Source organism: Roseibium sp. Sym1, from assembly GCF_027359675.1.
Taxonomy (GTDB): Bacteria; Pseudomonadota; Alphaproteobacteria; order Rhizobiales; family Stappiaceae; genus Roseibium.
Genome location: NZ_CP114786.1, coordinates 4165512 through 4278247, shown reverse-complemented (window position 1 = coordinate 4278247; position 112736 = coordinate 4165512). Strand labels below are relative to the sequence as shown.

The following is a 112736-nucleotide window of genomic DNA, read 5'->3' as shown; positions in this document are numbered from 1 at the left end:
CGCTCAGGATGTTGCCGAGCGTGTTGTAGAACCTGTTGCCGGCATAATCGGGAAAGCGCAGTGTCCTGTCGTCCAGGACCTCGACAAAACCGGCCTCACCGCCGCGGTGGGACACATCCATGCCATAGGCGGCATTGTCACCTTCGCCGCGATAGCCGGTGGCAATGAAAAACGTGTCCGCTGCACCGATCCGCTCTGTCTGGGAACCGGTCAATTGACTGCCCCGCTCGGCCCGCGCAACGGGCTTTTCCGGGGTCCACCAGTATTTGCGGGCGCGGATATATTGCGGACAGTTGCCGAAGGACTGGCTGACGGCGAACCGCAGCCCGTTAGCCGTGACCGCGCTCACCGTGCCGTTGACACGATTGCGGCGGCGGGTCGCCAGTTCGATCCCCAGGAGGCCGATATCATCCCCCGCGGTCAACGCGCCCGCCAGTGCATCTCCGGCAACCGGCAGCGCACCGATCTCGAGCGAGGCAGGGTCGGGAGAGCGGACGAAGCCGGGACCACCCTCGAGAATTGTCGCCCAGGGGCGCCCGTCGCCATCGCGCCCACCGGCAACCAGAAACGGCTGTTCTTCAAAGAAGATCCTGTGCTGGTCCGGCATGAAGCTTCGAATGGCCGCGCCTGCCCAGCGCCGGACATCGCCGTCACCAAGACGGTCCTGGACCAGACGCTCGCCCTTGTGAAAGGGCCACGACCCGTCACGAGGCGTTTCTTTCAGGTTCAAATCGGGCATGGTCGGGTCTCACATATCTGGGGCGGCGGGACAGCCGGACGCCTGAGACAGCGTCCGGCCGGGTCGGGAAGGCTCAGGCCGCGAGCCCGACAGGGGTGACCGGCATCGCGCGGAATCCCGGCAGGGCCTCGACGCGCTTCAGGAAGGCACGGATATTCGGATAGGGCTCAAGCGAGACGTTTCCTTCCGGCGCGTGGGCCGTGTAGCTGTAAATGGCGACATCAGCGATGCTCGGCTTGTTGCCGACAAGCCAGTCGCGCCCGTCCAGCAGGCCCTCCAGAAGATCGAACACATACGTGGCGATCGTCTTGGCCTTCTCCGCGTCAAGCTCCGCACCGAAGACGGTGACAAGACGCGCAGCCGCCGGACCGTTGGCGATCTCGTTGGCGGCCAGCGAGAGAAACCGTTGTACCTGGGCTTCCCGGGCAGGATCCGCCGGCAGCCAGTCCGGCGCGTATTTGCGGGCGAGATAGACCAGAATCGCGTTGGAATCCGCCAGCACGAAATCGCCGTCCTCGATCACCGGCACCTTGCCCGCAGGGTTGAGACTCAGGAACGGCTCACGCTTGTGTTCACCGGCGGCGAGATCAACCTGGACCAGTTCATGGTTGAGGCCGGCAAGCGCGGCGAAGAGCTCGATCCGATGGCAATGGCCGGACAGGGGAAAGGTGTGAATGCGAATGGCGTTGGACATGACGGTCTCCAGTGGTCTGAACGTTTCGCGGCGGCCGGATGGTCCTGCCTTTTCCGCTGACCGCAATATGCCCCTTACCTGATTTGGAAATAATACTCGTATTCATTCAATGATTATGTACATATTGAGGATAAACTTCAGACCGGAATTCAGCCCACCGGAGATCCTGCCGTGGACAAGATCGAAACCATGCGCGCCTTCGTCGCCGTCGCCCAGGACCAGTCGTTCACGGCCGCCGGACGCAGGCTCGGCCTGTCGACCAAGCTGGTCAGCAAATATGTCCAGCACCTGGAAAGCCAGCTCAAGACCCAGCTCTTCAACCGTACCACGCGCAGCGTCTCCCTGACCGATGTCGGCGCCGCCTATCTGGAGCGCTGCCGTCCGATCCTCGAACAGATGGATGAACTGGACGATCTTGTGCGCGAACGCCAGGGCGCCTTGTCCGGACCGATCCGGTTGACTGCCCCCACCGGCTTCGGCAGCACACGCTTGACCGAGGCACTGATCCCGTTTCTTCAGGCCCATCCCGAGGTCGAGCTCGACATGAAACTCACCGACCACAGGGTTGCCCTGGTCGAGGAAGGCCTCGACCTGGCCATCCGCATCAGTGTCTTGCGGGACTCCGCCCTGATTGCCCGGAAACTCGCCGACATGCCGCTTGTCCTGTGCGCGTCGCCCGACTACCTGAACCGGGCCGGCCGGCCGCGATCACCGGAGGCCCTGCCCACCCACACCTGCCTCGTCAACAGCAACCAGCAGGAGCCAAATATCTGGCGGTTTCACAAGGCCGGCAGGGAACATGTCGTGCGTCTGCATGGTGCGGTGACGTCCAATTCCCCCGGCGCCCTGGCCCAGATGGCCATCGGCGGTCTCGGCATTGCAATGTCACCGTTCTACCCGGTCGAGGCTGCCCTTGCGGATGGCCGGCTGGAACGGGTCCTGCCGGATCACGCGACCGACCTGTTCGGGGTCTACGCACTTTATCCACCCAACAGGCACCTGACCCGCCGCCTGCGCGCGCTGATCGACTATCTCGCGGGAGAACTCGGACCGTTCAAGCTCCCTGAATGACGGCTCAAGAACGCGCTCTAACGTTGCGGTTTTTCGAACCTGATCTCGAAGCATGCACCAGGAGCGGTTTCAGGCACCAGACGAATTGTCGCCCCATGGGCCTTCAACACGGCCCGGACAATGCCGAGCCCCATGCCCGTGCCTTCGGTGTCCCGGCGCGTCGTGAAGAACAGATCGAAGATCTGGTCCGCGTTGCCTTCGGAAACGCCCTCACCATTGTCGCTGACAACCACATTGAGATCGCCCTCGCCGGTCTCGACGGCAACGTCGACCCGGTCGGCGCCGTGCCGGCGGGAATTGTCGATCAGGTTTTCAAGAACGATCCCGGCGTTTTCGGCCGACATCGGCAGCTCGGCATCTTGCGGACACCGGATCTCGATCTCCCGTTGCCGCCCCCGAATACGGTCGATCACATCCGATAACCGGCAACACCCGCCGATATCGACACTGTCCGCCCGCGCCAGGTCGCGCAAACGGTTGAGAAGCAGCGTCGCCCGGTTGGTGTCGCGCAGAATGTTGGTGAGGAACTTTTCCCGCTCGGCGGCGCTCAACTCTTCGCCGCCGTCCTGAAGCAGCTCGGCCGCCCCGTGGATCGCGGTCAGCGGCGACTTCAGTTCGTGGGTCACGTGATTGGCGAAGGTGGAGATGTAGTCGTTGCGATCGAACAGCTTGCGCGACATGTCCAGCATGCTTTCCGACAGCGCGTGGATTTCCCGGTTGCCGTGGATGGCGAGCGGCTGGAGGGCATTGCGGTCACCGGCGCCGATCCGGAGCGAGCGCCGGGTCAGCGCCCGGATCGGCCCGGAAATGGCGCGCACGAAGATCAGCCCGACGATGAAGGTCGCCCCCAGGATGAAGACAACCACCCAGAACACCGCCTCGCGCTTCAGGAACAGCTCCTTCAGGATGTTGCTCGGTGTGCGCGAGGCATAGACGACGCCGGCGACTTGATTGTCGATGATCACCGGCAGGGCGACGAAGACGCGCACGGATGTGCCCCGGCTGATGGAATAGATCGGCTGAGGGTTGTCGACGACCCGCTCGCGCAGGGCGCTGGCATATTGTCCGGAAAGCGCGCGCCGAACCTCCTCGACATGGGCCAGCGAGAGACCGTTTTCAGAGCGCCCGGCGATGACGGTACCGTTAAAGTCGAGCAGGCGGAACCCGGCAAGGGTCAGTCTCTGGGTGTCCTTCAGGACCTGGTCGAGATAAGCGCCGGCCTCGAGATAGACGGGATGTGCCCCGGACGCCGCCGGTTCCGGGTCGGGACGTCCGGGCAGGATGGGTGTCCTGGTGAGATCGAGCCTGGTCGGCACGGGCGTCCAGCCGCCGGTCAGGTACTGCACCACCAGACCGCCATTGTCGGATCGTGCCGGTGCGCTGGCGACCGCCTCGCCCAGCGGCAGTTCGGGACCGCCGAGTTCCCGCAGTCTCTGTGCCATGGCCGCCGCAATAGCTGCCGACTGGGCGACCAGTTCCGATTCGGTCGTCTCGATCAGCTGGTTCTCATAGACTCGGAAGAAGGCGACGCCGGCCAGAGGCACCAGCAGCATGATGCCGAGCACCGCCGCCACCACCACGAAGAGCGGTGGGCGCCATCTGTCACGGAAGGAGCGGGACAGGATCATGCGCCGGTCAACCGCCACCCGCCTGGCACGGTCCCAGCCGGAAACCGACCCCGTGCACGGTTTCAATCGCGTCAGCGCAGCCCGCACCGCCGAGCTTGGCGCGGATGTTGCGGATATGGCTGTCGATGGTCCGGTCCGAGACGTGGATATTGTCCCTGTAGGCCTGTTGCAGGATCTGGTCCCTAGTGAAGACGATCTTCGGCCGCGCCAGCAGCGCCGCCAGAATGTCGAATTCGATCGCCGTCAGGGACACCGGAGCCGCGCCCGCCATGACCCGGCGCTGCGCCTTGTCGAGGGACAGTTCCCCGTGCTGCAGCACCGGGTCCGCCTCCGGCTCCCCGGATGCGGACCCGCCATAGCGCTTGAGAATGGCCCCGACCCGCGCGATCAGCTCCCGCGGGCTGAACGGCTTGGTGACGTAATCATCGGCGCCGAGTTCCAGGCCGACGATCCGGTCGATCTCGTCGTCCCGCGCGGACAGGAACAGGATCGGTACCTCGGAAATCCGGCGCAGGTGGCGGCAGACGTCGAGCCCGTCCATTTCGGGCAGGCCGATATCGAGCACGATCAATGCGGGATTGAACAATACAGCCTTGTCGAGCGCTTCCTTGCCGTTGACGGCGACCTCGTAACGGTAGGAGGCTTTCTGAAGCGCGAAACAGATCACGTCCCGGATATGCGGGTCGTCGTCGACAACGAGAATGGTTTTGTCTTGCAAGGCGCTCTTCCTGAAAAATGTCCCGCGGCGTACCGCGGGAACGTTACCAATAGCGGAGCGGCCGTCAGCTTTCCAGCCACCAGCCATCCCTGCGCAAGGTCCGCGGGAGGGTCTTGTCGGGACCAGCGCCATCTCCGCGGCGGGTCTTGCCCCACACCCGCCGGGTACTCGCAATCAACCGGCGGCGGAAGCGCGCGGCAAGGGCCAGCAGGATCATCATCACGCCGAGGATGCCTTCCGGTTCCGGGGCGGAACTGCCACTGAGATTGAGCGAAGGATAGGCCTGCGTCGACACTCCGGAAACCTGCGGCAACGGCACGCTCCTGCTGCTCGCGGTTTCAGGAGCCTCGTTCACCACCTTCTCCGACTCCGCGACAAAGGAGGTGAACCGGGACTGCAGCGAATAGGTCAGGCCGAGATCGGTGATCTCCTGTTCCAGCTGCTTGTCCTGACTGCCGCCGATCGTATAGGCGCGGTTCTTGTGGAAGATCCGTTCGCGCGCCCACAGCAGTGGCAACGCCCTGGCCGGATCCTCTTCAGGCGTTCCGCTCGCCTTCAGATCGATTTCCAGAGGCAGACGGGCAGCACGGCCATTGACCAGGCCGTCGACGAAGATCGTGTGTCTGCCGCCGGTCTCATAGCGACCCAGAACCCGGACCGAACCGCCCTCGAACAGGTCCGGGATCCCGGCCGGCGCCTGGTCCTTCACGGCAAGGCCGTTCCAGTCAATGGAAATGTCCGTCAGCAGGGGCGTTTTCAGCCTGGCCGCAAGGGCCTCGGCGGCTGTCCTTGCCTCTTCGCCCAGCCCGACATAACGGGCATAGCCCCTGCCCTCCTCGGCCATGGCGTCCAGCAGAAAGCGGTTGACGGCAGCGCCGACACCGAAGGCATAGATACGGGCCTCGCCGATGCGGCTGGCAATCGTCGAGATCACCGCCCGCTCGCCGCCGATATATCCGTCGGTCAGGAACACCACGATCCGCGTTGTTTCCGGCGGCTGCTCCAGGTCGAACGCGGCGTTGACCGCCCGGTTGATTTCCGTGCCGCCGTCCGCTGCAAGGCCGGAGACGAAGCCGAGCGCCTTTTGACGGTTCGCGGCCGTCGCCTTGACGGCACCAGCGGCAAACTGGGAGGTCTCGTTGGAAAAGCGCAGAATTCGAAAATAGTCATCCGGCCGCAGGCCCTTGATCGCCGCTTCCATGAAGGCCTTGCTGGCCTCGATCGGCTCACCGGACATGGAGCCGGACGTGTCGAGCACGAACACCAGCTCCCGCCGGCCGATGCTGTCGTCTGCCGGCAGTTGCGGCGGCTCGATCAGCATCGAGAAGAACCCGCCCCGTTCGGCGTCGAACACAGACGACACGCCCGCGGCGACGGTGTGCTCCCCCGCAAGCTTGTAGCGCAGCACGAGGTCCCGGTTGTCGATGGCCTTGCCAGCGGCAAGACGGACCCGTTTCGTTCGGCCAATGTCGGTCACGTCCAGGGCGTGGGTGTCGCTCCACAGAGCGTTGACCGGCATCGGCGCAGCCAGACGAAGATCAAACGTGACCCGTTTCGGATCTATGTCGTCCGGCGCATCCTGGCCGATCACACCCGGATAGGCGGGAAGCTTGTCGATCCGCCAGCCCGAAACGGTCTCGGTCTGGGCGACCGGAACCACCACATCGTCGCTATAAGCGATGCGGTCGTCGTTCTTGGAGCCACCCACTTGGGCGCTGGTATCAAGATCCGGCCCGTTATAGCGCGGGCCGACGACCATGGGCACGACCAACTCGTAGGCGCCGTCGATCTTGGGCACATGCTGAACATATTCCAGCGTGATCCTGACCGGCCGTCCCGGCATCAGGTGGGCAATGTCCTGGGTGAACATGTTCGGCCGGTGCTGGGTCAGGAGGGCGGCGGCCTTGCCTTCGGCCTTGGCCTTTTCGAACGTCTTGCGGGCCTCGTCCTTCTTCTTGATCTTCGCCACGACCGACTCGCCGTCCAGGTCCATGCGCATCGCGTGAACGGCGGCCTTCTGGTTCAGCGGAAACAGGTAGGTCGCGTGAAGCGGCTTGCGGGTCGGGTTGAGGAAGGTCTGGGTCAGTTCCACATGGGCGGCGTCGCCGTCGATCCGCACGCTGTAGTCCGACTTCAGGAGCGGCAGGTGAATCTCCTTGCCGCCGACCCGGGCAACCACGCTGCCGGCCAATTCGTCGAGATCCGGTTCGGCCGACACGGGCGACGCCAGACCGCAGATCACAAGGACGACGGCGATCGGCGGTGCGAAGGACTGCAATGACATCATGGGAGGAACTCCTTTTGCTCAGCTTTTCGGGGAGGTCAGGTCAAGTGCGGCACGCGTGGCAGCCTCGAGGGCGGCCTGACGGGTGTCATCCAGGGACCAGGGTGTGATGCGCTGGATGCTGGTCCAGGTGGTGCCCGGCCGTCCGAGCCACAGCCAGATGGCTTCGGCAATGTTGTGGGTCGTGGCTCCGGCGCCGGAGGTGAAGGTGACCGCGACACGCCAGTCGCCGCCGTCTTTCGAGCGCGCCCGGTAAAGGGCCGTCGGCACCGGATCGAAGCGGGTACCCAGAAACGTCACGTCGTATCCGAGCCCCCTCAGGCAATCGTCCGGCGCGTGCAGATGGCGCAGCGGCGACGTCGTCTGCACCACGGTGAGAGCGAGGGGCCCATAACGGCGTTTGCTGGCATGGCCGCCATACCTGCGGAAATAGAGTTGCTCGATCGGCAACAAGGCCACGTCGACGCCGGTCTCGCCCTCGAGAGTGAGCGGCAGCGGCCGGGGCGGCGTTGCCGCCGAGACGTCCAGCGCCTGGCGCGGCAAGGCGACGATGACGCAGGCAAGGCTCAGGAACACCAGTGCCGAAAGCGTGCGCACGCCGCGGCTCATTGGCGGCAGGATCGGCATTCTCGGAGCCCCTGCCCGGCCACCGGCGCCGGGCCGGTAGAGGAAGAACACCGGGGCCAGGGAAAGTGCCAGCGTCAGGTAGCCGATCACGTCATGCAGCGGCTGCGCCATGACATCCGCGCCAAGGACACCGCCGGGAAAGGCAATGCCGACGGCCAGCAGGGAAATCCTCAGTGCGTTGCCGAGAAGGCCGAGGACAAGCGCGATGCCGATCCAGAGCATCGCGGTCCGAAGACGCGGCCGGTGCAGTGCCGTCAAGATGACGACAAAGGCCATGGTCAGCATCAGGCCGGACGTGCCCGAACAGGGCAGGTCCACCAGGACGTCCCGGCCGGCAAGTTCGATCCGGATGCCGGAACACTCGAGATCGGTAAAGAACAGCCCGAGGGCACCACAGGAGAGTTTCGCGGACAGCTCCTGAAGGGGATAGCCGGCCACGCGCTGCAGGATGCGCTCCACCGGCAGCGTGAACAGGAACAGCACCGACAGCCAGAAAGGCGACACCGCCCGTTTTCGTTCACCCGTCCGCAGCAGCGTCGCCAGCGCGAATACATCGAGCGCGAGCGCGACGCCGCCGATCACGTTGATGGCCAGCACCTGGCTTGCCAGGCGGATCAGGGCGGAGGCCATCAACAGCAGCATCGCGGACTGCCGGTGACCCGACTCCCCGGTTCCGACCGGACTGCCGAGCGACCAGGCAAGAAGGCCCGCCAGCGCCAAAAGGTAGACCACGCCGGTCGAGGCATAGGACGGATCGGTCCAGGACCCGATCAGCCAGCGCAGCGGCTCAAAAGCGAGGATGAGGGAGGCCAGCACGAAGGCCGAGACTGTCGGGGAGATGTTTGCGGCACGGGTCATGGCAACCGTTGTGCCGGACCCGGTTGCAGGGGCTTGTCAGGCTATGTGCAGATTTTGCGCATTCGTTCCAGGTGGCCAAAGCCTCCCGGCTCCGGCCACCGGCTGGCCCCCAGGGTCTATTCGGAAGCGGACGGAGCGGCTTCCTTGTCCGGCAGAACCGCGATCCCGTCAATCTCGATCAGGGCGTCGGGGTGAAACAGCGCCGATACGCCCACCAGGGCGGACGCGGGCGGTGTATCGGTTTCAATCCATTTGTCGCGGATTGTCCGCAACAGCTCCAGGTCCTTCGGATCGTAGTCGCGGACATAGATGGTGACACGCGCGACATCGGACCAGTCGGCTCCGGACGCTTCAAGCGTCGCGGAAAAATTTGCCAGAACCTGGTTCGCCTGTGCGGCAAGGTCACCGGCCGCGATGCCATCGGGACCGACGGGCACCTGCCCAGAGACGAAAAGCAGATCGCCCTTCGAGACTCGCATGGCCTGGGACACGCCGGGAATGTTCACGTGGGGCGGATTGACGGGGGTAAGCCTGGACATGCTGGACTCCGCGAGACCGGGGACAGGGAAAAGAAGGACGGCAAGACAAATCAAACGGGACATCCGGGTCATTGCGCGGCCTCCAGCCGGTTTTCCAGCATGGGTACCAGGTTGGTATTCGTCACGGCCTGGCCGAAATGGGGCACCACGTGCGTGAGCACATGCCGCCTCTGCGGGGATGTGAAGGCCGCGGTCGCGTCTTCGGCGACATATGCCTCGTAACCGAGATCATGGGCCGCGCGCAGGGTGCTCTCGACACAGACATGCAGCGCAAACCCGGCAAGGATCACCGTGTCGATGCGGTTGTTGCGCAGCCAGATGTCGAGATTGGATCCGGCGAATGCTGAACTTCCCGCCCTGCCCTGCACAAGGAACTCGTTCTCCCGCGGTTCGAAACCGTCGGCGAAATCGCTTGCTGGGGACGACGCCGGAAAGGTTCTAAAGGTTCGTATGGCCTTGCGGAGCCCGAACCCGCCGCTGCCCAGTTCGGGATACCCCTCCTGGAAGCGCAGCCCCGCATGGGCAATGGCCAATCCATTTTCGCGCGCCGTTGCCAGAAGCGTGCGGGCGGCCGCGACCGCCGCATCGAACTGGCTGCGATCCTCAACGACCGCCTGCAACTTGCCGTCCGGCGCAAGCCATTCGCGCTGGAATTCGATCATGACAAGCGCGGTGCTTGTCGGGGTAAAGGGTCTGTCCGGGGGATACATGAAACACTTCTCCTTGCTGGTGCATATTGAACCTGCTTCATTTTGTAATACAAAAATAAGATATTCAACATTTTTGTATTACATTTTCTTCCGGACGCAAACCGGTCCTGCGGGGCCAATCGATGCGACCCGCATTCGCGTTTCAGATCAAGAGCTTGAGCGAAAGCCTGTCAGGCGTCGCGGATGAGGAACCCGCTGACCAGTTTGCCGGCACTCTTCAGATGCCGCGCGCAGGCCTCTGCCGCGCGGACCGGATCATGGGCGGCAACCGCCTCGACGATGTCCGCGATTTCGGCGCGGCCGGCCTCCGCTTCAACGGCGTTGCCGGCAATCAGCGCCGGCCAGAGCAGGCTCATTCGGCCCAGCAGCCTGTGGACCGTGGCCGTCATCTCGGCATTGTCCGCAAGGCGCAGGAACCAGTCGTAATACGCCCGTTTGGAGTCGATGATGGCAAGCCGGTCCCCCGCCGCCATCGCGTCGTCGATCGCCCTGGCAATCCGGCGCAATTCGGCAATATCACGGCCCGTGGCCCTTTCGGCTGCGACCGCGCCCATATGGCTTTCGAGCACGCCCCGCATTTCGTAGATATCTGCGACCTGTTTCGCATTCAGCCGTGGAATGGCCGGTCCACGGTTGGGAACGATTTCGACAAGCCCTTCGGCTTCCAGCTGGCGCAGCCCCTCGCGCAGCGCCGTCCTGGACGCGCCCGTCATCTCGCACAGACGCCGTTCAACCAGTTTTTCCCCCGGTTCGAAGGTCATGGCGAAGATGGCGCGCCGCAGCACGTCAACCACCTGATCGCGAACCGGACCGGAGGCCGGATCGATTTGAAAAGACGAAGGTGAAGGGCTCATGACGGATCCTTTTGCCGAAGCTTTGTATTACAAAAGCTCCGGAAAAAGCAAAAACTGAAACCAGGTGAACCGCGCCCTAGGACCTGTGGGGAGGAACGAATGTTCGGGCTTTCTCCCCGGATGAACCTCCGGACTGGGAACCGGAAATTCCGGGATTGAACCCGGTCGGGCAGCGATCCGCTCCGTATCGTCAGTCACCGTCCGCCCGGCGGCTCCAGGAAACGATCACCGGTCTGTCCATTCCGTCCACCGGCACCATCCTGCAGGAAACCCCGAAAACCCTGGAAACAATACCTTCCGTCAACACGTCGACGGTTTGCCCGCGCGCGGCAATCCGGCCCGCATCGAAAAGGACCACATGATCGGCATAGCGCATGGCCATGTTGAGATCATGAAGCACGATCACAAAACTTCGGCCCTCCTCCCGGCTCAGGCGCCGAACAAGATCAAGCAGCTCGAAGGCATGGGCAATATCAAGATGGTTGGTCGGCTCATCCAGGAAGATCCGGGGCGCGTCCTGCGCCAGGGTCATGGCAACCCAGGCCCGTTGCACCTGGCCGCCCGACAGCTGGGACAAGGCCCTGTCCCGGAAGGCAGCCATCTCCGTGACCGCCAGCGCCCTGGCGCATGCGTCCCGGTCCGCAGGTCCCGGCCCGGCAAATCGCCCGCGATGAGCAAACCGCCCCATCATCACCAGGTCGTCCACGGTCAGATCGGACGGCGCCTCGGGCGACTGGGACAGCATCGCGACCTGCTGCGCAAGGCCTTTTGCGGACCAGTCATCAAGATGCTTTCCGGCAATCCGGATTTCACCCGCGTCCGGCCTGTGCAGGCCGCGCATCACCTTGAGCGCCGTTGACTTGCCGCTTCCGTTCGGACCGCAGAAGGCCACGATGCTGCCATCCGGCAGATCGAGCGAAACATCGTCCAGCGCCGGCGCCCCATCATAGGCCGCGTGCACATTGGCAAGGCTTGCCATCGGTTCAGGCATGGGAACGGCGTCCTTTCAGGAGCAGGTACAAAAACAGAGGCGCGCCGACCAGCGCGGTCAGTGCTCCCGCGGGCAATTCCAGCGGTGGAGCAATGATCCGCGCCAAGGTGTCGGCGCCGAGCACGAGCAGGCTGCCGGTCAGGGCTGTTGCCAGGAGATACCCGGAGCGGAACTGGCCATGGAACACCCGTGCAATATGCGGCGCCATCAGGCCGACAAATCCGATGGCACCCACATGGGCCGCCGCAAGCGCGGTCAGGAACACGGCCCCGGACAGAAGAGCGAATTGGGCCCGCGACAGGGAAAGCCCGGTCAGGGTGGCACTTTGCGGATCGAGGGCAAGCTGGCGGAATGTCACCCGGTTCCAGACAAGAAACGGCACGACCAACACCAGCCCTGTCCCGAGCACAAGCACATCCTGCCAGTGAGCTGCGCCCACCGAACCCGTGAGCCAGGTCAAGGCCTGGCTGGCACGGTAAACCGGACCGACAATGATCAGGAGTGTCACTGCCGCCTTGGCAAGCGCGGCAAGTGCTATGCCATACAGAATGATCTTCAAGGGCCGGTTGCCGCCGCGATCGGCCAGTGCGAGAAAAGTGACAAGACCGCCGAACGCGGCCGCACCCAGGATCGCGGCAAGCGGCTGCCAGTGGACCGACACCTGGAGGATGTTGGCCTGGTCCGAAAAAAGCCACAGGAACAGCACCACCCCCACCGCAGCCCCGTCGGTAATGCCAAGAACGGAGGGCGACGCCATGGGGTTGCGCACGACCCGCTGCAAAAGCGCGCCGGCAATTGCAAGTGCTGCCCCGGCGACTATGGCCAGGGCAACCCGCGGCAGACGCAGTTTCCAGACGATCACCTCGTCCATGCGTGCACCCTGGCCGAGAAAGGCCGCAACGACCCGTTCCGGCGGCATGAAACTCGATCCGGTGCCGGTGGCTGCAATCGTCAGCACAAGCAGCAGAAGGCACGGCACCAGCAGTCTTTGAGCCGGAATCACGAATGGCATCAGGTGACCAGTCCCTTCCGGCGCCTCAGGATATGGATCAGCATCGGCACGCCGATCAGGGCCAGAACGGCACTCATCGGCGCTTCGCCCGGGGCCACGATGAGGCGGGCAAGAATATCCGCGGAGGTGGCCAGAACCGCCCCCGTCAACATGCTCAGAAAGACAAGATGCCGGATCGACGGCAGAACGGGGCCCGTCATCAGCCGTGCCAGATGGGGCGCGGCAAGTCCCAGAAACATCACCGGCCCCGCCATGGCGACAGCACCTGCAGCCAGGAGCGCGGCGAGCGCCAGGGCACCCAACCTGACCGCGGCCACGTTCAATCCGATGGATTGCGCACTCGTATCGTCAAGGCGCAGCACGTCCAGCGCACTGGCCAGAACAAGGCTGCCGCCAGCGCCAAGCACCAGCAGCGGGCCACCCAGTTGCAGCAATGTCAGCGGCCGGTCGGCAAAACTGCCCGAGAGCCAGAACAGCAACGTTTCCAGCGCGGTCTCATCGACCAGAAGCAGCGTTTGCGTGAAGGAAGCCAACAATGCGGCGACAGTGAAGCCTGCGAGCAATGTCGTCGCCGGATTCCCCGAACCGCCCGCCGACAGGGAGATGGCAAAGACCAGGCCCGTGGTCAGCAGCGCGCCGGCTACGGCCGCCGCCCCGATGCCCGCAAGGCTGCCCGTTCCAAAGACGGTCACTGCGAGCGTCACGGCAAGCGCCGCGCCGGCATTGACACCAAGCAGACCCGGCTCGGCAACCGGATTTCGGGTCACCGTTTGCATGAGCAGTCCCGAAAGCCCCAGGGCGGCTCCAACGGCAAGTCCGATCAAGGTTCGCGGTACGCGCAGGGTCCTGACAATCAGGGCATCCGCGCCCTCGCCGCCGGCAAGGGCAGACCAGACCGTCGCAGGGCTGTAGAAGCTCAGACCCGCATGCAGGCTGAACAGCGCGACCGCGATCAACAACAGGCACAGGCCGGCAATCAGCCGCGTCATCGTTCCTCTCTCTCGAATTGACAATCCGACGGCTTCGTCACATACACGGGTTTAATACTGGAGGCAAATACTCACCTTTTTGGAGTCATTCTAATGAAGACGTTCATTCGCACGCTGTTTGCAGCACCTGTTTGTGCCGCGCTGCTGGTATCCGCTTGCCTGGCGCGTGATGTGACGGACAGCATGGGCACCGTCACGGTTCCCGACGCGCCCAAACGCGTGGTCGTCCTGACCAACGAAGGCACGGAGGCGCTGCTTGCACTTGGTGTTGTTCCCGTCGGTGCGGCCAATTCCTGGAATGGCGATCCCTGGTGGGCCCATATCACCGACGCGATGGCAGGCGCGGAACCGGTCGGCAAGGAAAGCGCAGTCAATCTGGAAATGGTTGCCGCGCTTGAGCCCGATCTGATCCTGGCCAACAAGCAACGCCATGAGGAGATCCATCCGCAACTGACGGCGATCGCGCCAACCGTCATGTCGCAGGAATTGCGGGGCAACTGGAAGATCAATTTCCGTCTATACGCCGAAGCCCTTGGTCTTGAAGAAAAGGCCCGTGAAGCAATCGCCGACTATGACGCCGCCGTCGACAGCTTGCGCGGCGAACTGGGCGAAAACCTGCAGGAACAGGTCTCGGTCATCCGTTTCGTGCCGGGCCAGATCCGGATCTATCAGCTGGACAGCTTCTCCGGAGTTCTGCTCAAGGACATCGGCTTCAACCGTCCGGCCAACCAGAATGTCGAGGATTTCGCGATCCGCACGGGCAAGGAGAGCATTCCGGATATGGATGGAGACCGTATCTTTTTCTTCACCTATGACACCGGCGACGGCAAGGGAACCGCGCTGGAGGAAGACGTGCTCTCCGATCCTCTTTGGAACTCTCTTTCCGCCGTTCAGGCTGGCAACGTGCACCAGGTCAGCGACGCGATCTGGAACACGGCCGGCGGCATTCTCGCAGCCAGGCTGATGCTCAAGGATATCGCCGACATCTACGGCGTGGAGTGACCCCCGGCCGCCCCGGTCCTTCCTTCGCCAATCGGCGGCGAGACCGTCGGAGACCCGGCCCAGGGTCCGGAAGAGTGCATCGGCACTGTTCCGGGCCTGACTGCTGCTCGACGCGGAGCCTGGAACCTAGTCCAGCTTGTCCATCAGCGGGTGCAGGGAGGTATGAATGTTCGGGCTTTCTTCCCGGATGAACCGCAGAAGCGCCTTTTCGTTTTCGTGCAGCAACCCGTCGCGGCCGATGCGCTCGACCAGCCAGATTGCTTCCTCCTCGGTGAGGACTTCATTCACCGCGATGTCCGCGGACATGGACGTACCGCGCTCCGCGAAGGGATCGGCCCCGTCGCCATAGGCATCGCGAACACCGCCGACGCCGCCGCCGAACATCTTCTTGAAGAACCCGCCGAGGCCGCCGTCGAAGCCGCCGGGCTGGTCGAGCCAGTCCTCCCGCGCCAGCGCCACGTCGCGTGACGGCGGCGTGTAGCCGGACATGGCCATGAGATAGTTGGCCACCCCCTTGGCGAAGAGCTCCGACCAGGCCGGGGCATTGGTCGCCTGCACCGTGGCGTCGTTGAGGTCGAACAGGATTTCCGCCTCGACCCTGGACACGGCGAAACCGTTGCTGCCTGCGCCCGCATAGAGCACACGGCGCAGCATTTCCACTTCGCCATCTGAAATCACCCCGGGTTGGAGCTGGGCGCCGGACCGCGTCGCGCCGGTGCCCGATATGACGCTGTCGGCGACGGCCCGCAACGCGAACTGCCTCAGGCAATCCGGCGCTTTACGGGCCTTTTCCAACACGTGCAGAACGGCATCGAGTTCCGTCCGCGTGCAGATCTTGCCATCGGCGTTGATCTGATCGATCAGCCAGGTGGCATGGTCCTCCGAAATATAGCCCTCCGGCTGCGACTGGTGGACCAGAATGTCGGCAATCGCCTCGGGAAAGAGTTCGTACCAGTTGTCCGCAAAGGTCGGGCCGGCGTTGATCAGCCTGAACAGCGCCGATCCCTCTTCCAGCGAAACCACCATGTCGCCATAGATATAGCGGCGCAACACGATGACATCGTCCTCGCCGACATGCCCGTCGGCTATCTTCTTTTCGACAAAATCGTGCAGTGTCGGCTTGGCCATGGCATCCCCTTCCGTTCATCGTCGCTATACTTGCCGAAATTTCTTGAAATTCCCGTAACGGATGAGTGCCCACAGTCAAAACGCTGCCTTGCGCTGAACCCCGTTGGTGTTTGTAGCCCGCAATCCCCCTCCAACTTCATTTTGGGAAGGGCCTTCTGGTCCGTCTCGAAGGATGGCCAAGAATTCAGAGCAGGTGACCAAACCTCGATACAGCGCTGATGCGCTTCTTTAGAAAGAGGAATGTGTCTGTGGCAGCTCATGGTCGAATTACAGATTGGCTTGCAGCAATTTACCAGGACGAATAGGTTCTGCACCACACTGTGAACTGAAGGGGTAAAGTGTGTTTCTATTGTTTTTGCTGTTTTTGATCGTCATTGCATTGACGATAATCGGAAACCAAAAAAAGTCGCAAGATCAAGGAATGATAAATAATCTTTACTCCCTCCAGTTCCTCAAAATATTTATGATCTGCCTCCTGATAATATCAGTTTTATTCTTTTCTGCGTTGCTTTACGCTTATCTGAATACCGACGACGAAGGCAAAGAAGCGATTGTTGAGCTTCTTACCCAGATGACCAACCCACAAGAAACCATGAACGAAATCTGGTCCCAGCAGGAAAACTAAGCAAAAAAGAAAGGGAGCCGCGGGGACGGCTCCCTTCCGGTTTCCCCGCAACAGAGGATCGAGGGACGCGGGGAAAAGGCTCGGGACGGCAGGGATGTCCGGATACCTTGTTGTGACCTTAGCCGCGGTCGTGGTGGCGCCAGCCCTTGCCGTGGCCCTTGCCCTTGCCTTTCTTGCCGCCCTGGAAGTCGGCCTTGGTGATGACACCGTCCCTGTTGCGGTCGGTGCGCTCCATCAGCTCGTCCAGGCGCTTGTCATGCTCATCGGCAGTGATGCCAAGGCTGCCGTCTGCATCGGCGCGCTGGAACCTGTCGACAATGCGGCTCTCGTTGACCGCCAGCCACAGCGGGCCGAAGTCTTCCAGCGTGAACGAGCCGCTGCCGTCGGTATCGGCCAGCGCGAACAGTTCGGCGCGCCTTGCGTCGAAGTCCTCGCGGCTCACCTTGCCGTCACCATCCGTGTCGAACATGGCGAGGAACATGTGGCCCGGGCCGCCGCGTCCCGTGTGGGGACCACGGGGACCGTGATGTCCGCCGCGCTCCCCGCGTTCGCCGCGCTCGCCGCGCCCGGCCTGCTGTCCGCGCGGGCCACGGACGTCATCGTCGTCGCCGGCCTGCGGGCCGCGCGGACCGCGGACCCGTTCGACCGTGCCGTTGCCGTCGCGATCGAGCATGTTGAACATGCGGTTTGCCGCCGTGTCGGCTTCTTCCCGGGTCACCGTGCCGTCGCCGTCACTGTCCAGGAACTGGAAGGCCCGGACCATGCGGTCGTTCGAGCGCTCCATGAAAGCGGCCTTGAATTCCTCCAGGCTGACCTCGCCATTGCCATCGGCATCCGCCGACGCGAAGTTCTGCGCCCGGACCTCTGCGATTTCGGCCTCGGTGATGACGCCGTCTTCATTGACGTCGAAACGCTCGAACAGCCGTTCCGCGCGGTGTTCGCCGCCACGGCGACCACCATGTCCGCGGCCCCAGCCGCGTTCGCCGCGCTCACCCATATGCGCAAAACGCTGACCGAAGGTCTGCTCAACCTGTTTGCCCCCGTCCCCGTTTGCAGCCGGGTCCTGGGCGGACGCGGACAGGCCGGCAGTCAGCGCGGTACCCGCGACGCTCGCGGCCAGGGCGGCAATTGCAATCTTCTTGAACGGTTTCATTCCAACAACTCCTTGGTTCGTTGATGAACTCAAGGTAGGTGGCAATTGTCGCAGGAATACCCGTGACGAGAGCCGGAAGTGTCGCCAAGTGTCGCCTTGGGGCCACTCGACACACTTTGTTACAAGTTCGGCTCGCGCCTTTGCGTCCGGACGACTATTTTGACAGTAGAAACAGAATGATCAGCCGCGTGCCTGACTCAAGATGTCAGCATATGCGCACGAGTGGAGACACAATTGAGCGATCCGAGCCCACATATTCTCGTCGTGGACGACCACCGCGACATCCGCGAGACCCTGGCTCGTTACCTGGTCAAGAACGGCCTGCGCGCGACCTCGGCGGAAAACGCGGCCCATGCGCGCAAGATCCTGAAGGCGGCCTCGGTCGACCTCGTCGTGCTCGATATCATGATGCCGGGCGAGGACGGGTTGTCCCTGTGCCGCCACCTGGTGGAGACCGGATCCATGCCGGTGATCCTGCTGACCGCCATGGCCGACGACACCGACCGGGTGATCGGCCTGGAAATCGGAGCGGACGACTATGTCACCAAGCCGTTCAATCCGCGCGAGTTGCTCGCCAGGATACGGGCCGTGCTCAGGCGGACATCGCTGGTGCCCAAGGAGCGTGATCCGATCGAAGGCGACCGGCTCCACTTCGACGGCTGGTCCCTGAATGTCGCGCGCCGGGAACTGCTTGATCCTGAGGGCACGTCCGTCGCGCTGTCCAGCGGCGAGTTCCAGTTGCTGTGCGCGTTTCTGAAACGGCCGAAAATGGTTCTCAACCGCGACCAGCTTCTCGATCTGACAACCGGACGCACGCCCGCCGTCTTCGACCGGTCGATCGATAACCAGGTGTCGCGCCTGCGCCGCAAGATCGAGGTGGATCCCAAGGATCCCAGGATGATCAAGACGGTCTGGGGCGGCGGCTACATGTTCACGGCCGACGTGAAAGACACCGCCGAATGACCCTGTCTACTCGTCTCCGCAAGATTGCCGCGGCGCTCTGGCCGGGCACGCTGGCCTCGCAGCTGATCGTTCTTCTGCTGGTGGCCATCGTGGTCGCCCAGGCGCTCAGCCTGTGGATCTTTCACGACGAGCGCCGCATCGCGCTGGTGGCCGCGGCCCGCGACAATCTGCTGTCGCGCGCCGTCGCCCTGGCTGGCCTCATGGAGGACACGCCCCCCGATCTGCAGGAACGCATTCTTGTTGCCAGCAGCAGCCGGTTCGCCGTGTTCTGGCTGGGCGACACGCCGCTGGCGCCGACCCCGGGCTCCTCGCGCATCGAACACCGCCTTCAGGGCTACATGGCAAAGGACCTGAAACCCGGCCAGGCGGTGCATCTCAATATTCTGGCGGACGAGAAACGCGGCCCGCCCCGCCGGAAGGACGATGACGACGACAAGCGCAGCTGGCGCGACGTGCCCAGGCCCGAACGCCCGAAGAACCTGCACAGGATCATGAACAAGCCGGAAGACCTGTCGATCTCCATCAGCATGAATGACGGGCGCTGGCTGAATGTCGCCACCAGCTACCGGCCACCGGCCGGCGCCTTCCTGCCGCTGCTCGTGCAGCTGGCGCTGACCGCGCTTCTGGTCGTGCTGATCGTCGGCCTGGCTCTGCGGCGGGTCACGCGACCGCTCAAGGACCTTTCGGTCCGTGCCGAAAAATTCGGCCGCGGCGAGGAACAGGAACCGTTGACGCCCAGCGGCCCGCGCGAAGTCAGGGCCCTGACCACCGCTTTCAACGACATGCAGGACCGGTTGACCCGTTTCGTAAAGGACCGGACCCGGATGCTGGCGGCGATCAGCCACGACCTCAGGACGCCGATCACTTCGCTGCGTCTCAGGGCGGAATTCATCGATGACGACGAGAACCGTGAAAAGGTGATCGAGACCCTCGACGAGATGGCCGCGATGACCGAGGCGGCGTTGCGCTTTGCCAAGGACGAGGCCCAGGCGGAAAAGGCCGAAAATGCTGATCTCGGCGCCATCCTTGAAGCGCTTGCGGGCGACCAGCAGGATCTCGGCCATGAATGCACGGTGGTCGAAAGCAGCGAGCGGATCGTGCTGCCTTGCCGCCCGATGGCGCTCAGGCGGGCGCTGCGCAACCTGATCGAGAACGGTATCCGCTACGGTGAAGCCGTCACGGTTTCCGCTGAGATCGAGGACCACGAGGCCGTTATCCGCGTCCGCGACAAGGGGCCGGGCATTCCTGCAGACCGGCTGAAGGATGTTTTCGAACCGTTTGTCAGGCTTGAGGAATCGCGCAGCGAGGAAACCGGCGGGATCGGCCTCGGCCTCGCCATCACGCGCTCCATCATCCACGCCCATGGTGGCCGCATCAGCCTGACAAACCGTCCCGAGGGCGGTCTGGAGGCGGTCGTGCGCCTGCCGCTTGGTGCCGGCAGATAGGCTGTCTCTTTCGCACCAACCCGTTCCCCTGCCCGTTACCGCCTGGCCTCGATGTTTCCGGCATAGGTCGTATCGTCGACGGCCTCCATCCACTCGGCGACGGAGCCATCCAGTTCCTCCTGGATGGCAAGATGGACGAGGGATGTGTTCGGACCGGCACCGTGCCAATGCTTGACCCCGGGCGGGATCCAGATGACGTCGCCCGGCAGGATCGACAGTTTCTCCTGGCCCCACAGGTGCACGAAGCCGGCACCGTCCAGAACCTGCAGCGTCTGGCCGAGCGGATGGCTGTGCCAGTGGGTCCGGGCTTTCGGCTCGAAGGTCACCCGCAGAACCCGGACCCGCGCCGGGGCCGGCGCCTCGATCACCGGGTCCTGCCAGACCGTGCCGGTGAAATAGTCCGGGTTGGCACGCCGCGTCGGCCGCGAGCCCGCTTCATAGACGGTCAAGACACTCATGACACCTCCTTGCCCATGGATGGGGTGACCTGCAAGTTTCGCTTCACAGGCCAGTTGATCAGAACCACCCCGAAAATTGCAAGGCAGATTCCGGCAAAGGTCTCCAGATCGAGACTTTCCGACAGGAACACGACGCCGAGAAACACGCCGATTCCGGAACGCAGATAGGCCTGGCTGGCGGTTCCCATGGCTCCGAGTGTCGACAGCAGCCGAAAGTAAATCAGGAAGGCCAGCGCGGTACAGGCCACGCTCAGCATGAGCACCGACAGAATGCCCGTCAGGTCCGGTGCGAGGTCCCATGGCCGGTCCGTGACAAGGCTCAGCGGCACAAGCACCAGCGATGCACACATGAGCGTGCCGGTCGCCGTTACCAGCGGCGGATAGGCCGTAAAGAGCGGACCGCGCAGGGCTGCGATACCATAAAGCGCGGCGCCGAGCAGCACCACGAGCTGGGGAACCAGGTTCCGGCCGATGTCCTCCAGCGCACCGACGCCGACAATCAGGACGATGCCGCCAAAGCCCAGCAGCGCCCCGGCCAGTTGCCGCGTACCCGGGCGCTGGCCGCTTTGCAAAAGCAGGAAGGAAAAGGCGAACACCCACAGCGGCGAGGTTGAATTGAGCACGCTGGAAACCGCCGTTCCGGCATATTGCTGCCCCCAGGCAAGCATCAACCAAGGTCCGGTGCTGTTGACGAGCGACTGGACGAAGAACAGCCGCCAGCTGCGGCTGTCGCCCGGCAGGCGCAGTCCGCGCGCCGCCAGGATGGCAAGAAGGACAAGGGACGCAAGTCCGACACGCAGGGCAATCAGCGTTGCCGGCGGAAAGGACGGCAGCGCGAGGCTGATCCACATGTAGGAAGAGCCCCACAGCAGAGCAAGGACGCCCAGCAGCGCTAGCTCAAGGGACCTGTTGGGCATGGACTAGCCGTGGAGTTCGCGGCTGTCGGCGGGCGCCTCGTCACGCTCGTCCATGCCGTAGTCCCTCAGGACATGGGCGACGCGGAGACGATAATCCTTGAAGTAGCTGCTTCGGCCCGCTTTCTGGGCCTTGCGGTGCTGAGTCAGCTCGCGCCATTCTTTCAGGGCCGCCTCGTCCCGGAAGAACGAAACGGACAGGAGCTTTTCCGGATTGGTCAGGCTCTGGAACCGCTCCACGGACAGGAAGCCGTCGATCTGCTCCACCAGCGGGCGCATCTCGGCGGCCATGTCGAGATAGGCCTGTTTCTTGTCCGCATGAGGAATCACTTCGAAAATCACGGCGATCATTTATGGGTCTCTCCCTCTCCATGCGGCGCGGAGGCCAGTTTCAGGAAGGTGCGGTCTTCCCGCAAGATGAATTTTTCTCTCATGGCGAAGTCGTAATTCTCCCGGCCCAGCGGATCAGCCGCCAACCGCGCGCGGTAGGCTTCGTAGGCAGCAAGGCTTTCGATCGAATAGACACCGTAGGCCAGGGTGGTCGAGCCTTCATGGGGCGCATAGTAACCGACCAGGTCGGCACCGCAGCGCGGGATCGCCTGCCCCCAGTTGCGGGCATATTGCTCGAAGGCGGCCCGTTTGGCCGGGTCGATGTGATAGCGGATGAAACAGGTGATCATGGCCGTGTCCTTTGGTCTGGCGTTGCGGGCAGCTCTATGCCATGCTCCGCGACGACAATGCTTCGATGGAGATCGAACCATGAAAGAAGGACCGGACATTGCCCGTATCGGCGCGCTGATGGGCGACCCTGCCCGCGCCAACATCCTGAGCGCGCTATTGAGCGGCAAGGCACTGACGGCGACAGAGCTGGCCGCGGAAGCCGGCATCACGGGCCAGACGGCCAGCTCGCACCTCAAAAAACTGATGGAGGGCGGCCTGCTGACCCAGGCCAAACAAGGCCGCCACCGCTATTTCACCCTCGCCGGGCCGGAAGTCGGCGCCGTGCTGGAGGCGGTCATGGGGCTGGCTGCCCGCAGGGGCCATCTGCGCACCCGCACCGGTCCGAAGGACCCGGCCATGCGCGCCGCCCGCGTCTGCTACGACCATCTGGCCGGCGACATGGCGGTCCGGATCTTCGACAGCCTGCAGTCGAGAGGATTTCTGGCCATCTCCGGTAACAAGGGCGGCTTCGGCCTGACGGAGGCAGGCGCCGGCTTCGTCCGGGAGATCGGTATCGATCTCGACGCCCTCACCACAAGCCGCCGGCCGCTCTGCCGGATATGTCTCGACTGGAGCGAGCGCCGCAACCATCTGGCCGGCAGTCTCGGCGCCGCGCTCCTGACCCGTTTCCTGGACCAGGGTTGGCTGCGCCGGGAAAACGCCAGCCGGATCGTGCATATCTCTCCAAAGGGCCAGACGGAACTGAAGGTGCTGTTTCCGGTGGTATAATCATCGCCTTTCCCACCCGCCGACCTCATCCTGAGGAGCCGCGACAGCGGCGTCTCGAAGGACGGGCCACACGCTCCGGAGCAAGCTGCCGCACCTTCGAGACGGACCTTGCGGACCTCCTCAGGGCCTGGCCCGAAAGTGATGGCCGGGGCGAATGCTTCACTCACATTTGTCATTCCCGCGAAAGCGGGAAACCGGGACTCCGTGAGGTTAGATCCAAATTTATAGAGCGGATTCATGAGGTTACCGGGTGCCCGCTTTCGCGGGGATGACACCCGAGAGGGGGCGGGTTTGTGCCAGGAACGATGAAAACTACGTCCTAGGGTCAGACACTCAGGATGAGGTCTGTGGTGGTGGCTGGTCAGGCGAATGACGAACAGAAAGGCCTGCCCACCACCACACTTCGACCCGGACCGAAGCATCCAGTCCCACCATCGGCCTATCCTGCGCGAACACCTCACGAAGGGAGCTCCCGTTGGACCAGATAACCCCATACATTCCGGGCATATTGCTCGCCTATTCCGCGTTTCTGCTGGGAATTGCCAGCCCCGGACCGAACATTCTCGCAGTTCTCGGCACGTCCATGAGCGCGGGACGCGGGCCCGGTGTGGCGCTTGCCCTTGGCGTGGCCACGGGGTCGTTTACCTGGGCTGTTCTCACGGTACTGGGTCTTTCCACCCTCCTGGCGGTCTACGCCTCGGCGCTGACGGTCATCAAGAGCGCGGGTGGTCTCTACCTGCTCTGGCTCGCCGTGAAATCCTTGAAATCCGCTGCTTCGCGCCATGACATCGAGGCCAGGGAACTTTCGGGAGGCAAACGCTCTCCCGCAGGATATCTTGTCCGCGGATACGTTATCCAGATGACCAATCCCAAGGCCGCGCTCGCCTGGATCGCGATCATTTCGCTGGGCCTGAAGGAAGGCGCGCCGTTCTGGGTCGGTGCGGTGATCGTCCTGGGCACGTTCCTTCTTTCCATCCTGATCCACATCCTCTACGCGGTTGCCTTCTCCACGCCGGTCATGGTCCGGGTCTACGGCAGGGCCCGCCGCTTCATCCAGATGCTGCTTGGCGGGTTCTTCGCCTTTGCAGGATTGAAGCTCCTCTTCAGCCGGACGTGAGGGCCGAAGAACAAAAAACCCGGCTGAAGCCGGGCTTTGTCAGGATGGGTGGACGTCCGGGGCAATGAAACGTCCTTTGTCATGTTTTTGTTGTTGGGGCCCGATGGGGTTCCGGCCCGGATCAGGAAGCCCTGAAGGTTTCCTGGATCCTTGGAAGCGCTTCGCGCCAGGAGCGATAGAGCCGTGACGGCAGCCAGGGAAGGCGGTCACGGTTGTAGTCCTGGCGATGCTGGACCAGCAGAATTCTGGCGATTTGCACATTCATATTATTGTTCTCCTTTCGGTGAGCGCAGAACCTTTCACGTTCACCTGATGATTGTATTGTAGTGCACTCCGTGCGCATTACAAGAGCGCACAATGTGCATATTCTCAAAAAAATGTGTTATTTTCCTTACGTCATACAATTCGAGCACAAAAACAAACGGCCTCCCGCGGCAGATCCGCGGGAGGCCGGTTTCTTGCAAGCAGTCCGAACTGCGGTTCTGATTATTCCGCCGCTTCCATGCGGGCCGGATCGTAGTTCAGGATCGGCGCAAGCCAGCGTTCCGCGTAGGCCAGGTCCCAGCCCTTGCGCGCGGCATAGTCTTCCACCTGGTCCCGTTCGATCTTGCCGACACCGAAATAGTGACTGTCGGCATGACCGAAATAGAGCCCCGAAACGGAGGAACCCGGCAGCATCGCCCGGCTTTCCGTCAGCTGGATGCCGGTCAGCCGTTCGGCGTCGAGCAGCTTGAACAGCGTATCCTTCTCCGTGTGATCCGGCTGCGCGGGATATCCGGCGGCCGGCCGGATGCCCTGGTACTTCTCGGCGATGATGTCCTCGATCGAGAGGTTCTCGTCGGCCGCATAGCCCCACAGGTCCGTCCGCACGATCTGGTGCAGCTTCTCGGCAAAGGCTTCCGCCAGCCGGTCGGCGAGCGCCTGGGAGAGGATCTTGTTGTAGTCGTCCCCTTCCCTTGCATAGCGAGCGGCAAGCTCGTCCTCGCCATGCCCCGCGGTCACGGCGAAGCCGCCGATCCAGTCGCTGATGCCGCTGTCCTTCTGTGCGACGAAATCGCTGAGGGCCACATTGGCGCGTCCGCCGGCCGTCCGCGCCATCTGCTGGCGCAGCGTATGGAAGGTTGCCAGTGTCTCGGAACGGCCTTCGTCGGCAAAGACACGGACGTCGTCACCGACGGCGTTGGCCGGCCACAGCGCTGCGATGCCGCGCGCGGTCAGGAGCTTCTTCTCGACAATCTCGTCGAGCATGCGCCGGGCGTCGTCAAACAGCGCCTTGGCCGCCGGGCCGTAGCGGTTGTCGGTCAGGACTGCCGGGTAGCGTCCCTTGATCTCCCAGGTCGCAAAGAACGGCGTCCAGTCGATCATGGGCACCAGCTCATCCAGCGGGAAGCCGTCGAACACCGTTGCGCCCGGCTTTTTCGGCGCGACCGGGGGCTTGCCGGCGAAGTCGGCCGCAAAGGCATTTTCCCGGGCCGCCGCCAGCGAGGTCCGCTGTTGGCCGCCCCGGCTGGCCGCATGCTTTTCGGCAATGTCGGCATATTCGGCGCGCACGTCCGCGTAGTAGGGCTCGCGTCCACCTTCGCTCATCAGCTTCGAAGCAACGCCAACCGCGCGGCCCGCGTCGGTCACGTAGATCGCCTGGCCCTTTGCGTAGTTCGGGTGGATCTTGACCGCCGTGTGGATCTTGGAGGTGGTCGCCCCGCCGATCAGCAACGGCACGTCGAGACCTTCGCGCTCCAGTTCGGCGGCGACATGGCACATCTCGTCAAGCGACGGCGTGATCAGGCCGGAAAGACCGACCATGTCGACCTTCTCCCGCTTCGCGGTTTCCAGGATCTTCGCAGCCGGAACCATGACCCCGAGATCGATGACCTCGAAGTTGTTGCACTGAAGCACGACGCCGACGATGTTCTTGCCGATGTCATGGACATCGCCCTTCACCGTTGCCATCAGGATCTTGCCGGCGGAAGACTGGCCTGTCTGGCCCAGTTCTTCCTTTTCCTTTTCCATGAACGGCATCAGGTAGGCGACCGCCTTTTTCATGACACGGGCGGATTTCACCACCTGCGGCAGGAACATCTGGCCGGAGCCGAACAGGTCGCCGACGACATTCATGCCGTCCATCAGCGGTCCCTCGATCACGTGAAGCGGCCGGTCGAAGGCCTGGCGCGCCTCTTCGGTGTCCTCGACCACATAGTCATCAATGCCATGAACAAGCGCATGTTCCAGGCGTTTGGCGACACCCCAGGTGCGCCAGGTGAGATCGGCTTCCCTCTTCTTGCCGCCCTCGCCTTTCCAGCGCTCCGCGGCATCCAGCATGCGGTCGGTGGCATCGTCGCGCCGGTTCAGGACGACGTCCTCGCACAGCTCGCGCAATTCCGCGTCGAGATCGTTATAGACCGCCAGCTGGCCGGCATTGACGATGCCCATGTCCATGCCGCGCTGGATGGCATGATAGAGGAACACCGAATGCATCGCCTCGCGTACGGCTTCGTTGCCCCGGAAGGAGAAGCTGAGGTTCGAGACGCCGCCCGACACATGGGCATGGGGCAGGTTCTCGCGGATCCAGCCGGTCGCCTCGATGAAGTCGTTGCCGTAGTTGTTGTGCTCCTCGATGCCGGTCGCGACCGCGAAGATGTTCGGATCGAAGATGATGTCCTCCGGCGGGAAGCCGACCTTTTCGGTGAGCACCTTGTAGGAGCGCGCGCAGATCTCGGTCTTGCGCTCGAACGTGTCGGCCTGGCCCTGCTCGTCAAAGGCCATCACGACGACGGCGGCGCCGTAGCGGCGGACCAGCTTGGCCTGCGCAATGAACGCCTCCTCGCCTTCCTTCATGGAGATGGAATTGACGACGCCCTTGCCCTGGACGCATTTGAGGCCGGCCTCGATGACGGTCCATTTGGAACTGTCGATCATGATCGGCACCTTGGCGATGTCCGGTTCCGCGGCCACCAGGTTCAGGAAGGTAACCATCGCCTCTTCGGAATCAAGCAGGCCCTCATCCATGTTGATGTCGATGATCTGGGCACCGTTTTCCACCTGCTGGCGGGCGACGTCGAGCGCGGTGGCGTAGTCGCCTTCCTTGATCAGCTTGCGGAACCGGGCAGAGCCGGTGACGTTGGTGCGCTCGCCGACATTGACGAAGTTGGTTTCCCTGGTGACCACGAAAGGCTCAAGGCCCGACAGGCGCATGTGCCGGTCGATTTCCGGAATGACGCGCGGTGTCTTGTCGGCCACGGCTCCGGCGATCGCCCGGATATGGGCGGGCGTCGAGCCGCAGCAGCCGCCGACGAAATTGACCAGGCCGGCTTCGGCGAATTCCCCGACAAGGGCCGCCATCTGCTCCGGGCTCTCGTCATATTCGCCGAACTCGTTGGGCAGGCCCGCGTTCGGGTAGGCGCAGACAAACGTGTCGGCAACCCGGCCGAGTTCGTCGATATGGGCGCGCATTTCCTTGGCGCCGAGCGCACAGTTGAGGCCGATGGTCAGCGGGTTGGTGTGGCGGACCGAATTCCAGAAGGCTTCCGGCGTCTGGCCGGACAGCGTGCGTCCCGACAGATCCGTGATCGTCCCGGAAATCATCACAGGCAGGATCTTGCCGGTTTCCTCGAACACTTCGTCGATGGCGAACAGCGCCGCCTTGGCATTCAGCGTGTCGAAGATGGTTTCGACCAGCAGGATATCGGCACCACCGGCGATGAGGCCGCGTGCCGCTTCGGCATAGGCAATGCGCAGATCGTCAAAGGAAACAGCGCGATAGCCCGGGTTGTTCACGTCCGGTGAGATCGACGCCGTCCGGTTGGTCGGGCCGAGCGCACCGGCAACAAAACGCGGCCGCGACGGATCCTGCGCGGTCACGTGGTCGGCAGCCTCACGGGCAAGCCGCGCGCTTTCGACATTGAGCTCGTAGGCCAGTTCCTCCATGCCGTAATCGGCCTGGGCGATGGTCGTCGAGGAGAAGGTGTTGGTCTCGATGATATCGGCGCCGGCCTCCAGATAGTCGATGTGGATCTGGCGGAGCGCATCGGGCTGCGTCAGGCAGAGAAGGTCGTTGTTGCCCTTGACGTCGCTCGGCCAGTCCTTGAAGCGCTCGCCCCGATAGGCGGCCTCATCCAGCTTGAGCAATTGGATTTCCGTCCCCATCGCTCCGTCAAGTACGAGAATTCGGGTCTTGGCGAGGTCACGAAGGCGCTCGAAGGCGTCGGACTTGATCACGGGTGTTTCCTTCCGGAATGTCTTGTCGGGTTGGACCGGCTTGTGCCGGTGCGAATTGAATAAGCTTGAAGGACGGTGGCGTCAGGTGTCCTGATCGGTCTCGTCGTCAAGCCCGTCCCAGAACTTGGTGCGATGGTGCTCGTCCTCTTCCGAGGGCTGCCAATCGTCGCCGCGCGCCTCGAAAACCGCCAGGAGCCCCAGGATCTCGAGCGCCGAATGCGCCCGGAACTCATGGTCCTTGTCCCTGGCGACAAGCAACGGCGGCTTGCCGGCGGCCACATCGATGACATGAAGTTCAAAGCCTTTTTCCCGCAAGACGGTGCTTGCGGTCGCTTCAACGTTGTCGGCGGTACTCAGCTTTGCCATTGCGACCAGGTTCTCGGTTTCCGGAACCACTCGCGGCCTTGAGGACCGCGGCCGGTTCCAATCGTTCAAGATCGATCAGTGTCTTCTCGTTCGGACAAACGCGGCCCCCTTCAGGCGGCCAGGTTCTCCGGTTCGTTCCGGCCCATGCCCAGCATGTGGCAGATGGCATAGGTCAGGTCGGCGCGGTTCATCGTGTAGAAGTGGAAGTCGTTGATGCCGCGATCGACCAGGTCCATGACCTGTTCGCAGGCGATCGAAACGCCGACCAGCTTGCGGGTTTCCGGATCATTGGAGAGACCGGCAAAACGGCGGGCCAGCCATTGCGGGATCGACGTGCCGCACTTGGCCGAGAATACCATGGTCTGCTCGAAATTGTGGATCGGCAGGATGCCCGGGATCACCGGAATGTTGATGCCCGCGGCCGCAATGCGCTCCAGGTATTCGTCGAACAGGTCGTTGTCGAAGAAATACTGGGTGATGATCCGGTCCGCACCGGCATCGACCTTGCGCTTCAGATTGTCGATTTCCTTCTGCCACGTCCCGCTTTCCGGGTGTTTTTCCGGGTAGCCGGAAACGGAAATGTCGAAATTGGCAATTTTCTTGATGCCGGCCACAAGGTCCGTGGCATAGGCATAGCCCTCATCATGCGGCACATAGCGCGAGCCGATGCCTTCCAGCGGGTCGCCGCGCAGGGCCACGAGGTGACGCACGCCCAGATCCCAGTAGTCCTTGACGATGGCATCGACTTCAGACCGCGGCGAGCCGACACAGGTCAGGTGCGCCGCCGGGGCCAGATTCGTTTCCTTCAGGATGCGCTCGACCGTCTTGTGCGTACGCTCCCGTGTGGAACCGCCCGCGCCATAGGTGACCGACACGAAGGACGGCGACAGCGGCTCCAGGCGCTGGACCGTGCTCCACAGGGTCTCGGCCATCTTGTCGGACTTCGGCGGAAAGAACTCGAAGGACGCGGTGATCGGCGTCGAGGCGGCCTGGTGCGAACGGCGGTTGGAACTGTCAGTCATGTTATGCGACCTCTCGGGAGGGATTTTGAGCAGGCAGGTCGGTGACGATGCGTCGGTCACGCGCCAGCCAGAGCGTTACGGTGAGATTGGTTTCGTTGTCATCGCCCGGAACCAGGTCTGTCACCTGTTCCAGGTCAAGCTCGAGTGCTTCCAGCCAGCGTTCCATCTGCTCATGGCCGAAGCCGAGCCTGCGATGGGCATGTTTTTCACGCAGGAACTCAAGTTCATGCGGGGCGAAATCGATGATCAGCAGGCGGCCGCCGGGGCGCAGGGCCCGCGCGGCCTCGTTGAGCGCCCGGGCCGGTTCGTCGAGGAAATGCAGCACCTGGTGGATTGCGACCACGTCGAAGGACCGCGGCGGAACGTTCAATGCGTAGACGTCGCCGTGGCGCACTTGCGCGTTCGACAATCCGGCCTTGGCCAGATTCGCCCGGGCAACCGCCAGCATGTCATGCGACGCATCGACTCCGAGCGCGGACGTATACTGGTCGGACAGGACCTCCAGCAGGCGCCCGGTGCCGGTGCCCAGATCCAGGAAGGACTGAAAGGGCTTGTCGCCGAGGGCGGCGCGCATGGCTGCCTCCACGTCCTCTTCGGACACGTGCAGCGAACGCTCCCGGTCCCAGGTCAGCGCGCGGGCGGCGAAATAGGCGGCCGCCTCCTCCGCCTTGGCCTTGCGGATTGCCTGGAACCGTTCCTGGTCCGCGGCAAGCACGGCATCGTCGGTGGAAATCCGGGCAACGAGGTCCCGGGCGAGCTGGCCTTCCGGCCCGTCCGCCAGACGATAATAGACCCAGGCGCCTTCCGGGTAGCGCTTGATCAGATCCGCTTCGGCCAGGAGTTTCAGATGCCGGGAAATGCGCGGCTGGCTCTGCCCCAATATGGCCGTTGCATCCTTGACCGTCAGTTCGCTTTCCGCCAGGAGCGCGATCAGCCTGAGACGCGTGGTCTCGCCGACCGCCCTGAGGGCGGCAAGGGTATCTTCCACGGATAGGGTCTGCTCTTCGGTCATCGCGGTCACTTGCGCTCATCTGGCATCAATGTCGATATAAAGATATCTTTATATCAACGAGACAGCCAATGCAAGCGATCAAAACAATTGCGACGTGGAATGGTTTATAAGCGGCAACCTTGCTGGAACCAATGCGCCGGACCAGTGATATCCGGTTCCGAAACGTGACAATCCGGCTGGAATGGATGCTTGTTATGAGGCCCGCAGCTGCCTGAACCAGGCCTCGGCATAGGCCTCCAGCGCCGGATCGGGGGCGCTCGCCTCCCCTGTCGCGTCCGGCTCTGCCGCCGGCAGCCGGTCCGATCCTGAAACAAGCATCGCGGCGCCAATGCTCGTGCCCGTCGACGACCCTCCGGAGACGGTAACCGGCCGCCCGGTCGCCGCTCCCAGCATGTCGAGGTAAAGCGCGTTTTTCGCAAAAGGCCCTTCGACGATGACCGGCCCGTCCGCCCCGCTCATGGCAAGGCATTCGGCGGTCATCAAGGCCAGGTACCACGAGACGGCGACGAACCGTTCGCCATCACTGAGGCCCGTCTCCTCGACGCTCCAGCTGGAATGCCTTCCCTGGAAGGGGCCGGACCTCGGCTCCACGGCCGGAAACAGCATGGCCCGGGTTTCAAGGACCTTCACCCTGTCGGCTTCGGACCAGGTGCGGTCCCGGCCCTTTGTCACGATGTCGAATTCCCGGCCGCCCATGAAACGGGCGGAGGGGACCGGGTCGCCGAAGGCGTTGACGTTGATCAGCGTATCGCGCGCCGGATCGAGCTGGACAGGACGGCCGCCAATCGCCAATGCGATCACCCAGGTACCGGTCGAGACCACCGAGAACGGCGGTTTTCTGGCAGCCAGATGCGGATAGAGCGACGCATTGGAATCGTGAATGCCGCAGGCAACCGGTGTTGCAGCGGCCAGGCCGGTGCGCTCGGCGACCGCAGGCAGGAGCGTTCCAAGACGATCCCCCGCCTTCTTCACCGGCGCCATTTTCCCTGCAAGACCAAGCCGGTCCACCAGGGTGGAAAACCGGTTCTCTCCCGGACACCACAGATCGGTGTGACAGCCGAGCGATGTCACCTCGTTGGCCGCCACACCTGTCAGCCGGAAGCTCCAGTATTGCGGATAGGTCAGAACCATGGCGACCCGGTCAAGCAGCTCCGGATCGCTTCTCAGCTGCCAGTGCAGCTGCGCGCCGAGATTGAGCCCCATGGAAAGACGCGGCGAACCGGTTTCGGCGAAGTCCGGACGGATCGCGTCGTAGTCGGCGGCAAGGCTGTCCGGGCCGTCGAACTCATAGTCGAGCATCGGCGCCGCAAGCTTGCCGGCCCTGTCGAGCAGCACGGCACTGGCGCCATGGGTCGTTACCGAGAGCGCATCGATCCGGTGTTGACGGTTGAGGTCCGCCAGCGCCTCGCAGATGAAGGTCCAGTGGCCTTCAAGGTCATAATGCGGATAAGGCGGTCCGGGCAGCACCTGGTTCGGCCGGCTCAGCACGCCGATCTCGCGCTCCCCGGCCAGATCGACCACGGCGACCTTCACGTTGGTCTTGCCGATATCGATTACACCGACATGCCGGATATCGCTCATTCCCGGTCAGTCCAGGTGAAAAACGGTTTCAAGCGCCGTGACGACGGGCTCGTTGTTCGGGTGCGAGGCCATGATGTCGGCCATATGCGCCCACCATTTCTGCATCACCGGATGATTGGGCAGGTCGTCCATCCTGTGGCCGTCCTCGCGCCACAGGACACCGAAGAGGATATTGGTCTCCCGGTCCAGATGGATCGAATAGTCCTTGATACCGGCCTCTTTCAGAAGCGAGACCAGCTCCGGCCAGATCTCGTCGTGGCGTTTCCTGTATTCCGCTTCCATGCCCGGGTTCAGCTGCATCTTGAAGGCGATTTTTTCCATGGGATCAGACCTTGCGTTTTGCCAGGAGCTGGCGGGCGATACGCGGCAGGGCGATCACGCCGATCAGCAGCAGGCCGATGAAAATCGACATGACAATGCCGGGCACGTTCAACAGCCCGAAGCCGAAAGTGACCATACCCATAACGAAGGCGGCGATCACCACACCCGGAATGGAGCCCGAACCGCCCAGAATGCTGACCCCGCCAAGCACGACCATGGTGACGACCTCAAGCTCCCAGCCGAAGGCGATGGAAGGCCGGGTCGCGCCGAGCCGCGAGGTCAGGCAGATCGCGGCGACGCCTGACATCAGCCCGGTCAGCAGGAACAGGGCGAATTTCACCCGTGTCACCCGGATACCGGAAAAGAGCGCTCCCACCGGGTTGTTGCCGATGACATAGACGGTCCTGCCGAAATTGGTCCTGTGCAGGATCACGGCGAAGACAACGGCCAGCAGCGCGAACAGCAGCAGCTCAAAGGAGATCACCCACCAGACATAGCCTTGTCCGAAAAAGGCGAAGCTGGAGGGATAACCGGTATAGGCCTTGTCGCCGAGCACGATGTAGGAGATGCCCCGGAACAGGCTCATGGTGCCGATGGTGACCACAATGGACGGCAGACCGAAGCCGGTGACCAGCACGCCGTTGAACGCGCCGCAGGCCAGCCCGACGCCGAGACCGATCAGCACCAGCACCGGCGTGTCCGCGCCCATCTGCACGGCAAAGCCCATGGCGGTCGACGCCAGCGCAATGATCGAGGCGACGGACAGATCGATCTCGCCGGAAATGATCAGCAGGGCCATGGCAAAGGCGATCATCGCCTTTTCGGTGAAGTTGAAGGTCGCGTCGGAAAGGTTCCACGGGTCGAGAAAATAGGGCGAGGCGAAGCTGTTCAGGATGAAAACGGCGACGGCCACACCGAGCAGCAGCAGCTCCCAGCTCCCCAGGAAACGCTGCAGCGGCGATTTCAGCCGGTCCGGGATCTGCCGTCCGGCGGGACTGGTGTCAGGTGCGGTGACGCTCATGCCGCATGCTCCGCTTTTTTCAGGATCACCCGGCCCTTGGTCCGGTTAGACGTGGCGTTGAAGGCGACCGCGATGATGATGGCACTGCCGGAAATGGCCAGCTGCCAGAAGGGCGAGATGTTGATCACCGGCAGGGCGTTCTTGACGATGCCGAGGAACAGGGCCCCGAGCAGTGCACCGCCGACCGACCCGATACCGCCGGCAATCGAGATGCCGCCGATGACGCAGGCCGCGACCACTTCAAGTTCGAACCCGCCCGCGATGTCGACATAGGCGACCGCATAACGCGCCACCCAGAGGTAGCCCGTCAACCCGGCCAGCGCGCCGGAAATCACATAGGCGGCACACTGGGTCAGACCGACATTGATGCCGGTATAGACAGCGGCATGCGGATTGCCGCCGACGGCAAAGAATGCCCGGCCGAGCGGTGTGCGCCCGATCAGGACGACAAAGCCCAGCACCACCAGGATCGCGATCCAGGACAGCACAGGCAGGCCGAGCACGACCTCGCGCGGGAACGCCTTGAAGGCATCGCTCATCTCGTGGGCGTTGATCCACTCGCCGCCGGAAATCACGAAAATGATGCCCCGGTAGATGGTCATGGTGCCGAGCGTCACCACGATCGGCGGAATGTCCAGCCGCCAGACCAGCAGCCCGTTGAAAAGCCCCATGAGCGCACCGAGGCTGACGGCGATCAGAAGGATCAGCGGCACCGGCAGGCCGGGCATCGCCGTGTTCAGCATGGCAACCACCATGCCCGTCAACGCAAGGTTGGCCGCGACGGAGAGATCGATGCAGCGGGTCAGGATCACGACCATCTGCCCCAGGGCCAGGATGATCAGTGGCGCCGTGTCATTGAAGACATTGGCGAGGTTCGACGGCGCGACGAAGGCGGGGAAGCGCGAGGCGATGGCACCGACCAGGATGAGGATCGCACCCGCCAGGATCGCCTCGCGGGATTTCAGAACCGGCGGGATCATGAGCGCACCTCCGTGATGCCGGCCGCCGCGCGCACCAGATGTTCGGGTGTCAGGTCATCGCCTTCATATTCGGCGGCAATGCGCCCTTCGCGCATGACGATGACCCGGTCGGACATGCCGAGGATTTCCGGAATTTCCGAAGACACCATGATGACGGCCAGGCCTTGGGCGGCGAGTTCGGCCATGAACTCGTGAACCGCGGCCTTGGACCCGATGTCGATGCCCTTTGTCGGTTCGTCCAGGATGATCACCCGCGGCTTCGTGGCCAGCCACTTGGCGATGACCACCTTCTGCTGGTTGCCGCCGGAAAGCTCGCCGATATCCTGGTCGAGCGCGGCGGCCCGCAGGTCCAGCCGCTGCGTGTAGTCGCGCGCCAGCCTGAATTCCTCGGCCAGCCTCAGGAACCCGTTTCGGGACGTTTCCTTCAGCGACGGCAGGGAGACATTCTGAAAGATCGGCAATCCCTTGATCGCGCCCTGCTTGCCGCGATCCTCCGGCACATAGACGATGCCGTGGCCGATGGCCTGGTTCGGGTCGCGGATGACGGCAACCTGGTCATCGATGCGGATCGCGCCCTTGGACGGTTTGGTGATGCCAAAGAGAGCCTGCATGAATTCGCTGCGGCCCGCGCCGACCAGTCCGTAGAACCCCAGGATCTCGCCGGCCCGTAGTGAAAAGCCGATATCCTCGAATTCGGTCGGGTGCGAATAGCCGACCACCTTCAGGACCTCGTCGCCCAGCTGCGGACTGCGCTTCGGGAACACCTGGTCGACGGAACGGCCGACCATCAGCTTGACCAGCTCCTGCTCTCCGACCTCCGCGATCTTGCCGGCCCCGACCATCTGGCCGTCGCGGAAAACCGTGTAGCGGTCCGCAATGCGAAAGATCTCGTCGAACTTGTGGCTGATGAAGAGGATCGCCTTGCCTTCGGCCTTCAGCCGCTCGACCAGCTCGTAGGTTTCCTCGATTTCCTTGTGCGACAGCGATGCTGTCGGCTCGTCCATGATGACGATGCTGGCATCGATGGACAGCGCCCGGGCGATGGCCACCAGGTGCTTGTTGGCGATGCCGAGATCCTTGAGGGTTACGGCAGGATCGATCTTCGCGCCGATCCGGTCCAACAGCGCCCGCGCCCTGTCCACCATGGCCTTGCGATCGATCAGTCCGAATTTCGTCTTCGGTGCGTGGCCGATAAAGATGTTTTCGGCCACCGAAAGATCGTCGAACAGGACCGTTTCCTGGTGAATGGCCGTGACCCCTGCCCGGCCCGCATCCTGCGCGGTCGGGAAGGTGACGGGCGCACCGCCGATCCGGATCTCGCCCTCGTCCGGCTGGTAGATACCGGTCAGAACCTTGACGATGGTCGATTTACCGGCACCGTTTTCCCCCACCAGCGCGGTGACCTCGCCGGGATGGAGTTCCAGCGAGACTTCCGAGAGCGCCTTGACGCCCGGGAAGGACTTGGAGACTCCCTTCAGGGACAGAACGGGGCTGACGGCGTCGCCCGATTGCGGATGCACGTCCGCACTGCCCTGCGTGTTCGCAAGCATGACCATATCCCGGAGCCTGGTGTTAGAAGTCTTGAGGTGAGGACCCGGAGCCTAGGCACCGGGTCCCGGACAGTTTTCCGTCAGGTCGTGACGACCAGCTTAGAAGATGTCCTTGAAGTCGTCGATGTTCGAGCTGTCATAGACGAACGGATCCGCCATCGCGCCTTCGTTGCTGTCGTTGAGCGTCAGCGTGCCCATGCGGCCCATTTCGATTTCCGCGCCCGGCGCTGCCTCGGCCTTTCCGGTGGCCAGGTTGTAGGCCAGCATGGTGGCGGAGTAGCCGAGATCGATCGGGTTCCAGATCGCGAAGGACTTGGACGCGCCGGATTCGATATGACCGGCCATTTCGGACGGCAGGCCAAGACCGGTCACGTTGATCTGGCCGGCTTTCTCCGCATCGGAAACAGCCTGGGCAGCGGCAACGATGCCGACGGAGGTCGGCGCGATGATGGCCTTCAGGTCCGGATAGGTCTGCATCAGGCCCTGGGCTTCGCGGTAGGACTTGTCGGCAAGGTCGTCACCATAGACGGTCGCGACCACGTTGATGCCCGGGTAGTTGTCCTTGACCTTGTTCATTTCCTCGATCCAGATGTTCTGGTTCGTGGCGGTCGCGGAGGCGGAAAGAACGGCGACGTCACCGCCGTCGGGCAGGTGATCGGCGGCCAGCTTGATGATCATGTTGCCGATCAGCGGATTGGACGACGGGTTCAGATGCAGCTGACGGCCCTCCGGCGCGACACCCGAATCCCAGGAGATGACGGTGATGCCGCGGTCCATGGCCTTCTTCAGGGCCGGCACCAGGGCATCCTGGTCGTTGGCGGAGATCGCGATGGCGTCGACCTTCTGGGCGATCAGCGCATTGATGACCTCGATCTGGCCTTCGGCCGTGGTGTCGGTCGGGCCGGTATAGATGATCTCGACATCGCCGAGTTCCTTGGCGGCCTCTTCCGCGCCTTTCGCGGCAGCTTCAAAGAAGCCGATGCCAAGCGCCTTGACCACGAGGGCGATGCGCTTGTCCTCGGCCTGGGCCGGCCCGGCGATTGTGACGGCGGCAACGGCAGTTGCGGCCAGAAGTGATTTCCAGAGTTTCATTGCTTCCTCCCAAAGATCAACCTGCATTCCTTGGAATGCAGGAAGTTGATCGCTCTTAAGTGCTGGAGCATCTTGTCCGCGTTCGTCGAACGCGGGATGCACCAGTCTGCCGCCCCTCCTCAGGACCCGGCAGAATGTCGGCTACCCGTTCGAGGTCGCCTTGCTCTGTGCGGCGCTCACCGGCGCCACGATCAGATTGATGTCGGCCTGCTCCAGCATCTTGGCCGCGCTGTCCGTGATGCCGTCATCGGTGATGACGGTCGATATCCGGTCGAGCGCGCACAGGATCAGGCTGGACCGTGCACTGAATTTCGAACTGTCCACCAGGACCACCAGCTCGTCCGCCTGGCCGATCAGCTTCTGCTCCGCCTGGATCAGCAGCGGATCCGCTTCCATCAGGCCCAGCGGCCCCAGGCCCTGGGCGCCCATGAACATGCGCTTGGCGTAGAAGTTCCGGGTCACGTCATTGTCGAAGGGACTGAGGATGATGTTCTGTTCGCGGTAGATCACCCCGCCCGACAGCATGATGGTGTTCTTGGAATTCTTCAGGAGATGCTCGGCAATCGGAAACGAGTTGGTGAACACTTGGCAGCGCTTGGTCGCCAGCGGATGCACCATCTGGAACGTGGTCGTTCCGCCATTGACGATGATTGCGTCGCCGTCCTCGCACAGATCCACCGCCTTTTGAGCGATTGCGCGTTTCTGCGCGATGTTGATCGTTTCGTTGACGCTGAACGGCCGGCCGGCCAGGCCGACGAATTGCGGCGGATGTATCGACTCCGCCCCGCCCCTGACACGGCGCAGCTTCTTCTGAACATGCAGCTGGGCAATATCCCTGCGGATGGTTGCCTCGGAGGAATCCGTCAACGCCACCAGTTCCTGCACCGTCACGACCGGACGATCCTGGACTGCGGACAATATGATCCTGTGGCGTTCTTTCTCGTGCATCTGGTCCTCCCATTGATCGAACATTTCCACTGATACCGGTCACTGTCAATCATAAAATGTCAAAATTGATCATTTTGCAGTGCAATATGATTGTTTCTGATCGTTTTTGATTGACATACCGATCCAATCAGGCGAGTTTCTAGTCAACGAGACACAAGCTGTCAGGCTTTCATGGGAGGAAAAGATGTTGAATTCCGCTGCCGGGTCCCGGCTGGCCGATCTGTGGGATGACCAGAAGGCCTCCGGCATGAACGAGGCGGAGCTTCTGCTCTACCGTTCCAATCTCCTCGGATCCGACAAGCGCATCACCAACTATGGCGGCGGCAACACCTCGGCCAAGGCGATGGAAAAGGACCCGCTGACTGGCGAGATGGCGGAAGTGCTCTGGGTCAAGGGCTCGGGCGGCGATGTCGGCACCATCAAGATGGACGGCTTCGCGACGCTCTACATGGACAAGCTCCGTGCCCTGAAAGGCATCTATCGCGGCGTCGAGTTCGAAGACGAGATGGTCGGCTACCTGCCCCATTGCACCTTCAACCTCAATCCGCGCGCCGCCTCCATCGACACGCCCCTTCATGCCTATGTGCCGAAGAAACATGTCGACCACATGCATCCGGACGCGATCATCGCGATTGCGGCTGCCAGCGACAGCAAGGCGATCACCCAGGAGATCTTCGGCAGCGACATCGGCTGGCTGCCCTGGAAGCGCCCCGGCTACGAACTCGGCCTGTGGCTGGAAAAATTCTGCCTCGAGAACCCGGATTCGCGCGGCGTCGTTCTGGAAAGCCACGGCCTCTTCACCTGGGCCGACGATGCGAAGACCTGCTACGAAACCACGCTGGAAATCATCAACAAGGCCATTGCCTGGTTCGAGCAGAAGACCGCCGGCAAGGAGGCCTTCGGCGGCTCGAAACACCGGGCACTTGCCCCGGCGGAGCGCCGAGCCGTTGCCGCGAAACTCATGCCGGCCATCCGCGGCATGGTGTCCGGCAAGCAGCACATGGTCGGTCATTTCGACGACAGCGACGCGGTGCTGGAATTCGTCTGCTCGAAGGACATGGAGGCGCTCGCCGCCCTCGGCACAAGCTGTCCGGACCACTTCCTCAGGACCAAGATCCGCCCGCTGGTGGTCGACTTCGACCCGAACACACCGGATGTCGACGAGACCCTGTCCGGCCTCGGCGCCGCCGTCGAGGCTTACCGGGACGATTACGCCGCCTATTACGGCCGCTGCAAGCATGACGACAGCCCGGCTCTGCGCGATCCCAACGCGGTTGTCTATCTGGTCCCCGGCGTCGGCATGATCACCTTCGCCAAGGACAAGGCGACCGCGCGCATCTCGGGCGAATTCTATACCAACGCCATCAACGTCATGCGCGGCGCCTCCAGCGTCTCCACCTATTGCGGCCTGCCTGAGCAGGAAGCCTTCGACATCGAATACTGGCTGCTGGAAGAAGCGAAACTCCAGCGCATGCCCAAGCCGAAGAGCCTTGCCGGCAAGATCGCCCTCGTGACCGGCGGCGCCGGCGGCATCGGCTCGGCCACGGCGGAACGGTTCCTGCGCGAAGGCGCCTGCGTGGTCCTTGCGGACATCGATGCCGATGCCCTTGGCGCGGCCGCCGACAATCTTTCCGGACGCTATTCGAAGGACGTTGTCCGCGCCGTCACCATGGATGTCACCAGCGAGGAAGCTGTCGCCGACAGCTTCGCCCGCGCGGCGCTGGAATTCGGCGGCGTCGACATCCTGGTGTCGAACGCCGGCATTGCCTCGTCCGCGCCCATCGAGGAGACGACGCTAGACCTGTGGAACCGCAACATGTCGATCCTGTCGACAGGTTACTTCCTGGTCTCGCGTTCCGCCTTCCAGGTCATGAAGACCCAGGGTGTCGGCGGTTCGATCATCTTCATCGGTTCCAAGAACGGCCTTGCCGCCTCGCCCGGTGCCAGCGCCTATTGCACCGCCAAGGCCTCCGAGCTGCATCTCGCCCGTTGCCTCGCGCTGGAAGGCGCTCCGGACGGCATCCGCGTCAACGTGGTCAATCCGGACGCGGTCCTGCGCGGGTCCAAGATCTGGTCGGGCGACTGGCTCAAGGAACGCGCAGAGGCCTATGGCAAGGACACGTCGGAGCTGGAGGAGCATTACCGCCAGCGCTCGCTGCTGAAACGCTCCGTGCTGCCGGAGGACATTGCCGAGGCAAGCTACTTCTTTGCCTCCGAGGCCTCCGCGAAATCGACCGGCAACATCATCAATGTCGATGCCGGCAACGTCCAGGCGTTCACGCGGTAACGACAAGCCAATATCCTCGTTCTGAGAGGCTAAACAACTCCCGTCATCCTGAGGAGGACCGTCAGGTCCGTCTCGAAGGATGGGTGGCAAATTCAAAGAGCAGGAGGCCAATCCTTCGAGACGCGCGCCTGGCGCGCTCCTCAGGATGACGCACATGGGGTGGCGATGCCCTCCCCCTACTCTCAATGGCCAGGAATTCCTGAAAAGGATCTTCAAGATGATGATCGACACGGCACTGATCGCCAGCGAAAACGAGGCACGGACCGAAACGCTCAGGCGCGACTACGACATTCTGGGCGAGCGGTTGGACCGGCAAGACATTTCCATTGACGCCATCAAGGACAAGGTCGCCGCCTATGGCGTTGCCATTCCGTCCTGGGGCGTCGGCACCGGCGGCACGCGCTTCGCCCGGTTTCCCGGCAAGGGCGAACCGCGGCACATCTTCGACAAGCTGGAAGATTGCGCCGTCATTCACGAGCTGACACGGGCAACGCCGAACGTCTCCCTGCACATTCCCTGGGACAAGGCCGACCCGGCCGAGCTGAAGGCAAAGGCCCAAACCCTCGGGCTTGGCTTCGACGCCATGAACTCCAACACCTTCCAGGACCAGGACGGCCAGGAGCGCTCCTACAAGTTCGGCTCCCTCACCCACACGGATGCGGCCACGCGCCGGCAGGCCATCGAACACAATCTGGAATGCATCGAGATCGGCAAGACGCTCGGGTCCAGGGCCCTGACCATCTGGATCGGCGACGGCTCCAATTTCCCCGGCCAGGTCAATTTCACCCGCCAGTTCGAACGCTATCTGGAGGCCGCGAAAGAGATCTATGCCGGCCTGCCGGACGACTGGCGGCTCTTCACCGAACACAAGATGTACGAACCGGCCTTCTATTCAACGGTCGTGCAGGATTGGGGCACCAACTACATGATCGCGCGGGAGCTGGGCGACAGGGCCTGCTGCCTCGTCGATCTCGGCCACCATGCGCCCAACGTCAACATCGAGATGATCGTCGCCCGGCTGATCCAGTTCGGCAAGCTCGGCGGCTTCCATTTCAATGACAGCAAATACGGCGACGACGATCTCGACACGGCCTCGATCGATCCCTACCGCCTGTTCCTGGTGTTCAACGAACTGGTCGACGCGGAAACCCGCCATGCTCCAGGCTTCGATCCGGCGCACATGCTCGACCAGTCGCACAACGTCACCGATCCGATCGAAAGCCTGATGGTCTCGGCCATGGAGGTCCAGCGCGCCTATGCCCAGGCCCTCATCGTCGACCGCCCCGCCCTGACCGGCTTCCAGGAAGACAACGACGCCCTGATGGCAACGACCACGCTGAAGACAGCCTTCCGCACCGATGTCGAACCGATCCTGGCCATGGCCCGTCTCGAAAACGGCGGCGCCGCCGACCCGGTCGCCGCCTACCGCGCGGCCGGCTACCGCCAGAAGGTCGCGGAAATCCGCCCGGAAGTTTCGGGCGCCGGCGGCGGGATCGTCTGAGGTCTAGGTGACGGACCCATAAATGTAGATGAAATGGTTTGAGGCGAATTGGTCTTCAACAAGGAGCGAAAGCGCAGGAAATGTGGTTCATTTTCAAGCCTTTCGCGACGCTGAGGAAGCCCAATTCGGTCAAATCCGAAGGACATGGAAATGGCTTCACTCCGCGTCGTCAGTGCGCTTGACCGGGCAATAAGCCCGCTCCACGCACCCTTCCTAGCGGTGTTTCGCCATTTTCCATGCCATTTCGTCTTCATTTATGCGTCCGTCACCTAAAGGCAGGCCGGAAAGACGGCAATCGGCAGTGAGCGTTGAGATGTTCGGAAATTGGCCGGATGCGAACTGTCCGGTTTCGCTCACCTGGCCATCGAACCGGACAATCGCGGTGCCGGCCACATGGTTGGATCCGGTAGGTGCGGACACGTGTTCGGCCCCGGATCTCCTGGGCAGGGCATTCTCGAGAGATACGAAGAACGGATCGGTTGATCCGGCAGGCGAAGCCGAAAACGTGTCCTCACCAGGCTTTCGGATCACCGATCCGCGACAGATGGCCCTTCAAGAAGGCTCAGGGGCAGGTATCGCACGCGGTATTCACTGTCGGGCCGATCCCACCGCCTCCGGATCGTCTGCTCAAGGGCTTCGGCCTGTGCGGAGGTCGTCGAGCCTGCAACCGAGAAAAATCCTCCGTGCTCGCTCTCGAGATCCGTACGCCCGAGGAGGACGACCGACAGCGTTCCAGGGACGTCGATGCCCTTTTCCCTCAGTTGGTCGAGAAACACGTTTCCGCTCTCAACACCCCAGACGATGAGCGCGGAGAAGGGCAGTTCGCCCGACGAATTGCGCGTATTCGCAATCTCTTCGGCCGCCTTTGCGGCGAAGTCCTCCTGTGGCCACGCCGGCACTTGTATCACGGTGTGCGTATCCGGTGCGCCGTCCATCCGGCATTCGAACCAGATCCTGCCGAGTTCCGCGGCAAGCACGAAGTGCGTGCTCAACACGAGGCCGATCCGGCTGTGGCCGTGGGAACGCAGATGTCCGAGTGCCAGCTCGACGGCGCTCCCCCATTCAAAACCCACCGCATCCACCTCCGTGCCTGCAAGAACGGCTCCGTCCACGACGATTGCTGCCGACTTGCGCCGCACCGCAGCCAACATGTCGATCGTGATCGTCTCGAAGGTCGACTGAATGATACAGGCGTCGAAATGAGGCAGGTTGCGCAGGATGTCCAGGGCATCGCGGCTGTCCGTATAGGCCACTTCGACGACCCGGCAATTGTTTTCCTGAAGGTGTGCCTGCAGGAGTTCCAGAACGCGCCGACCGCGCTGCAGGCGCGTTGACCGGCGCAGAATAAGGACCGATTTCTGGTCGGCCCTTCCCTTTGTTTCGTGCGTCTCGGCCGCAAGTCCCCGCGCATGTTCCTCGCCCACGAAAAACGTCCCGCGTCCGACCTGTGCGGATATTTTTCCCTGCGCCTTGAGCCGCTCCGTCGCACGCAGAACGACGGCCTGGGAGACGCCGAATTCGGACATCAATTGCCGAACGGTGGGGACACGGTCGCCCGGACGGGCATTTGTCGCAAGGGATTCCAGATAGGATTCAAGACGTTGAGTAGCCTGCATGCGCAAACAATACAATGAAGAAATGCTCAGAAGCAATACAATTTGCACTCGATTGACAAATGCATTCCCGTGAAGTAGATACAAATCATACAATATGTTCAGATTGTATTGTATTTGAATTCCAAGGGAGGAAGTTATGCGTCTAGCATTGTCTGTCATCGCGGTTTGCGCTGGGATTGCCACTCCGGTACTTGCCCAGGAGAATGCCGAGGTCATCCACTGGTGGACCTCGGAAGGCGAGTCCAAGGCCGCCCGGACACTCGCGCAGTCGTTTGGCGCGGCCGGCGGCAATTGGGTCGACAACGCAATCGCCGGAGCCTCTGCGGCGCGGCAAGCCGCTGTCACCCGCATCATCGCGGGCGATCCGCCAGCTGCCAGCCAGTTCAATACCGGCAAGGAGTATCTGGATCTGGTAACCCAGGGCTTGCTGGTCGACATCGGCGATGTCGCCGCCGGGTGGGAGAAAACCATGCCGGCCGCGCTTCTGGCTGCGTCGCAATATGAAGGTGGCGTCTACGCGATGCCGATGAACATTCATGGCCGCAACTGGATCTGGTACAACACAGCCCTGCTGGAAGAGATTGGCGCAACGCCGCCCACCGGCTGGGGCGACGACATGTTCGCGGCGCTCGACAAATTGCAGGCGGCCGGCAAGGTCCCCCTGGCCCTCTCGGGGACGCCGTCCTACACCCTGTCTCTGTTTGAATCGATCCTGCTCGATTTCGGCGGGCCGGACCTTTGGTACGCTCTCTACCGGGACAAGTCCGACGCCGCCTTCGAAGATCCCGACTTGCGCAAGGCCCTCGAGACATTTGCACGGCTACGTGACTATGTAGACGAGGGCTCCTCCGGTCGCGCGTGGAATGCGACCATCGCAATGATCATCAACGGCAAGGCCGGCATTTCCTCGCAAGGGGACTGGGCGAAGGCCGAGTTCACCGCCGCCGGCATGACGGCCGGGGTCGACTACGGCTGCGTGCTCGCCAACGGCGTGGTGAATATTGGCGGAGACGTGTTCGTCTTCCCGGCACAGAACGACGAGGCGCGCACCAAAGCGCAGAACCTTCTGATCCGGACGCTGGCAGACCCCGCGACACTCAGGGATTTCAACGCGGCCAAGGGCTCCATCCCGCCGCGAAGCGATGTCGACATGACCGGCACGGATGCGTGCGCCGAAACCGGCAGCGCGGCGTTGCGGTCCCAGGATACAGCCGTTCCGCGGTTGTCCATGCTCGTTGACGGGACCGTCAAGGGATCCCTTACGGATCTGATTGTCGAATTCTGGTCGGATCCCTCGATGCAGATCGATGACGTGGTCGCCCGGTACAAGGAAATTGTTCAGAACGGTTGAGCTGGACAAGTCACCGCCGGCGCGCACTCCCAGCGCCGGCGGCCTCTCAAGGAAAGAATACCATGAAGATGTCTCAGGCGCGGCTCGCGCTCCTGCCCATGTTTGCGGTCGTTGCGGTGGTCTATGTCGGCTCGATCGTCTGGACCGTCGGGATCTCCTTCACCCCGTCGCGCATGCTGCCGATCTACGAGTTCGCCGGGTTCGATCAGTATGTGGCGCTGTTTCGTTCATCCCGTTGGACGACCTCGCTCGTCAACATGTTCATCTTCGGTGGGGGATATATCGGTGGCTGCCTGGTTCTGGGATACCTGATGGCCATCTTTATCGACCAGAAGGTTCGGGCGGAGAACACGCTGCGGACGATCTATCTCTACCCGCATGCCATGTCCTTCATCGTCACCGGTCTCGTGTGGAACTGGATGCTCAGCCCGACCGACGGTATCCAGGAGTTTGTCCGGGGCCTTGGCTGGGAGAGCTTTACATTCGACTGGATCGTGCGGCCGAAACTGGCGATCTATACAATCGTCATTGCCGGTGTATGGCACGGCGCTGGTTTTGTCATGGCTCTTCTGCTTGCCGGACTCCGGGGCGTGGATGAGGAAATCTGGAAAGCCGGCCGCATCGATGCCATCCCGCGCTGGCGCATGTACTTGCACGTCGTGACGCCCATCCTCGCGCCTGTCTTCGCCACGTCGGCGGTGCTGCTTTCGACCCACGCCATCAAGTCCTACGACATCGTCGTGGCGATGACCCACGGAGGTCCGGGAATTTCGACCGAAGTCCCGGCGAAATACGTCATGGATTACCTCTTTGAACGCGGAAGCATCGGTCAGGCAGCGGCTGCCGCGACCGTCATGCTGATGATGGTCGCGGCCATCGCCGCACCGGCACTTTACGCACGCAGCTTCGCCAAGTCGCGACAGCGGTAGGAGGCACACATGAACAATCAGAGATCCCGCCGCCCCGCGAAACCCTGGCTCAGTCCCGCGAGACTTGGCGTCTACAGCTTCCTGTTCGTGTCCGCCCTGTTCTTTGCGCTGCCACTCGCCGTCATGCTGATAACCTCGCTGAAAACCATGGAGGAAATCAGGACCGGATCGATTTTCAGCCTGCCGGAGACGCTGAACCTTGCAGCCTGGGCAAAGGCCTGGAGCAGCGCCTGCACCGGCATCACCTGCGACGGCATTCAGGTGGGTTTCTGGAACTCGGTCCGAATTCTCATTCCGGCGACCATCCTTTCCGTATTGCTCGGCGCGCTCAATGGCTACGCACTGGCGCTTTGGAAAGTGCGCTGGTCGGGTCTTGCCTTTCTGCTGCTGATGACCGGGACATTCATTCCCTATCAGGTCTATGTCTTCCCTCTGGTTCAGCTCTTCGCGGCGACAAAGACTTTCGGCAGCCTCTTTGCCATTGTCACCGTGCATGTGATTTTCGGCATGCCCGTGATGACGCTGATTTTCCGCAACTACTTCATCTCGGTGCCGGAAGAGATCTTCAAGGCCGCGCGGATCGACGGGGCCGGGTTCTGGTGGATCTTCGGCATAATCATGTTGCCGATGGCTACACCCGTGCTGATCGTCGCGGTGATCTGGCAGGTCACGGGCATCTGGAACGACTTTCTTCTCGGGCTGATCTTCGCCGGCCGGGACAACCTGCCCATGACGGTTCAGCTCAACAACATCGTCAACTCTCAGTTCGGCGAGCGCGAATACAACGTGGACATGGCCGCTACCGTGCTGACGGCGCTTGTTCCGCTCGCTCTCTACTTCATCTCAGGCCGCTGGTTCGTTCGGGGGATCGCTGCCGGCTCGGTCAAAGGATAAATCATGTCTGCCATCTCCATTGACAACCTCATCGTGAGTTTCGGTGCAGTCACTGTGCTGCGCGACCTGAATCTCGATATCAAATCCGGAGAATTCCTGGTCCTGCTCGGTTCTTCGGGCTGCGGAAAGTCCACGCTCCTGAACGCGATCGCCGGCCTTCTCGAGCCGTATGACGGCGCAATCAGGATCGGCGAGCGTGACGTGACCTGGATCGAACCGAACCTGCGCGGCATCGCCATGGTGTTTCAGTCCTATGCGCTCTATCCGAAGATGACGGTTCGCGACAATCTCGGGTTTGCGCTTCGCGTGGCCCGCGTCCCCAAGGCGGAGCGAGCCGCAAAGGTCGAGAAGGTGGCGGAGTTCCTCCAGCTCTCCCCCCTGCTCGACAGACGCCCGGCCCAGCTATCGGGCGGGCAGCGCCAGCGCGTAGCGATTGGCCGGGCGTTGGTTCGGGAGGCCGAAGTCTTTCTGTTCGACGAGCCGCTCTCCAACCTCGATGCCAAGTTGCGTGCGGAACTGCGCGTCGAGATCAAGCGTCTGCATCGCACGACCGGTAAAACGATGATCTATGTCACGCACGACCAGATCGAGGCACTGACGCTCGCCGACCGCATCGCGATCATGAAGGATGGAATTATTCAGCAACTCGGCACACCCGAGGAGATATACGACCGGCCCCTGAACCGGTATGTCGCCGGTTTTATCGGTTCGCCCAGCATGAATTTTCTGCGGGGGACATTCACTCTCTCGCCGGACCTGGCGCTTCTGACGGATGCCGGGGAGGTCAGTCTTGACGGGTACGACTTCGTTTCCGGACCGCGCGCGGTTGCCGAAGCGGAACTGGGCATACGCCCTGAGCAGTTCCAGCTGACCGATGCAGACAGTCCCACTGCAATCCTGAGGGGCACAGTTGACCTGACCGAAATGCTCGGGGCGGAATCGATCCTTTGGTGCGACATCGCCGGGCAGCAGATCGCGGTTCTGGCCCAGGGGAAACCTCCCGTCGCCGCCGGAGAGCCTGTCGGACTGACATTCGATGTTGCCCGCACGTCGCTGTTTGATGCGGCAACCGGAAACAGGATTTGAGGCGTTTCCATGCCGGTTGGAATGTACGACTCCTTTATCACCCGCGGCTGGTTTGATGCTGAAGTTGCAGCCACCTGGAGCGATGTCTCGACGCTTCAGGCCTGGTTGGACGTCGAAGTGGCGCTTGCCGCGGCGGAGGCCGAGCTAGGCCTCGTTCCGCACGACTGTGCGGCCATCATCAAGGAAAAGGCCCGGACCAAGTTCTTTGATATCGAGGATCTCGTCCGGCGTATCGCACAGTCGGAGCACCCTTTCGTTCCGGTGCTGGCCCAGTTCGAGGCGCTGTGTGGCGAACCAGCCGCTGGCTTCATCCATTTGGGTGCGACGACCCAGAATATCTTCGATACCGCGGTCTCGCTGCAGATGCGCGCATCGGTCGACCGCATTCTCGCGCTGCTGGCTGACACGCTGGCAGATCTTCGCCAGCTCGCTTCTCTCCATGCCGGAACAATGCAGGCGGGCCGCACCCATGGACAGCACGCACTGCCCACGACCTTCGGATTCAAGTTGGCCGGCTGGATCGATGAAATCAGCCGCCACCGACTTCGTCTGGAAAGCCGCTTCGACGAGGCCTTCGTCGCCAGTCTGGGGGGAGCAATCGGCACGGGTGCAGCACTCGGTCGGCACCCGGAAGAAGTCGAACGCCGTATGGCCGCCTATCTGAATCTCCGTCCTGCCGGATTGGCGGTGCGTTCAAGTTATGACCGTGTCGCGGACTACCTTTCAACGCTTTGTCTTCTAGGCGGTACGCTGGAGAAGATCGCCGGCGACGTTGTGTTCATGCAGCGCACCGAAATCAGCGAGGTCTCGGAAGCGTTTCATCTGGGAAAGGTGGGCAGTTCCACCATGCCGCAAAAGCGCAATCCTTCCACCGCGCTCAAACTGGTGAGTCTGTGCCGGATGCTGCGTGGCCGCCTGCCGTTGATCGCCGAATCGATGGTGCGCATGGATGAAGGCGACAGTTCGGCCACCAATGTGGCCGACGTGACCGTGCCGGAGATTGCGGTATTTGCCGGCTCGGCCTGCGCAACATTGCGCGACCTCGTTGCCGGACTCGTGGTTCATCCTGAAGCCATGGCTCGCAACCTGGACATAACCGGAGGCCTTATTGTTTCGGAGGCCGTGATGATGGGCCTGTCTCCGGAGATTGGCCGCCACGCCGCCCATCACTTACTTTACGAAGTTGCCCAGGAGTCCCAGACGACATGTAGGCCGTTTGAGGAAGTCCTGCGTGGTCACCCGGAGATGCGACGCCTGGCGCCGGAACGTCTCGATGCGCTGCTCGATCCCGCCAACTACACCGGCCGTTCGTCAGAGACCGCGCAAAAAGCGGCAAGAGTAGTGCGGTGACCATTGCGGGCTGCAACTGATCTCAAAGCCGGCATCGGCCCTTCCCGGGCGTTGGCCTCGGCCAGGAGAACGGCTGGTTTCGGAATATTCAACGTCGCCGGCGAACGGTCAGCTTGGCAGAGCAAAGCGGCCATCGACCGATGCCCACGTTGACCGTCGTTTTGAGCCTCCAGCATTTCCTGACACCGATCCAGGAACTGAAAGCCGGTTCGCTCCCGGTATCTCGACTTGGTCCAAACCGCCCCAGGCCGTTGCGGTTCGCATCAAGAACACCTGTCACGATGCGCTCGGCGAGCCGGGAGCCGGACCGCACAAGAGCAGGTTTGCGTCCTGGAACCGCTTTACACCCACCTGCAAACAGTGTGACGCGCGCTACATCCGGCCTCCGGTTTTTCTGACACAACAGGCAGATCTGCGCCGCCACCCCACGCTTGCTTGGGCCGGGCGCATGGAAACACCCATCAAAGAACAACAACCGGAAATAAAAGCAGTAGCAAAATGGCCAAATCATCAATGGATATCGCCGCGGAATGTATCGGAGGCTCCGTCGTCACCGATCTGGAAGGCATGAGAGACAAATGGAAAGCGACGGCCCGGTCGCTTGGACGGGCGCACATGAATGCCCGGGCCAACATGATCGGTGCCTATAACAGCGAACAGGCCCGCATCCAGAAAAACAAGGAAGCGGCGGCCAAGCTGCTGAGCCTCTTTTTTGGCCTGGTTGCCCGTGTCCCCGTCCAGAAAGCGATGGTGTCCTACGGCCAAAAGGGTCTCGCAATCGCCAAGGAGGTCGAGGGTGCCTTCGGCAAGGCGTCCATTCCCAAGGCCTGGGACCCGCTGAGCGCTGGCGCGCCGCTGACGGCCGGCAAGGCCAGTGCCGAAACCCGCACCCTGCAGGAAGTGGCCAAGGCGCACAATTTTGAAGAGGCGTTTGTCAAGCGGGTCGAGGCGTGCTTCAACCCGCTGATCGGCGAGCTGCGCTACAAGGCGGAGACCATGAAAAAGCACTCGCCGACGTCCGGCTGGAAACATCTGGACCGCCGTTTCCCGAATGAAAGGCAGCGCATCCAGGAAGTCGAGGACGGCATCCTCAGCTGGTACCTGGACAAGCGGTCACAGTATTTTCTGTGGTCGAACATGCCGACGGAAGTCGGCGATGCCGAGCGCTCCGTGCTGCTGGAACGGATGTTATGGACGGATTACATATTCGGGTCCGTGCCCACCTTGCACTGGATGACCGAGCACAAGCTTTTCAATCCGAATTTCTCAAACGCCACCCACGGCAACTGGAAACCCTACAGCCAGCATCCGCCCAAGCTGAGGACGGTTGGACCGCGCGAAGTGATCGAACTTGATCAACTGCCGGAGAAGAAGGCCTATATGACACACATCTCCAAGGAGGCCGTCCGGCGAATGAACAAGGTCGGCATTCCGACGGATCTGCTCGGCATCAAGGGGGCCGTCGACACGCCCGGTGAAAGTGCCAGGATCGACCGTTGGGCTGCCAACAACGTCTTCATCATGGAGAAAGGCATCCTGCCGAAAACCAAGCGGTCCACCGGCATCGACTATGCGCAGATCCACAAGGTTCCCAAATAGAGCGCTTTGCGAACAATTTGGGTCATTTGACCGAGGCGGTTTCCCCAAACCGCCTCAGGCTTGCGCAGGTTCCAGGGCGGTCTGCTCGAAATGGCGCGCGCAAAGCGCGGCAATCAATGCGATGACGGCCGCCCCCAGCATGACCAGAAGAAGTCCGTAACGGACATTCTCGAGGGTCAGGACGGCCCCGGCCAGCCAGGACATCACGGCCCCGCCCATGACCCCGAAGGCACCGGCGAGCCCGGCGGCGCTACCGGCCAGCCGGGGCCGAACCGACAGCACACCCGCATTGGCACTCGGCAGCGACAGGCCGTTGGAGAGACCGACCAGCACGCAGGGGCCGAACAGGGCAAAGACATGTTCGATCCCTGCAAGGTAGAGAAACAGGCCAAGCAGCAGTGCGCCGCAGGCCAGAACCCGTCCGGCGATCAGCATGGTCGACAGGTGGAACCGGACGGTGAAACGGCCGGCGAGAAAACTCCCCATCATGAACCCGCCCGTGATCGACCCCATGTAGATCCCGAGCTGGGCCGGCGACAGGTCGAACGCGGCCTTCGCGGCGAGCGGAGCTCCCGCCAGAAAGGCGAAAAACGTGCCGATCGTGAACGCCATGCAGAGCGCGTAGGCCCAGAACCTTCTGGATGAAATCAGGTCGGGATAGCTGCGGAACTGCGCAAAGATCGTTTCGGACGGATCGTGGTTGGTTTCCCGGAGATCCACCCAGCAAAGCGCGAAGACGAGGCTGCCGGAGACGGTCAGGAACCAGAAACTTGCCCGCCAGCCGAAGAATTCGTCCAGCAGCCCGCCAAGACCCGGCCCCAGCATGGGAGCGACGGCCCAGGCCATCGCGATATAGCCGATCCGACTCGCCGACTGGTCCTTGCCGGTCGTGTCGCGAATGACGGCAAGCGCAACGGCATAGGTCGGCGCGATCACCGCCTGGAGCATCCTGAAGGCCAGGAAGCTCCAGATGTCGCGGGCAAGAATGCAGCCGAGCGTGGCGACCAGGAAAACGGTCAGTCCCCACAGGATCACCGGCCGGCGGCCGAACCGGTCCGAAAGCGGTCCCAGCAGAACCTGAAGCAGCGCCGAAACGGCCGCATAGGCGGCGAGGGAAAGACCGATGACGCCGTAGTCCACCCCGAACTCGGCAGCCATGTTCGTCAGCGACGGCAGAAAGATATTGATGGGCAGGACACAGAGCGCCGACAGCAGGATCAGCGTGGAAAGATGCGGTCCGGAGGAAAGCTTGGACATGCGGTATGACCGGATATGTTGGTGGGAAAAGATCGAGGCAAAAAGGAGCCCCGTCAGGGGCCGGCTTACCGCGCATGGGTGCTTTCGCCGGGAAGCTCTACGCCGCCCTGCCCATGCGCCGGCCTACTACGAGAACAACAGCTCCGGACTTCATGCCCAAAGTGATAGACACGCGGGACCGGCCGGTCAATGACAAGTGAACACAGGTATTGCCTGACAAGATAGGCCACCCGGTGCCAGTCGACCGATCAGCCGGGATCCTCAGCGTTCCGCGACCGCGCCGTCCGCCTCCAGCATATGCTCGAATTGCCCGTCCCGGACGCAGGCCGGCAGGCCCGTCCGCGGGATGAGCGCGGTTCCCTGGAGTTCCTGACGGTAGAGTTTCTCGATGTCGCTGGTATCAACGGTCTGGCCATGCACGACGGACTCGAGCTTGGTCCGGAAGGCCTCCAGTCCGCCCATGGAGGAAAAATGCCAGCCGGCATCGGGAAGGATGGTCACCGGCCGGCTGATGCCGGACAGGTTGTTGTTGCGGATCCTCAGGAACGGCTGGGCCAGGAAACCGGGCACGTAGGACTTCTTGGTCATCCGCGCCTTGGTGCGGCGGAGCTGCTGGGGCGTGGTCAGATATTTCTTCTCGATCATGCGCGAACCGAGCAGCCAGGTCTTGTCCGGAACGATCCGGTCGAGATGATGCTTGTGCAGGCTCTGTTCGAACACCAGCAGCCGGCCCTTGTAGAGCCGGTTCGCAAGAACCCTCTCCAGCACCTCCCTTTTGACGATCTCGTCGACATCGGACACGAGGATCAGGTCGTCCGGTGCACAGGTCTCAAGCGCGCGGGCGATGCAGTTGCGCTGGTAATTCTCCCGCTCCCAGTCCTTCTTGCGCCGGGTCCTGTAGACGCCCAGCGCCGGCGGCAGCTCGTCGGGAAATTCGACCTGCAGGTCGATGATCTTGTCGGCCCAGGGCGCGAACCGCTCCCGGTTCTCGGCAAAATAGTAGGGTTTCGGCCCGCCGCGCTGGGTCTGGTTGGCTTCCACCAGCACGAAGTGATCGACGTGATCGCCCATTTCCCGGAGACGGATTTCCAGGAGGTCGAACTCGTTGTGAAAGACGAAGCAGTCGTAGAGTTGCATGGAGCCTATAAACTCTTCCAAAGTCTGAACCGGGCCCGCATGGCCTTTTCCTGAAGAAAACGCTTCGCCTTGAAGCCTGCCGGCAGCGTCAGGCCCTCGGCCGACCAGGCGCCGGACAGGAACACCTCGTCAAATTTTTTCATCACCGGTCCGGGAAGATAACGGGCGACCGAGGCCCGGGCCAGATCCGCGTCCTCCAGCGTCGGCGTATAGTCCGCAAGGAGACGCACCAGGTCCCGGCGCGTCCGGTAGTTCCAGTCGGACTTCGGCGTCATGACAACATGGTTCTGGTCCATGCCGCCGGCCCAGCTGAACACCGGCTTGCCGAACATCAGGAATTCCGCAATCGCCAGCCCGAAACTTTCGCCGATCTTCTTGGCGTTGAGCCCGGCGTCACAGGTCGCGATGAAGCGCGATTTTTCCTGGCGGTCGACGATCGGCGGCAAGAACAGCGCTCTCGGATGATCGATGAATTTCTCCGTGTTCACGAACAGGAACCAGAGATTGCCGCGCCGCTGAAGCGCCTCCGCGACTGCCGTGTGGGCGAAGTCTATGTTGAACTGGTCATATCCGCCGTAGCGGCCGACAACATGAGCATCGGCCGGGATGCCAAGCGTCTTGCGCAGCGTGCCCTTCGGCTCGGGGAGGTCGACGATGTGAGGCACCGCCGGCGCCAGTCCACCACTCATCCAGTCGGCGAGCCAGTCCGACACATAGGCGTAGACATCGCCGTGCGGCTCGAAATGCCGGAAGACCGCGTGCACGCCGGAACGGTCTGACAAGATGTCCAGAGGGCCTCTCCGGCCCTCTCGAATGTAGTAACAGAAGTCCAGGTTCAGGGGCTCGCTGGTGCGGCGGCTGTCATCGCCCGGTTTCATTGGCACCAATGTCACGGACTTGCCGAATTTCTCCACGACGGCGGGGTCGCTCTTGGCCGCGCTGTAGAACACGAAGGCCTCGTGGCCCAGCTTGTCCTGGACCCCCAGCGCGTAGTCATGGAGCGCGACGCTCATGCCGCGCTCGTTCAGCGTCCCTGCCTGAAATCCGATCCGCATTCCGATACCGTCGTTGATCCGCCGGGACCGATATAGGATTTCACGCGGAAGGTCCATGCACTTGCGAAACAAATGCCTCCCAAAAGCGCATGCTTAGCCTGGATGCGACCTACTTGATCGAAAAAGGCATGTTCACCTTCGCCGACCCGCCTCCGTTCTCGTCGTTCACGGTCAGGACCAGCACGTAGTCTCCAGCCGGAGCTCCGGACACGTTCAGGGTCAGGTTGGCCATGTATTCCGTGTTCGGCACGTGGCTCTTGAAGTCGAACCGGCCGAATCCCTTCTGGCCGGCCAGCACATTGCCGTCCGGGGAGGTCAGGTCGAAATCCACCGTCAGCAGAGAGGTGTAGAGACCGTCCTTCTGAATCCAGTCGAACCCGACCGGTTCAAGATAGATCAGCAGCGGTTCATTCGCGGCAAAGGCATTGCCGTCTCGGGCCGTATAGATGCCATAGCCGTCGGCCGGCGCCGTGACATAGGTCGCGGTCTGAATGGCCATCGGCGCTTCCTTCCAGACCTCGAACAGGGCTTCGCGCAGGAGCGTGATCGCGTCGACCCCCTTGCCCGCCTCAAGCGCCGTTTCCGCTTCACCCGCCTTGTCCTGCACGGGACCGGCCGCTGCCAGACCATGGAACCCCAGAACCAGGGCCGTTCCCAATAGAGCTTTCTTCAGCATCATTCCCCCCTCGCGACTGCTCGGTGACAGGGAAGCATAGCATTGTGACGAGCCGATACCAGCTAGCGTATCACCGGCAGCCCAAATCGGGGTCAGGACCCACAGGTGTCCGGTTAAGCAGGAGCCTCTGTGCTCAAACAGGCTTCGCCGCTTGTTCCCCTCTCCCCCCTTGAGGGGGAGATGTCTCCGACAGGAGACAGAGGGGGGGCTCAACCTCTCAGCATACAAGACCTTTTCCGAATTAGAGGAACTGCTGCCCCCCCCTCTGTCCAGTTCCCGGACATCTCCCCCTCCAGGGGGGAGAGGAACGCAAGTGGCAAGGCACTGCGTGTCCCGGATCGGGAGAAGCATAGATATCGACAATGAATCAATGACCTGTTGTAACTGGGCCGCGTTAAACCGGCAGCCCAAACTGGGGTCGGGACCCTAGATCTGGTCGTTGGCGCCGTCGCCCTCGCCGGCTTCTGCCTCGTCGATCATGCCTGCGGCAGCGGCACCCGCGGCGGCCTTCGCGGCGGGCGACGGCTCTGCTTCGTCCTCCTCGTTCGTCCCGGCCACCCGCACGGTCACCTGGCGATGGGCAAACTTGATGCCGTTCTTTTCGAAAAGGTCGCGCAGGCCCGCATAGACCACCTTGCGCAACTCAAACTGCTTACCCGGCTTGGTGGTGAACTTCACCCGCGCGATCATGGCGCTGTCTTCCATCGACAGGATGCCCTGGGATTTCAGGGGGGCCAGGAACATCGGCCCGTAATACTCGTCCTCCAGCAGCTCCTTGCCGAAATTCTTGATGATCTTGCGCATCTTGTCGACGTCGGTGTCATAGGTGACGCGGAAGGCAAGCTTCATCACGGCCCAATCGCGCGAGAAATTCTCCACCTGCTGGATCTCGCCGAAGGGAATTGTCGTCAGCGCGCCCCGGTGATGGCGCAACTGCATGGACCGGATCGAGATCTTTTCGACCACCCCCTTGGCGCTGCCGATGTCGATATACTCGCCTTTGCGGAAGGCATCGTCGATCAGGTAGAAGGCGCCGGAGAAGATGTCCCGGATCAGGGTCTGCGCACCAAAGCCGACCGCAAGGCCGACAACACCGGCACCGGCGAAGAGCGGGGCGATGTTCACGCCGAGCTCGGAGAGAACCACCATCGCAGCGATCACGACAATGGTGATCAGCAGGAAATTCCGGAAGATCGGCAGCAGCGTCGCGATCCGGCTTTCGCCGGTACCGCCCACCTCGGCTTCCTCGTCCTTGTCGGCGGGCGCTTCCTTGGCAATCTGCCGGTCAATCAGGATCTTCACGGCCTCATAGGCCATGTAGCTCAGGAAGACCACGAGCAGAACCTCGACGAAGGATCCGATCAGCGAGCCGCTGCCCGCAAGCGGCACACCCCACATGCTCGCCAGGAAATCCAGGGCGGTAAAGACCACCAGTATGGCGGCACCGCGATCGAGAAGGGCACGAAAAGGCGATCGGAGCGCCTCCCGTTCGGACGCTTCCGCATGCGCCTGGGCCAGGGTCCCTTCCATGTCCTGCGCGCCCTCACTCTCCTCGGCCCGCTGAATGTCCTCGATGATCTTTGCCTCGGCGTCCGCCGTGTCCAGTCGCGGCAGAAGCAGCTTGTCGATGATGAGGATCAGGACACCATAGGCAATGGCGCCCCCCAGGAGCACCTGCAACGGCGCACCGACCAGACCGGTGGCATCGGGCAGATCCAGCAGGATCCGGACCGCCGAGATCCCCCAGGCAATCACGAAATAGGCAATCGCGATGAAATGCCAGCAGCCCGCCAGAAGCCTGCGCCACCTGGGTGCTTCCGCTCCGTCCTTGCCCCGGATGAGGCGGGCGATCACGTTCCGGTAGCCAATCGCGATCCCGCTCAGGATGATCATCGACAGGCCGGACGCTCCGATCAGGGCAACCTTTTGCAAACCGGGAGACAGGCCGAGCTGTTCCATCCAGAGGCAGAACGCGACCGCGGTAAGGGAAATACCCGAACCGACCAGAAGCACCCTGTAGAGCCCGCGCGCCTCATTCGTGGACAAGGCCACAAGCCGGTGGCTCTCGGCGTCCGGCGCCAGCACGTTGAGCCAGATGACACGCAAGGTCAGGAAGACCGCAATCACCCCGACCACGACGAGGGCGGTATCATTGGCGGCATCGATCCCGGTTCCGATCAGCAGGTAGACGGCGGCGGAAACGGCAAAGAACAGCCCGACGCCGACGAACATCAGCAGCGCCCGCGCATAGAGGTAGATGATCTTGTCCGCCCTTGTATAGACATCGGCGCGGGACCAGGCGCCAAACTGCCGGCGCCCCCATCGGGCGAGGAGGAAATTGGCAACCAGACCGAAGGCGACCGCGATGAGGATATCGACCAGGGCCGCGTTGATCCAGCCAAGTCCGCGCTCGCCCCCATGCGAGCGCAAGGTTGCCAGCATTGCGTCGTGGATGGTCGGGATTTCCGTCACGATGGATTTGAGAACGTCACGCGCTTCAACCGCCTCATCGGCGAATTCATCGATGGTCTGCAGGACGCCTGCGCCTGCGCCGGCATCCCCGTCCATGGCGGCGTCAGCGCTCTCCTGAGGAGCAGCACCGGACTGGCCGATTGCGTCACCGGCCTGCGCAGATTCCGTCCCGGATTTCTGGGAAAAGAGACCTGGAATCCCCTGCGCCTCGGCAGGCATGGTGAGCAGGCCAAGGACCGTGACGATCACAAGGATTGCCGAGAGCAGGCCGCCTGTCCGGCAGGGGCCAGTGTTGCTCAATTTGTCACGGGAAGTCGGAGATCGAAAAGAACGCATGACGGCCCCTTGGCGAGTCGCAAAGACAAACTGCGTCTTTCTTGGCACGGATCTGTGATGTTTGAAAGAAATGGGGCGTTCTGGAAACAAGAGAAGGCCCGGCTCTCAGGAACCGGGCCCAGGTGACGTCGGGAGGCATCTTGCTGATCGGGGTTAGTGCAGCACGCCGTGGTTCCAGTGAGCCATCTTGCGCTTGGCTTCCGCGATGGTCATGCGCTCGAACATCGCCATGGCATCGCTGCGGGTTTCCGGCGTCAGACGATGGCGCCAGGGTCCTATGGACAGAAGAGATCCTACCGTGATCGAAGAAAATCCGGAGGCCTTGGCCAGGATCACGAACGGCTCCGGATCGGGCCGCACCATCCAGTGGCTGACCTCTTCGACACCGCAGCGCACCAGCCAGGCGAACGTCGCCACGGCTTCGGCAAACCGGTCTTCGGACGCGAACCGGCGGAGCGCCGCCTCGTTGACCATGCCGCGCTTGGCCAGGAGAAGGACACGGCTGCGGGCGGTCTCGAAGTCGTACCGGCCAAGCCAGTACTGGTTCGACATGCGCTGCGCCGTTATGTCGGCAGCTTCTTCCACACGTTCGGCTTCATGGCCACGGCCTTGCGCATGCAGCTTGCGGCGGACTTCCTCGCTCGCGACCGAAACGAGGCTGGCAATATGGGCTTCCGCGAGGTCGGCGCGCTCGCTCAGGGAAAGCTGCAACGTCGCGTCCGAGGCCGCGTCGCTGATCAGCGCCATGATCGATGCATTCGACAGGCTGGCGCCGTCATTGCTGGCCACCTTGCGCTTGACCTTGAGGTCTCCCTGACGCACGAGGACATCGGTCAGCTCCTCGGAAAGAACCTCCCGCTGTGCGATGGCGAAGCGATGGGCATTGCCGCGTTTTTCGGCGATCTTGATCAGGTCGGCGTCTCGCAGGACGGTTGAACGCAGAAGGATCGGTTCGGCAACGTCGAAATCGTCGTCCGCAAGGCGCCGGATGGTTTCCTCCGGTCCGCGCCGCAGGCTGGACATCTGTTCGGCAACATAGCGCCGCACCTCACCTTCAACCATGTCGACAAGGCGCAGGAGCACGCTGTCGTAGATATCGACCTGTTCGTCCGAGCAACGGTCGGAGGTCAGGGCAAACAATGTCGCGACATGCCGGGCCAGTTCGGCCCTCCGGGCGCTGCCAGCTTCACCGGTCAGCTCCGAGAAGTTCACCAGTTCTGTTTTCAACGCTTCAGTCATTCTTCGATACCAATTGTCATATGGGTGCCGGATTGGCGTTGGTACCGAAAATGAAGACGAGTTTTAAAGAAGGTCAAAACGCACTATCTGAGAATGTAATTGTCTTTTTGTAAAACTTTCGAAGAATTCTATACATTTGCCATGCATACACTGTAACAGTCTGTTTTTGTTGAGATAATACCAGATTGAGGGAGCTGCTTCCGACGGGAAATCCCGGCTGAATTTGTAAAAAAAATTCTTGTAAAAGTCTGCGCGACCACTTCGGACACCCCCATCCGGAAAGGGATCTTACACCTCCCTTAAGCGGCTTGAAGGCACCTCGGCATTCCGGATTCCGGCGCTGCAGCGGCTTGGCGGCATCATTTAAAAAGAAATTACTTTTCTTATTGAACGCTCCCTCTGGCTTGTCATATAAAAAAAGATATTTCTTTTTTTATGGAGAAGGCCATGGCCAGCAATCAGCCCCTGCCCCCATCCCCGGTCGCGCCGGAAACCGGGTCCCCGGACGGGACCGGCTGGTCAATACGGATGAAAAGGGTGATCCGGAAATGGCTGTCGGCGCGGCGCTTACCCAGACAGGCCCTGCCGCACGATCTTCTCGCCGATGTCCTTGCCGACAACGGCCTGCGCGCCCGGGAGGAAGAATGCCGGCAGCCGCGGATCAGCGGCCCATGGAACCGATGTTAGGGTAAGGACTCATGGCATGACATGACAAACCCGGCACCAAATGCGCCGGGTTCGGTTTTCCAGGACTTGGCAGTGTCATGCAGCGAACCTACTCCGCCGCTGCAAGAAACTCCTTGGAGCCGTCCTGATCGTCGCTGCCGCCGTCATTGCTCTTGTGGAGCTGCTCAAGCAGCCGGCGGCGCTTGTCAGAGGCCTGCTGCATGTGCGCGTCCTTGACCGGGCCGAAGCCGCGGATCATGTCCGGAATCCGCGCCAGTTCCACCAGAAGGCCATAACTGCTCTCCGGCAAGCGGTTCAGGATCTCGGCGATGTCGCCTTCATACTGACTGATCAGGGCACGCTCGGCCCTGCGCTCGGCGGTTCGGGCAAACGGATCGTACCATTTGCCGCGCATGCCCTTGAGTTTTGCCAGCAGCCTGAAGGCGCTGAAGATCCAGGGGCCAAAGGCGATCTTTTCAGGACGGCCGGTCTTCGGGTCCTTGCGATGAGCCAGCAGCGGCGGCGCCAGATGCACCTTCAGCTTACGCGGATTTTCGAACCGCTGGGCGACCTTCTCCCTGAAGGCCGGATCCGAATAGAGCCGCGCGACCTCGTATTCGTCCTTGTAGGCCATCACCTTGTAAAGAAGGTCCGCGACCGTCTGTGTCAGGCGCATCGTGCCCGGGCCATGGGCTTCGTCGGCGGCCTTCACCCTGGCAACCAGATCCTGGTAGCGAGCCGCATAGGCAGCGTCCTGGTAGGCGGTCAGTTCCGCAGCGTTGAAGGCAATCTTCTCGTCGAGCGTGAACGCCCGGGGTTTTGCCTCGGAGGGCAGCGACTTCAGCAGTTTCTCCGGTTGGGCTGCCAGGACCCTGCCCGCCCGGAAGGCCTTGATATTGTTGCGGACCGCCGCGCCGTTGAGTTCAAGAGCCGTCTCAATGGCGTAGTCGGAGATGGGCAGGGCGCCGCTCTGATAGGCCATGCCGACCAGCAGCATGTTCGCAAAGATGGCGTCGCCGAGCAGCTTCTCGGCCACATCCGCGGCATTTACGGGCAGATAGGTGCCCGAAGCTTGCCTCAGGGCGTCGTCCATGCGCTGTTCGTCGAAAGACAGGGTCTGCTTGAGAACGAATTCCGCCGTCGGCGCGACCTTGGTGTTGGCGACCGTCAGCGTGTGGCCGCGATGGGCGAGTGCCAGCTGATCCGCATTGGCGGCGACCACCATGTCGCTGGCGATCAGGAGGTCCAGGCTGGCGGCCGGAACCCGCGGCCCTTCGATGGACTTGTCGAGCGCGGCAAAACGAACGTGAGACGTCACCGGTCCGCCCTTCTGGGCAAGACCCGTCATGTCCAGCGTCGAGGCCTGCTTGCCGTCGACATGGGCCGCCATCGCCAATACGGCGCTGATGGTGGTCACGCCCATGCCGCCGATACCGGCGACAAGAGCGTTCTGGGTCCGCTCCAGGGACGCCAACTCGGGCTGCGGCAGGGTTTCAACCAGGGCATCGACATCGATATCGGCCTTTTTCGGCTTCCTGAGCGCGGCGCCATCGATCTCGACAAAGGACGGGCAGAAGCCCTTGATGCAGGAAAAGTCCTTGTTGCAGCTCGACTGGTTGATGACGCGCTTCTCGCCGAAGGGTGTCGCCAGAGGCTCGACCGACAGGCAGTTGGACTGTACCGAACAGTCGCCGCAGCCCTCGCAGACCCGGTCATTGATGAACAGGCGCATGTCGGGATCGGGAAAGGTGCCGCGCTTGCGCCGGCGGCGTTTTTCCGCGGCACAGGTCTGGTCATAGACAATCACGGACACGCCCGGATAGGTCTGCAGCTCTTCCTGCACGTCCATCAGCTCGTCGCGGTGATGCACCTTGGTGCCCGGCGCGATCGGGCTCCAGGAGCCGTAGCTCTCCGGATTTTCCGAAACGATCGCGATGCGTTCGACGCCCTCTGCCTCAAGCTGGCGGGTGATCTGGGGCACGCTCAGCTGACCGTCGACCTTCTGGCCGCCGGTCATGGCGACCGCGTCATTGTAAAGCACCTTGTAGGTGATCGGCACATTGGAGGCGAGCGCCTGGCGGATCGCCAGGATCCCGGAATGGAAATAGGTGCCGTCGCCGACATTGGCGAAGACATGGCTGTCAGCAGAGAAAGGCTGCTGGCCGACCCACAGCACCCCCTCGCCGCCCATGGCGATCTGGCCCTCTGTGGTGCGGCCGGCCATCTCGGTCATGGCGTGGCAGCCGATGCCCGGCAGGGACCGGGATCCTTCCGGCGTCCGGGTGGAGGTGGAATGCGGGCATCCGGAGCAGAAATAGGGAATGCGCGCGGCACGTTCGGCATGGCCCTGGGCCCACATGGCCTGCTTGGTCATCCGGCTGGCAACGGCACGCATCTCCTCGGAGACGGCCTCTGCCGGCAGCCACTTCATCAGCCCTTCGATCAGTTCGGCGACGGACAGCTCCAGGACATCGGAGAGGAAGGGCGTTCCGTCCGGACGGCGCTTGCCCCAGATTTCCGGCCGGCTCATTTCCGGCCAGTGGTAGGAGATTTCCTTGATCTGCGGTTCCATGAAGGCGCGCTTGTGCTCGACGACAAGCAGGCGCTCCACGCCGCGGGCAAATTCGCGCAGGCCCAGTGGCTCGAGCGGCCAGGTCATGGCAACCTTGTAGACCGCCAGCCCCAGCCTCTTGGCGAAATCTTCGCTAATGCCCATCAGGTCCAGCGCCTGCAACAGGTCGCGATAGGCCTTGCCGGAGGCAACGATGCCCAGCTTGGCGTTGCTGCGCGTGCCGAAGGTCACCCGGTCGAGACCATTGGTGCGCACATAGTTCTGCGCGGCCGGGATGCGTAGCTCGCGGACAAGACGCTCGGTTTCCAGGCGGTTGCCGAGCAGGAGATCGCGGTTCTGGTGATAGTCCTTGCGCGGATCCCCGTCGAGCGGACGGACAAGGCGGAGCCGGTTCGGCGCGATATTGATCGTCGCCGACGCATCCATGGTGTCGGCGACGCAGATCAGCGCGGTCCACAGGCTGGTAAAGCGCGACATTTCCAGGCCATGCAGGCCGTAGTCCAGCACGTCCTGGATGTCCGCCGGATTGAGCACCGGAATTTCGGCGTGCTCGAAGTAGAATTCGCTCTGCGCCGGAAGGATCGATGACTTGGCGAGGTGGTCGTCCCCGGCCAGCGCCAGCACACCGCCGTTGCGGTCTGTCCCCGAGGCATTTGCCTGGCGCAATGCATCCCCGGCACGGTCGACGCCGGGAGCCTTGCCGTACCAGATGCCGAAGACACCGTCATAGGCGGTCGGCCGGCCAACGCCGCCCTCGCCGCGCAGCTTCTGGCTGCCCCAGACGGCGGTCGCGCCGAGTTCCTCGTTGACACCCGGCTTGAAGACGACTTCATAGTCCTTGAGGTGCCGATGGGCACGCATCAGCTCGGTGTCATAGCCCGCAAGAGGCGAACCGCGGTAACCGGAAATGAAACCGCCTGTCTTCAGACCTGCCTCGCGGTCGAGGCGTGCACGATCGAGAGCCAGACGGACCAGCGCTTGTATGCCCGTCAGATAGACCCGTCCTTCCGTGGCGACATATTTGTCCTCCAGGGTAACGGTTGGCATATGCACATTCATCCGAATTCCTCCTCAACCGACATGTGGGGCGCCATGGCCCCGCGGCAACCAAATGTTTTGAGTAATATCATCCTTTTCTCAGGCAATTTCTGTGCTATCGTCGCGGACAAACACCCAGAGGCAGAACAAAAATTCCTAAAATAAACAATGACCGATAAATATCTTCTCGACCCGTCTGACATACGCGTTCTTCGTGTCCTTCAGCGGGATGCATCGCTGTCCATTGCCGAGGTGGCAAAGGAAGCAGGCATGAGCCAAACCCCGTGCTGGCGCCGAATCAAGCGCCTGAAGGAACAGGGTATCATCCGCCAGATTACCGCCATCATCGACCGGGAATCCGTCGGTCTCGGCTTCGTCGCCTATTCCTTCGTCAAGCTCGCAGTTCCCAGCAGGGAGAACATGGAAACCTTCGACAAGCTGGTGCACCACTGGCCCGAGGTCGTCACGTGCGAGCGCATCACCGGTGCCGTCGACTACCTGATCAAGGTCGTCACCGATGATATCAAAACTTACGACAATTTTCTGCGCCTGAAACTGCTGGACAACACATTGGTCTCCGACGTGCAGTCACGCATCGTGGTCAACACGGTGAAGGACACCGTGGCTCTGCCCCTTCGCGAGAACTGAGTTCGGGAGGCAACCGGTGGAAAGCAGTGGGCCTGGCCTTAGTCTGTAGTGACAATTGATACCGGGCCCGGGGACTGCCGGTCAGGCCTGCACCCGGCTGGCCGGTCCGGGCGTCTCCAGCTCCTTGCCCTTCGGCGCGCCTTCGGACAAAAGCGACCCATGGAGCAACTCGTCGATGAACAGCGACAGCAATTGCGGCCTGCCGGAAACGCCGGCCTTTCGGTAGATGGCGTTGCATTGTGCTTTCACGGTGCCTTCCGCGGTCTTGCGGATCGAGGCGATTTCGGCAATCGAAAAGCCCTTCAGCGCAAGCAGCGCGACCTCGCATTCCGACGGGGTCAGCGCCCAGCTTTCGAAATGTTCCTCCAGCATGGCCGCGAAAGCGCCGGAGGCGGCCTTGACCTGTTGTTCCAGGCGCTTTTGCCGGGTCATGGTCTTTCTGACTTCAAGGCCGGTAGCGATCAGGCTGACGACCAGCGCCGCGACGATCAGGTTCTCCACGATGTCGTTGCCGACCACCGAAGCCGGGTTTTCTCCCCAGAACCAGTCAACCACCTCCTCCGTAACGAGAAAGAAAATGCAGATCCCCTGGAGGCCGAACAGCAGCCAGGGCCAGGCGATTTTCCAGTTGAAAGCAGGCAGCATGGCGTCTTGGGGTCTCCGGATGGCATGAGGTCCGGAGCCTGTTGATGCACCGGGCAGGTCATTGGGTAGGATGCGCCCTTTCGGTTGTCAAACCAAGGCGACTTCGGCACCGGCGCGGCGATGCCGGCCTCCAGGTGCGGGATGAAGCGACAGAGCCCCGGCCGGGTGGTCGGGGCAGACCATGGCGGGTCCGGCCGGGGTCGGCTCAGTCAGATATCAGTCGTCGTCCGTTTCCTCGCCCTCCGGGTCTTCCAGTTCCATTTCAAGAACCTGGCCCGACCGGGCATCGACGACAACGTCCATCTCCTGGCCATCCATTAAGACCTCGGCTTCGATCTCTCCGTCTTCGGTCTCGATGTCTTCCACCATGTAGCCCAGAGAGCTCAGGGCGGCGCGCACATCGTCTTCCGTGTTGCCGAGCGTATCGCCGACGCTGACGGCGGCCAGCGCTATTCCGGTGCTGGCAAGCAGGCCGGTTGCGGAAAACAGGGTCAGCGCGGGCGATTTGAACGTGGGTTTCATGTTCGCAAGTCCTTTGACTGATAGGAGGTCAGGTCGACAGCGCTCGTGTCGCCGTCTCAGCCCATCTGGGGACCGCTCCCCCCGCTCAGCCATTGACCTCAGGCTTATAAACCCGGCTCTCAACCAAGGTTTAGGCAGGTTTGGAACGGGATTAGCCGGGGTTTACGAGCCGTTTGCCGTCATCGGTGCGGGCCAAAATCATCAAACCGCGAACCGCGCGGGCGACAATCCGGCGGTATCGAGAAAAGGCCTGTTGCCCGCGATCATGGCCGCCAGAAGCCGGCCCGTGATCGGTCCGAGCGTGAAACCGTCGTGGCCGTGACCGGAATTCAGCCACAGACCGGGTGTCACCGGCGAGGCCCCGACAAGGGGCAGGCTGTCGGGTAGACAGGGTCTGCTGCCCATCCAGATCTCGTCGTTGAGGGATCGCCCGAGCGGAAAGAGATCCTCGGCGCGGCGCTTGGCAAGCTTGAGCACGGCCGGATTGGGAGGGGCATCGCGCGGCGCCAGTTCGACGCCCGTCGTCAGGCGGATGCCGTTGTCGGTCGGCGTCAGCGCAAACCCGTTTTCAACGTCAACGACCGGCCGCGACAGGGAGGCGCCGATCCTCGGCCGGTAATGCATGTGATAGCCCCGCTTGACCGCAAGCGGATAGGTTTCGCCCAGAAGACCCAGCAGGTCCACGGACCAGGCGCCCATTGCGACCACCGCATGCGGAGCAAAGGCGTCGCACCGTTCGCAGTCCAGCCTCCAGCTGCCCCGCTGACGGCCCAGCTTCCGGGCGTCGCCCCGGAAATAGCGGCCGCCTTCGCGGATGAAGCCGCGCCAATAGGCATCGACCACCGCGCCCGGGTTGGACACGGAGCAGCTCTCCAGCCAGTGCACGGCCCTGAGACCGTCAGCCTGCAGGCCGGGCTCAAGCGCGCCGAGGTCGCTTTCCGTCAACTCGTCATAGGCGACGCCGAAGACCCGGGCATATTGCCGCTCGATCTCGCTGTCCCTGTACCCGGTTTCGGACCTGAAGAGATGAAGCCAGCCTCCCTGCCGGTAGAACCGGTCGGCATTGGTGGTGCGCGCCAGATCCAGATGCTCGTCGACCGCAAAGGCCCTGAGCGGGGCAATGATCCGGGAATAGGCTTCAGCGCCCCGTTCGCTGCCGGCCCTGTGATAGGCTTTCAGCCAGGGCAGAAGCCGTGCCACCGTGACGGGGTCGACGGACACCGCGCTCGACCGGCCCAGCGCAATTCCGAGAAGCTGCAACGGACGCGTCGGCATCCTGTGAGGCACGAAGCCGTTGCGCTGGACAATGCCGGCATTGCCGAATGACGCCTCCTCGCCCGGATGTTTCCGGTCGATCAGGGCGACATCCAGCCCCAGCCGGCGCAAGTGCAGCGCCGTGCACACGCCGACGATGCCGGCGCCAAGCACCATCACGTCAAAGGATTGCGTCTGTCTCGTTTTTGCTGTCATACCTGTTCCGGCCGGTCCAGGGTGCGGGGTCTGGCGACATTGCCTGCGCTCCGCCAGGAAGTACCGAAATGCCTGCCATGCCAGACACTTCAGGAGACAAGACTAGATGATTCGAATGATCGGGGCAGGCCTGGCATGGATCGGACGCCATGGAACGGCCGCTCTAGCTGTGAGTATCTTCATCGGCGTGGCACTGCCTGACTTGTCGGCGACCATGAGGCCCTATCTGGGGCTCTCCGTCTTCAGCCTGCTGACCCTTGCCTTCCTGCGGGTCGACCAGAACGCGATCCGCCTGCGCCTGCGTCGTCCCGCGCTCCTGATTGCCGCGCTTTTCTGGATGATGCTCGGAGCGCCGCTGATGACCTATGGTGCCATCATGCTTTTCGGCCCCGACTCGCTGGGCCCCGACCTGGTACTGGCCCTTTTCATCGCCACCGCGGCCCCGCCGGTGATGGCCGCGCCCGCCTTCATCTATCTGCTTGGTCTTGACGGCACGCTCAGCCTGGCGCTTTCGGTGGCCGCCCTGATGGTCACCCCGCTGACCGCGCCCTTTATCGGCGAATTGATGCTCGGTCCCTCGCTGCCCCTGAGTGTCGGTGGCCTCGCCGTTCAGTTGTCGGTCCTGCTCGTCGGTGCCTTCGCGGTCTCTTTCGCCTTGCGCAAACTGGCCGGCCAGGAGCGCCTTGCCCGCACGTCGCACCATATCAGCGGCCTGAATGTGCTCCTCCTGCTGGTATTCGCGATTGCCGCCATGGATGGTGTTGCAGCCAGCTTTGCCGCCGAACCGGCTTTCACGCTCGGCCTCACCGGCCTGACCTTCGTCCTGGCGTTGGTGCAACTGCTGCTTACGCTGCTGCTGTTCTCCCCGGCAAGCCGCGAGGACGCCTATGCCATCGCCCATACCTGCGGCACCCGCAACATGGGCCTGATGGTGGCCGCCTTCGGCGGCACCCTGCCCGAACTCACCTGGCTGTGGTTCGCCGTCGGCCAGTTTCCGATCTACATGCTGCCGATGCTGCTGAAACCCTTCGTGCGGGTCTATTGCCGCCAGAATGCCAATGCCGTGACCTGAGGCACACTCTCCCGGGGCATGATATGCTCGTATCGGAGCCGTTTACATCCGCCAGCGCACACAGAGGAGATCGCCGTGCCCCCTTTCCGTTTGCCAATCGCCGTGCCGGCTCTCCTTCTCGGCCTGCTGCTGTCGCAGCCGGTTCAGGCCGGCGACACTTCCGAACTGCATCTGCTCGGTTTCTCGAAAAACGGCGATTTCTTCGCCTTCGAGCAATTCGGCATCCAGGACGGCTCCGGCTTTCCCTATTCTGAAATCTACCTTGTCGATGTCATTGGCGACAGCTGGGTGCCGCCCTCGCCGTTCCGGCTGCGCAAGGATGTCGACACCGGACCGGGCGACGCCGCCGACAACGCGCTCACGCACACGCGCTCGGAAAACCGCCTCGCCGCCCAGCCGCTCCTTCAGGAAAAGGCGATCGCCGGCAAGGGCGAAACCGTCGGTTTCAACCCGCGGACCGAACTGACCTCCGATCCGCACAAGATGATCGTCGCGGCGCGCGACAGTTTCCAGCTGGGCGAGGATCCCATCGACCTGACCCTGAGCGAATACGACCTGCCGGATGCGCAGTGCCAGGGCTATGGAGCCGACACCAGGGGTTTCCGCCTGACCATGGTCCACAAGGGCGTCACCCGGATCCTCAACCAGGACACCACGCTGCCGAAGAGCCGCAAGTGCCCGCTTGCCTACCGGATCGAGCGCTTCGTCACCCATTTCCCGGCCGAGGCGCCGCCCGTGTTCGCGGTGCTGATCCAGATGGACAGCCTCGGCTTCGAAGGGCCGGACCGCCGATATCTGGCGATAACCGGAAGGTTGTGAACGCCTAAACCGATTGAGGTGGACCGCAGCGTCTTGCCCGGCAGTTCCAGAAGTGCTAGCGCGACGGCACAAGTTGACAGCGGCCCGTGTCAGGGCCGTTCCTGCCTTTCGGGAGATTGCCATGCCCCGCGACATCAAGATCGCTCCGTCCATCCTTGCCTCCGATTTCTCCAAGCTGGGCCAGGAGGTCCGCGATGTGGTCGAGGCCGGTGCCGACTGGATCCATCTCGACGTCATGGACGGCCATTTCGTGCCCAACATCACCTTCGGCCCGGACGTCATCGCCAAGCTGCGCCCGCACACTGACAAGGTGTTCGACACCCATCTGATGATCGAGCCCTGCGATCCCTATCTTGAGGCCTTCGCCAAGGCCGGCTCGGACATCATCACGGTCCACGCGGAAGCCACCACCCATCTCGACCGTTCCCTGCAGGCGATCCGCAATCTCGGCAAGAAGGCCGGCGTCTCGCTGAACCCTGCAACCCCCGAAAACGTTCTGGAATACGTGCTCGACCGGCTGGACCTTATCCTGGTGATGACGGTCAACCCCGGTTTCGGTGGTCAGAAATTCATCCACTCCCAGGTCGAGAAGACCCGGCGCATCCGGGAAATGATCGGCGACCGCCCGATCGACCTGGAAATCGACGGCGGCGTCGCTCCGGAAACCGCCCCGCTGGTCGCCGCCGCCGGCGCCAACGTGCTGGTGGCCGGCTCCGCCGTCTTCAAGGGCGGCACTGTTGAGAACTACCGGGCCAATGTTTCTGCGATCAGGACGGCTGCGGAAAAGGCTTGATTCTGAGTTTGTAGCCCGGAGTTTGCGGCCGGATCCTTCGAGACAGCGCTGCGCGCTTCCTCAGGATGACGATAGTGGGTGTTGAGGCGCAGAAAAAATTGAATTCCAAGCACCAGCCACACTCGACAGCGTCATCCTGAGGAGCGCGCATTTGCGCGCGTCTCGAAGGATCCGGCCACTTATTCTATTGGAGAAGACTGCCCTTCGCCAAACCCACAAGCGTCATTCTTAGGAGGACCATCAGGTCCGTCTCGAAGGGTCCGCCGTTTGCTCGTTCTGCTTGCTCAACGCTTCGCTTTCACACCCCGCCTGGACAACTCTTGCAGCAATTCGAAATCCCCGCGGATCAGCGCTTCCTTCTTTTCCCGCCGCCATCCTTTGACCTGCCGTTCACAGGCGATCGCGTCGGTAATCTGCTCAAAGTGACAATCGTAGACCAGCGTAATGGGCCTGCGCCGCGCCGTGTAGCCGTCGTGTAAGCCCTGCCGATGCTCGCTCACCCGGGTTTCCAGGTCTTTATCCGTGATTCCGGTATAATAGCTACCGTCCGCGCAACGCAGGATGTAGATGGTCGCCCCCATGCTGCGAGCTTAGCCCATCGGAACACTTTTAACGAGTACTTCCAACAAGGGGCCGATCCTTCGAGACGCGCGCAAAAGCGCGCTCCTCAGGATGACGCTTGGGAGTGTGGCAGGCACTTGGCTTAATTCAGCTAACAGGCGCTTCAACACCCACTATCGTCATCCTGAGGAAGCGCGCAGCGCTGTCTCGAAGGATCTGGCCGCTTGTTCTATTGGTGAAGATTGCCCTTCCACCAAACCTTCTGTCGTCATCCTGAGGAAGCACGCAGCGCTGTCTCGAAGGATCCGGCCGCTTGTTCTGTTGGAGAAGATTGCCCTTCGCCAAACCTTCTGTCGTCATCCTGAGGAGGACCGCTAGGTCCGTCTCGAAGGATCCGGCCACAAACTCAAATTCAGACTCAAAATCCCGCCAAGATAACCACAACCGCAACAACCCGTCTTTCCGTAGAGACACTCCCTCGGCTAAGCTTCCCCTGAGACAAGAGCCCGGGGGGATTCGTCTTGGCGCATATGCAACGCAGTATCGGGCTGCTCGGCCTGACCTTTGTGGCCATCAGCGGCATTCTCGGCTCCGGCTGGCTGTTCGCGCCGCTGCTGGCCGCGCAGGCCGCGGGGCCGTCGGCCCTGATCGCCTGGGTGATCGGCGGCTTTGCGATGCTTCTGCTGGCCGCAACCTTCGCCGAAATCACCACCATCCTGCCGGTTGCCGGCGGCATCGGCCGCGTGCCCCATTTTTCCCATGGCTCGGTGGTCTCCATGACCATGGGCTGGACGGCCTGGGTCGGCTACAACACCACGGCGACCATCGAGGTCGAGGCTGTGCTGCGCTATTCGAAGAGCCTTGCCCCCTGGCTTTACGGCTCCGACGGCCTCCTGAGCCCGGCGGGGCTCGGAGTTGCCTGCCTGCTCCTGCTGGTCTTCACCGTGGTCAACGCTTTCGGCGTCAGGTTCTTCGCCCGCATCAACACGGCTCTCACCTGGGTCAAGATCCTGGTGCCGGCCCTGCTGGCCGCCGTGATCCTGACCTCGGAATTCCGCTACGCCAATTTCAGCGATTATGGCGGCTTTGCCCCGGAAGGCCTCAAGGGCATCCTGTCGGCGATCTCCACGGGCGGTGTGATCTTTGCCCTGATCGGCTTCCGCCATGTCATCGACCTGGCGGGGGAAGCGCGCAACCCGAAGGTCAATGTCCCGCTGGCTCTGGTGTTCAGTTTGGTGATCTGCCTGCTGATCTACGGCGGGCTGCAGCTCGCCTTTCTGGGTGCGCTCGATCATTCACAGCTGTCAAAAGGCTGGCCGCAGCTCAGTTTTCCCGGCGAACTCGGCCCCATGGCCGCGCTGGCAACCGCCGTCGGCGCTCTCTGGATCGTCAGCATCCTGGACACGAGCGCCCGGATTTCCAGCTTCGCCTCCGGCCTCGTCTCGGTGGGCTCCAACGCCCGGCTCGGACTTGCGATGGCCCAGAACGGCCTGTTCCCGAAATTCATGGAGACCCTGTCCGCCCGCGGCGTGCCCCTGTTCGCGCTGGTCGTGAATTTCGCGGTCTCGGCCCTGTTCTTCGTCCTGCTGCCGTTCAAGGAAGTGCTGGCGCTGAACACCTCCTCGATCGTGCTGTCCTTCATCGTCGGCCCGATCGCGGTACTCGCCTTCCGCCGCCTCCTGCCCGACACCCCGCGCGCCTTCACATTGCCGGCCGCACCCGCTACCGGTTGCCTTGCCTTCATCGTCGCCAGCCTGATCATCTACTGGAGCGGCTGGGATACCATGCTGCATCTGGGCATCTGCCTGGCCGTCGGTTTTGTGCTGATGCTCATCCGCAGCACTCAAGGAGGCTTCGACAGCCTCGACTGGCGTGAAGCCGCCTGGCTCGCGCCCTATCTCGCCGGACTGGTGATCCTGTCCTACATGGGATCCTTCGGCGGCGGCGTCGGCATCATTCCGGTCGGCCCGGACATTGCCGTGGTCGCGCTGGTTGCGGCGGTGGTCTATCTGCTTGCCGTCCGCCTCAGCCTGCACCAGGACAAGTTCGCCCGCTACATGGCCGAGGAAAAGGCGGACGAGGCAGAGGAATACGGCTCGGGGGGCGACGGTCCGCTGGAGAAACGGGACCCGATACCCTGACGATTTTCAGCGCATCAACAATTCGCTATTTCCGTTTGGCAGGTTCCTGAATGTTGATTGTCTTGAATGGCTACCCCGGGGTCGGAAAACTGACCATCGGCCAGGTCTTGGCACCCCTGATCGGCGCAAAACTGCTTGATATTCACAGTGTCTACAACATTGCATTTGCTTTGACGGACTTCAAATCCGACGCATTTTACGAAACCATTCGTTCCGTTCAGGCGATCGCGGATCACCGTATATGCGAATTGCCTCCAGGTGTTCCGGTGGTGCTCACGGAAATATTGACGGAGGGCGCTGCCTGGTCTGAGGAATGCCTTCAGCGTTTACTCGATCTTGGATCGAGGCGCGGACCAATCCTGATGGTTCATCTTCATTGTGACCTGGAAGAGAACAAGCGCCGTATCATGGGGCAATCCCGTGTCGGCGCTCGAAAACCGCTCGATCCTGCCATGGCGGAACGCAACCAGGCTGGCGGTGCCGTACTTGTCGGCTCGGACTGGCCGCACTTCCTCTCACTGGATGTCACTGGGCTGGCAGCGGCGGGCGCCGCAGAAAGGATTGCCGATTGGGTGCGGCGTATCGGGCCTAACTGAACATCCGCCCCGCTCGGGTCACCTCCTGAGGTTTGGCAAGTTTCTCCGCCAGACCGCCCGGATAAAGCTCGAGGCCCCTGGCCGCCAGTTCGCCGGGCGAGACCCATTTCGCGGTGCCGACCGTGTCCTCGCTGATTTCGTAGATTATCGTGTCCATGCGGTAGTAGCTGCTGTCTGTGAAATGGGCATGGCACAGGAAAACGATCTCGTGCCCCGTGACGCCGTGATGCTCGTAGATGTTCTCCATCACGAAGTGGTTGTCGAGCAAGGTGATCCTGGTGCCGAGCTCTTCCAGGAATTCGCGCTGCAGGGCGTCGCGCCAGGGTTCGCCGAACTCGACCGTTCCACCAAGCGGCCGCATGCCCGTCACCCGGCCGCTGTCATCGTGGATCTCGGACAGAAGCAGGGCGTCGTCCTGCCAGATCAGGGCCATCGCCTTGACCGTGATGGAATTGGCGGGCCGCCAGATCGTCATGCGCCTCTCCTTGTCCGGGACCGAATGGACGGGTCCGGAGGCTAAAATTCACATTGTGCCGCCGCCCCGCAAGCAAAAACCGATCTGCCGCATTGAAGGGGCGCCCCCCCTCTGCTATTCCGCAGCCAGATTTTCTCTACATGAACGAGGTCCTGCCTGCGATGATCCCGCGCTATTCCCGTCCCGACATGGTTGCCATCTGGTCGCCGGAATCGAAATTCCGCATCTGGTTCGAGATCGAGGCCCATGCCTGCGACGCGCTGGCCGAGCTCGGTGTCATCCCGAAGGAAGCCGCCAAGACCATCTGGGACAAGGGCGGCAGCGCGACCTTCGACATCGAACGCATCGACGAGATCGAACGCGAAACCAAGCATGACGTCATCGCCTTCCTGACGCACCTGGCCGAAATCGTCGGTCCGGAAGCCCGTTTCGTGCACCAGGGCATGACCTCGTCGGACGTGCTCGACACCTGCTTCAACGTGCAGCTTGTCAAGGCGACCGATCTCCTGCTCGCCGACATGGACGCGCTGCTCGCGGCGATCAAGCGCCGGGCGATGGAGCACAAGGACACCGTCTGCATCGGCCGCTCCCACGGCATCCACGCCGAGCCGGTCACCTTCGGCCTGAAGATGGCCGAGGCCTATGCCGAGTTCGACCGCTGCAAGACCCGGCTTCTGGCCGCCCGCGAGGAAATCGCCACATGCGCCATTTCCGGCGCCGTCGGCACCTTCGCCAATATCGATCCGTCGGTCGAGGAACATGTCGCCAAGGCGATGGGCCTTCAGGCGGAACCCGTGTCCACCCAGGTGATCCCGCGTGACCGTCACGCCATGTATTTCGCGACCCTCGGCGTCATCGCCTCGTCGATCGAACGCGTCGCCACGGAAGTTCGCCACCTGCAGCGCACCGAAGTCCTGGAAGCGGAGGAATTCTTCTCCAAGGGCCAGAAGGGCTCGTCGGCCATGCCGCACAAACGCAATCCGGTGCTGACGGAAAACCTGACCGGCCTCGCCCGCCTGGTGCGCGGCTATTCCATCCCGGCGATGGAAAACGTGGCCCTCTGGCACGAGCGCGACATCTCGCATTCCTCCGTCGAGCGCATGATCGGCCCGGACGCCACCATTACCCTCGACTTCGCCCTGGCGCGCCTCACCGGCGTCATCGACAAGCTGATGGTCTATCCGGAGCGCATGATCGGCAACATGGACCGTCTCGGCGGCCTGGTGCATTCCCAGCGCATCCTGCTCGCGCTGACCCAGGCCGGGTCTTCGCGTGAAGACGCCTACCGCCTCGTCCAGCGCAATGCCATGAAGGTCTGGGACAGCTACCAGGTGGCCGGTTCGGCCTCGGTCGACTTCCTCACAGAACTGCTCGGCGACGAGGATGTGCGCAAGTATCTCTCGGAAGAAGAGATCCGCGACCGCTTCGACCTCGGCTACCACACCAAGAATGTCGACGTGATCTTCGAGCGGGTCTTCGGCGAAAGCTGACGCCGGCGCCCCCGAACAGCGTCCACAGTCGTCCCGGCACGTGAAACGCGAGCCGGGACCTCGGAGCCGCGGAGCCGGAAAGCCGCGTCGGTTTCAGGTTTCCCCTTCCCGGCCGCAACGGCCAACAGGAGGCCGGTTCATGAAAATTGCAGTCGTATCGGACATTCACGGCAACGTCCTCGCCCTGGAAGCCGTTCTGGCGGACCTCAAGCTGGAAGCCCCGGATGTCATCGTCAATCTGGGCGACTGCGTGTCCGGTCCGCTCTGGCCCGAGGAAACCGCCGCGATCCTGCGCGAGACCGGCTGGCCGACCATCCGGGGCAATCACGACCGCATCGTCCTGGACAATCCCGTCGACAAGATGGGACCCACAGACAGCTTCACGGTCGAGCGCCTGTCATCGGTAAGCCGCGACTGGCTGGCCACCACGAAGCCGACCGTCCGGCTGACGGACGACATCTTCCTGTGCCACGGCACCCCGGACAATGACGACCGCTACCTCACCGAAAAGGTCGACGGCCCGAAAGGGCATCTGCCGGACGAGGACACGCTGCTGGCTGAACTGAACGGCGAGACGGCGCCGGTGATCTGCTGCGGCCACACCCATATCCCGCGCGTGATCCGCCTGCAGAAGACGGGACAGGTCCTGCTCAACCCGGGAAGCGTCGGCCTGCCCTCCTACGAGGACGATCATCCGCACCGTCATGTCATGGAAGCCGGCAGCCCGCATGCGCGCTACGCCCTGATGACCAACAATTCCGGTGCCTGGAACTTCCAGGAAAAGATCCTGACCTATGACTGGGACACGGCAGCCGGGGAAGCGCAGAAAAACGGTCGCCCCGGCTGGGCCCGCTCGCTTCGGAACGGTTTCTACGGCCCTCTTTCCTGATCAAGGCCACTGATCTGGGCCTCCGATCACGATCGGCTGAACGGGAGACAAGGGAGCCTGATATGCGTTAAGCTTCCATCCGGGGGAGATGGAGAGTGAAATGTCTATCGGGAAACCCGTCCTGACCGCGCTTGGCGCGTTTTGCCTCGCGCTCGGCCTGTCCATCCCGGCCATGGGGACCGTTCCCGCACACCTTCCGGTCTCGAAGGCTCCGGTCAATCTGGAGGTGGTGCAGGTTCAGCAAAAAAGCGGCCGTCAATACCGCGGCTATTATCGCGGCAAGCAGGGCCACTATTACAACGGCTATCGCGGCTACCGGAAATATCGCCGGGGGTACCGGCGCTACAATGGCTGGTGGTTCCCGCCAGTTGCCTTTCCCTATGGATTGCGGGTGCTGCCGCCGCAAAGATACATAGCCCCGCCTCCGCTTGTCATCGTCCCGCCCGCCTACACAGGCTATCTGCCACCGGTCCACTACCAGTGGTGCGCCCGGCGGTACCGGTCCTATCGTGCCGTCGACAACAGTTTCCAGCCGTATCGCGGACCAAGGCGGGCCTGCGTGTCGCCCTATGGGCCCTGACCGGGACCGAAAGAACCGGTCCCCGGCGGACCGGTTTGACAAGCGGCAGGAATATCTGCGACAGAGCGGAAACGTCCTCAACCGCTCTCGACAGGTCATCGCCTCGTGAAAATTTCGGAAACCGACATTCTGCTCATCCCCGGCTACGGCAAGACCCTGCCAGGCCACTGGCTCTTGCGCTGGCGGGACAAGATGCCGACCGCCCGTGTGGTCAAACAGGCGGAATTGCACAGGCCGAGCCGGAAGGAATGGCTGGACACGCTGGTGAAAGAGGTCGAGACCGCCGAGCGGCCCGTGGTGCTGGTCGCCCATTCGCTTGGCTGCATTCTGGTCGCCCATGGCGCCCACGCGCTCAAGGACAAAATCACGGGGGCTTACCTGGTCGCGCCGTCCGACTGGGACCGGGACGGGCTGGTCGCCGAATTCGACGGCGGGGATTTCAAGCCGGTGCCAATGCACCCGCTTCCCTTCCAGTCGCACCTGGTTGCCAGCCGCAACGATCCCTATTGCGATTATGAGCGCGCGCAGGCCTTTTCAAAGGCCTGGGGCACCACGTTCCAGGATGCCGGTGAAGCCGGTCATATCAACCTGGAAAGCGGCCATGGCCCCTGGCCCGAAGGCATGATGTCCTTCGCCCATTTCATGAAACGGCTCGGCTGACCGCGCGAGACCAGTCCCCCCGAAACGCCAGGGCAATCGCATTTGGCAGAGCATGGCTCCCTCTCCCAACGGGAGAGGCAATTTTTGCGACAGCGGACAGGTCGTCAGTCAAATGCGATAGCCCTGCCCGAAACACGGGAGCCCATGCCGGAAGAAGGTGGCGGCCTGCCGCCTATCCTGGCAAGTCGCCCACATCGGCCAGAGCCGCCCGCGCGGCCCCGTCGAGCAAGGCAACATCGATGCCGTGGGTAATGAGCTTGTAGCCGTATCCGGCCATTTCCCTGACCTTGTCCGCACCAAGGCAGAAGATGCCGGGGATTTTTCCAGCTCCGACCGCCTTCTCGGCGATCATCTTGCAGACTTCCGCGGTTTCCGCGCTGTTCGGATCAACCGCCGCGCCATTCGACAGGGAGATCGACAGGTCGCTCGGCCCGACAAAGATGCCGTCCAGTTCCGGAACTGCAAGGATCTCGTCCAGGGCATCGACAGCCTCCCGGCTCTCGATCATCGCAAGCGACACGACCTGAGAATTGGCGTTCCTCAGGTAGTCTCCATCACTCTGGCCGCTCAGGGCGGCAGCCCGGAACGGTCCGTAGCTTCTGTCGCCGGCCGGCGGATACTTGACGCTCCGCGCGAACGATTCCGCTTCCCCGGCGGTGTTGATCATCGGCGCGATCACGCACTCGGCCCCCATGTCGAGAAGCCGGGCCCCGAGTGCGTTGTCGTAAAGCGGCAGACGCACGATCCGATGGGCGCCGCCAAGGGCGATGGCGGAAAGCGTTTCCCGGGCTTCATCGAAATCATGCATGCCATGTTGCAGGTCGATGGTTATCGCGGGATATCCGGCACGCGCGAGCATTTCCGAGACGATCGGAGATGACAACACGGACCAGGCGGTGATGACCGGCGGACCGGAACGAAGTTTTTCAGCTAGGGAAAGACCATTGGTCACTGGGCGGGCTCCTGAATGTCCCGACCATCAAATCCGTGCTTTCCGGCAACTGCAAGGGGTGATCAGCGAAATTGCGTTCCATCCGGACATTTGCCGGTTCATGCCGCGGGGATCGATGCGGCCGGTTCAAGCAACACGCGTGACGGCGTCCAGCACATCAGGCCTGTTTCAGACGGCGCCGCGCCGCTGTTTCGACGTGCCGTCCTGGTGCCGCAAAAAAGAAAGCCTCCGTCGGCAACGGAGGCTTTCCTGAACTTGTGTAGCGCGGAAGGCGCTTACGCTTCGTTCTGAACCTGGTCGACGGCAGTTGCCATCAGTTCGTCCATGGTCCGGCGAATCTGGTGGTCGGACTGGTCGACGTTGTTCTTGTCGAAGTCTTCACGGATCTTGCGGAACACGTCCTCGTCGCCCGGCTCCTCGAAATCCGCCCGGACAACTTCCTTGGCGTAGTCTTGCGCCTTGTCACCCTCATAACCCAGGAGCTCTGCCGCCCACAGGCCAAGCAGCTTGTTGCGCCGCGCGGTCGCCTTGAACCGCAGCTCCTCGTCATGCGCGAACTTGTTCTCAAATCCCTTTTCGCGCTTGTCGAATGTGCTCATACTCATCGTCTCCTGAACTGCGCTGATGCACTTCTCCCCATATGGGGCTGATTTGGTCTCTTGCATATCCTCGCAAGGCCCGCAAATCAACGCACTACCTGCGCTCATGCGTCAAAAGCATTACCGTGCGGCCAATTCGAATGTCACGTGCCGGAAACTTCGATTGTACTTTTGTCCCGCTTCGGGTAAGTTCCGCGCCGCAAAACAGGGCTTGCAGCCTTATGACACGTGCCGGTCGATGCTCTGATGTCCCGGCGGAACCGAACAAGGCAGCAAGGACCTTTCAAAGGTTTCTCTAATAACAAAACGGTATAGCCAATGAACCGCCGCCGGCGCATTTACGAGGGTAAGGGCAAGATCCTTTACGAAGGTCCCGAACCGGGAACCCTGGTTCAGCACTTCAAGGACGATGCCACAGCCTTCAACAACAAGAAACACGAGATTGTTGACGGCAAGGGTGTGCTCAACAACCGCATCTCCGAATATATTTTCAACAATCTGAACGCCATTGGCATTCCGACCCACTTCATTCGCCGCCTCAACATGCGCGAACAGCTGATCCGCGAAGTCGAGATCATCCCGCTGGAAGTGGTTGTGCGCAACGTCGCCGCCGGTTCCATTGCCAAGCGGCTCGGCCTTGAAGAAGGCACCCAGCTGCCGCGCTCCATCATCGAGTTCTACTACAAGAACGACGAGCTCGACGATCCGATGGTCGCCGAAGAGCACATCACGGCGTTCGGCTGGGCCACGCCGCAGGAACTCGACGACATGATGGCGCTGGCCATTCGCGTCAACGATTTCCTGTCCGGCCTGTTCCTGGGCGTCGGCATCCGCCTGGTCGATTTCAAGATCGAGTGCGGCCGCCTGTTCGAGGGCGACATGATGCGCATCGTCGTCGCCGACGAGATTTCCCCGGACAGCTGCCGCCTTTGGGACATCGAGACCAACGACAAGATGGACAAGGACCGCTTCCGCCGCGACATGGGCGGAATGCTGGAAGCCTACCAGGAAGTCGCCAAGCGCCTCGGCATCATGCTCGGCAACGAGCGCCCGGCCGGCTCCGGCCCGACACTGGTGCAATAATCCGGTTTCCGGGCCAGACCTCCTGAGGTCACGGTCTTTCGGCCTCTGAACACTTCAAGACCCCGGGCTTTGTCCCGGGGTCTTCTCGTTTCGGCCAGACGACAGGCCCCAGGCCCCGATACCAGCGGCGCTCATTGCATTTCCACACCGGCCGCCGCCCGATTGCCCTTCAAGGTTGACGTTGATAGGGTTGCTACCCCGACACAAACCCCTTGCAACGAACTGAAAAGCTCATTGAATTCAATATTCTGGTTTCAATTCATGCCATGCACGGAAACTCCCGGGCATGACCGTGACTTGATAAATATCGCAAATTTGCTATAATCCGTGAGGTTTCGTCGGCAGATGACGACATACAAGGTGGAGCCCGTGGCCGGCTTTGAAGACGGACTTCTGAAGGAATATTCCGGCCTGCCGCTCGCCTGCGCGGACGGTTTTTCGGCCCTGATGGATATTCTTGAGGAAAACGAGCCGGGCCTCAAGGACCGTTGCGGCACCCTTGCCGACCGGTACGAACTTTATGCGATCCCGCTGCCGGACTGCCTGCGCAGGGTCATGATCGTCTCCGTCGATCGCAAGGCTTCAGGCGAACCGCGCTGGATACATGGCACCTTGCCGGCATCCCAAAGCGCCTGTGAACAGGGCAGACAGATCGCGGTCCGGCAGTTCCGCCTTGTCGATCCGAGTTGGGAGAAATGATCATGAGCAAGAAGACCAGGACCTTCCGCGATCGCATGCGCGACACGCGCCCGGATGTCGTGGAGCGGCAGGAAAGCAACGCCCGCAAGCAGTCGATCGCAAAGAGCCTGCGCGCCCTGCGCGACTCGCGCGGCCTGACGCAGAGCGATGTTGCCAGGAAGTCGGGCATGACCCAGTCGGTCGTGGCCCGGCTGGAAGCGCTGACCGGCTCCGTCCCCAAGCTTGAATCGATCGAGCGCTATGTTCTGGCCTGCGGCGGTCACCTTGCCCTGATCATATCACCTCAAGAGATCGAACCGAGCCTTGACCCCGGGCAGGAACTCGTGTTCGCCTGATGCTTTCGTTTCACTGGTGGCTCAACCTGGCGACATTTTCCGGGATCGCGATCCTCGCGGTCCCCGTCTGGGACCTCAATACGCGAAAACGCAAGCTCCACCAGGTCCGGCAGGCGGAGAAAGAGGCGGAGGACGACAGCGACTTCCGGGCCCGCACGCGCAAGATACTGTCCGACAAGCACAAGGAGAATGTCGAAGGCTGGCGCCAACGGGATCAGGTCTGCCTGCTTGTCGGATATGTGCTGCTTCTGGGAGCCGCCGCCTTGCGGATTGTCTTTCCCTGAGGCGCGAACCGACATGGCTCTTGAAGCTGTTCCAGCAACCTGCCGGTTGCGGCCCGACGCTGATGCCGCAAAGACACAGCCGGCCGGCATTCTTCGAAACCCGCCGCTACGTCACAATTGCGTATGTAAAAATTACTGATAAGACACCTCCTGTTTGTTCACGGGGGCCTCATGTCTTATCAATTCAAATCCGTATTTAAAGCTGCCGCAATTGTCGTCGTCTGCGGCCTTCTGGCGGCCTGCCAGACCAGCGGCCTCAAGCCGGGCAGCATTTCTACCGGCTTTTCTCCCAAGGGATGGGTCAGCGAGAAAAGCGGCAACAAGACCATCTATGTCTGCCTGCCGTCCGTCTGCAAGTCGCCGCAAGTCGTATTGGTCGGTCCGGTCAAGGTGCGTGGCGACGTTGAAACCGCCATTCGCGATGACGTCTTTTCAGCCGAACTCATGAATGCGGTCGGCAATGTGATCAATGTCGCGGCAAAAGGCCAAGTCCGGTTCAAGACCGAGCGCCGTGTGGTCACAAAAACCTATTCCGGGTTCGACATGAGCGCGCGGTTCAAGACACGCAGCGGCTACGACCACGCCGCCGCCCGCATCATCGTTCAGAACAACCGTGGCAGTGCAGTTGCCTCTTTCGCGAAGAACCGCGCCACCGCAAAGGCAAATCTCAGACGTTTCCTCAAGCAGACAACGGTCCGCCGCGTGCCGTAATTTCCGGCTTTTCCGGTCATAGCACTTTCGCATTTGGGGCTCCTCGTGTATGGGGAGCCCCAAACTGTTTGTTTAAACAGAATCTGCAGTCACTCTCGGGGACCCCAATCATGAAAGCACGTGTGATCGTCACCTTGAAAAACGGTGTGCTCGATCCTCAGGGAAAAGCCATTGAAGGCGCGCTTGGCGGCCTCGGCTTCGGCGATGTCGGCTCCGTCCGCCAGGGCAAGGTGTTCGACGTCGAGCTGACAGGTTCCGACAAGGCAGCCGCCCAGGCGGAGCTCGAGCAGATGTGCGAAAAGCTGCTCGCCAACACCGTCATCGAGAATTACGCCATCGAGATCGCCTGAGGCGGCGTCATGGATGAAGATGCCCGCAAGGCGATCACCTTTCTGGCGATCAAGGCCGCCGTCTTCATCCTGCTGCCCGCATTCGCGGCCGCGATTGCCGTCCTCGTCCTGCTCTAGACTACCGGATCGACCGACATGAAAACCGCCGTCATCGTTTTCCCAGGTTCCAACCGCGACCGCGACATGTTCCATGCGCTGGAACTGATCACCGGCACGAGGCCGCAAAGCGTCTGGCACACGGAAAGCACCCTGCCCGATGTCGACCTTGTGGTGGTGCCCGGCGGCTTTTCCTATGGCGACTACCTGCGCTCCGGTGCCATTGCCGCCCGCTCGCCGATCCTGAAGGACCTCGTCGCCAAGGCCGACAGCGGCGTCTCCGTCCTGGGCGTGTGCAACGGATTCCAGATCCTGACGGAAGCCGGTCTCCTGCCCGGTGCGCTGATGCGCAACGCGGACCTTCATTTCGTCTGCAAGGAAGTGATGATGGAGACGGTCAACACCGCGACCCGGTTCTCCTCCAAATTCGAGAAGGGCCAGGTGTGGCGCTGCCCGGTCGCCCATCACGACGGCAACTACTTCGCCGACGAGGTGACGCTGAAACGGATCGAGGACAATGGCCAGGTGGTGTTCCGCTATGCCAACGGCACCAATCCGAACGGCTCGATCAACGACATTGCCGGTATCACCAATGCAAGCGGCAACGTGCTCGGCATGATGCCGCACCCGGAAAACCTGGTTGAACCGCTGCAGGGCGGCCTGGATGGACGAACCCTGTTCGAAAGCCTGCTCGACGCGGCTTGAGGGGCCTGGGCAAGGAGGCGGACATGGCTGAGCTTGAACTCGACAAGGACACCAGGACCCGCCTCGCCGCACAGATCAAGCGTTATATGGACGCGGACCTGGACATCGACATCGGCAATATGGACGCCGAAATGCTGATGGATTTCCTGACCCCGACCCTCGGGGCCCATTTCTACAATCTCGGACTGAAGGACGCCCAGGCGCTGTTCGCCCGCAAGGCGGACGACCTCAATGACGAGCTCTACGCCCTCGAGCGACCGGTGGAAACCCGATAGGGGTTGCCGAAACGCCCGGCCTCCCCCTTCCGTTCGTCATTGCCGGACGTGATCCGGCAATCCATGCCGTGACCGTTCCAGCAGCACTGCCTTTGGTTGGAGACGAAACGGCATGGATGCGATGGTCAAGCCCACTGGTGTCCGGTTAAGCGACCATGTTTTCAGCAAAATGCTGAAACGACTTGTCTATTTGCGCTGAACGGCCTGTCTGACTTGAAACAGACATGCCGCTTGTTGCCGTCTCCCCCCTTGCGGGGGAGATGTCCGGGGACCGGACAGAGGGAGGTGAAACGGTCGCCACCAATTCGGAGACGCCGAATGATTTCGATAGGTTAACACCCCCCTCGGTCTCCTGACGGAGACATTTCCCGCAAGGCAGGGCAATCGCATTTGGCAGAGCATGGCTCCCTCTCCCGGCGGGAGAGGGTTGGGGTGAGGGAACAAACGCCTGAGACCTGCAGAAACGTCTGCCCCCTCACCCGGACCTTCGGTCCGACCTCTCCCAGTGGGAGAGGTAAATTTGGTGACTGCGGACAGGATATTGGTCAAGTGCGATTGCCCTGCCCCACTAGGGGGGAGACCGGAACAAGCGGCGAAGCTTGTTTGCGCGAAGAGGCTCCTGCTTATCCGGACAGCAGCGGGTCAAGCCATGGCATGACGAGGAGGGAAGCCTGAAAGCTTCCGTCTCTTTACGCAGCCTCCACCGGCCGTTTCTTCGGCGAATGGCCGAAACGCCGGGCGAAGGCCCGGGAAAACGCCGCCGGGCTGGAGAAGCCGCACAAGGTTGCGACCGCCTTCACCTGCCGCCCGGCCTCCAGTTCCGCCCGGGCAATGTCCAGCCGCCAGCCCGACAGGTAGCCCATCGGCGTCGTGCCGACGAGTTCCTTGAAGGTCACGGCGAACTGGGTCCGCGACATGCCGGCAGTTGTCGCCAGTTTTTCCAGCGTCCATTGCTCGCCCGGCGCCTCGTGGATCGCCACCAGCGCGGCGGCGATACGCGGATGGGCGAGCCCGTTCAGGAGCCCGGTATCCGCCTTGCCCTCCTCCATGGCGTGGCGCAGTAGCCGGATCACCACCACCTCGCACAGGCGCTGAAACGCCGCCTGCCCGCCGCAACGGGGCTGCGTCACCTCCTCGATCAGGGGAGTGACGACGGCGTTCAGGTAGGGTTCCTCGGCAAGCGGAACGGAGATGCAATCCGGCAGGGCATTGATCAGCTGCCTGCCGATGCCCGTGATCGTGATCCGGGCGCCAACCAGCGTGGTTTCCGCCGCCTCCGGCCCCATGCCGTCGCAGTCACGGATCCCGTCCTCCCGGGAGGGACAGAATACCAGGCGCAAACTGCCGTCTTCCGCCTGGTAGATCCTCAGGTTGGCTTCCTTCCCGTCCTTGCCTCCCACCGGGGCATTGGAAACATTGACCCGCAGCCGGTCGATCAGCGAGGACAGCCGGTCGAGCCTGCCATTGAAGGATGTGCGATAGGCAACCGGCATTTTCCGTACTCCAGATCATCTTTTTAGAATGTTTCTGTCACAAGCGTTCACTAACTTAAGGACATCCGCAAGGGAAAAGAATCCCTTGCTCCAATGAAATGAGGTAAATCATGCTTGTTCCACGCCAGCCGGTTCCAGATCTCAGCGTCGATACGCTCGACCACGGATCATTCGATCTTGCCGCAGACGGCGCCGGATTCGCGACGCTTGTCGTGTTCTATCGCGGCCTGCACTGCCCGATCTGCGCCACCTATCTGAAGGAACTTGGCCGCCTGACCCCGGACTTCGCCGGGAAGGGTGTCAAGACGATCGCGATTTCGTCCGATGGCGAGGACCGCGCCCGGCAAATGGCGGACAAGGTCGGCTACCCGGACCTGCGCTTCGGCCATGGCCTTCCGCTGGGCGTCGCGCGGGAGTGGGGTCTCTTCATCTCCACGAGCCGCGGCACCACCTCGATCGGCATCGAGGAACCGGCGCTGTTTTCCGAGCCGGGCGTGTTCCTGGTCAGGCCGGATGGCACGCTCTATTTCGCATCCGTCCAGACGATGCCGTTCGTGCGCCCGCATTTCCAGGAAATGGTCGGCGCGCTCGATTTCGTGCAGAAGAACGACTATCCGGCGCGCGGCGAGTACACCGGCGCGGTTTGAGTCGGATCCGATGCCATTCGTGCATCGCGCGGCAACTTCGATCGATCAATGATGGTGGTGCAGTCACTTTTGACTTGAGCGGTCGGCGGATTGACCCGAGGGCCTGGTTCGGTTACCTCAAAGACATGATTGCTTGAGCCACCCCGAAAGATCTTCTGAAAGATCTGAACAACGCCTCCCCCCGGAGGCGCGTTTATGCTCATGCAAGAGAAACAATCCAATGATCGGTTACATCACCATCGGGTCGAACGACCTGACCGCGGCTGCCTCATTTTTCGATGCGCTGTTCGGAGCTCTGAACGGCGCGCGCGCCTACAGCCTGGACACCATGATCGGCTATGTCTTCGGGGAAAACTCACCCATGATAGTCGTGACGCGTCCATTCGATGGCGAAGTCGCAACCTTCGGGAACGGCACAATGATAGCGCTTGCAGCGAAGGAGCGCTCGCAGGTTGACGCAATACACGCTCTCGCATTGCGCCTCGGCGCCACCGATGAAGGCTCGCCCGGACCGCGTGGACGCAACTTCTACGGCGGTTATTTCCGCGATCCGGATGGCAACAAGTTCAATATCCATCTGACGTCGTAGATAAAATGCCGGGAAAGGCGGCCATGACCGTTTGGACCGACGAGATCCGATCTCGGCCGCATTTCCAGGAAATGGTCGGCGCGCGGCGAATATACCGGCGCTGTCTGATGTGAAAAAAAGATGCCGGACACGGGCTGCACCGTGTCCGGCATCGGCAAGGACCCGCCAGGGGAAGCGGGCCGTTGTAAGGAGAATTAGGCCGGGATCTGCGGGAAACCGGACCGATGACGGGTCAGTGTCCCGGCATCCGGTTTCCGACAGACCCCGGTTCAGGCGACCCGCATCAAGAGCGGCCCTTTTTCAGGACACTCGTGTCCCAGAACGGACGCATGGCTTCTTCATGGGCGGCGGCCCGGCTAAGACCAAGATCTTCCAGTTCATGGTCGCTCAATTCGAGCAGATGCAATCGGGTCCGGTGGGCCTGACGCCACTTGAGCAGTTGAGCCAGCAGCAACTTCAGGAGCGACTGGCCGGGGCGCAGCCTTGCGACCGGGCGTGCCGTTATTGTTTCGATTGAACTCATTTTCCTTCCTTTCAAGGGTTACAATATGCTCAATTTGGAAAATTGTAGCGTTACAATCATATGAATTGACTCATTCGGAGATGCAATATACTAAATTGTCACCATGACAAATTGGCACCCGCAGATACCCGACGGCCAGGGGCCGCTCTATATCCGCTTGGCAGACCGCATCGGCGAGGACATTTCCACCGGCACTCTTGCGGCCGGCACGAAATTGCCGCCGCAGCGCGATCTTGCCTACGACCTCGGTGTCACGGTGGGCACGATCGGCCGTGCCTACGCGCTGATCCGCCAGCGCGGTCTCGTCAGCGGCGAGGTCGGTCGCGGCACGTTCGTGCTTGGCAGCGCATACGAGCCCGCGCTCGAAGAAGACCCGAAGCCGGACCTTGACCGCGCCTCGCGGACGCCGGGCGGCGCCACGGTTCCGCCGGCCTCCTCCTGGCTGCAGGGCGCCATGACGGTGCCAAAGGACACGGCCTTCGCCGGCACGCGGATATCCGTGCCCGGGCCGGAGACGATCCGCTTCGACAGCACATCCGCCCCGGAAATCGGCCAGGCCGAGGCCATCTGCCGGCTGACCTCCGAGATTACGCGCGAAGCGGCCCATGACATTGCCAGCTACACCCGCACCGTGCCGGACGGCTGGCGCCGCGCCGGACGCCTCTGGCTGGCGCGTGGCGGCTGGGAGCCTTCGGAAGGCAGCATCGTGCCGACCACCGGTGCCCAGGCGGCGATCATGGCGATCATCGCCGCAACCACGGCCCCGGGGGACCAGATCGCCTTCGAGAACCTGACCTACAGCTCGATTGCCCGCGGCGGGGCGCTGGCCGGCCGCCGGCCGGTCCAGGTCGCGCGCGATGACGAGGGACCGCTGCCGGAGGATCTCGCCAGGGTCTGCGCCCAGAAACACCCCAAGCTGCTGTTCGTGATGCCGAGCATGCACAACCCGACGGTAGGCATGATGGGGGCCCAACGGCGCGAGGAGATTGTGGCGGTCGCCCGTCAGCACAATCTGTGGATCATAGAGGACGAGGTCTATGGCTCCCTGCGGACCACCGGACTGACCCCCATCGCCGCACTGGCACCGGAGCGGACCTTCCATGTCGGCTCGCTCTCGAAATCCGTGACGGCGGGTGTTCGCGGCGGTTGGGTGTCCAGCCCCCTCTCCCATGCCCAGCGGGTCTATACCGCCCACAAGATGCTCACCGGCGGGATCGCATTTCTGCTGGCCGAATTGTCCGCCCGGCTCGTTCTTTCGGGAGCCGCGGACGAATTCCGCACGAAAATCCTGGAAGAAATCGCCGCGCGCCACGTCCTCGTTAAGGAGCATCTCGGCGCCTATGAGATGGAAGCGGCCCCCGACGCGCCCTTCCTGTGGCTGAAACTGCCCGAACCCTGGCTCTCCGGTACCTTCAAGGCGGCGGCCGCCTCGGAAAACGTGCTCATCGACGACGAGGACGAATTCAAGGCCGGCCGGTCCGGCAATGTCTACCACCGGGTCCGGATCGGCGTGACCAACACCATGACCCATATGGAAACCGCCAAGGGGCTCAAGATCCTGCAGGATCTGCTGCTCGACCATTGCGTCTGTTACGACAGCTTCGAGTGAGACGGCCGGACCGCAAGAGGTATTTCGGCCCGCACATTCTCAAGCCGCTCCCCGATGCGCTAGGCTACCGTCCGGTTACGGCACAGTTTCAGCTGCCCAGACAGGAAGGCAAGCGACATGACACAAACCGGCCTCATCGCCATGATCATCCCGGGCTTCTTCCTGGCCTTCGGCCTGCTCTGGTCGGCAATCGTCTTCCTGAGCTCGCGCATCTCCGGCTGGGCCGCGCTGGCACGGCACTATCCGGCCACGGAACCGCCATCGGGTCAAAACTGGGACTGGACCAGCGCCAAGTTCGGCTGGTTTTCCAGCTACCGGAATGTCCTGTCGGTCTCGGTTTCCCCCGCCGGTCTCTACATGCGGCCCATTCTTCCTTTCCGGATCGGGCATCGGCCCCTGCTGATCCCCTGGACGGCGATCTCCGGCGGCCAGCGGACCAACCTTTATTTCACACAGGCCTATCGCCTCGACGTCCAGGTGCCCGGATCCGGAAGCGGCAGGCAGATTACCTTCTACGGCAAGGGCCTGACGGATGCGCTTGAAGCGCATGTCGGGACAAGCAGCTGAACAGCGGCAACCACAAACTCGACGTCATCCTGAGGAAGCGCGAAGCGCTGTCTCGAAGGACCGGCTACAAGGACCGGACTATGTGGCCGATCCTTCGAGACGGGCCTGACGGCCCTCCTCAGGATGACGTGGTGTGTGAGATTTCCGCTGTAGTTTCAGCTGACTAGTGTGCATCTGGAGCCACAGCCAGGGCGCAAAACGCCGGCATCTCGCCGAACAGCTTTTCCCGAACATCAACATCCTTGAACCCCGCTGCGCAGAGATCCTCGGCGAAGCCGCCGATCCAGGCCCGGCCTTCCTCGGAGGTCGCACACCGGCCACGCGGCTGGTAGGTGGTGGCGAAGACGCCACCTGGCTTGAGACGCGCTTTCACCTCCGTGAGCAATCCGTCCCGGTCCGTCACGAATTGCAGCACGTTGCAGCTGAAAGCCGCATCGAAGCGCGGCCCGGCCGGCAGGCTCTCCAGCGTGCCTTGCCAGAGCTCAAGCCGGTCGGCCTTGAGCGCCGCCCTGTGACGGCCGGCGGCCTGGTTGATCATCACAGCCGAATGATCCAGCCCGGTCACGTGGCTCTCCGGGATGTTTTCCAAAACCGCCCCGAGGCCGATGCCGGGGCCGCAGCCGATCTCCAGAACGTTTGCACCCGGTGCGAGGCCGAGCAGCTCCACGCTCCAGCGGTTGCGACCGACATTGGACGCCCGGCTGGCCATGACCCAGCCGGCGAGCGTTCCCAACATGCCACGGGGGCACCGGAACTGGCCGACGATCACAGGGTCGCGGATCACCGGTTCACGGTCCGCGTCAGGCGTCGTCACGATCCCGCCCCAGGCGAAAAGCCGTGCCGCACCCGAAGGCCAGCAGCATCAGAACCAGAACCGTGGCAAATGCGTCGGAGAACCGGAGCGCCGGCGCTTCAAAAACCTCCACCGCGGTGGTTGTCCAGAACCAGGTCAGGGCTACGGCGGCACACACCAGTCCGGCCACGAGCTTCAGGACCAGATGGCCTTTCCGGCGCCTGTCGGATTTGCCCTCATGCGTTTGTTTCAGAATAGCTTGCATCGATCTCACTCCTCAGGTCGTTCAGTCGGGTTTGAAACACCTGCAGGGTCCGGCTGGTTTCCTGCAGATCGCCGTCCGTCCAGTCGTTGGCAATCCGGACCAGAAGGTCCTTTTCTTCCAGGAGAATCGCCTGGAACGCGGCCTGCCCGGCTTTGGTCAGCGCAATCAGCTGCGAGCGCTTGTGCTCCGGGTTCGGTCTTGTTTCGACCAGCCCCAGGGCGTCCAGCCGGTCGACCAGCGCCTGCACCGATTGGCGGGTCATGGACTTGGCCGCCGCCATTTTCGGTACCGGGCTCGAGCCCTCCTCGGCGAGAAACTCCAGAATTGCCCGCAGCGACGCGGTCAGGCCGCGCGCCTCCAGCATCCGGTCCGACAGGCCGGCCATCAGCCGGAAGGTTTTCCGGACTTCGCCGATCAGCAGCCGCAGGTCCGCGGCTTCAGAGGATTTGGTGGCTTGCATTGCGACCCCTTAATTGACAGCCTACCTGTCATATACATCTTGACAGCCAGACTGTCAATTCCGTGTACCGCTTTCGTGTTTCGACGAATGCGGAAAAAGTTTTCCACCTCTGGTCACAGGCCATTGAATGCACAGGCTCCGGCCCCCATTTGCCGGACGCGTTCCCTCTGGATGTCTCACATGACAACATTCGTAATTCTGCTCGGCCTCGTCCTTCTGGTGGCAGGTGGCGACCTTCTCGTGCGCGGATCAGTTGGCCTGGCGCAGCGCTTCGGCATCTCCGAATTGCTGATCGGCCTGGTGCTGGTCGGCTTCGGCACATCGACACCCGAACTGATGACCAGTGTCCTGGCGGCGCTGAACGGCTCCCCCGGCATTGCCGTCGGCAATGTCGCGGGCTCCAACATTGCCAACATCCTGCTGATTCTGGGATTGACCGCTCTGATCTGCCCGCTGCGTGCCGAACCGGCCGCGCTCCTGCGGGACGGACCCGCGAATGCCCTGGCGGCGCTTGCCTTTGCAGGGCTCGCCCTGACCGGACTTATCGGCCGGGAAGCCGGATTGGCACTGATCCTGACCCTTGCCGTCTACCTGGGGATCACCTACCGGATGGAAAAAGGCCGGAGGACACCCGCCGCACAACTGCACCGCGGCGAAACGGATCTCGTTGTCCCGGAACCCAATCCATCAAACCTGCCGCTCAATCTGCTCATGGCCTTCGGCGGCCTTGGCATGATTCTCGGAGGCGCCCATTTTCTGGTGAGCGGAGCAACAAAATTTGCCCAGGCAGCCGGTGTCAGCGATGCGGTGATCGGCGTGACCATTGTTGCCGTCGGCACGTCACTGCCTGAGCTGGTCACTTCGGTCATGGCCGCATTGAAACGCCAGACGGACATCGCGCTTGGCAACATCCTGGGATCCAACCTCTTCAACATTCTGGGCATTCTCGGACTGACCGCAGTGATCTCACCCCTTCGTGTTCCTCAGGAAATCATGCGGCTCGACATCTGGGTACTGCTCGGCGCGACTGCCGCCCTGCTGGTCTTCGCCATGAGCGGCTGGCGTATCTGCCGCCGCGAAGGCGCGCTCATGCTGCTGGGCTATGCCGCCTATACAGGCAACATTCTTGCCAAAGCTCTTGGATGAGCTGCAAATTGTGGATTTTCTTTGACCTGCGAGGCTCCCCATTTCCCGGACAATCTGCTATTGGGCGGCATCACTGCCAGCCTGCGCCAGCGCGGCCCGTCCGCAGCGGCCATCTAGATACCGGACCGACATGATCCCGAACGACATCAAGATCACGCCCGACCTGATTGCTTCCCACGGCCTGAAACCGGATGAATACGAGCGTATCCTCGAGCTGATCGGCCGCACGCCGAGCTTCACCGAACTCGGCATCTTCTCGGCCATGTGGAACGAGCACTGCTCGTACAAATCCTCCAAGAAATGGCTGAAGACCCTGCCGACCGAAGGCCCGCGCGTGCTCCAGGGACCGGGCGAGAATGCCGGTGTCGTCGATATTGGGGACGGCCAGGCGGTGGTCTTCAAGATGGAGAGCCACAACCACCCGTCCTATATCGAGCCCTATCAGGGCGCCGCGACCGGTGTCGGCGGCATTTTGCGCGACGTCTTCACCATGGGTGCGCGCCCGGTCGCCGCCATGAACGCCCTGCGCTTCGGTGAGCCGGACCATCCGCGCACCCGCCACCTGGTGTCCGGCGTCGTCTCCGGCGTCGGCGGCTACGGCAACTCCTTCGGCGTGCCGACAGTCGGCGGCGAGGTCGAGTTCCACGCCCGCTACAACGGCAACTGCCTGGTCAATGCCTTTGCTGCGGGTCTTGCAAAATCGGATGCCATCTTCCTGGCCAAGGCCGAAGGCGTCGGCCTGCCGGTCGTTTACCTCGGCGCCAAGACCGGCCGCGACGGTGTCGGCGGCGCGACCATGGCCTCGGCCGAATTCGACGACACGATCGACGAAAAGCGCCCCACGGTTCAGGTCGGCGACCCGTTCACCGAAAAATGCCTGCTGGAAGCCTGCCTGGAACTGATGGAGACCGGAGCGGTCATCGCCATCCAGGACATGGGCGCGGCCGGCCTGACCTGCTCGGCGGTCGAAATGGGCGCCAGCGGCGATCTCGGCATTGAGCTCGACCTCGACAAGGTGCCCGTGCGCGAGGAGCGCATGAGCGCCTACGAGATGATGCTTTCGGAAAGCCAGGAGCGCATGCTCATGGTGCTGCGCCCGGAAAAGGAGCACGAGGCCGAGGCGATCTTCAAGAAATGGGGCCTCGACTTCGCCATTGTCGGCAAGACCACCGACACGCTGCGTTTCGTGGTCAAGCACCAGGGCGAGATCGTTGCCGACCTGCCGATCAAGGAACTGGGCGACGAAGCCCCGGAATATGACCGTCCCTGGGTCGAACCGGAGAAACGGCCGGTCCTGAGTGCAGCCGAGATCGAAGAGCCTCGGGACTATGCCGGGGCGCTGAAGACGCTGGTCGGCAATGCCAACGGCTCTTCCCGCCGTTGGGTCTATGAGCAGTACGACACGCTGATCCAGGGCAACTCGGCGGCCACACCGGGCGGCGATGCCGGTGTCATCCGCGTCGAAGGCACCCGCAAGGGCCTTGCCTTCTCCGTCGACGTCACCCCGCGCTACTGCGAGGCCGATGCGTTCGAGGGCGGCAAGCAGGCGGTTGCCGAGGTCTGGCGCAACCTGACCGCCGTCGGCTCCGAGCCATTGGCCGCGACCGACAACCTCAATTTCGGCAACCCGGAAAAGCCGGAAATCATGGGCTCCTTCGTCGGTTGCATCAAGGGCATCGGCGAGGCCTGCCGCGAGCTCAGCTTCCCGATCGTCTCTGGCAACGTCTCGCTCTACAACGAGACCCATGGCGAGGCGATCCTGCCGACCCCTGCCATCGGCGGCGTCGGCCTGCTGCCGGACGTCACCGTGCGCGCCGGCGCGAGCTTTGCCGGTGAAGGCGATGCGATTCTCGTCATCGGCGGACCGGGCACCCATCTCGGCGCCTCACAGTATCTCGCAGACATTCTCGGCCGCGAGGAAGGCGCACCGCCGCCGGTGGATCTCGCCGCGGAACGGCGCAACGGCACGCTGGTCCGCCAGCTGATCGGTGCCGCGCGTGTGACCGGGGTGCATGACATTTCCTCCGGCGGCCTGGGCGTTGCGCTCGCCGAAATGGCCATGGCCGGTGGCATCGGCGCAACGGTGAAGGTTGAAGGTCCGGCCCATGCCGCGCTCTTCGGCGAGGACCAGGGCCGCTATGTGATCACCGTGGCCCAGGACAAGGTCGAGGCCGTCGTCGAAGACATCCTGGACGCCGGTGTCGACGTTCAACAAATTGGCACCACGGGCGGCGACAGTTTGACTGTTGAGGGCATTCTCACCATATCCGTTGCAAACTTGAAAAAAGCGCACGAAGATTGGTTCCCGAACTACATGGCGATCGCCTGAAGGCGCTTGCCTGTCAGGAACTTAATAACAAGGACGGACGCAAGATGCCGATGAACGCGAATGAGATCGAAACCCTGATCAAGGAGGCGCTGCCCGACGCTCAGGTTGAGATCCGTGACCTGGCGGGCGACGGCGACCACTACGCGGCCAACGTTGTGTCGGAAGCCTTCCGGGGCAAGAGCCGCGTCCAGCAGCATCAGCTGGTCTATGAGGCCCTGAAGGGCAATATGGGCGGCACGCTGCACGCCCTCGCCCTGCAGACCAAGGCGCCGGACTGAGCCGAAACCGGCTGACACGATGCCGCGCAGCGCGCGCGCACCCTTGATTCTGCCGCCGGTTCGCTCCAGATAGGCGGCAAAGAGACGATAAAGGACGGACAACATGAGCATCCAGGACTGGATCAAGAACGAAGTCGACAGCAACGACGTGGTGCTGTTCATGAAAGGCACGCCGAATTTCCCGCAATGCGGGTTTTCCGGCCAGGTCGTGCAGATCCTCGACTATGTCGGTGCGCCGTACAAAGGCATCAACGTGCTGGAAGACGACGAACTGCGGAACGGCATCAAGGAATTCACCAACTGGCCGACCATTCCTCAGCTCTACATCAAGGGCGAATTCGTCGGCGGCTGCGACATCATCCGCGAGATGTTCCAGAACCAGGAACTGCAGGGCCTCATGTCCGAAAAGGGCATCGAGACCAGCCAGCAGACCGCCTGAACCGGAATCGGTTTCTGAGCGATTGAGTGCAAGGGGCGGTTTTTCCGCCCCTTTTTGCTGACAAAGTTTCTCCGTCATTCCGGACGGTCTGCAGCGCAGCTGCATGGCCAGATCCGGAACCCAGTGCATACTCCGCGCCGGAGGCGCGTCATTGTCAATAAATTCAGGTGCTTGGTTGGTTTTGTGCTCGCATTGGCTCGCGCCGACGCGCTGGATTCCGGATCAGCGTGCAGCGACGCTGCACTTGTCCGGAATGACGAGTTGAGAGGTTCGTCATGCCGGCCAGGCAGAGCGCAAGCCGGGGTCGAGGTACCGCAGGCGTTTACTCATAAAGTACTTTTCCTTGCGTGGCCTTGTCGCTCCGATCTTGAGACTTCGCTACATTGCGCAATGTACGAATAATTGGAGGAAGTCCCGATCTATTTATTTTTGAAGATTCTGAAAACAAAAACAAAAAACAAGAACAAAGTAGCCATCACCAGCATAACAAACGCCTTATCGCCATAATGGGACGGAGGAAGCATTTCTCTTAATATAAAATATAATATCCATAGGATTATGAATACAACAAATTCCTTTTTGTATGATTTATGCTTCATAGTTCAATAAGAATTTCAATTTTATGCGTTTTTATTCGCGAGCGATTTGTGCATACAACTACATAAGCGTTAGGCTTTCAACACAGTTTTCAACGTAGGCATTCTTGGAAGGGGCGGTCTTTCCGCCCCTTTTGTTTTGCCGCCCCACCTCTCCTTCGTCATCCCGAGCTCAGCGCAGCGAAGACCCGGGACCGGGGAGACAAGGTCTCTTGACGGTAAAGAGTCTGTCCGCCAGCGCATGAGGCTCCCCGGTCTCGGCTCGCGCTGCGCTTGGCCGGGAAGACGCCGGGAAGGTAGCGCATTGACCGGTGTGTCTACGATCACAAACCGCAGGAACCGGATCCCCCTTCAGCCGCGCCTGGCTTTCCAGGACGACACCACCCGGATTGTCCCAACGTCAAAACCACCTAGGCTTGCGCTTTATCCAACGTTAACCCGAATCGAAATCGCCTGAATTGGGGCGAAAACTCGGCAGGGAAGCACGAATCGCCTAAGCTGAACGCAAGGTGAATGCGGATTTCAGGGTGAGTACAGGTGTGTTCCGCAATTCTCCGTCCATATCACGGGGCCCCTGAAGAGTTCGGGGCCGGGAAATGGGACCGGGGACAATGAAGACGATTACTGTTGCAGCCACCTCCACTCTCGCGATCGCTCTGGTCGGTGTCAGCATCGCCATGTCCGGGGGCGTGAAAACCGACAGCGAGCTGCGCCGCGTCGATTGCCAGGCCATCACCATGTTCACGCCCGCGCAGAAGAAGAGTGCCGAAGAGCTGTGCGCCAATTACGGCGGTGTTGCCGAGAAGGACGCTGCGCCCACGGACGAAGGCCTGGTGATCCTTGTCCGCAACCAGCCCATGGGCGGGTTTGCCGGCGAAAACGCCCTGCGCTGAAGGGCTTCGCGGGAAGGCAAACGCTAGCCGCTGACCGTGAGCGCACACGCCGTCACCGGATCCTTCACATTGTGCAGGTCGACCGCGCCCAGGCTCTCCACCTGAAACCCCGAAGCCCGGGCAACCTCCGAAGTCGCCACCACCGGATATCCTGCAGCCTTGCCATGTTCACCGAGACGGGCCGCGATGTTGGCGGCACTGCCGATCACGGTGAAATCCAGCCTCTCCCTTGAACCGACATTGCCGTAGGTGACTTCGCCGAAGGCCACTCCGATTGCGCAGTCCATCGGAATGTCGTCGGTCTCCGGATCTGGCGCCTTCAGCTTTGCAACGATTTCGGTGGCGCTCTCAACGGCATTGCGACACGCGGCTTCGTGACCCGCGCTTGCCGGAAAGATCGCCAGGACAGCATCGCCGATGAATTTCAGCACCTCACCCTCATGGGCGTTGACGATTTCCGTGGTCACTTCGAAGAACCGGTTGAGCTGGGTGACATAGGCTTCACGGCCGAGTTCCGTCTCGAGCCGCGTCGAGTGGCGCAGGTCGCAGAACAGGATCGCCGCGTCGATCACGTCGCCGTCCCCGCGCCGGATCTTGCCGCCCAGCACCCGGGCGCCGGTGCGCTTGCCGAGATAGGTCTCCAGCAGCGACGTCGCGTTTGAGGTCAGCGCGAACACCTCGAACAACCGGCTGATCAGTGCCGAACATTCGAAGATCAGGCCAAGATTGGCAGTCGTGAAGCCGTTCGGATCGTCGGACGCCAGCGTCAGCACGTTGATGCGGCCGTCTGAAAACGGCAGCGGCATGGCGACATAATCGGTAACGCCCTGCTCCTTCAGGTCGTCCATGATCGGGAAATTGAACTCGTCCGGATTGGTGTCCAGTTTCTGGCGCACGCCGCCCAGCCCGTCGGCGACATGCTGAAACGGGCTTTCCCTGAACACCGGGCTTTCCAGGATGTCATAGGACGGGTAGCGGCTGGTAACCTCGTCCTTGCCGCGGAACCAGATGCAGTTCTGTCCGGCGATCATCGGATGCAGGGACCAGATCAGGATGCTCATCCTGCAAACGGCAATACCGTCTTCCACGAGCTTGTCGCCCAGGGCGGCGAGCAGATCCTCCGGAGACTTTGCCAGCCAGGCTTCCCGCAGCAGCCAGTCGACAACAGGTCCGCTGATATTGCCCGTCGGCAGGGCCTCGATGGCGGCTCCCTGATGCTCGATCCGCGTCGCGACTCCGGGCATGAAGGCATAACAACCGTCCACCGCCTGGCCCTCCGGCAGTGCCTTGGGGTAATTCCAGGCACCGTTTTCCAGTGTCTCGCCGCCACAACGGACATGGCTGTAGAAAGCGGTTCCCTTGAACGGGCAGAAGGTCTTGTGGTCCAGCGCCGGTTCCAGCTCCGCCTGGATGTCCTCGGCCGGGAAATAGACCACCGGCGGCAGCCTGGTCTCGTACATCACCCGGGCACGGCTTGAGCGGGCGATCATCTCGTCGCCCCGCCAGGCAATCACCTCGCCGGAAAGGGGTTCCACGACGATGCCGTAGTCATTGGATGTCTGCTGTGCTCGTAGGGTCATGGCAAAGAGATAGGCAAGGCCTGAAAGCCTGTCCAGCTTTCTGGCCGAGCTCCTGGTGCATTCCCCAAAATGCGGCTTTTGTAGGAGGTGAAAACACCCGGCAGGTCATGATGTCAGGCCAAGCTCACCAAGACGTTACGGACCTCGTGGCACTTCTCCAGTGCTGTTGTCCGCGCGGCCACGCTTTGACCGCAATTCGCGACTAGCTGCGTTAGGAAGTAACTTGCCCGATACTTCGGACGGGTCTTGAAAATTCGGAAGACAAGGTAATTGGCGAGCATGCGCGCCGTCCTGGTGACATTGCTGGTGGTGTTTTTTGCGGGGGTCCATACGGCCAGCGCCCTTTCCGGTGCGCCGGGAGGGATGCCAGCCGTTCAAGGCTCCAAGATCTCTGAAGCCGGCCGCACCGCGGTGATGGAGCTCACAATGCCGCACCATCTCGCATGCTGCGAGCAGACCGAAGAGCAGGAACTTACGGCAAAGATCGCGCATTGCAGCGTCGATTGTGCATCGCTTCAACCGGGCAGTCTCCACATTCCCTGCCCGGCTGAAGCCACGCTGGAACTTTCACCGCATCCCGAACTCACCGCCCTGGCACCTGTGCCTTTCATTCAGCCTCCCATAAGCGCCTGACTTCTCGCCCCGGCGAAGCTGCGCCGGACGATCAGTCATCTGGAAGGTTGAACGAAACACATCCGGGCATCGGTAGCCCGGCTCACACTCCGTTCGCCTCGTTTCGAAGGGAAACGCTCCATGAGCCTCTCTCAGAACGGCACTCGCACCCTGTCGGTTGCCAGTCGCACATCAAATCGCAAATACCTCGACACGCACACGCTTTTCATGGTCGCCTGCTGCGCGGTCCTGGCCGCCGGCACAGGGCTGCTGGTTGTCTCCTCTCCTTCCGGCCTGACCTGGTCGGAAACGCTGGTTCTGGCGACCCCAATAGCCGGCTGCCTGGCTGTGCATGCGGTCATTTACCGCTTCATGGGGACGACCTGTCATTCCTCCCGAAAATCAGGAGCAGACCGATGACCAGACCTTTTCTGATGATCGCCGCACTCGGCGGAGCGCTGTCCCTGGCCACCGCGGCCCAGGCCGGCGAAGACACAACGATCACCGTCTACAAGTCTCCCTGGTGCGGATGCTGCGAGGTCTGGACGGATGCCATGGAAGCGGCCGGTTACAAGGTTGTCATCGAGGACATGGAGGACCTTGCGCCGATCAAGAAACAGGCGGGTATTCCGGACGACATGCAGGCCTGCCACACAGCCGTGACCGGCGGCGCGCACAAATACATCATCGAAGGCCATGTTCCGCTTGAGGCGGTCGAAAAGATGATGACGGAACGGCCGGACATTCGCGGGATCGCGGTGCCCGGCATGCCCCAGGGCTCGCTTGGCATGGGCCACGACCCCGATGCCAAATACACGGTCTTCGCCCTTGGGAGAGGCGCGGACAAAAAACCTCATCCCTACATGAAGATGGGTCAGTAACGATCACATGAACCAGCTTACAAGAAGACACTTTCTTGCCGGATCGGCGAGCCTCGCAGGGCTCGCCGTAACCGGTTGCGTGTCGACCAACACGTCTCCCACCCCGGTTTCCCTGGCGGAGGACCCCGCCTATCTGGCCATGTACCGGGCCATGCCGGAGGAGCGGTTTCCGCTGCCGGCCGTCAACCTGAAGAAAGTGCCGGAGCGGTTTTTCCGCCAGCAGGTCGATTATCCGACATCCGAACGGGTCGGCACGCTGGTGGTCGATACCAGCAACTTCTACCTCTATCTCGTCCAGGAACAGGGCAAGGCCATGCGCTATGGCGTGGGTCTGGGCCGCGCGGGTTTCGAATGGTCCGGGCGCGCCCGCATCGCGCGCAAGGCCGAGTGGCCGAAGTGGACCCCACCCGACGAGATGATCGAACGCGAGCCCGAACTGGAAAAATGGAGCTGGCGCAACGGCGGCATGCCTCCGGGGCTGCAGAACCCGCTCGGCGCCCGTGCACTGTATATTTTCCAGGGCAACAAGGACACGCTCTACCGCGTGCACGGAACGGCCGAGTACTGGACGATCGGAACCGCCGTTTCCAGCGGTTGCGTCCGTCTGATCAACCAGGACATCATAGACCTGCACAGCCGCGTTCCGGCCGGTTCTCCGATTGTCGTGATCTAGGGGCGTATCCGGTCCACCGAGGCCGGACGCCCGTTTTTGCCGAAGCAAGGCGCGCCGACCTGGCCAGCCGGCAGTTGCCAAAAGGGACAGCGCTCCTCATCCAGCAGCCCGGCGGAGGAGGCGCTGCCGGGAAGACCGGTCCTCCCGCGCCCCGGAATACAACTGGCGGTATGCCATTTTTCCGACCATAATCGCTGCGATCAAGACACGTCGAAATAGCATTTCCGGTCTGGCTGCCGCATCAGACACAGCGCCCTTCAGAGGCGGCACCCACCTGTTGGAGGCGATGATGAAACTTCCCCTGATACCTTTCGCCCTTGCTCTTGCCCTGTTGCCCGCCGGCGCCCTGGCACAGGAGACTGCCGACACGATTTACACAGGCGGTCCCATCCTGACGATCAACGGCGCGAGCCCAAGGGCTGAAGCAGTCGCGGTCAGGAACGGCAGGATCCTCTCAGTCGGGACAGTCGACGAAGTGTCGAAACACCGCGGAGACGGAACTCAGGATTTCAACCTTGGAGGCCGCACGATGCTGCCGGGCTTTGTCGACAGCCATGGCCACGTCGTCATGGGCGGACTGCAGGCCCTCTCCGCCAATCTTCTGGCCCCGCCCGACGGTGAGGTCAAGGATATTGCAAGTCTCCAGGAGACGCTGAAAACCTGGGTCGCGGACAACAAGGAGATCGTCGACCAGGTGCAGATCATCGTCGGCTTTGGTTACGACAATGCCCAGTTGGCGGAACTCCGGCACCCGACCAGCACCGATCTCGACGCTGTCTCGAGCGACATTCCGATCATGATTGTCCATCAATCCGGCCATCTGGGCGTCGCCAATTCCAGGGCCCTTGAGATCGCCGGGATCGATGCCTCGACCCAGAACCCCGAAGGAGGTGTCATCCGGCGCAATCCGGACGGGTCCCCCAACGGCGTGCTTGAGGAATACGCCTTCTTCAATGCCCTCGTCCCGATGCTTGCGAAACTCGGCCCGGACGGCCTCAAGGCGTTCGCGGCGGCCGGTGCCGATCTCTGGGCAAGCTACGGATATACGACCTCACAGGAAGGCCGGGCGTCCGGTGCTGTGGTCGAGGCGCTGAAAACGGTCGATGCCGAACAGGGACTTCCCGTCGATGTGGTTGCCTACCCCGACGTCCTCGAAGCCAGGGATTACATCAAGGCCAATGTGTCGCGCAACTATACCGGCCGCGTGCGTGTCGGCGGCTGCAAGCTGACCATCGACGGCTCGCCGCAAGGCTTCACCGCGCTCCGGGACCGGCCCTACTACGACCCGGTCGGCGATTACCCACCCGGTTATTCCGGCTACGCCGCCATCACCATGGAACAGGCCCAGGATGCTGTGAACTGGTGTTATGAAAACGGTATCCAGGTCATCACCCATGCCAATGGCGAAGGTGCATCCGACATGCTGATCGCCGCACTGGGTACGGCACAGGAAAAATACGGCGACCCGGGCAACCGGCCCGTCCTGATCCACGGCCAGTTCCTGCGTGAGGACCAGGTCGACAGCTTCAAGGACCTCGGTGTGTTCCTGTCTCTGTTTCCCATGCACACGTTCTACTGGGGCGACTGGCACCGCGACCACACGGTCGGTCCGGTCAATGCCGACAACATCTCGCCAACAGGATGGGTCCGGCAGCGCGGCATGATGTTCGGCTCGCATCACGACGCCCCGGTCGCCTTTCCCGACAGCATGCGCATCCTGTCGGCAACCGTTACGCGCCGCACCCGGTCCGGAGACATCCTCGGGCCGAGCCAGCGCGTCGATGTCATGACCGCGCTCAAGGCCATGACGATCTGGCCCGCCTGGCAGCAATTCGAGGAAGACCACAAGGGCTCCATCGAGATTGGCAAGATCGCCGACTTCGTCATCCTCTCCGGCGATCCGACCGCGGTTGATCCCGAAACGCTCGCGGACCTGAAGGTAGAGGTCACGATCAAGGACAATAACGTTGTCTACGACGCCGAAACCGACAGGCGACGGGGCGACCTTACCCCGACCATGCCGCCGTTTGGGGACCCTGAATCCGCGCATCGTTTCCTTCATGCGATGCACCACGCTTTCGAGCCCCCAAGGCCCTGAAACGGCTTTCGTGATTCAGCCTTGTCCCCATGAGGTCGGCGGCAATTCCATTTGCTGTCGGCCCTCAAACCCTGCCGCATCTTATCCTCGCGCCCCGACTGCAGGCAAGGCAACGGCATGGATGGCCGGATCAAGTCCGGCAAGGCCGAAGACTGTGGGGTTTCTCCCGGATGAACAGGCGCCTGCTCACTCCGCCGCGAACAGCTTTGCCGTCATCGCAAGGCTGGCGCCGCAGGGCTCCTCCGCCTCGCCGCCTTCCAATTCGGTCCCCCCGTCCGCGGGACGCAGGTTGACGAAGTCGTAGAGTTTTCTGTCCAGCAGATGCGAGGGCCGTGTGTGGCCCAGCGCCCGGGCCATGACGCCGAGGCGGCCCGGGTTTTCCTTTTCCCAGCCCTGCAGCATGCGCTTGACCTCCTCGCGCTGCAGTCCGTCCTGCGAGCCGCAGAGATTGCACGGGATGATCGGGAACTGCATGCTGTTGGAAAACTTCGTGATATCGCTTTCGGCCGCGTAGGCGAGCGGGCGCAGCACCAGGAGATCGCCCTCGTCGTTGATCAGCTTCGGCGGCATCGAAGCCAGGCGTCCGCCATGGAAGAGATTCATGAAGAAGGTTTCGAGAATGTCGTCCCGGTGATGGCCGAGCACGATCGCCTCGCAGCCCTGCTCCCGGGCGACCCGGTAGAGGATCCCGCGGCGCAGGCGCGAGCACAGCGAGCAATAGGTGCGGTGTTCTGGGATCTTGTCGGTAACGATCGAATAGGTGTCCTCACGCACGATGATATGCTCGATGCCGTTTTCCTCGAAAAACTGCGGCAGAACATGCGCAGGGAAACCCGGCTGGGCCTGGTCGAGATTGCAGGCGACCAGATCGACCGGCAGCAGGCCGCGCCATTTCAATTCGATCAGGACGGCAAGCAGCGTGTAGCTGTCCTTGCCGCCGGACAGGCACACCAGCCATTTCGGCTTGTTGTCCCGGGACGCGCCTTCAGGAAGCATGCCGAAGTCGCCGATCGCCTCGCGCGCCTGCCTCAGAAGCCGCTTGCGCAGCTTCTTGAACTCGACGCTGGACGGCGCCTTGCGCAGAAGCGCGGGCACATCAATGTCGGTGCTGTCGGCGATATCGTTCATGTCTGTGGCCCTGGAGCTCAAGTGGCGGTTTCCGGTGACATAGCGGATCGGCGCGGCAGCGGAAAGGGAAAAGCTCCGGTTTTCAAGGCAAGGAAGCACAGTGGTGCAAGGGCATGAACTTTGGCAAAGTCGTACCCCGCCGCGAACACCCGGGAGACCCGCAACGTGAAAGCGCAATATGTTGAACTCGTCGATGCGGTTGCGACCCTTGGCAGCCTGGCCGCCGCGGCCAAGGCCCTGGACAGGTCGCAGCCGGCCATCACCAAGGCGCTCAAGAAGATCGAGGGCGAACTCGGGATCGTCCTGTTCCATCGCGTCCCGAGCGGCGTCGTACCGACGCTCGAGGGCCAGAAGGTCATCGACAGATGCCGGCGGATACAGACGGATCTCCAGAAACTGACCGAAGACATCGCCCAAAGCCGCGGCGACTATGTCGGCTCGATTTCCGTGGTGGTGTCGCCGCTGGCCGCGCTGAAGATCGTTCCCGCGGTGACGCGGCGGTTCCAGAGCCGGTTTCCGGGCATAGAACTCAACATCACCGGCGGCCACGCGCCGAAGGCCTTCCATTCCCTGCGCTCCGGCGAAGCCGATTTTGTCATCGGCCCGGCCCCCGACGGCCTGCCGAAAGCGGGCTTGCATGCGGAACATCTTCTGACAACTTCGGTCACGTTTCTCGCGGGAGAACACTCGCCGATGAAGGAACTGTGCGAACCTCTGGATCTCCTGCAGGCAAGATGGGCGGTGATCGGGCCGCGCAGCCGGCGACCTCTTTACCAGGACTATTTCAAAAGCCGCGGCCTGATAGGACCCGAGCCTGTCATTCGCTCCGACTCCATCCTGAGCATCCTGTCTGTGCTGGAGCGCTCGGATGTCATCTGCTCCTTTCCCTCCCTGATCGTCGACGACGTCCGGCAGCGCTGGGCGGTTGCGGCCCTGCCGGTGGACCTGAGCGACCTGACGGTCGACATCGCCCTCACCTGGACGAAGGAAAGACTGCTCACGCCGGCGGCCCTCGCCTTTGCCGACATTATCCGGGAGGAAGGCCGCAGCCACGCCCCGAAGACATAACCTGAGGTTATATCCATGAGATCAGGATAATTGAGGGCTATACGACGAAAGTGGTACCGTTCTTTCAAACGAGCCGGAAACCGGCTGTTTGGGAGGACACTCGCTTGAATATCCTGTTCGTCATGTACGACCAGCTGCGCTTCGATTATCTGAGCTGCGCAGGCCACCCCCATCTGGAAACCCCGAATTTCGACCGGGTGGCCGCCCGGGGTGTTCGCTTCACCAACGCCTATGTGCAGTCGCCGGTCTGCGGTGCCAGCCGGATGAGCTTTTATACCGGCCGGTATGTCTCCTCCCACGGTGCCCAGTGGAACGGCTTTCCCCTGCGGGTCGGCGAACACACGCTCGGCGATCACCTGCGCAAGGCGGGCATGGATTGCTGGCTGATCGGCAAGACCCACATGAAGGTCGACGCCGAGGGCATGGCCCGGCTCGGCCTTGCGCCCGACAGCGTCATCGGCGCCCGCCAGGCGGAATGCGGCTTCGACGTTTGGATCCGCGACGACGGTCTGTGGGGTGAAGGACCCGACGGCTTCTACGACGAAAAACGATCCCCTTATAACGAATATCTGAAATCGCGCGGTTACGAAGGCCAGAACCCCTGGGCCGACTTTGCCAATGCCGGGATCGATGCGGGCGAGAAGGCGTCCGGCTGGATGTTCGACAATGCCGACAAGCCGGCCAATATCCGCGAAGAGGACAGCGAGACCCCCTGGCTGACCTCCCGCACCATCGAGTTCATCGACCAGGCAAAAGCCCCCTGGTGCGCCCATGTCAGCTATATCAAGCCGCACTGGCCCTATATCGTTCCTGCGCCCTATCACGAAATGTACGGTCCGAACCACGTTCCGGCGGCAATGCGCTCCGAGAAGGAACGCGAGGATCCGCATCCGGTCTACGGCGCCTTCATGGGCAACAAGATCGCCGCCGCCTTCCAAAACGACGAGGTCCGCCGCAAGGTCATCCCGGCCTATATGGGCCTGATCAAGCAGTGCGACGACCAGCTTGGCCGCCTGCTGGACTACCTTGAGGAAACGGGGCGCCTGGACGACACCATGATCGTTCTGACCTCGGACCATGGCGATTATCTGGGCGACCACTGGCTCGGCGAGAAGGACCTGTTCCACGAACCGTCGGTCAAGATCCCGATGATCATCTGCGATCCGCGCCCCGAGGCCGACGCGACGCGAGGCACGGTGTGCGATGCCCTCGTTGAATCGATCGACCTCGCCCCGACCTTTGTCGAGGCGGCCGGCGGCACCATTCCCGATCACATCCTGGAAGGCCGCAGCCTGTCGCCATGGCTGCGCGGCGAAACACCGGACTGGCGTGAAATAGTCATCAGCGAATACGACTATTCGGTCACGCCCATGCGCGCGTCTCTCGGGGTCAGCTCCAGGGACGCGCGACTCTTCATGGTGTTTGACGGCCGCTACAAGCTGATCCATGCGGAGGGCGGCTTCCGGCCGATGCTGTTCGATCTGGCCACCGACCCGGACGAATTTGACGACCTCGCGCGCTGGGACACGCACGGTGCGGAGATCGAGCGCCTTTACCAGCACCTGGCCCGGTGGGGCCGGCGCATGGCCCAGCGGGTCACACGTTCGGAAGCCGACATCGAAGCCATGCGCGGGCGGTCCGCCCGGCGCGGCATCCTGCCCTTTCTCAAGGACGGCTCGGAGGTTCCCGAGGAGCTGACCCAGGCCTATCGCGGCCCGGTCGGCCAGGACCACACGGCAAGTTCCGGAAAGGAGGGTGCGTGAGATGAACACCGCTCCCGACCAAGCCGCCCCCGAACAATCCGCGCCGGTAGTTCCCAGGGCGGACAAGCAGGTCGCCGACCTTCTGGCGGTGCTGTTTGTCGGCATCATCCTGATCTATGCGGCCTCCGGCCCGATCACGGATTTTGTCCGCTGGTTCATCGAAACAAGCACGCAGGGCTTTGACGAACTGTCGCGCAGGGATCAGCGCGCCCTGTTGCGCGAACACTGGCTGGGTTCCGGCTACCGCTCCTTCGAGCGGGCCTTCCTCCTGCCGACGGGACTGATCATCGGCCTTCCGATCGTTTTTTCCTTTGCCATCTCGCTGCTGACCCTGCACCGGGGATCCGCCGGGCGCATCGCCAACTGGTGCCTGACCCTCCTGTCGATGGTGGCCTTCGTCTCCTGGATGATCAAGATCTTCGCCACCGACGGCGGCGCCCTGCCCTCCGCCAGCCCGATCGACTTCGTCATGTTTCCGATCGCCACCGCGATCACGCTCTATCTGACCTGGCGCATGTTCGGCGGTTTCATCGTGGCCTTCTGCCTGTTCTGGGTGGTCTATTTCTTCGTCCGCGGCTACCTGCCGGACTGGACGGGCATTCTGGCCGGTTCGGAGTCCACCTTCTCCCAGAGCCTGCGCGCCATGGTGCTGAACTTCTGGGCGCAGACCGGCGGTCAGTTCGGACAGCCGCTGCAGGTGGTTTCCGGCAGTGTCCTGATCTTCATCGTCTTCGGCGCGGTCATGATGGCCTCGGGCGCGGGCGACCTGCTCATGAAGATCGCCAACCGGCTGACCGGCGGAATGGTCGGCGGGGCGGCCCATGCCGCCGTCGCCTCCTCCGCGCTTTTCGGAACCCTGTCCGGCGCCGCCATCTCGAATGTCGTCTCGACCGGTGTCATGACCATCCCCGTGATCAAGAAATCGGGTTTCAAGCCGGCCTTTGCCGGGGCGGTCGAGGCCGCCGCCTCCACGGGCGGGCAGATCATGCCCCCCGTCATGGGTGTCGTCGCCTTTTTCGTGGCTGGCCAGATCGGTCTCGAATACCGCTACATCGTCGTCGCCGCCATCCTGCCGGCGATCATGTATTACTTCGCCACCTTCCTGACGGTCTATTTCGAGGCGCGCCGTCACGGCATCGGCGCGCTTCCCGCGGACCAGCGCCCGCCGCTCAACCGCCGGGAATGGCTTCAATGCCTGGTTTTCGTGGTGCCGCTCGGTGTGCTCACCTGGTTCCTGTTCAGCCAGCCGTCGGTTCCGAAAGCCGGTTTCTACGGCTTCGTCGCGGCGGTCTGTTCCGCGCTCGTCCTGTTCCGGGATTTCCGGTCCCGGGACCGCATCTGGCGCGCCTTTGTCAATGCCGGCCGCATGGCCGCCTCCATCGTTGTCATCGTGACCGCCATCGGCCTGATCGTCGGACTGATCCAGGTGTCCGGTTTCGCCGGCCGGCTGGCGCTGCTCTTGACCCAGCTGGCCAGCGGACCGCTGCCGCTGGTGCTGATCGTGGTTGCCTTCGGCGCCATTGTCCTGGGTATGGGCCTGCCGCCCGGCGCGACCTACTTCATCATCGTCATCGCCCTGTCCTCGGGCATTGACGCTGTCGGCATCCCCGAACTCACGCTGCATCTGTTCGTGGTGTTCTTCGCCGTCATGTCAACGGTCACGCCACCGGTCGCGCTCGCCGCCTTCGCCGCCGCGCCCATCGCGGGTGCCAATCCGATCCGGACGGGCTTCGAGGCGGCGCGGATCGGCTTCGCGGGCTTCCTGATCCCGTTCATCTTCGTCTATCACCCGGCCGTGCTCTACAAGCTTCAGGTGCTGTTCGAATGGTTCGGAGGATCCGCGCCGGACAGCACCGCCATGGTGGACATTACGACCGTCACCTGGGCGCAATTTGGCTGGATCGTCGTCGCCTACGCCGTGGCCATGTGGTCGATCGCATCCGCGCTCGCCGGTTTCGACCGCGGCCGGATGCCCTTGTGGGAACGCGGCCTTCGCGTCGCCCTCGGCCTTCTGGTTCTGGTTCCGGACATGGCCTATGCCGCCCCCGCCCTCGCCCTGACCCTTGCCGCAATCGCCGGCCACGCAGTTCTGCGCCGCCGCCCAGAAACGGCAGCACACCCGCACATGCAATGAAACTTGGGAGGAAGACATGAAACGACTTGCACTTACGGCCCTGGCCGGCCTGGTTCTCGCCGGAACCGCCAGCGCCCAGGACACCACGCTCAAGATGCAGACGATCGAGCCGAGTCTCGGCCAGGCGATCACCATGGCGACCTTCGCCAATATCGTCACCGACAAGCTCGATGATGTCGCCATCGAGGTCGCCGGCGGCGGCGCCGCGACGCTGCACCAGATCGAGACCGCACGCGGCAATCTCGACATGTACATGATCTCGCCGACCATCCACATCCTGATGAGCAAGGGTGCGGCCATGTACAAGAACGAGCCGGAGGCTCCGGAACTCGCCAAGAACGCCCAGGTCCTGATGTGGTTCCCCTACGGCCAGTATCACTTCGCCGTACGCGGCGACAGCGATATTACCGTGCTCGATGATATCGAGGGCGCCACGGTGTTTCTCGGGCCACAGGGCGGCGGCGCCTACAACGCCGCCAAGGGCTGGGTCGAGGCCACGACCGGCCTCGTCGCCGGCGAGGACTACGATGCCATCAAGGCCAACTGGGCAACCGGTTTCCAGTCCTTCCTGGACGGAAAGGTCGAAATGTATGTCAATGGCTGCATCGATCCGTGCCAGCAGTTCATCCAGTTCACGGAAACCGAAAAACTGCGCTTCATCGGCCCGGAGGAACATGAGGGCGAAGAGGTCGACAAGTTTCTCGGCAAGTTCCGGAAACGTGCGGAAATCCCGGCAGGCCTTTATGAAAACCAGGTGAATGACGGCCCGGTCATGTCGAACGACACCGCAGTCGGCATCGGTGTCCGCGCGGATCTCGACGAAGAGCTCGTCTACAGGATCACGAAGGCCTTCTGGGAAAACCTCGACAGCATCACCACGGACGCGCCCTGGGCCAGGGCCCTGTCGCCGGAATACGCCGCCCAGCAGCTCGGGACGGCGCAATTCCATCCCGGCGCGGCGCGCTACTACAAGGAAATCGGCGTTCAATAAGCTGCAGGCGCCCGGGAGCTTTGCGCAAGTCCCGGGCGCTCAGCCCCGGCTCGGCCAGCCCCGGTCCTGCTCCGGGGACAAGTTGCACCTGTCAATTTTCCGCCAAAACGTTGTAGTCTGATGGATCTTCGCCGGGGGGCGTCAAGGATTTCAGACAGTTTTCGAGGAGGGTTTGACGTGACCGTGACACTCGACATCCAGCAGCCCCAGCCGTTCGACCTGGTCGGTTCAAAGATCCTGATCGCCGGAAATGCCGCGGCCTTTGAGGGAACCCTCAGCATCCGTGTCTCCGAGGGCCATGACGAATATGCCTCGTTTACCCAGGTCGGCGCGTTTGGCCTGCGGCAATTCCAGGGCTTTATCGACATTCCCGACACCAACAGTTTCGAACTCAACCGCCTGTTCCTCACGCTGGCCGACGACACCGGCAACGAGAACGGCCCGTCGGTGGTGATCCCGATCCTGTTCGGCCCCCGGATCCTGTCGGGCTATCGCGGCTGGCAGCCCTATACGGTCAAGCCCGGCGACACCCTGACCCAGATTGCTCAGCAGCATTACGGCACGTCCATCTACCAGCCGATTTTCGAGGCGAACCAGCACATCCTGAGCAATCCGAACGTCATTTTTCCCGGCCAGGTGCTGAGGATCCCGCGCAACGACATCTGAGCTGCACCGAATGCTGGCCATGTCGGGCAGAAGCGGAATTTTGTGTCAGCGATCACACAACCTGTAAGATGCATCCGCTAGGTTTCACCCGTCAGATCACGAGATCGTAGCGAGGTGGTTCCAATGAGCAATCTGAATTCGGGTGATGTTGCTTTTTCGAGCCGTGCCAAATTGCACGACGCCCGGCGCATCACGGTAACCGTCTGGAACGGTGCGCCTTCCGCGGCAGGAATGGCAAACATATGCGAACTGACGCCTGTTGCCCTGGTCGCGCCGCACGAGCCTGTTCGCCACAGGAACGGGTAACGAGGTTGTTTGTCGGCCATTGTGCCAGTGGCGGCAAAAGACATGTCGCCGGGACACTGGCCCTGAATCACGGAAGCAGGAGGGAATTTCTCCCTCCTGCTTCCAATTGTTTATCCGCCTTCTCCTACCACGGCTGGTTGGCCGGGCCGACGGTGAATTCGTTGACCGTGGTGTCTTCGGGCAGGTTCACTGCGAATTCGACAACGGACGCGATCCGGTCCGCCGAAATGCCGTACTGGTCATAGAGGGCCTTGAAGGCCTCGGCGCTGCCCTCGTCACTGATGGTGTTGAGGAGTTCGGTGTTGATCGCCGCCGGATAGATCGTCGCGGTGCGGATATTGGTGCCCTCCATGGCCGATTCCATCCGCAGGACCTCCATGAAGGAGCGCACGAACCACTTGGTGCCGCAATAGACGCCGCCGCCCGGATAGGCCTTCAGACCGGCGACCGAAGAGGTCGCGATGACGTGACCCGACTTCTGTTCCATGAAAGTCGGCATGACCGCGGCAACTCCGTTCAGGACACCCTTCACATTGACGTCCACCATCTGCTCCCATTCATCGGTCTTGAGCGCAGAGACCGGCGACGACGGCATCAGGCCGGCATTCAGGAAGATCACGTCCAGTTTGCCGAACGTGTCCTTGGCGAGCTTGACGATGGCCTCGTTTTCCGCCGGAACCGTGACGTCCAGTGACTGGTAGATGGCGTCGCCACCTGCCGCCTTGATCTCCTCGGCGATCTTTTCAAGCTTTTCGGTGCGGCGCGCGCCAAGCACGATCTTCGCACCCCGGCTGGCCAGCAGTTTCGCCGTTGCTTCGCCGATGCCGCTGGAGGCGCCGGTGATGATGATGACTTTGCCTTCGATGTTGTTGCTCATGATGGTCTCCGTTTCCTTGGAATTTGCGCAACCGGTCAAGCCCCTTTTTCCGGAGGCGTGTTGCCGTTGGCGCTGTTGTCTCGTTGTGTCAGTCGGCCGCTTCGATGCGGATCGGCACCGGCGCGTCCTTGATCAGCGCATCCAGTGGACCGTCGAATTCCCCCAGCCGGACCAGGCCGCGGGACGACTGGAACGGCTTGTAGAAGATCGCAAGGTTGCCCCAGGGCGCGTAAAGCGTGATGTCACCGGTTTTCGGGGCGTAGCTTGCCGGCGATCCCGTGGTGTTAAGCTCGCGCGGAAGATCCGCAACCTTCTCGATCCCGTGGTAGTCGGTCAGGGTCAGGTCCAGCGGCAACATTGAGGCGAAGTCCCGGCCTGCGGGCGTGTCGTCAAGCGTGGCGGCGAGCACTTTGTCTCCGGCAATCACCTGGATCCTGGTCATGACAGTCTCTTGTTGGGTTTCCGTTGCACCACCGGCGGCAGCCGGGCCGAGAAAGGCAAGCGCGAATAGGAGCGCAACGCATTTCGGTTTCAGCCTGCACATGTCGAGCTCCCTTGTTCGGTCCTCCCAAATCTAATCCTTTCTGCAAAAAGGATTAGTCCCCCCAGGACACTGGCACTCATGAGAGGTGCTCATGAATGCAACCTTGCTCCTGGACCCGTCTCGGAACGGACACCTTCCACTTTGCATCCGGCCCTCCATGTTCATGAGCCGGTCTCATGAGTGGATGCGATATTTCCGGCATTATCCGGAAGCCGGTTCTCCTTACGTTACGGGCACAGGCCAGACGGCCACATCCCCATCAACGGAGATCCCCTGAAATGAAACCTGTCCTCATCGCACTCACGGTCGCTCTGCTCGCCGCCCCGCCGGCTTTCGCACAATCCATGGAAATCACCCGCGCCGAGGATCTCGGCGGACAGATCGGCAGCGCCGACTACTTCAGCGGCACGGCCTATGTCGCCCCGGTCTTTCCTCCGGTCATGCACGACGTCAGCGCCGGTCACGTCACCTTCCTGCCCGGCGCCCGCTCCGCGTGGCACACGCATCCGGCGGGCCAGATGCTGGTGGTGACCTCCGGCACCGGCTGGGTCCAGGAACGCGGCCAGGAAAGACAGGTCATTCAGGCCGGCGACGTGGTCTGGTGTCCGCCGGACGTCGAGCACTGGCACGGCGCCACCAACACGACCTCCGTGTCGCACTACGCCATCCAGGCCACCGTCAACGGCTCCGCCGTTTCCTGGGGCGAGAAGGTGACGGATGCAGATTATGCACAATAGGACCCTTCATTTTCTGCGCGCCCTTGTCCTGGCCGCCCTCCTTCCGGTTTCGGCGCAGGCCGCCGAAACCGTTCTGCCCGGCCTCGACTATCCTTGGGATATCGAGGCGCATGAAGGCCGTATCTACATCACGGAGAAGGCCGGGACTCTGGGGATTCTGGACGAAAAAGGCTTCTCCCGGATGCAGGTGGAAACCAGCGAGCCGGTCCTGAACGACCGCGGCGGCGGCCTTCTGGGACTGGCGCTGCGGCCGGATTTCGGCGACAGCGGGCGCGTTGTCCTCTACCAGCATTTCGGCACGCCCGAAAACCGCAGGAACCGGGTGATCGAGGCCGAACGGGCCGAGGGTGGCTGGCGCGAGACCAGGGTCCTGGTCGACGATATTCCGGGGCATCCCCTTTATAACGGCGGCCGCGTCGCCTTTGGTCCTGACGGCATGCTCTACATAACCACCGGCTGGACGGAAAACCGGGAACGGCCACAGGACCTCTCCAGCCTGGCGGGCAAGATCCTGCGGGTCACGCCCGACGGTGCGATCCCCGAGGACAATCCCTTTCCGGGGTCTGCCGTCTGGTCCCTCGGGCACCGCAACCCGCAAGGCCTGGCCTGGGACGACACGGGTCAGCTTTATGCTGCAGAACACGGCCAGTCCGGACACGACGAGGTCAACCGGATCGAGCCTGGCGGCAATTACGGCTGGCCGCTGATCCAGGGGGATGAAACCGCCGACGGCATGACGGCGCCGCTGGCCCATTCGGGCGGCAGCACCTGGGCGCCGTCGGGCCTGGCGTTCGACGGGGACAGGTTGCTTCTCGCCGGATTGCGTGCCGGCGGTGTTCTCGAGATCGGAACCGATGGAACCGTTTCGGAAGCCTTTGCCGTCGGAGAGCGGATCCGGGACGTTCTTGTCACCGGCGATACGGTTCTGGCGATCACCACCAACCGCTCGCCCCGCCATGACGGCGCGTCCCCAGACAGGTTGATCCGTCTGACGCCATAGATCAACGGACGTTCAATCGGGAGCGATTTCACGTCCGTTGATTGATCTGAAAGTGATGGGGCCTCATGTGTGCATTCAAGGGAACGCACGATGTCCCAGCTGCATAATCGTTAGACTTCATGAGCCTGAGACATATATCGTGAGGGAGACCTTGAATGATCCTGGATGACGAGATCAGGGCCTCCCTCATGCTCCGAGAAAACATCAACGACCTCATCGCCCTCGCCGCCGTCGCCGAAGAGCGCAGCTTCACGCGTGCGGCGGCCCGGCTGAACATCTCCCAGTCAGCGCTCAGCCACACGATCAAGGGGCTTGAACAGCGCCTTGGCCTGCGGCTTCTGACAAGGACGACCCGCTCCGTCGCGCCGACCCTTGAGGGGGAAGACCTGCTTGCCACGCTCAATCCCTGTTTCGAGAAGATCGAGGCCCGGCTTCAGGCCCTCAACGATTCCCGTGACCAGCCG

At 62.3% G+C, this 112736-nt stretch carries 110 protein-coding genes (2 of these 110 cut by a window edge); 56 read left to right on the top strand and 54 right to left on the bottom strand.

Annotated elements, in window-relative coordinates:
- Together O6760_RS19435 and O6760_RS19430 are read right to left on the bottom strand one after the other, a co-directional pair.
- On the bottom strand, nucleotides 1-739 hold the start of the coding sequence (locus O6760_RS19435; protein ID WP_269581361.1) for an FAD-binding oxidoreductase. Its footprint begins 914 nt before the window's first position; only the first 739 of its 1653 coding nucleotides appear in the window; it begins with the start codon at nucleotides 737-739; the stop codon falls past the left edge of the window.
- A 73-nt stretch (nucleotides 740-812) separates the two neighbouring features.
- Nucleotides 813-1421 carry a glutathione S-transferase family protein gene (locus O6760_RS19430; RefSeq protein ID WP_269586312.1) on the bottom strand — a complete coding sequence of 203 codons (609 nt, stop codon included), beginning with the start codon at nucleotides 1419-1421 and terminating at the stop codon, nucleotides 813-815.
- A gap of 183 nt (nucleotides 1422-1604) precedes the next feature.
- On the opposite strand from O6760_RS19430, the gene O6760_RS19425 reads away from it, so the two are divergent.
- Complete coding sequence (locus O6760_RS19425; RefSeq protein ID WP_269581360.1) at nucleotides 1605-2504, top strand: LysR family transcriptional regulator; 900 nt, start codon at nucleotides 1605-1607, stop codon at nucleotides 2502-2504.
- Between the two features lie 17 nt (nucleotides 2505-2521).
- Here the strand turns inward: O6760_RS19425 and O6760_RS19420 are convergent, their stop codons facing one another.
- The 10 genes from O6760_RS19420 to O6760_RS19375 all read right to left on the bottom strand — a co-directional run bounded on the left by O6760_RS19420 (nucleotide 2522) and on the right by O6760_RS19375 (nucleotide 13714).
- Entirely contained in the window at nucleotides 2522-4132 is a 1611-nt protein-coding gene (locus tag O6760_RS19420; RefSeq protein ID WP_269581359.1) for an ATP-binding protein, read from the bottom strand.
- Between the two features lie 7 nt (nucleotides 4133-4139).
- A complete protein-coding gene (locus O6760_RS19415) occupies nucleotides 4140-4850 on the bottom strand; it encodes a response regulator transcription factor (RefSeq protein ID WP_269581358.1) in 711 nt (236 codons plus the stop codon).
- A gap of 64 nt (nucleotides 4851-4914) precedes the next feature.
- Nucleotides 4915-7137, bottom strand: coding sequence for a VIT and vWA domain-containing protein (locus tag O6760_RS19410; RefSeq protein ID WP_269581357.1), 2223 nt, complete (start codon nucleotides 7135-7137; stop codon nucleotides 4915-4917).
- A gap of 18 nt (nucleotides 7138-7155) precedes the next feature.
- Nucleotides 7156-8619: an exosortase T gene (gene xrtT, locus O6760_RS19405; RefSeq protein WP_269581356.1), complete on the bottom strand. Its 1464-nt coding sequence runs from the start codon at nucleotides 8617-8619 to the stop codon at nucleotides 7156-7158.
- A gap of 116 nt (nucleotides 8620-8735) precedes the next feature.
- Nucleotides 8736-9158, bottom strand: a complete 423-nt coding sequence (locus tag O6760_RS19400) for a RidA family protein (RefSeq protein WP_269581355.1) — start codon at nucleotides 9156-9158, stop codon at nucleotides 8736-8738.
- A gap of 68 nt (nucleotides 9159-9226) precedes the next feature.
- Entirely contained in the window at nucleotides 9227-9868 is a 642-nt protein-coding gene (locus O6760_RS19395) for a cysteine hydrolase (RefSeq protein WP_269581354.1), read from the bottom strand.
- A 170-nt stretch (nucleotides 9869-10038) separates the two neighbouring features.
- A complete protein-coding gene (locus tag O6760_RS19390) occupies nucleotides 10039-10722 on the bottom strand; it encodes a GntR family transcriptional regulator (protein ID WP_269581353.1) in 684 nt (227 codons plus the stop codon).
- A 190-nt stretch (nucleotides 10723-10912) separates the two neighbouring features.
- The gene (locus tag O6760_RS19385) at nucleotides 10913-11713 is read right to left on the bottom strand and encodes an ABC transporter ATP-binding protein (RefSeq protein WP_269581352.1); all 801 of its coding nucleotides are present in this window, start codon (nucleotides 11711-11713) and stop codon (nucleotides 10913-10915) included.
- Nucleotides 11706-12725, bottom strand: a complete 1020-nt coding sequence (locus tag O6760_RS19380) for a FecCD family ABC transporter permease (RefSeq protein ID WP_269581351.1) — start codon at nucleotides 12723-12725, stop codon at nucleotides 11706-11708. Before O6760_RS19380 ends, O6760_RS19385 begins: the two co-directional genes overlap by 8 nt.
- On the bottom strand, nucleotides 12725-13714 hold the full coding sequence (locus tag O6760_RS19375; protein ID WP_269581350.1) for a FecCD family ABC transporter permease: 990 nt from the start codon (nucleotides 13712-13714) through the stop codon (nucleotides 12725-12727). Before O6760_RS19375 ends, O6760_RS19380 begins: the two co-directional genes overlap by 1 nt.
- 93 nt (nucleotides 13715-13807) lie before the next feature.
- Here O6760_RS19375 and O6760_RS19370 point away from each other — a divergent pair, with 93 nt between their 5' ends.
- Nucleotides 13808-14716: an ABC transporter substrate-binding protein gene (locus tag O6760_RS19370; protein WP_269581349.1), complete on the top strand. Its 909-nt coding sequence runs from the start codon at nucleotides 13808-13810 to the stop codon at nucleotides 14714-14716.
- 126 nt (nucleotides 14717-14842) lie between these two features.
- On the opposite strand, the gene O6760_RS19365 is transcribed toward O6760_RS19370, so the two are convergent.
- Both O6760_RS19365 and O6760_RS19360 read right to left on the bottom strand, forming a co-directional pair.
- Nucleotides 14843-15844 carry a hypothetical protein gene (locus O6760_RS19365; protein WP_269581348.1) on the bottom strand — a complete coding sequence of 334 codons (1002 nt, stop codon included), beginning with the start codon at nucleotides 15842-15844 and terminating at the stop codon, nucleotides 14843-14845.
- 743 nt (nucleotides 15845-16587) lie between these two features.
- Nucleotides 16588-17622, bottom strand: coding sequence for an EF-hand domain-containing protein (locus O6760_RS19360; protein WP_269581347.1), 1035 nt, complete (start codon nucleotides 17620-17622; stop codon nucleotides 16588-16590).
- A 234-nt stretch (nucleotides 17623-17856) separates the two neighbouring features.
- Between O6760_RS19360 and O6760_RS19355 the strand changes: the two genes are divergently transcribed.
- Together O6760_RS19355 and O6760_RS19350 are read left to right on the top strand one after the other, a co-directional pair.
- On the top strand, nucleotides 17857-18585 hold the full coding sequence (locus O6760_RS19355) for a response regulator (RefSeq protein WP_269581346.1): 729 nt from the start codon (nucleotides 17857-17859) through the stop codon (nucleotides 18583-18585).
- A complete protein-coding gene (locus O6760_RS19350) occupies nucleotides 18582-20030 on the top strand; it encodes an ATP-binding protein (protein WP_269581345.1) in 1449 nt (482 codons plus the stop codon). Before O6760_RS19355 ends, O6760_RS19350 begins: the two co-directional genes overlap by 4 nt.
- 35 nt (nucleotides 20031-20065) lie before the next feature.
- Here the strand turns inward: O6760_RS19350 and O6760_RS19345 are convergent, their stop codons facing one another.
- Genes O6760_RS19345 through O6760_RS19330 form a run of 4 tightly spaced genes read right to left on the bottom strand, consistent with a single transcriptional unit; the run spans nucleotide 20066 to nucleotide 22082 of the window.
- A complete protein-coding gene (locus O6760_RS19345; protein ID WP_269581344.1) occupies nucleotides 20066-20488 on the bottom strand; it encodes a (R)-mandelonitrile lyase in 423 nt (140 codons plus the stop codon).
- Entirely contained in the window at nucleotides 20485-21405 is a 921-nt protein-coding gene (locus O6760_RS19340; protein ID WP_269581343.1) for a DMT family transporter, read from the bottom strand. The genes O6760_RS19345 and O6760_RS19340 overlap by 4 nt, the downstream gene beginning before the upstream one ends.
- Nucleotides 21406-21408: 3 nt before the next feature.
- Nucleotides 21409-21753 carry an antibiotic biosynthesis monooxygenase family protein gene (locus O6760_RS19335; RefSeq protein ID WP_269581342.1) on the bottom strand — a complete coding sequence of 115 codons (345 nt, stop codon included), beginning with the start codon at nucleotides 21751-21753 and terminating at the stop codon, nucleotides 21409-21411.
- Entirely contained in the window at nucleotides 21750-22082 is a 333-nt protein-coding gene (locus O6760_RS19330; protein WP_269581341.1) for an NIPSNAP family protein, read from the bottom strand. Before O6760_RS19330 ends, O6760_RS19335 begins: the two co-directional genes overlap by 4 nt.
- A 79-nt stretch (nucleotides 22083-22161) precedes the next feature.
- On the opposite strand from O6760_RS19330, the gene O6760_RS19325 reads away from it, so the two are divergent.
- Together O6760_RS19325 and O6760_RS19320 are read left to right on the top strand one after the other, a co-directional pair.
- The gene (locus tag O6760_RS19325; RefSeq protein ID WP_269581340.1) at nucleotides 22162-22851 is read left to right on the top strand and encodes an ArsR/SmtB family transcription factor; all 690 of its coding nucleotides are present in this window, start codon (nucleotides 22162-22164) and stop codon (nucleotides 22849-22851) included.
- A 475-nt stretch (nucleotides 22852-23326) separates the two neighbouring features.
- Complete coding sequence (locus O6760_RS19320) at nucleotides 23327-23968, top strand: LysE family translocator (protein WP_269581339.1); 642 nt, start codon at nucleotides 23327-23329, stop codon at nucleotides 23966-23968.
- A 121-nt stretch (nucleotides 23969-24089) separates the two neighbouring features.
- Here the strand turns inward: O6760_RS19320 and O6760_RS19315 are convergent, their stop codons facing one another.
- The 12 genes from O6760_RS19315 to O6760_RS19260 form a co-directional block, all read right to left on the bottom strand.
- A complete protein-coding gene (locus O6760_RS19315) occupies nucleotides 24090-24233 on the bottom strand; it encodes a hypothetical protein (protein ID WP_269581338.1) in 144 nt (47 codons plus the stop codon).
- A gap of 221 nt (nucleotides 24234-24454) precedes the next feature.
- Entirely contained in the window at nucleotides 24455-28183 is a 3729-nt protein-coding gene (gene metH / locus O6760_RS19310; protein ID WP_269581337.1) for a methionine synthase, read from the bottom strand.
- Nucleotides 28184-28264: 81 nt separating this feature from the next.
- Nucleotides 28265-28549: a hypothetical protein gene (locus O6760_RS19305; RefSeq protein WP_269581336.1), complete on the bottom strand. Its 285-nt coding sequence runs from the start codon at nucleotides 28547-28549 to the stop codon at nucleotides 28265-28267.
- Nucleotides 28550-28659: 110 nt separating this feature from the next.
- A complete protein-coding gene (metF, locus tag O6760_RS19300; RefSeq protein WP_269581335.1) occupies nucleotides 28660-29571 on the bottom strand; it encodes a methylenetetrahydrofolate reductase [NAD(P)H] in 912 nt (303 codons plus the stop codon).
- A 1-nt stretch (nucleotide 29572) separates the two neighbouring features.
- Nucleotides 29573-30583 (bottom strand): ArsR/SmtB family transcription factor, encoded by a 1011-nt coding sequence (locus O6760_RS19295; protein ID WP_269586311.1) that lies wholly within the window; start codon nucleotides 30581-30583, stop codon nucleotides 29573-29575.
- Between the two features lie 192 nt (nucleotides 30584-30775).
- Nucleotides 30776-32164, bottom strand: a complete 1389-nt coding sequence (locus tag O6760_RS19290) for an FGGY-family carbohydrate kinase (RefSeq protein WP_269581334.1) — start codon at nucleotides 32162-32164, stop codon at nucleotides 30776-30778.
- Nucleotides 32165-32170: 6 nt separating this feature from the next.
- Nucleotides 32171-32485: an L-rhamnose mutarotase gene (gene rhaM / locus O6760_RS19285; protein WP_269581333.1), complete on the bottom strand. Its 315-nt coding sequence runs from the start codon at nucleotides 32483-32485 to the stop codon at nucleotides 32171-32173.
- A gap of 4 nt (nucleotides 32486-32489) precedes the next feature.
- Nucleotides 32490-33506 carry an ABC transporter permease gene (locus O6760_RS19280; RefSeq protein WP_269581332.1) on the bottom strand — a complete coding sequence of 339 codons (1017 nt, stop codon included), beginning with the start codon at nucleotides 33504-33506 and terminating at the stop codon, nucleotides 32490-32492.
- Nucleotides 33503-34486 (bottom strand): ABC transporter permease, encoded by a 984-nt coding sequence (locus O6760_RS19275; protein WP_269581331.1) that lies wholly within the window; start codon nucleotides 34484-34486, stop codon nucleotides 33503-33505. Before O6760_RS19275 ends, O6760_RS19280 begins: the two co-directional genes overlap by 4 nt.
- The gene (locus tag O6760_RS19270) at nucleotides 34483-36042 is read right to left on the bottom strand and encodes a sugar ABC transporter ATP-binding protein (RefSeq protein WP_442969809.1); all 1560 of its coding nucleotides are present in this window, start codon (nucleotides 36040-36042) and stop codon (nucleotides 34483-34485) included. Before O6760_RS19270 ends, O6760_RS19275 begins: the two co-directional genes overlap by 4 nt.
- A 93-nt stretch (nucleotides 36043-36135) precedes the next feature.
- Entirely contained in the window at nucleotides 36136-37128 is a 993-nt protein-coding gene (gene rhaS / locus O6760_RS19265; RefSeq protein ID WP_269581329.1) for a rhamnose ABC transporter substrate-binding protein, read from the bottom strand.
- Between the two features lie 141 nt (nucleotides 37129-37269).
- Nucleotides 37270-38076, bottom strand: a complete 807-nt coding sequence (locus O6760_RS19260; RefSeq protein ID WP_269581328.1) for a DeoR/GlpR family DNA-binding transcription regulator — start codon at nucleotides 38074-38076, stop codon at nucleotides 37270-37272.
- Nucleotides 38077-38260: 184 nt separating this feature from the next.
- Between O6760_RS19260 and O6760_RS19255 the strand changes: the two genes are divergently transcribed.
- Both O6760_RS19255 and rhaI read left to right on the top strand, forming a co-directional pair.
- Nucleotides 38261-40363 (top strand): bifunctional rhamnulose-1-phosphate aldolase/short-chain dehydrogenase, encoded by a 2103-nt coding sequence (locus O6760_RS19255; RefSeq protein WP_269581327.1) that lies wholly within the window; start codon nucleotides 38261-38263, stop codon nucleotides 40361-40363.
- Nucleotides 40364-40580: 217 nt separating this feature from the next.
- Nucleotides 40581-41864, top strand: a complete 1284-nt coding sequence (gene rhaI, locus O6760_RS19250) for an L-rhamnose catabolism isomerase (RefSeq protein ID WP_269581326.1) — start codon at nucleotides 40581-40583, stop codon at nucleotides 41862-41864.
- A gap of 527 nt (nucleotides 41865-42391) precedes the next feature.
- On the opposite strand, the gene O6760_RS19245 is transcribed toward rhaI, so the two are convergent.
- A complete protein-coding gene (locus O6760_RS19245; protein WP_269581325.1) occupies nucleotides 42392-43480 on the bottom strand; it encodes a GntR family transcriptional regulator in 1089 nt (362 codons plus the stop codon).
- A gap of 136 nt (nucleotides 43481-43616) precedes the next feature.
- On the opposite strand from O6760_RS19245, the gene O6760_RS19240 reads away from it, so the two are divergent.
- The 6 genes from O6760_RS19240 (at nucleotide 43617) to O6760_RS19215 (ending at nucleotide 50689) form a co-directional block, all read left to right on the top strand.
- The gene (locus O6760_RS19240; protein WP_269581324.1) at nucleotides 43617-44831 is read left to right on the top strand and encodes an ABC transporter substrate-binding protein; all 1215 of its coding nucleotides are present in this window, start codon (nucleotides 43617-43619) and stop codon (nucleotides 44829-44831) included.
- A gap of 62 nt (nucleotides 44832-44893) precedes the next feature.
- On the top strand, nucleotides 44894-45760 hold the full coding sequence (locus tag O6760_RS19235) for a carbohydrate ABC transporter permease (protein ID WP_269581323.1): 867 nt from the start codon (nucleotides 44894-44896) through the stop codon (nucleotides 45758-45760).
- A gap of 9 nt (nucleotides 45761-45769) precedes the next feature.
- Nucleotides 45770-46654, top strand: a complete 885-nt coding sequence (locus tag O6760_RS19230) for a carbohydrate ABC transporter permease (protein ID WP_269581322.1) — start codon at nucleotides 45770-45772, stop codon at nucleotides 46652-46654.
- 3 nt (nucleotides 46655-46657) lie between these two features.
- Nucleotides 46658-47740 (top strand): ABC transporter ATP-binding protein, encoded by a 1083-nt coding sequence (locus tag O6760_RS19225; protein WP_269581321.1) that lies wholly within the window; start codon nucleotides 46658-46660, stop codon nucleotides 47738-47740.
- Between the two features lie 9 nt (nucleotides 47741-47749).
- A complete protein-coding gene (locus O6760_RS19220) occupies nucleotides 47750-49090 on the top strand; it encodes a class-II fumarase/aspartase family protein (protein WP_269581320.1) in 1341 nt (446 codons plus the stop codon).
- 498 nt (nucleotides 49091-49588) lie between these two features.
- Nucleotides 49589-50689, top strand: a complete 1101-nt coding sequence (locus tag O6760_RS19215; protein ID WP_269581319.1) for a hypothetical protein — start codon at nucleotides 49589-49591, stop codon at nucleotides 50687-50689.
- Between the two features lie 54 nt (nucleotides 50690-50743).
- Here the strand turns inward: O6760_RS19215 and O6760_RS19210 are convergent, their stop codons facing one another.
- The 6 genes from O6760_RS19210 to O6760_RS19185 all read right to left on the bottom strand — a co-directional run bounded on the left by O6760_RS19210 (nucleotide 50744) and on the right by O6760_RS19185 (nucleotide 58861).
- Complete coding sequence (locus tag O6760_RS19210) at nucleotides 50744-51946, bottom strand: Bcr/CflA family efflux MFS transporter (protein WP_269581318.1); 1203 nt, start codon at nucleotides 51944-51946, stop codon at nucleotides 50744-50746.
- A gap of 261 nt (nucleotides 51947-52207) precedes the next feature.
- Nucleotides 52208-53083 carry a hypothetical protein gene (locus O6760_RS19205; RefSeq protein WP_269581317.1) on the bottom strand — a complete coding sequence of 292 codons (876 nt, stop codon included), beginning with the start codon at nucleotides 53081-53083 and terminating at the stop codon, nucleotides 52208-52210.
- Nucleotides 53084-53088: 5 nt separating this feature from the next.
- Nucleotides 53089-54138, bottom strand: a complete 1050-nt coding sequence (locus tag O6760_RS19200; protein WP_269581316.1) for a hypothetical protein — start codon at nucleotides 54136-54138, stop codon at nucleotides 53089-53091.
- A gap of 109 nt (nucleotides 54139-54247) precedes the next feature.
- A complete protein-coding gene (locus O6760_RS19195) occupies nucleotides 54248-54817 on the bottom strand; it encodes a hypothetical protein (protein WP_269581315.1) in 570 nt (189 codons plus the stop codon).
- Between the two features lie 423 nt (nucleotides 54818-55240).
- Nucleotides 55241-57586 (bottom strand): mechanosensitive ion channel family protein, encoded by a 2346-nt coding sequence (locus tag O6760_RS19190; protein ID WP_269581314.1) that lies wholly within the window; start codon nucleotides 57584-57586, stop codon nucleotides 55241-55243.
- Nucleotides 57587-57775: 189 nt separating this feature from the next.
- The gene (locus tag O6760_RS19185; RefSeq protein ID WP_269581313.1) at nucleotides 57776-58861 is read right to left on the bottom strand and encodes a DUF2336 domain-containing protein; all 1086 of its coding nucleotides are present in this window, start codon (nucleotides 58859-58861) and stop codon (nucleotides 57776-57778) included.
- 447 nt (nucleotides 58862-59308) lie between these two features.
- Here O6760_RS19185 and O6760_RS19180 point away from each other — a divergent pair, with 447 nt between their 5' ends.
- Entirely contained in the window at nucleotides 59309-59548 is a 240-nt protein-coding gene (locus tag O6760_RS19180) for a hypothetical protein (RefSeq protein WP_269581312.1), read from the top strand.
- 88 nt (nucleotides 59549-59636) lie between these two features.
- Here O6760_RS19180 and O6760_RS19175 read toward each other — a convergent pair whose 3' ends face one another.
- Nucleotides 59637-63158: an indolepyruvate ferredoxin oxidoreductase family protein gene (locus O6760_RS19175; protein ID WP_269581311.1), complete on the bottom strand. Its 3522-nt coding sequence runs from the start codon at nucleotides 63156-63158 to the stop codon at nucleotides 59637-59639.
- Nucleotides 63159-63305: 147 nt separating this feature from the next.
- On the opposite strand from O6760_RS19175, the gene O6760_RS19170 reads away from it, so the two are divergent.
- Nucleotides 63306-63785: an Lrp/AsnC family transcriptional regulator gene (locus O6760_RS19170; protein ID WP_248159419.1), complete on the top strand. Its 480-nt coding sequence runs from the start codon at nucleotides 63306-63308 to the stop codon at nucleotides 63783-63785.
- Nucleotides 63786-63866: 81 nt separating this feature from the next.
- Here O6760_RS19170 and O6760_RS19165 read toward each other — a convergent pair whose 3' ends face one another.
- From O6760_RS19165 to O6760_RS19155, 3 genes are all read right to left on the bottom strand, one after another.
- Nucleotides 63867-64430, bottom strand: coding sequence for a helix-turn-helix transcriptional regulator (locus tag O6760_RS19165; protein WP_269581310.1), 564 nt, complete (start codon nucleotides 64428-64430; stop codon nucleotides 63867-63869).
- Nucleotides 64431-64646: 216 nt separating this feature from the next.
- Nucleotides 64647-64952 (bottom strand): PepSY domain-containing protein, encoded by a 306-nt coding sequence (locus tag O6760_RS19160; RefSeq protein WP_269581309.1) that lies wholly within the window; start codon nucleotides 64950-64952, stop codon nucleotides 64647-64649.
- Nucleotides 64953-65153: 201 nt separating this feature from the next.
- Nucleotides 65154-66422: an NAD(P)/FAD-dependent oxidoreductase gene (locus tag O6760_RS19155; RefSeq protein ID WP_269581308.1), complete on the bottom strand. Its 1269-nt coding sequence runs from the start codon at nucleotides 66420-66422 to the stop codon at nucleotides 65154-65156.
- Nucleotides 66423-66528: 106 nt separating this feature from the next.
- Here O6760_RS19155 and O6760_RS19150 point away from each other — a divergent pair, with 106 nt between their 5' ends.
- The 3 genes from O6760_RS19150 to rpe all read left to right on the top strand — a co-directional run bounded on the left by O6760_RS19150 (nucleotide 66529) and on the right by rpe (nucleotide 69106).
- Complete coding sequence (locus tag O6760_RS19150) at nucleotides 66529-67494, top strand: sodium:proton symporter (protein WP_269581307.1); 966 nt, start codon at nucleotides 66529-66531, stop codon at nucleotides 67492-67494.
- A 75-nt stretch (nucleotides 67495-67569) separates the two neighbouring features.
- On the top strand, nucleotides 67570-68313 hold the full coding sequence (locus O6760_RS19145) for a DUF2259 domain-containing protein (protein ID WP_269581306.1): 744 nt from the start codon (nucleotides 67570-67572) through the stop codon (nucleotides 68311-68313).
- A 121-nt stretch (nucleotides 68314-68434) separates the two neighbouring features.
- Nucleotides 68435-69106, top strand: a complete 672-nt coding sequence (gene rpe / locus O6760_RS19140) for a ribulose-phosphate 3-epimerase (protein WP_269581305.1) — start codon at nucleotides 68435-68437, stop codon at nucleotides 69104-69106.
- Between the two features lie 284 nt (nucleotides 69107-69390).
- On the opposite strand, the gene O6760_RS19135 is transcribed toward rpe, so the two are convergent.
- Nucleotides 69391-69687, bottom strand: coding sequence for a GIY-YIG nuclease family protein (locus O6760_RS19135; protein ID WP_269581304.1), 297 nt, complete (start codon nucleotides 69685-69687; stop codon nucleotides 69391-69393).
- A 510-nt stretch (nucleotides 69688-70197) separates the two neighbouring features.
- On the opposite strand from O6760_RS19135, the gene O6760_RS19130 reads away from it, so the two are divergent.
- Both O6760_RS19130 and O6760_RS19125 read left to right on the top strand, forming a co-directional pair.
- Nucleotides 70198-71808 carry an APC family permease gene (locus tag O6760_RS19130; protein ID WP_269586310.1) on the top strand — a complete coding sequence of 537 codons (1611 nt, stop codon included), beginning with the start codon at nucleotides 70198-70200 and terminating at the stop codon, nucleotides 71806-71808.
- Nucleotides 71809-71858: 50 nt separating this feature from the next.
- Nucleotides 71859-72404: an AAA family ATPase gene (locus tag O6760_RS19125; RefSeq protein WP_269581303.1), complete on the top strand. Its 546-nt coding sequence runs from the start codon at nucleotides 71859-71861 to the stop codon at nucleotides 72402-72404.
- On the opposite strand, the gene O6760_RS19120 is transcribed toward O6760_RS19125, so the two are convergent.
- Nucleotides 72397-72879, bottom strand: a complete 483-nt coding sequence (locus O6760_RS19120) for an NUDIX hydrolase (protein ID WP_269581302.1) — start codon at nucleotides 72877-72879, stop codon at nucleotides 72397-72399. The two genes, O6760_RS19125 and O6760_RS19120, sit on opposite strands and share 8 nt — an antisense overlap.
- Before the next feature lie 161 nt (nucleotides 72880-73040).
- Between O6760_RS19120 and purB the strand changes: the two genes are divergently transcribed.
- The 4 genes from purB to O6760_RS19100 all read left to right on the top strand — a co-directional run bounded on the left by purB (nucleotide 73041) and on the right by O6760_RS19100 (nucleotide 76498).
- The gene (gene purB, locus O6760_RS19115; protein ID WP_269586309.1) at nucleotides 73041-74369 is read left to right on the top strand and encodes an adenylosuccinate lyase; all 1329 of its coding nucleotides are present in this window, start codon (nucleotides 73041-73043) and stop codon (nucleotides 74367-74369) included.
- A 139-nt stretch (nucleotides 74370-74508) separates the two neighbouring features.
- Complete coding sequence (locus tag O6760_RS19110; RefSeq protein WP_269581301.1) at nucleotides 74509-75258, top strand: metallophosphoesterase family protein; 750 nt, start codon at nucleotides 74509-74511, stop codon at nucleotides 75256-75258.
- A gap of 100 nt (nucleotides 75259-75358) precedes the next feature.
- Nucleotides 75359-75838 (top strand): BA14K family protein, encoded by a 480-nt coding sequence (locus O6760_RS19105; protein WP_269581300.1) that lies wholly within the window; start codon nucleotides 75359-75361, stop codon nucleotides 75836-75838.
- A gap of 105 nt (nucleotides 75839-75943) precedes the next feature.
- Nucleotides 75944-76498 (top strand): RBBP9/YdeN family alpha/beta hydrolase, encoded by a 555-nt coding sequence (locus O6760_RS19100; RefSeq protein ID WP_269581299.1) that lies wholly within the window; start codon nucleotides 75944-75946, stop codon nucleotides 76496-76498.
- A 172-nt stretch (nucleotides 76499-76670) separates the two neighbouring features.
- Here O6760_RS19100 and O6760_RS19095 read toward each other — a convergent pair whose 3' ends face one another.
- Entirely contained in the window at nucleotides 76671-77450 is a 780-nt protein-coding gene (locus O6760_RS19095; protein WP_269581298.1) for an HpcH/HpaI aldolase family protein, read from the bottom strand.
- A 275-nt stretch (nucleotides 77451-77725) separates the two neighbouring features.
- Complete coding sequence (locus O6760_RS19090; protein WP_269581297.1) at nucleotides 77726-78049, bottom strand: DUF1476 domain-containing protein; 324 nt, start codon at nucleotides 78047-78049, stop codon at nucleotides 77726-77728.
- A 318-nt stretch (nucleotides 78050-78367) separates the two neighbouring features.
- On the opposite strand from O6760_RS19090, the gene purC reads away from it, so the two are divergent.
- From purC to O6760_RS19045, 9 genes are all read left to right on the top strand, one after another.
- Nucleotides 78368-79132, top strand: coding sequence for a phosphoribosylaminoimidazolesuccinocarboxamide synthase (gene purC, locus O6760_RS19085; protein ID WP_269581296.1), 765 nt, complete (start codon nucleotides 78368-78370; stop codon nucleotides 79130-79132).
- Between the two features lie 345 nt (nucleotides 79133-79477).
- Nucleotides 79478-79831, top strand: coding sequence for a hypothetical protein (locus O6760_RS19080; protein WP_269581295.1), 354 nt, complete (start codon nucleotides 79478-79480; stop codon nucleotides 79829-79831).
- Nucleotides 79832-79833: 2 nt separating this feature from the next.
- The gene (locus O6760_RS19075) at nucleotides 79834-80166 is read left to right on the top strand and encodes a helix-turn-helix domain-containing protein (protein ID WP_269581294.1); all 333 of its coding nucleotides are present in this window, start codon (nucleotides 79834-79836) and stop codon (nucleotides 80164-80166) included.
- Nucleotides 80166-80450, top strand: a complete 285-nt coding sequence (locus O6760_RS19070) for a hypothetical protein (protein WP_269581293.1) — start codon at nucleotides 80166-80168, stop codon at nucleotides 80448-80450. The genes O6760_RS19075 and O6760_RS19070 overlap by 1 nt, the downstream gene beginning before the upstream one ends.
- Before the next feature lie 171 nt (nucleotides 80451-80621).
- Complete coding sequence (locus O6760_RS19065) at nucleotides 80622-81161, top strand: hypothetical protein (RefSeq protein WP_269581292.1); 540 nt, start codon at nucleotides 80622-80624, stop codon at nucleotides 81159-81161.
- A 107-nt stretch (nucleotides 81162-81268) separates the two neighbouring features.
- Nucleotides 81269-81511, top strand: a complete 243-nt coding sequence (gene purS / locus O6760_RS19060) for a phosphoribosylformylglycinamidine synthase subunit PurS (protein WP_248159484.1) — start codon at nucleotides 81269-81271, stop codon at nucleotides 81509-81511.
- 9 nt (nucleotides 81512-81520) lie between these two features.
- Complete coding sequence (locus O6760_RS19055) at nucleotides 81521-81628, top strand: phosphoribosylformylglycinamidine synthase-associated small membrane protein (protein ID WP_269581291.1); 108 nt, start codon at nucleotides 81521-81523, stop codon at nucleotides 81626-81628.
- Between the two features lie 18 nt (nucleotides 81629-81646).
- The gene (gene purQ / locus O6760_RS19050; protein WP_269581290.1) at nucleotides 81647-82312 is read left to right on the top strand and encodes a phosphoribosylformylglycinamidine synthase subunit PurQ; all 666 of its coding nucleotides are present in this window, start codon (nucleotides 81647-81649) and stop codon (nucleotides 82310-82312) included.
- A 23-nt stretch (nucleotides 82313-82335) separates the two neighbouring features.
- Nucleotides 82336-82587, top strand: a complete 252-nt coding sequence (locus O6760_RS19045) for a DUF2164 domain-containing protein (RefSeq protein WP_269581289.1) — start codon at nucleotides 82336-82338, stop codon at nucleotides 82585-82587.
- A gap of 689 nt (nucleotides 82588-83276) precedes the next feature.
- Here the strand turns inward: O6760_RS19045 and O6760_RS19040 are convergent.
- Nucleotides 83277-84080: an AraC family transcriptional regulator gene (locus tag O6760_RS19040; protein WP_269581288.1), complete on the bottom strand. Its 804-nt coding sequence runs from the start codon at nucleotides 84078-84080 to the stop codon at nucleotides 83277-83279.
- A 110-nt stretch (nucleotides 84081-84190) separates the two neighbouring features.
- Here O6760_RS19040 and O6760_RS19035 point away from each other — a divergent pair, with 110 nt between their 5' ends.
- Both O6760_RS19035 and O6760_RS19030 read left to right on the top strand, forming a co-directional pair.
- Nucleotides 84191-84727 carry a peroxiredoxin-like family protein gene (locus O6760_RS19035; RefSeq protein ID WP_269581287.1) on the top strand — a complete coding sequence of 179 codons (537 nt, stop codon included), beginning with the start codon at nucleotides 84191-84193 and terminating at the stop codon, nucleotides 84725-84727.
- A gap of 220 nt (nucleotides 84728-84947) precedes the next feature.
- Nucleotides 84948-85316 (top strand): VOC family protein, encoded by a 369-nt coding sequence (locus O6760_RS19030; protein ID WP_269581286.1) that lies wholly within the window; start codon nucleotides 84948-84950, stop codon nucleotides 85314-85316.
- Nucleotides 85317-85599: 283 nt separating this feature from the next.
- Here O6760_RS19030 and O6760_RS19025 read toward each other — a convergent pair whose 3' ends face one another.
- The gene (locus O6760_RS19025) at nucleotides 85600-85839 is read right to left on the bottom strand and encodes a DUF1127 domain-containing protein (RefSeq protein WP_269581285.1); all 240 of its coding nucleotides are present in this window, start codon (nucleotides 85837-85839) and stop codon (nucleotides 85600-85602) included.
- A gap of 103 nt (nucleotides 85840-85942) precedes the next feature.
- Between O6760_RS19025 and O6760_RS19020 the strand changes: the two genes are divergently transcribed.
- Together O6760_RS19020 and O6760_RS19015 are read left to right on the top strand one after the other, a co-directional pair.
- Nucleotides 85943-87448, top strand: a complete 1506-nt coding sequence (locus O6760_RS19020; protein ID WP_269581284.1) for an aminotransferase-like domain-containing protein — start codon at nucleotides 85943-85945, stop codon at nucleotides 87446-87448.
- Nucleotides 87449-87565: 117 nt separating this feature from the next.
- Nucleotides 87566-88015 (top strand): hypothetical protein, encoded by a 450-nt coding sequence (locus O6760_RS19015; protein ID WP_269581283.1) that lies wholly within the window; start codon nucleotides 87566-87568, stop codon nucleotides 88013-88015.
- A 163-nt stretch (nucleotides 88016-88178) separates the two neighbouring features.
- Here the strand turns inward: O6760_RS19015 and O6760_RS19010 are convergent, their stop codons facing one another.
- From O6760_RS19010 to O6760_RS19000, 3 genes are read right to left on the bottom strand one after another with little or no spacing between them, the layout of a single operon-like run.
- Nucleotides 88179-88829 carry a class I SAM-dependent methyltransferase gene (locus tag O6760_RS19010; RefSeq protein ID WP_269581282.1) on the bottom strand — a complete coding sequence of 217 codons (651 nt, stop codon included), beginning with the start codon at nucleotides 88827-88829 and terminating at the stop codon, nucleotides 88179-88181.
- On the bottom strand, nucleotides 88816-89073 hold the full coding sequence (locus O6760_RS19005; RefSeq protein ID WP_269581281.1) for a hypothetical protein: 258 nt from the start codon (nucleotides 89071-89073) through the stop codon (nucleotides 88816-88818). The genes O6760_RS19010 and O6760_RS19005 overlap by 14 nt, the downstream gene beginning before the upstream one ends.
- Complete coding sequence (locus O6760_RS19000) at nucleotides 89045-89533, bottom strand: MarR family winged helix-turn-helix transcriptional regulator (protein ID WP_269581280.1); 489 nt, start codon at nucleotides 89531-89533, stop codon at nucleotides 89045-89047. The genes O6760_RS19005 and O6760_RS19000 overlap by 29 nt, the downstream gene beginning before the upstream one ends.
- 180 nt (nucleotides 89534-89713) lie before the next feature.
- Between O6760_RS19000 and O6760_RS18995 the strand changes: the two genes are divergently transcribed.
- The 5 genes from O6760_RS18995 (at nucleotide 89714) to O6760_RS18975 (ending at nucleotide 95214) form a co-directional block, all read left to right on the top strand.
- Complete coding sequence (locus O6760_RS18995) at nucleotides 89714-90679, top strand: calcium/sodium antiporter (RefSeq protein WP_269581279.1); 966 nt, start codon at nucleotides 89714-89716, stop codon at nucleotides 90677-90679.
- 130 nt (nucleotides 90680-90809) lie between these two features.
- Nucleotides 90810-93008, top strand: a complete 2199-nt coding sequence (gene purL / locus O6760_RS18990; protein WP_269581278.1) for a phosphoribosylformylglycinamidine synthase subunit PurL — start codon at nucleotides 90810-90812, stop codon at nucleotides 93006-93008.
- Between the two features lie 44 nt (nucleotides 93009-93052).
- On the top strand, nucleotides 93053-93286 hold the full coding sequence (locus O6760_RS18985) for a BolA family protein (protein ID WP_248159460.1): 234 nt from the start codon (nucleotides 93053-93055) through the stop codon (nucleotides 93284-93286).
- A gap of 103 nt (nucleotides 93287-93389) precedes the next feature.
- A complete protein-coding gene (gene grxD, locus O6760_RS18980; protein WP_269581277.1) occupies nucleotides 93390-93725 on the top strand; it encodes a Grx4 family monothiol glutaredoxin in 336 nt (111 codons plus the stop codon).
- 1207 nt (nucleotides 93726-94932) lie between these two features.
- Nucleotides 94933-95214: an antitermination protein gene (locus tag O6760_RS18975; RefSeq protein ID WP_269581276.1), complete on the top strand. Its 282-nt coding sequence runs from the start codon at nucleotides 94933-94935 to the stop codon at nucleotides 95212-95214.
- Nucleotides 95215-95237: 23 nt separating this feature from the next.
- Here the strand turns inward: O6760_RS18975 and O6760_RS18970 are convergent, their stop codons facing one another.
- Nucleotides 95238-96794, bottom strand: coding sequence for a DUF427 domain-containing protein (locus O6760_RS18970; RefSeq protein ID WP_269581275.1), 1557 nt, complete (start codon nucleotides 96792-96794; stop codon nucleotides 95238-95240).
- A gap of 279 nt (nucleotides 96795-97073) precedes the next feature.
- On the opposite strand from O6760_RS18970, the gene O6760_RS18965 reads away from it, so the two are divergent.
- From O6760_RS18965 to O6760_RS18945, 5 genes are all read left to right on the top strand, one after another.
- Nucleotides 97074-97427, top strand: coding sequence for a hypothetical protein (locus O6760_RS18965; RefSeq protein WP_269581274.1), 354 nt, complete (start codon nucleotides 97074-97076; stop codon nucleotides 97425-97427).
- A gap of 120 nt (nucleotides 97428-97547) precedes the next feature.
- On the top strand, nucleotides 97548-97826 hold the full coding sequence (locus O6760_RS18960; protein ID WP_269581273.1) for a hypothetical protein: 279 nt from the start codon (nucleotides 97548-97550) through the stop codon (nucleotides 97824-97826).
- Entirely contained in the window at nucleotides 97823-98287 is a 465-nt protein-coding gene (locus O6760_RS18955) for a DUF411 domain-containing protein (protein ID WP_269581272.1), read from the top strand. The genes O6760_RS18960 and O6760_RS18955 overlap by 4 nt, the downstream gene beginning before the upstream one ends.
- A gap of 7 nt (nucleotides 98288-98294) precedes the next feature.
- A complete protein-coding gene (locus tag O6760_RS18950) occupies nucleotides 98295-98960 on the top strand; it encodes a L,D-transpeptidase (protein ID WP_269581271.1) in 666 nt (221 codons plus the stop codon).
- A 289-nt stretch (nucleotides 98961-99249) separates the two neighbouring features.
- A complete protein-coding gene (locus O6760_RS18945; RefSeq protein WP_269581270.1) occupies nucleotides 99250-101058 on the top strand; it encodes an amidohydrolase in 1809 nt (602 codons plus the stop codon).
- A gap of 186 nt (nucleotides 101059-101244) precedes the next feature.
- Here O6760_RS18945 and ttcA read toward each other — a convergent pair whose 3' ends face one another.
- A complete protein-coding gene (ttcA, locus tag O6760_RS18940; protein ID WP_442969808.1) occupies nucleotides 101245-102207 on the bottom strand; it encodes a tRNA 2-thiocytidine(32) synthetase TtcA in 963 nt (320 codons plus the stop codon).
- Between the two features lie 144 nt (nucleotides 102208-102351).
- On the opposite strand from ttcA, the gene O6760_RS18935 reads away from it, so the two are divergent.
- From O6760_RS18935 to O6760_RS18915, 5 genes are all read left to right on the top strand, one after another.
- Nucleotides 102352-103254 (top strand): LysR family transcriptional regulator, encoded by a 903-nt coding sequence (locus O6760_RS18935; RefSeq protein ID WP_269581268.1) that lies wholly within the window; start codon nucleotides 102352-102354, stop codon nucleotides 103252-103254.
- 122 nt (nucleotides 103255-103376) lie between these two features.
- Nucleotides 103377-105017, top strand: coding sequence for a sulfatase-like hydrolase/transferase (locus O6760_RS18930; protein WP_269586308.1), 1641 nt, complete (start codon nucleotides 103377-103379; stop codon nucleotides 105015-105017).
- Between the two features lies 1 nt (nucleotide 105018).
- The gene (locus O6760_RS18925) at nucleotides 105019-107151 is read left to right on the top strand and encodes a TRAP transporter permease (protein WP_269581267.1); all 2133 of its coding nucleotides are present in this window, start codon (nucleotides 105019-105021) and stop codon (nucleotides 107149-107151) included.
- Nucleotides 107152-107167: 16 nt separating this feature from the next.
- Nucleotides 107168-108142: a TAXI family TRAP transporter solute-binding subunit gene (locus O6760_RS18920; RefSeq protein ID WP_269581266.1), complete on the top strand. Its 975-nt coding sequence runs from the start codon at nucleotides 107168-107170 to the stop codon at nucleotides 108140-108142.
- A 177-nt stretch (nucleotides 108143-108319) separates the two neighbouring features.
- Nucleotides 108320-108808, top strand: a complete 489-nt coding sequence (locus O6760_RS18915) for a LysM peptidoglycan-binding domain-containing protein (protein WP_269581265.1) — start codon at nucleotides 108320-108322, stop codon at nucleotides 108806-108808.
- A 430-nt stretch (nucleotides 108809-109238) separates the two neighbouring features.
- Here the strand turns inward: O6760_RS18915 and O6760_RS18910 are convergent, their stop codons facing one another.
- Complete coding sequence (locus O6760_RS18910; protein ID WP_269581264.1) at nucleotides 109239-109991, bottom strand: SDR family oxidoreductase; 753 nt, start codon at nucleotides 109989-109991, stop codon at nucleotides 109239-109241.
- A gap of 88 nt (nucleotides 109992-110079) precedes the next feature.
- Complete coding sequence (locus O6760_RS18905) at nucleotides 110080-110535, bottom strand: cyclophilin-like fold protein (protein ID WP_269581263.1); 456 nt, start codon at nucleotides 110533-110535, stop codon at nucleotides 110080-110082.
- Nucleotides 110536-110813: 278 nt separating this feature from the next.
- Here O6760_RS18905 and O6760_RS18900 point away from each other — a divergent pair, with 278 nt between their 5' ends.
- From O6760_RS18900 to O6760_RS18890, 3 genes are all read left to right on the top strand, one after another.
- Nucleotides 110814-111272 carry a (R)-mandelonitrile lyase gene (locus O6760_RS18900; protein WP_269581262.1) on the top strand — a complete coding sequence of 153 codons (459 nt, stop codon included), beginning with the start codon at nucleotides 110814-110816 and terminating at the stop codon, nucleotides 111270-111272.
- Entirely contained in the window at nucleotides 111262-112272 is a 1011-nt protein-coding gene (locus O6760_RS18895) for a PQQ-dependent sugar dehydrogenase (RefSeq protein ID WP_269581261.1), read from the top strand. Before O6760_RS18900 ends, O6760_RS18895 begins: the two co-directional genes overlap by 11 nt.
- 155 nt (nucleotides 112273-112427) lie before the next feature.
- On the top strand, nucleotides 112428-112736 hold the start of the coding sequence (locus O6760_RS18890; RefSeq protein WP_332306198.1) for a LysR family transcriptional regulator. It continues 621 nt past the right edge of the window; 309 of the gene's 930 nt are visible here — the first part of the coding sequence; it begins with the start codon at nucleotides 112428-112430; its stop codon lies beyond the right edge, outside the window.

What these genes read in the sequence shown, in the direction of transcription:
- purC (WP_269581296.1), top strand. Translation starts at nt 78,368, where the DNA reads ATGAACCGCCGCCGGCGCATTTACGAGGGTAAGGGCAAGATCCTTTAC.
- O6760_RS19080 (WP_269581295.1), top strand. Translation starts at nt 79,478, where the DNA reads ATGACGACATACAAGGTGGAGCCCGTGGCCGGCTTTGAAGACGGACTT.
- O6760_RS19235 (WP_269581323.1), top strand. Translation starts at nt 44,894, where the DNA reads ATGAAGATGTCTCAGGCGCGGCTCGCGCTCCTGCCCATGTTTGCGGTC.
- O6760_RS18965 (WP_269581274.1), top strand. Translation starts at nt 97,074, where the DNA reads ATGCGCGCCGTCCTGGTGACATTGCTGGTGGTGTTTTTTGCGGGGGTC.
- O6760_RS18920 (WP_269581266.1), top strand. Translation starts at nt 107,168, where the DNA reads ATGAAACGACTTGCACTTACGGCCCTGGCCGGCCTGGTTCTCGCCGGA.
- O6760_RS19260 (WP_269581328.1), bottom strand. Translation starts at nt 38,076, where the DNA reads ATGCACGAGAAAGAACGCCACAGGATCATATTGTCCGCAGTCCAGGAT.
- grxD (WP_269581277.1), top strand. Translation starts at nt 93,390, where the DNA reads ATGAGCATCCAGGACTGGATCAAGAACGAAGTCGACAGCAACGACGTG.
- O6760_RS19180 (WP_269581312.1), top strand. Translation starts at nt 59,309, where the DNA reads ATGGCCAGCAATCAGCCCCTGCCCCCATCCCCGGTCGCGCCGGAAACC.
- O6760_RS19335 (WP_269581342.1), bottom strand. Translation starts at nt 21,753, where the DNA reads ATGATCGCCGTGATTTTCGAAGTGATTCCTCATGCGGACAAGAAACAG.
- O6760_RS19240 (WP_269581324.1), top strand. Translation starts at nt 43,617, where the DNA reads ATGCGTCTAGCATTGTCTGTCATCGCGGTTTGCGCTGGGATTGCCACT.
- O6760_RS19400 (WP_269581355.1), bottom strand. Translation starts at nt 9,158, where the DNA reads ATGTCCAGGCTTACCCCCGTCAATCCGCCCCACGTGAACATTCCCGGC.
- purQ (WP_269581290.1), top strand. Translation starts at nt 81,647, where the DNA reads ATGAAAACCGCCGTCATCGTTTTCCCAGGTTCCAACCGCGACCGCGAC.
- O6760_RS19030 (WP_269581286.1), top strand. Translation starts at nt 84,948, where the DNA reads ATGATCGGTTACATCACCATCGGGTCGAACGACCTGACCGCGGCTGCC.
- O6760_RS19420 (WP_269581359.1), bottom strand. Translation starts at nt 4,132, where the DNA reads ATGATCCTGTCCCGCTCCTTCCGTGACAGATGGCGCCCACCGCTCTTC.
- O6760_RS18970 (WP_269581275.1), bottom strand. Translation starts at nt 96,794, where the DNA reads ATGACCCTACGAGCACAGCAGACATCCAATGACTACGGCATCGTCGTG.
- O6760_RS19045 (WP_269581289.1), top strand. Translation starts at nt 82,336, where the DNA reads ATGGCTGAGCTTGAACTCGACAAGGACACCAGGACCCGCCTCGCCGCA.
- O6760_RS19380 (WP_269581351.1), bottom strand. Translation starts at nt 12,725, where the DNA reads ATGCCATTCGTGATTCCGGCTCAAAGACTGCTGGTGCCGTGCCTTCTG.
- metF (WP_269581335.1), bottom strand. Translation starts at nt 29,571, where the DNA reads ATGACTGACAGTTCCAACCGCCGTTCGCACCAGGCCGCCTCGACGCCG.
- O6760_RS19160 (WP_269581309.1), bottom strand. Translation starts at nt 64,952, where the DNA reads ATGAAACCCACGTTCAAATCGCCCGCGCTGACCCTGTTTTCCGCAACC.
- O6760_RS19210 (WP_269581318.1), bottom strand. Translation starts at nt 51,946, where the DNA reads ATGTCCAAGCTTTCCTCCGGACCGCATCTTTCCACGCTGATCCTGCTG.
- O6760_RS19215 (WP_269581319.1), top strand. Translation starts at nt 49,589, where the DNA reads ATGGCCAAATCATCAATGGATATCGCCGCGGAATGTATCGGAGGCTCC.
- O6760_RS19200 (WP_269581316.1), bottom strand. Translation starts at nt 54,138, where the DNA reads ATGCGGATCGGATTTCAGGCAGGGACGCTGAACGAGCGCGGCATGAGC.
- rhaM (WP_269581333.1), bottom strand. Translation starts at nt 32,485, where the DNA reads ATGGAAAAAATCGCCTTCAAGATGCAGCTGAACCCGGGCATGGAAGCG.
- O6760_RS19065 (WP_269581292.1), top strand. Translation starts at nt 80,622, where the DNA reads ATGTCTTATCAATTCAAATCCGTATTTAAAGCTGCCGCAATTGTCGTC.
- O6760_RS19170 (WP_248159419.1), top strand. Translation starts at nt 63,306, where the DNA reads ATGACCGATAAATATCTTCTCGACCCGTCTGACATACGCGTTCTTCGT.
- O6760_RS18955 (WP_269581272.1), top strand. Translation starts at nt 97,823, where the DNA reads ATGACCAGACCTTTTCTGATGATCGCCGCACTCGGCGGAGCGCTGTCC.
- O6760_RS19205 (WP_269581317.1), bottom strand. Translation starts at nt 53,083, where the DNA reads ATGCAACTCTACGACTGCTTCGTCTTTCACAACGAGTTCGACCTCCTG.
- O6760_RS19150 (WP_269581307.1), top strand. Translation starts at nt 66,529, where the DNA reads ATGATTCGAATGATCGGGGCAGGCCTGGCATGGATCGGACGCCATGGA.
- O6760_RS18910 (WP_269581264.1), bottom strand. Translation starts at nt 109,991, where the DNA reads ATGAGCAACAACATCGAAGGCAAAGTCATCATCATCACCGGCGCCTCC.
- O6760_RS19280 (WP_269581332.1), bottom strand. Translation starts at nt 33,506, where the DNA reads ATGAGCGTCACCGCACCTGACACCAGTCCCGCCGGACGGCAGATCCCG.
- O6760_RS19245 (WP_269581325.1), bottom strand. Translation starts at nt 43,480, where the DNA reads ATGCAGGCTACTCAACGTCTTGAATCCTATCTGGAATCCCTTGCGACA.
- O6760_RS19195 (WP_269581315.1), bottom strand. Translation starts at nt 54,817, where the DNA reads ATGATGCTGAAGAAAGCTCTATTGGGAACGGCCCTGGTTCTGGGGTTC.
- O6760_RS19070 (WP_269581293.1), top strand. Translation starts at nt 80,166, where the DNA reads ATGCTTTCGTTTCACTGGTGGCTCAACCTGGCGACATTTTCCGGGATC.
- O6760_RS19105 (WP_269581300.1), top strand. Translation starts at nt 75,359, where the DNA reads ATGTCTATCGGGAAACCCGTCCTGACCGCGCTTGGCGCGTTTTGCCTC.
- rhaS (WP_269581329.1), bottom strand. Translation starts at nt 37,128, where the DNA reads ATGAAACTCTGGAAATCACTTCTGGCCGCAACTGCCGTTGCCGCCGTC.
- O6760_RS19120 (WP_269581302.1), bottom strand. Translation starts at nt 72,879, where the DNA reads ATGACGATCTGGCGGCCCGCCAATTCCATCACGGTCAAGGCGATGGCC.
- O6760_RS18900 (WP_269581262.1), top strand. Translation starts at nt 110,814, where the DNA reads ATGAAACCTGTCCTCATCGCACTCACGGTCGCTCTGCTCGCCGCCCCG.
- O6760_RS19185 (WP_269581313.1), bottom strand. Translation starts at nt 58,861, where the DNA reads ATGACTGAAGCGTTGAAAACAGAACTGGTGAACTTCTCGGAGCTGACC.
- O6760_RS19225 (WP_269581321.1), top strand. Translation starts at nt 46,658, where the DNA reads ATGTCTGCCATCTCCATTGACAACCTCATCGTGAGTTTCGGTGCAGTC.
- O6760_RS18960 (WP_269581273.1), top strand. Translation starts at nt 97,548, where the DNA reads ATGAGCCTCTCTCAGAACGGCACTCGCACCCTGTCGGTTGCCAGTCGC.
- O6760_RS19330 (WP_269581341.1), bottom strand. Translation starts at nt 22,082, where the DNA reads ATGATCACCTGTTTCATCCGCTATCACATCGACCCGGCCAAACGGGCC.
- O6760_RS18975 (WP_269581276.1), top strand. Translation starts at nt 94,933, where the DNA reads ATGAAGACGATTACTGTTGCAGCCACCTCCACTCTCGCGATCGCTCTG.
- O6760_RS19350 (WP_269581345.1), top strand. Translation starts at nt 18,582, where the DNA reads ATGACCCTGTCTACTCGTCTCCGCAAGATTGCCGCGGCGCTCTGGCCG.
- O6760_RS19365 (WP_269581348.1), bottom strand. Translation starts at nt 15,844, where the DNA reads ATGGCCAAGCCGACACTGCACGATTTTGTCGAAAAGAAGATAGCCGAC.
- O6760_RS19135 (WP_269581304.1), bottom strand. Translation starts at nt 69,687, where the DNA reads ATGGGGGCGACCATCTACATCCTGCGTTGCGCGGACGGTAGCTATTAT.
- O6760_RS19090 (WP_269581297.1), bottom strand. Translation starts at nt 78,049, where the DNA reads ATGAGCACATTCGACAAGCGCGAAAAGGGATTTGAGAACAAGTTCGCG.
- O6760_RS18905 (WP_269581263.1), bottom strand. Translation starts at nt 110,535, where the DNA reads ATGTGCAGGCTGAAACCGAAATGCGTTGCGCTCCTATTCGCGCTTGCC.
- O6760_RS19295 (WP_269586311.1), bottom strand. Translation starts at nt 30,583, where the DNA reads ATGACCGAAGAGCAGACCCTATCCGTGGAAGATACCCTTGCCGCCCTC.
- O6760_RS19290 (WP_269581334.1), bottom strand. Translation starts at nt 32,164, where the DNA reads ATGAGCGATATCCGGCATGTCGGTGTAATCGATATCGGCAAGACCAAC.
- O6760_RS19125 (WP_269581303.1), top strand. Translation starts at nt 71,859, where the DNA reads ATGTTGATTGTCTTGAATGGCTACCCCGGGGTCGGAAAACTGACCATC.
- O6760_RS19035 (WP_269581287.1), top strand. Translation starts at nt 84,191, where the DNA reads ATGCTTGTTCCACGCCAGCCGGTTCCAGATCTCAGCGTCGATACGCTC.
- O6760_RS19375 (WP_269581350.1), bottom strand. Translation starts at nt 13,714, where the DNA reads ATGACGCGGCTGATTGCCGGCCTGTGCCTGTTGTTGATCGCGGTCGCG.
- O6760_RS19325 (WP_269581340.1), top strand. Translation starts at nt 22,162, where the DNA reads ATGAAAGAAGGACCGGACATTGCCCGTATCGGCGCGCTGATGGGCGAC.
- O6760_RS19055 (WP_269581291.1), top strand. Translation starts at nt 81,521, where the DNA reads ATGGATGAAGATGCCCGCAAGGCGATCACCTTTCTGGCGATCAAGGCC.
- O6760_RS19230 (WP_269581322.1), top strand. Translation starts at nt 45,770, where the DNA reads ATGAACAATCAGAGATCCCGCCGCCCCGCGAAACCCTGGCTCAGTCCC.
- O6760_RS18895 (WP_269581261.1), top strand. Translation starts at nt 111,262, where the DNA reads ATGCACAATAGGACCCTTCATTTTCTGCGCGCCCTTGTCCTGGCCGCC.
- O6760_RS19385 (WP_269581352.1), bottom strand. Translation starts at nt 11,713, where the DNA reads ATGCCTGAACCGATGGCAAGCCTTGCCAATGTGCACGCGGCCTATGAT.
- O6760_RS19270 (WP_442969809.1), bottom strand. Translation starts at nt 36,042, where the DNA reads ATGGTCATGCTTGCGAACACGCAGGGCAGTGCGGACGTGCATCCGCAA.
- O6760_RS19340 (WP_269581343.1), bottom strand. Translation starts at nt 21,405, where the DNA reads ATGCCCAACAGGTCCCTTGAGCTAGCGCTGCTGGGCGTCCTTGCTCTG.
- O6760_RS19000 (WP_269581280.1), bottom strand. Translation starts at nt 89,533, where the DNA reads ATGCAAGCCACCAAATCCTCTGAAGCCGCGGACCTGCGGCTGCTGATC.
- O6760_RS19020 (WP_269581284.1), top strand. Translation starts at nt 85,943, where the DNA reads ATGACAAATTGGCACCCGCAGATACCCGACGGCCAGGGGCCGCTCTAT.
- O6760_RS18945 (WP_269581270.1), top strand. Translation starts at nt 99,250, where the DNA reads ATGAAACTTCCCCTGATACCTTTCGCCCTTGCTCTTGCCCTGTTGCCC.
- O6760_RS18985 (WP_248159460.1), top strand. Translation starts at nt 93,053, where the DNA reads ATGCCGATGAACGCGAATGAGATCGAAACCCTGATCAAGGAGGCGCTG.
- O6760_RS19175 (WP_269581311.1), bottom strand. Translation starts at nt 63,158, where the DNA reads ATGAATGTGCATATGCCAACCGTTACCCTGGAGGACAAATATGTCGCC.
- xrtT (WP_269581356.1), bottom strand. Translation starts at nt 8,619, where the DNA reads ATGACCCGTGCCGCAAACATCTCCCCGACAGTCTCGGCCTTCGTGCTG.
- O6760_RS19110 (WP_269581301.1), top strand. Translation starts at nt 74,509, where the DNA reads ATGAAAATTGCAGTCGTATCGGACATTCACGGCAACGTCCTCGCCCTG.
- O6760_RS19275 (WP_269581331.1), bottom strand. Translation starts at nt 34,486, where the DNA reads ATGATCCCGCCGGTTCTGAAATCCCGCGAGGCGATCCTGGCGGGTGCG.
- O6760_RS19390 (WP_269581353.1), bottom strand. Translation starts at nt 10,722, where the DNA reads ATGAGCCCTTCACCTTCGTCTTTTCAAATCGATCCGGCCTCCGGTCCG.
- O6760_RS19165 (WP_269581310.1), bottom strand. Translation starts at nt 64,430, where the DNA reads ATGCTGCCTGCTTTCAACTGGAAAATCGCCTGGCCCTGGCTGCTGTTC.
- O6760_RS19255 (WP_269581327.1), top strand. Translation starts at nt 38,261, where the DNA reads ATGTTGAATTCCGCTGCCGGGTCCCGGCTGGCCGATCTGTGGGATGAC.
- O6760_RS19345 (WP_269581344.1), bottom strand. Translation starts at nt 20,488, where the DNA reads ATGAGTGTCTTGACCGTCTATGAAGCGGGCTCGCGGCCGACGCGGCGT.
- O6760_RS19155 (WP_269581308.1), bottom strand. Translation starts at nt 66,422, where the DNA reads ATGACAGCAAAAACGAGACAGACGCAATCCTTTGACGTGATGGTGCTT.
- O6760_RS19370 (WP_269581349.1), top strand. Translation starts at nt 13,808, where the DNA reads ATGAAGACGTTCATTCGCACGCTGTTTGCAGCACCTGTTTGTGCCGCG.
- O6760_RS19040 (WP_269581288.1), bottom strand. Translation starts at nt 84,080, where the DNA reads ATGCCGGTTGCCTATCGCACATCCTTCAATGGCAGGCTCGACCGGCTG.
- O6760_RS18930 (WP_269586308.1), top strand. Translation starts at nt 103,377, where the DNA reads ATGTACGACCAGCTGCGCTTCGATTATCTGAGCTGCGCAGGCCACCCC.
- O6760_RS19315 (WP_269581338.1), bottom strand. Translation starts at nt 24,233, where the DNA reads ATGAATGTGCAAATCGCCAGAATTCTGCTGGTCCAGCATCGCCAGGAC.
- O6760_RS18925 (WP_269581267.1), top strand. Translation starts at nt 105,019, where the DNA reads ATGAACACCGCTCCCGACCAAGCCGCCCCCGAACAATCCGCGCCGGTA.
- rpe (WP_269581305.1), top strand. Translation starts at nt 68,435, where the DNA reads ATGCCCCGCGACATCAAGATCGCTCCGTCCATCCTTGCCTCCGATTTC.
- O6760_RS18995 (WP_269581279.1), top strand. Translation starts at nt 89,714, where the DNA reads ATGACAACATTCGTAATTCTGCTCGGCCTCGTCCTTCTGGTGGCAGGT.
- O6760_RS19130 (WP_269586310.1), top strand. Translation starts at nt 70,198, where the DNA reads ATGCAACGCAGTATCGGGCTGCTCGGCCTGACCTTTGTGGCCATCAGC.
- O6760_RS19075 (WP_269581294.1), top strand. Translation starts at nt 79,834, where the DNA reads ATGAGCAAGAAGACCAGGACCTTCCGCGATCGCATGCGCGACACGCGC.
- O6760_RS19395 (WP_269581354.1), bottom strand. Translation starts at nt 9,868, where the DNA reads ATGTATCCCCCGGACAGACCCTTTACCCCGACAAGCACCGCGCTTGTC.
- purB (WP_269586309.1), top strand. Translation starts at nt 73,041, where the DNA reads ATGATCCCGCGCTATTCCCGTCCCGACATGGTTGCCATCTGGTCGCCG.
- O6760_RS19005 (WP_269581281.1), bottom strand. Translation starts at nt 89,073, where the DNA reads ATGCAAGCTATTCTGAAACAAACGCATGAGGGCAAATCCGACAGGCGC.
- O6760_RS19305 (WP_269581336.1), bottom strand. Translation starts at nt 28,549, where the DNA reads ATGGCAAAGCTGAGTACCGCCGACAACGTTGAAGCGACCGCAAGCACC.
- O6760_RS19220 (WP_269581320.1), top strand. Translation starts at nt 47,750, where the DNA reads ATGCCGGTTGGAATGTACGACTCCTTTATCACCCGCGGCTGGTTTGAT.
- O6760_RS18950 (WP_269581271.1), top strand. Translation starts at nt 98,295, where the DNA reads ATGAACCAGCTTACAAGAAGACACTTTCTTGCCGGATCGGCGAGCCTC.
- O6760_RS19015 (WP_269581283.1), top strand. Translation starts at nt 87,566, where the DNA reads ATGACACAAACCGGCCTCATCGCCATGATCATCCCGGGCTTCTTCCTG.
- O6760_RS19025 (WP_269581285.1), bottom strand. Translation starts at nt 85,839, where the DNA reads ATGAGTTCAATCGAAACAATAACGGCACGCCCGGTCGCAAGGCTGCGC.
- purL (WP_269581278.1), top strand. Translation starts at nt 90,810, where the DNA reads ATGATCCCGAACGACATCAAGATCACGCCCGACCTGATTGCTTCCCAC.
- O6760_RS19410 (WP_269581357.1), bottom strand. Translation starts at nt 7,137, where the DNA reads ATGATGTCATTGCAGTCCTTCGCACCGCCGATCGCCGTCGTCCTTGTG.
- O6760_RS19360 (WP_269581347.1), bottom strand. Translation starts at nt 17,622, where the DNA reads ATGAAACCGTTCAAGAAGATTGCAATTGCCGCCCTGGCCGCGAGCGTC.
- rhaI (WP_269581326.1), top strand. Translation starts at nt 40,581, where the DNA reads ATGATGATCGACACGGCACTGATCGCCAGCGAAAACGAGGCACGGACC.